The 115,343-nt window shown below is 49.7% G+C and carries 91 protein-coding genes, 2 tRNA genes and 4 pseudogenes (1 of these 97 running past the window's edge); 52 read left to right on the top strand and 45 right to left on the bottom strand.

Translation table 11 applies throughout. The features are described 5' to 3' along the window. The 4 genes in view from P2G88_RS02300 to P2G88_RS02285 are tightly spaced (at most 18 nt apart) and all read left to right on the top strand, a layout consistent with a single transcriptional unit that may run on beyond the window. Window positions 1-4, top strand: the 3' portion of a protein-coding gene (locus P2G88_RS02300) for a tetratricopeptide repeat-containing response regulator (RefSeq protein WP_275794021.1). 1,619 nt of this gene lie to the left of the window's left edge; the window shows 4 of its 1,623 coding nt (coding positions 1,620-1,623); its start codon lies off the left edge, out of view; its stop codon occupies window positions 2-4. A gap of 18 nt (window positions 5-22) precedes the next feature. Further along, complete coding sequence (locus P2G88_RS02295) at window positions 23-1,822, top strand: ABC transporter ATP-binding protein/permease (protein ID WP_275794019.1); 1,800 nt, start codon at window positions 23-25, stop codon at window positions 1,820-1,822. 2 nt (window positions 1,823-1,824) lie between these two features. Continuing rightward, window positions 1,825-2,034 (top strand): DUF3820 family protein, encoded by a 210-nt coding sequence (locus P2G88_RS02290; RefSeq protein ID WP_275794017.1) that lies wholly within the window; start codon window positions 1,825-1,827, stop codon window positions 2,032-2,034. After that, window positions 2,031-2,429, top strand: coding sequence for a hypothetical protein (locus tag P2G88_RS02285; RefSeq protein WP_275794016.1), 399 nt, complete (start codon window positions 2,031-2,033; stop codon window positions 2,427-2,429). Before P2G88_RS02290 ends, P2G88_RS02285 begins: the two co-directional genes overlap by 4 nt. An 11-nt stretch (window positions 2,430-2,440) precedes the next feature. On the opposite strand, the gene P2G88_RS02280 is transcribed toward P2G88_RS02285, so the two are convergent. From P2G88_RS02280 to chrA, 3 genes are read right to left on the bottom strand one after another with little or no spacing between them, the layout of a single operon-like run. Next, window positions 2,441-3,709: an ABC transporter permease gene (locus tag P2G88_RS02280; RefSeq protein WP_275794015.1), complete on the bottom strand. Its 1,269-nt coding sequence runs from the start codon at window positions 3,707-3,709 to the stop codon at window positions 2,441-2,443. After that, window positions 3,703-4,386, bottom strand: a complete 684-nt coding sequence (locus P2G88_RS02275) for an ABC transporter ATP-binding protein (RefSeq protein WP_275794014.1) — start codon at window positions 4,384-4,386, stop codon at window positions 3,703-3,705. The genes P2G88_RS02280 and P2G88_RS02275 overlap by 7 nt, the downstream gene beginning before the upstream one ends. Before the next feature lie 7 nt (window positions 4,387-4,393). Continuing rightward, a complete protein-coding gene (gene chrA / locus P2G88_RS02270; RefSeq protein WP_275794013.1) occupies window positions 4,394-5,608 on the bottom strand; it encodes a chromate efflux transporter in 1,215 nt (404 codons plus the stop codon). A gap of 141 nt (window positions 5,609-5,749) precedes the next feature. On the opposite strand from chrA, the gene P2G88_RS02265 reads away from it, so the two are divergent. Next, window positions 5,750-8,287 carry an EAL domain-containing protein gene (locus P2G88_RS02265; RefSeq protein ID WP_275794011.1) on the top strand — a complete coding sequence of 846 codons (2,538 nt, stop codon included), beginning with the start codon at window positions 5,750-5,752 and terminating at the stop codon, window positions 8,285-8,287. Between the two features lie 98 nt (window positions 8,288-8,385). After that, on the top strand, window positions 8,386-8,883 hold the full coding sequence (locus P2G88_RS02260; RefSeq protein ID WP_275794010.1) for a TIGR00645 family protein: 498 nt from the start codon (window positions 8,386-8,388) through the stop codon (window positions 8,881-8,883). A 68-nt stretch (window positions 8,884-8,951) separates the two neighbouring features. Here P2G88_RS02260 and rpsO read toward each other — a convergent pair whose 3' ends face one another. The 7 genes from rpsO to P2G88_RS02225 form a co-directional block, all read right to left on the bottom strand. Then, entirely contained in the window at window positions 8,952-9,221 is a 270-nt protein-coding gene (gene rpsO, locus P2G88_RS02255) for a 30S ribosomal protein S15 (protein WP_275794009.1), read from the bottom strand. A gap of 116 nt (window positions 9,222-9,337) precedes the next feature. Beyond that, complete coding sequence (gene truB / locus P2G88_RS02250; protein WP_275794008.1) at window positions 9,338-10,276, bottom strand: tRNA pseudouridine(55) synthase TruB; 939 nt, start codon at window positions 10,274-10,276, stop codon at window positions 9,338-9,340. A gap of 1 nt (window position 10,277) precedes the next feature. Further along, entirely contained in the window at window positions 10,278-10,685 is a 408-nt protein-coding gene (gene rbfA, locus P2G88_RS02245) for a 30S ribosome-binding factor RbfA (RefSeq protein WP_275794007.1), read from the bottom strand. Window positions 10,686-10,779: 94 nt separating this feature from the next. Continuing rightward, on the bottom strand, window positions 10,780-13,389 hold the full coding sequence (gene infB / locus P2G88_RS02240; protein ID WP_275794006.1) for a translation initiation factor IF-2: 2,610 nt from the start codon (window positions 13,387-13,389) through the stop codon (window positions 10,780-10,782). A gap of 19 nt (window positions 13,390-13,408) precedes the next feature. Beyond that, window positions 13,409-14,902, bottom strand: coding sequence for a transcription termination factor NusA (nusA, locus tag P2G88_RS02235; protein WP_275794005.1), 1,494 nt, complete (start codon window positions 14,900-14,902; stop codon window positions 13,409-13,411). Window positions 14,903-14,975: 73 nt separating this feature from the next. Further along, window positions 14,976-15,434, bottom strand: coding sequence for a ribosome maturation factor RimP (gene rimP, locus P2G88_RS02230; protein WP_275794004.1), 459 nt, complete (start codon window positions 15,432-15,434; stop codon window positions 14,976-14,978). Window positions 15,435-16,061: 627 nt separating this feature from the next. Further along, entirely contained in the window at window positions 16,062-22,049 is a 5,988-nt protein-coding gene (locus P2G88_RS02225) for a hypothetical protein (protein WP_275794003.1), read from the bottom strand. A 405-nt stretch (window positions 22,050-22,454) separates the two neighbouring features. Between P2G88_RS02225 and P2G88_RS02220 the strand changes: the two genes are divergently transcribed. Beyond that, on the top strand, window positions 22,455-26,576 hold the full coding sequence (locus P2G88_RS02220) for a response regulator (RefSeq protein ID WP_275794002.1): 4,122 nt from the start codon (window positions 22,455-22,457) through the stop codon (window positions 26,574-26,576). A gap of 196 nt (window positions 26,577-26,772) precedes the next feature. Here the strand turns inward: P2G88_RS02220 and P2G88_RS02215 are convergent. Then, window positions 26,773-26,849 (bottom strand) — tRNA-Met (locus tag P2G88_RS02215). A 354-nt stretch (window positions 26,850-27,203) separates the two neighbouring features. Between P2G88_RS02215 and bfr the strand changes: the two genes are divergently transcribed. Beyond that, window positions 27,204-27,671, top strand: coding sequence for a bacterioferritin (bfr, locus tag P2G88_RS02210; protein WP_275794000.1), 468 nt, complete (start codon window positions 27,204-27,206; stop codon window positions 27,669-27,671). 81 nt (window positions 27,672-27,752) lie between these two features. Here bfr and P2G88_RS02205 read toward each other — a convergent pair whose 3' ends face one another. Continuing rightward, window positions 27,753-29,087, bottom strand: coding sequence for a glutamine synthetase family protein (locus tag P2G88_RS02205; RefSeq protein WP_275793999.1), 1,335 nt, complete (start codon window positions 29,085-29,087; stop codon window positions 27,753-27,755). Window positions 29,088-29,233: 146 nt separating this feature from the next. On the opposite strand from P2G88_RS02205, the gene P2G88_RS02200 reads away from it, so the two are divergent. Together P2G88_RS02200 and P2G88_RS02195 are read left to right on the top strand one after the other, a co-directional pair. Next, on the top strand, window positions 29,234-30,517 hold the full coding sequence (locus P2G88_RS02200; protein WP_275793998.1) for an FAD-binding oxidoreductase: 1,284 nt from the start codon (window positions 29,234-29,236) through the stop codon (window positions 30,515-30,517). Window positions 30,518-30,519: 2 nt separating this feature from the next. Then, window positions 30,520-31,155 (top strand): TetR/AcrR family transcriptional regulator, encoded by a 636-nt coding sequence (locus P2G88_RS02195; RefSeq protein WP_275793997.1) that lies wholly within the window; start codon window positions 30,520-30,522, stop codon window positions 31,153-31,155. On the opposite strand, the gene speB is transcribed toward P2G88_RS02195, so the two are convergent. Together speB and P2G88_RS02185 are read right to left on the bottom strand one after the other, a co-directional pair. Then, the gene (gene speB / locus P2G88_RS02190) at window positions 31,109-32,059 is read right to left on the bottom strand and encodes an agmatinase (protein ID WP_275793996.1); all 951 of its coding nucleotides are present in this window, start codon (window positions 32,057-32,059) and stop codon (window positions 31,109-31,111) included. The genes P2G88_RS02195 and speB overlap by 47 nt on opposite strands. Before the next feature lie 24 nt (window positions 32,060-32,083). Then, window positions 32,084-33,433 (bottom strand): glutamine synthetase family protein, encoded by a 1,350-nt coding sequence (locus P2G88_RS02185; RefSeq protein WP_275793995.1) that lies wholly within the window; start codon window positions 33,431-33,433, stop codon window positions 32,084-32,086. Window positions 33,434-33,681: 248 nt separating this feature from the next. Between P2G88_RS02185 and P2G88_RS02180 the strand changes: the two genes are divergently transcribed. The 13 genes from P2G88_RS02180 (at window position 33,682) to P2G88_RS02120 (ending at window position 47,878) form a co-directional block, all read left to right on the top strand. Then, window positions 33,682-34,458, top strand: coding sequence for a gamma-glutamyl-gamma-aminobutyrate hydrolase family protein (locus tag P2G88_RS02180; protein ID WP_275793994.1), 777 nt, complete (start codon window positions 33,682-33,684; stop codon window positions 34,456-34,458). Then, on the top strand, window positions 34,455-35,804 hold the full coding sequence (locus tag P2G88_RS02175) for an aminotransferase (protein ID WP_275793993.1): 1,350 nt from the start codon (window positions 34,455-34,457) through the stop codon (window positions 35,802-35,804). The genes P2G88_RS02180 and P2G88_RS02175 overlap by 4 nt, the downstream gene beginning before the upstream one ends. A gap of 152 nt (window positions 35,805-35,956) precedes the next feature. Then, entirely contained in the window at window positions 35,957-36,994 is a 1,038-nt protein-coding gene (locus P2G88_RS02170) for an extracellular solute-binding protein (protein WP_275794258.1), read from the top strand. Between the two features lie 81 nt (window positions 36,995-37,075). Further along, window positions 37,076-38,194 carry a polyamine ABC transporter ATP-binding protein gene (potA, locus tag P2G88_RS02165; protein WP_275793992.1) on the top strand — a complete coding sequence of 373 codons (1,119 nt, stop codon included), beginning with the start codon at window positions 37,076-37,078 and terminating at the stop codon, window positions 38,192-38,194. Next, window positions 38,191-39,120 (top strand): ABC transporter permease subunit, encoded by a 930-nt coding sequence (locus P2G88_RS02160; RefSeq protein WP_275793991.1) that lies wholly within the window; start codon window positions 38,191-38,193, stop codon window positions 39,118-39,120. Before potA ends, P2G88_RS02160 begins: the two co-directional genes overlap by 4 nt. Next, complete coding sequence (locus tag P2G88_RS02155; RefSeq protein WP_275793990.1) at window positions 39,121-39,948, top strand: ABC transporter permease subunit; 828 nt, start codon at window positions 39,121-39,123, stop codon at window positions 39,946-39,948. A 132-nt stretch (window positions 39,949-40,080) separates the two neighbouring features. Beyond that, on the top strand, window positions 40,081-41,571 hold the full coding sequence (locus P2G88_RS02150) for an aldehyde dehydrogenase (protein WP_275793989.1): 1,491 nt from the start codon (window positions 40,081-40,083) through the stop codon (window positions 41,569-41,571). A 26-nt stretch (window positions 41,572-41,597) separates the two neighbouring features. Further along, window positions 41,598-42,875: an FAD-binding oxidoreductase gene (locus P2G88_RS02145; protein ID WP_275793988.1), complete on the top strand. Its 1,278-nt coding sequence runs from the start codon at window positions 41,598-41,600 to the stop codon at window positions 42,873-42,875. A 2-nt stretch (window positions 42,876-42,877) separates the two neighbouring features. Continuing rightward, on the top strand, window positions 42,878-43,240 hold the full coding sequence (locus P2G88_RS02140; RefSeq protein WP_275793987.1) for a cupin domain-containing protein: 363 nt from the start codon (window positions 42,878-42,880) through the stop codon (window positions 43,238-43,240). A gap of 96 nt (window positions 43,241-43,336) precedes the next feature. Next, window positions 43,337-44,074: a type II secretion system protein N gene (locus P2G88_RS02135; RefSeq protein WP_275793986.1), complete on the top strand. Its 738-nt coding sequence runs from the start codon at window positions 43,337-43,339 to the stop codon at window positions 44,072-44,074. Window positions 44,075-44,348: 274 nt separating this feature from the next. After that, the gene (locus tag P2G88_RS02130; RefSeq protein ID WP_275793985.1) at window positions 44,349-45,464 is read left to right on the top strand and encodes a DUF5050 domain-containing protein; all 1,116 of its coding nucleotides are present in this window, start codon (window positions 44,349-44,351) and stop codon (window positions 45,462-45,464) included. Between the two features lie 12 nt (window positions 45,465-45,476). Continuing rightward, a complete protein-coding gene (locus tag P2G88_RS02125; RefSeq protein WP_275793983.1) occupies window positions 45,477-47,225 on the top strand; it encodes a hypothetical protein in 1,749 nt (582 codons plus the stop codon). Window positions 47,226-47,266: 41 nt separating this feature from the next. Then, on the top strand, window positions 47,267-47,878 hold the full coding sequence (locus P2G88_RS02120; protein WP_275793982.1) for a cohesin domain-containing protein: 612 nt from the start codon (window positions 47,267-47,269) through the stop codon (window positions 47,876-47,878). A 62-nt stretch (window positions 47,879-47,940) separates the two neighbouring features. On the opposite strand, the gene P2G88_RS02115 is transcribed toward P2G88_RS02120, so the two are convergent. From P2G88_RS02115 to P2G88_RS02090, 6 genes are all read right to left on the bottom strand, one after another. Beyond that, on the bottom strand, window positions 47,941-50,007 hold the full coding sequence (locus P2G88_RS02115; protein ID WP_275793980.1) for a TonB-dependent receptor: 2,067 nt from the start codon (window positions 50,005-50,007) through the stop codon (window positions 47,941-47,943). 248 nt (window positions 50,008-50,255) lie between these two features. Further along, window positions 50,256-52,700 (bottom strand): tetratricopeptide repeat protein, encoded by a 2,445-nt coding sequence (locus P2G88_RS02110; RefSeq protein WP_275793979.1) that lies wholly within the window; start codon window positions 52,698-52,700, stop codon window positions 50,256-50,258. Between the two features lie 77 nt (window positions 52,701-52,777). After that, window positions 52,778-54,457: a tetratricopeptide repeat-containing sulfotransferase family protein gene (locus P2G88_RS02105; RefSeq protein ID WP_275793978.1), complete on the bottom strand. Its 1,680-nt coding sequence runs from the start codon at window positions 54,455-54,457 to the stop codon at window positions 52,778-52,780. 176 nt (window positions 54,458-54,633) lie between these two features. Then, a complete protein-coding gene (locus tag P2G88_RS02100; RefSeq protein ID WP_275793977.1) occupies window positions 54,634-55,779 on the bottom strand; it encodes a PEP-CTERM sorting domain-containing protein in 1,146 nt (381 codons plus the stop codon). 204 nt (window positions 55,780-55,983) lie between these two features. Then, entirely contained in the window at window positions 55,984-57,330 is a 1,347-nt protein-coding gene (locus P2G88_RS02095; RefSeq protein ID WP_275793976.1) for an aminotransferase class III-fold pyridoxal phosphate-dependent enzyme, read from the bottom strand. Window positions 57,331-57,447: 117 nt separating this feature from the next. After that, complete coding sequence (locus P2G88_RS02090) at window positions 57,448-59,340, bottom strand: M1 family metallopeptidase (RefSeq protein ID WP_275793975.1); 1,893 nt, start codon at window positions 59,338-59,340, stop codon at window positions 57,448-57,450. Window positions 59,341-59,440: 100 nt separating this feature from the next. Here P2G88_RS02090 and P2G88_RS02085 point away from each other — a divergent pair, with 100 nt between their 5' ends. Next, a complete protein-coding gene (locus tag P2G88_RS02085) occupies window positions 59,441-59,620 on the top strand; it encodes a hypothetical protein (protein WP_275793974.1) in 180 nt (59 codons plus the stop codon). A gap of 2 nt (window positions 59,621-59,622) precedes the next feature. Here P2G88_RS02085 and P2G88_RS02080 read toward each other — a convergent pair whose 3' ends face one another. The 4 genes from P2G88_RS02080 to P2G88_RS02065 all read right to left on the bottom strand — a co-directional run bounded on the left by P2G88_RS02080 (window position 59,623) and on the right by P2G88_RS02065 (window position 66,857). Continuing rightward, the gene (locus tag P2G88_RS02080) at window positions 59,623-61,605 is read right to left on the bottom strand and encodes an EAL domain-containing protein (RefSeq protein ID WP_275793973.1); all 1,983 of its coding nucleotides are present in this window, start codon (window positions 61,603-61,605) and stop codon (window positions 59,623-59,625) included. A gap of 170 nt (window positions 61,606-61,775) precedes the next feature. Continuing rightward, complete coding sequence (locus P2G88_RS02075; protein ID WP_275793972.1) at window positions 61,776-63,212, bottom strand: YfcC family protein; 1,437 nt, start codon at window positions 63,210-63,212, stop codon at window positions 61,776-61,778. Continuing rightward, complete coding sequence (locus tag P2G88_RS02070) at window positions 63,209-64,060, bottom strand: N-formylglutamate amidohydrolase (protein WP_275793971.1); 852 nt, start codon at window positions 64,058-64,060, stop codon at window positions 63,209-63,211. The genes P2G88_RS02075 and P2G88_RS02070 overlap by 4 nt, the downstream gene beginning before the upstream one ends. Window positions 64,061-64,115: 55 nt before the next feature. After that, window positions 64,116-66,857 carry a TonB-dependent receptor gene (locus tag P2G88_RS02065; protein WP_275793970.1) on the bottom strand — a complete coding sequence of 914 codons (2,742 nt, stop codon included), beginning with the start codon at window positions 66,855-66,857 and terminating at the stop codon, window positions 64,116-64,118. A 133-nt stretch (window positions 66,858-66,990) separates the two neighbouring features. Here P2G88_RS02065 and P2G88_RS02060 point away from each other — a divergent pair, with 133 nt between their 5' ends. Next, the gene (locus P2G88_RS02060; protein ID WP_275793968.1) at window positions 66,991-67,908 is read left to right on the top strand and encodes a LysR family transcriptional regulator; all 918 of its coding nucleotides are present in this window, start codon (window positions 66,991-66,993) and stop codon (window positions 67,906-67,908) included. Here the strand turns inward: P2G88_RS02060 and P2G88_RS02055 are convergent. Continuing rightward, entirely contained in the window at window positions 67,905-68,789 is an 885-nt protein-coding gene (locus P2G88_RS02055; protein WP_275793966.1) for a transporter substrate-binding domain-containing protein, read from the bottom strand. The genes P2G88_RS02060 and P2G88_RS02055 overlap by 4 nt on opposite strands. 135 nt (window positions 68,790-68,924) lie before the next feature. Between P2G88_RS02055 and moeB the strand changes: the two genes are divergently transcribed. Both moeB and P2G88_RS02045 read left to right on the top strand, forming a co-directional pair. Then, on the top strand, window positions 68,925-69,689 hold the full coding sequence (gene moeB, locus P2G88_RS02050; RefSeq protein WP_275793964.1) for a molybdopterin-synthase adenylyltransferase MoeB: 765 nt from the start codon (window positions 68,925-68,927) through the stop codon (window positions 69,687-69,689). Between the two features lie 148 nt (window positions 69,690-69,837). Then, on the top strand, window positions 69,838-70,260 hold the full coding sequence (locus P2G88_RS02045) for a hemerythrin domain-containing protein (RefSeq protein ID WP_275793962.1): 423 nt from the start codon (window positions 69,838-69,840) through the stop codon (window positions 70,258-70,260). 11 nt (window positions 70,261-70,271) lie between these two features. On the opposite strand, the gene P2G88_RS02040 is transcribed toward P2G88_RS02045, so the two are convergent. The 4 genes and pseudogenes from P2G88_RS02040 to yegQ form a co-directional block, all read right to left on the bottom strand. Continuing rightward, the gene (locus P2G88_RS02040; RefSeq protein ID WP_275793961.1) at window positions 70,272-70,967 is read right to left on the bottom strand and encodes a transporter substrate-binding domain-containing protein; all 696 of its coding nucleotides are present in this window, start codon (window positions 70,965-70,967) and stop codon (window positions 70,272-70,274) included. Between the two features lie 34 nt (window positions 70,968-71,001). Next, a complete protein-coding gene (locus P2G88_RS02035; RefSeq protein WP_275793959.1) occupies window positions 71,002-71,688 on the bottom strand; it encodes a transporter substrate-binding domain-containing protein in 687 nt (228 codons plus the stop codon). Window positions 71,689-72,343: 655 nt separating this feature from the next. After that, a pseudogene (locus P2G88_RS02030) lies at window positions 72,344-72,523 on the bottom strand (YfhL family 4Fe-4S dicluster ferredoxin); the annotation flags it as partial. Beyond that, entirely contained in the window at window positions 72,523-73,836 is a 1,314-nt protein-coding gene (gene yegQ, locus P2G88_RS02025) for a tRNA 5-hydroxyuridine modification protein YegQ (protein WP_275793958.1), read from the bottom strand. The pseudogene P2G88_RS02030 and the gene yegQ, both read right to left, overlap by 1 nt. Window positions 73,837-73,956: 120 nt before the next feature. On the opposite strand from yegQ, the gene mog reads away from it, so the two are divergent. The 3 genes from mog to P2G88_RS02010 are packed head-to-tail and all read left to right on the top strand — an operon-like array spanning window position 73,957 to window position 75,995. Continuing rightward, window positions 73,957-74,487 carry a molybdopterin adenylyltransferase gene (mog, locus tag P2G88_RS02020; RefSeq protein WP_275793957.1) on the top strand — a complete coding sequence of 177 codons (531 nt, stop codon included), beginning with the start codon at window positions 73,957-73,959 and terminating at the stop codon, window positions 74,485-74,487. Window positions 74,488-74,493: 6 nt separating this feature from the next. Further along, window positions 74,494-75,576 (top strand): MBL fold metallo-hydrolase, encoded by a 1,083-nt coding sequence (locus P2G88_RS02015; RefSeq protein ID WP_275793956.1) that lies wholly within the window; start codon window positions 74,494-74,496, stop codon window positions 75,574-75,576. Window positions 75,577-75,593: 17 nt separating this feature from the next. Beyond that, complete coding sequence (locus tag P2G88_RS02010; RefSeq protein WP_275793955.1) at window positions 75,594-75,995, top strand: cytidine deaminase; 402 nt, start codon at window positions 75,594-75,596, stop codon at window positions 75,993-75,995. A 12-nt stretch (window positions 75,996-76,007) separates the two neighbouring features. Here P2G88_RS02010 and P2G88_RS02005 read toward each other — a convergent pair whose 3' ends face one another. Then, window positions 76,008-77,999 carry a diguanylate cyclase gene (locus tag P2G88_RS02005; protein WP_275793954.1) on the bottom strand — a complete coding sequence of 664 codons (1,992 nt, stop codon included), beginning with the start codon at window positions 77,997-77,999 and terminating at the stop codon, window positions 76,008-76,010. 328 nt (window positions 78,000-78,327) lie between these two features. Between P2G88_RS02005 and P2G88_RS02000 the strand changes: the two genes are divergently transcribed. The 16 genes and pseudogenes from P2G88_RS02000 (at window position 78,328) to P2G88_RS01920 (ending at window position 93,128) form a co-directional block, all read left to right on the top strand. Beyond that, window positions 78,328-79,641 carry an alpha/beta hydrolase gene (locus tag P2G88_RS02000; RefSeq protein ID WP_275793953.1) on the top strand — a complete coding sequence of 438 codons (1,314 nt, stop codon included), beginning with the start codon at window positions 78,328-78,330 and terminating at the stop codon, window positions 79,639-79,641. A gap of 117 nt (window positions 79,642-79,758) precedes the next feature. Then, window positions 79,759-80,994 (top strand): molybdopterin molybdotransferase MoeA, encoded by a 1,236-nt coding sequence (gene moeA / locus P2G88_RS01995; RefSeq protein WP_275793952.1) that lies wholly within the window; start codon window positions 79,759-79,761, stop codon window positions 80,992-80,994. A gap of 404 nt (window positions 80,995-81,398) precedes the next feature. Next, window positions 81,399-81,605 (top strand): hypothetical protein, encoded by a 207-nt coding sequence (locus P2G88_RS01990; RefSeq protein WP_275793951.1) that lies wholly within the window; start codon window positions 81,399-81,401, stop codon window positions 81,603-81,605. A gap of 173 nt (window positions 81,606-81,778) precedes the next feature. After that, complete coding sequence (gene moaA / locus P2G88_RS01985) at window positions 81,779-82,747, top strand: GTP 3',8-cyclase MoaA (protein ID WP_275794257.1); 969 nt, start codon at window positions 81,779-81,781, stop codon at window positions 82,745-82,747. An 86-nt stretch (window positions 82,748-82,833) separates the two neighbouring features. Beyond that, window positions 82,834-83,252 (top strand): annotated as a pseudogene (gene moaC, locus P2G88_RS01980) (cyclic pyranopterin monophosphate synthase MoaC). Between the two features lie 62 nt (window positions 83,253-83,314). Continuing rightward, window positions 83,315-83,560, top strand: a complete 246-nt coding sequence (gene moaD / locus P2G88_RS01975) for a molybdopterin synthase sulfur carrier subunit (RefSeq protein ID WP_275793950.1) — start codon at window positions 83,315-83,317, stop codon at window positions 83,558-83,560. A gap of 4 nt (window positions 83,561-83,564) precedes the next feature. Then, window positions 83,565-83,944: pseudogene (locus tag P2G88_RS01970) on the top strand (molybdenum cofactor biosynthesis protein MoaE); the annotation flags it as partial. A gap of 58 nt (window positions 83,945-84,002) precedes the next feature. Beyond that, a pseudogene (gene modA, locus P2G88_RS01965) lies at window positions 84,003-84,785 on the top strand (molybdate ABC transporter substrate-binding protein). Continuing rightward, complete coding sequence (gene modB, locus P2G88_RS01955) at window positions 84,782-85,468, top strand: molybdate ABC transporter permease subunit (protein WP_275794256.1); 687 nt, start codon at window positions 84,782-84,784, stop codon at window positions 85,466-85,468. The pseudogene modA and the gene modB overlap by 4 nt, the downstream one beginning before the upstream one ends. Next, complete coding sequence (gene modC / locus P2G88_RS01950) at window positions 85,458-86,522, top strand: molybdenum ABC transporter ATP-binding protein (protein ID WP_275793947.1); 1,065 nt, start codon at window positions 85,458-85,460, stop codon at window positions 86,520-86,522. Before modB ends, modC begins: the two co-directional genes overlap by 11 nt. Before the next feature lie 133 nt (window positions 86,523-86,655). Continuing rightward, window positions 86,656-88,209 carry a diguanylate cyclase gene (locus P2G88_RS01945; RefSeq protein WP_275793946.1) on the top strand — a complete coding sequence of 518 codons (1,554 nt, stop codon included), beginning with the start codon at window positions 86,656-86,658 and terminating at the stop codon, window positions 88,207-88,209. Between the two features lie 116 nt (window positions 88,210-88,325). Beyond that, window positions 88,326-90,386, top strand: coding sequence for a GGDEF domain-containing phosphodiesterase (locus P2G88_RS01940; protein WP_275793945.1), 2,061 nt, complete (start codon window positions 88,326-88,328; stop codon window positions 90,384-90,386). A 421-nt stretch (window positions 90,387-90,807) separates the two neighbouring features. Then, window positions 90,808-91,737: a PEP-CTERM sorting domain-containing protein gene (locus P2G88_RS01935; protein WP_275793944.1), complete on the top strand. Its 930-nt coding sequence runs from the start codon at window positions 90,808-90,810 to the stop codon at window positions 91,735-91,737. Window positions 91,738-92,050: 313 nt separating this feature from the next. Then, the gene (locus tag P2G88_RS01930) at window positions 92,051-92,326 is read left to right on the top strand and encodes a helix-turn-helix transcriptional regulator (RefSeq protein WP_275793943.1); all 276 of its coding nucleotides are present in this window, start codon (window positions 92,051-92,053) and stop codon (window positions 92,324-92,326) included. Then, window positions 92,304-92,513 carry a hypothetical protein gene (locus P2G88_RS01925; protein WP_275793942.1) on the top strand — a complete coding sequence of 70 codons (210 nt, stop codon included), beginning with the start codon at window positions 92,304-92,306 and terminating at the stop codon, window positions 92,511-92,513. The genes P2G88_RS01930 and P2G88_RS01925 overlap by 23 nt, the downstream gene beginning before the upstream one ends. 192 nt (window positions 92,514-92,705) lie before the next feature. After that, complete coding sequence (locus P2G88_RS01920) at window positions 92,706-93,128, top strand: hypothetical protein (RefSeq protein WP_275793941.1); 423 nt, start codon at window positions 92,706-92,708, stop codon at window positions 93,126-93,128. A 16-nt stretch (window positions 93,129-93,144) separates the two neighbouring features. On the opposite strand, the gene P2G88_RS01915 is transcribed toward P2G88_RS01920, so the two are convergent. From P2G88_RS01915 to P2G88_RS01865, 11 genes are all read right to left on the bottom strand, one after another. Next, a complete protein-coding gene (locus P2G88_RS01915; RefSeq protein ID WP_275793940.1) occupies window positions 93,145-94,455 on the bottom strand; it encodes an AarF/ABC1/UbiB kinase family protein in 1,311 nt (436 codons plus the stop codon). Then, a complete protein-coding gene (locus P2G88_RS01910) occupies window positions 94,436-94,618 on the bottom strand; it encodes a DUF6435 family protein (RefSeq protein ID WP_275793939.1) in 183 nt (60 codons plus the stop codon). The genes P2G88_RS01915 and P2G88_RS01910 overlap by 20 nt, the downstream gene beginning before the upstream one ends. A gap of 53 nt (window positions 94,619-94,671) precedes the next feature. Continuing rightward, window positions 94,672-96,846 carry an exonuclease domain-containing protein gene (locus P2G88_RS01905; RefSeq protein WP_275793938.1) on the bottom strand — a complete coding sequence of 725 codons (2,175 nt, stop codon included), beginning with the start codon at window positions 96,844-96,846 and terminating at the stop codon, window positions 94,672-94,674. Window positions 96,847-96,948: 102 nt separating this feature from the next. Next, the gene (locus P2G88_RS01900; protein WP_275793937.1) at window positions 96,949-98,892 is read right to left on the bottom strand and encodes a S9 family peptidase; all 1,944 of its coding nucleotides are present in this window, start codon (window positions 98,890-98,892) and stop codon (window positions 96,949-96,951) included. A gap of 90 nt (window positions 98,893-98,982) precedes the next feature. Next, on the bottom strand, window positions 98,983-99,858 hold the full coding sequence (locus P2G88_RS01895) for a PhzF family phenazine biosynthesis isomerase (protein WP_275793936.1): 876 nt from the start codon (window positions 99,856-99,858) through the stop codon (window positions 98,983-98,985). 127 nt (window positions 99,859-99,985) lie between these two features. After that, window positions 99,986-100,939, bottom strand: coding sequence for a substrate-binding domain-containing protein (locus P2G88_RS01890; protein WP_275793935.1), 954 nt, complete (start codon window positions 100,937-100,939; stop codon window positions 99,986-99,988). 677 nt (window positions 100,940-101,616) lie between these two features. Next, window positions 101,617-102,468: a transglutaminase family protein gene (locus P2G88_RS01885; RefSeq protein ID WP_275793934.1), complete on the bottom strand. Its 852-nt coding sequence runs from the start codon at window positions 102,466-102,468 to the stop codon at window positions 101,617-101,619. Window positions 102,469-102,505: 37 nt separating this feature from the next. Beyond that, a complete protein-coding gene (gene nhaA, locus P2G88_RS01880) occupies window positions 102,506-103,879 on the bottom strand; it encodes a Na+/H+ antiporter NhaA (protein ID WP_275793932.1) in 1,374 nt (457 codons plus the stop codon). Window position 103,880: 1 nt separating this feature from the next. Next, window positions 103,881-104,069 carry a hypothetical protein gene (locus tag P2G88_RS01875; protein ID WP_275793931.1) on the bottom strand — a complete coding sequence of 63 codons (189 nt, stop codon included), beginning with the start codon at window positions 104,067-104,069 and terminating at the stop codon, window positions 103,881-103,883. A gap of 124 nt (window positions 104,070-104,193) precedes the next feature. Next, window positions 104,194-104,475: a hypothetical protein gene (locus tag P2G88_RS01870; RefSeq protein WP_275793930.1), complete on the bottom strand. Its 282-nt coding sequence runs from the start codon at window positions 104,473-104,475 to the stop codon at window positions 104,194-104,196. A gap of 1,109 nt (window positions 104,476-105,584) precedes the next feature. Next, a complete protein-coding gene (locus tag P2G88_RS01865) occupies window positions 105,585-106,136 on the bottom strand; it encodes a hypothetical protein (RefSeq protein WP_275793928.1) in 552 nt (183 codons plus the stop codon). 71 nt (window positions 106,137-106,207) lie between these two features. Here P2G88_RS01865 and P2G88_RS01860 point away from each other — a divergent pair, with 71 nt between their 5' ends. Further along, window positions 106,208-106,678: a hypothetical protein gene (locus P2G88_RS01860; RefSeq protein WP_275793927.1), complete on the top strand. Its 471-nt coding sequence runs from the start codon at window positions 106,208-106,210 to the stop codon at window positions 106,676-106,678. Window positions 106,679-106,873: 195 nt separating this feature from the next. After that, entirely contained in the window at window positions 106,874-107,317 is a 444-nt protein-coding gene (locus tag P2G88_RS01855) for a hypothetical protein (protein ID WP_275793926.1), read from the top strand. Window positions 107,318-107,428: 111 nt separating this feature from the next. Here the strand turns inward: P2G88_RS01855 and P2G88_RS01850 are convergent, their stop codons facing one another. Continuing rightward, a complete protein-coding gene (locus P2G88_RS01850; RefSeq protein ID WP_275793925.1) occupies window positions 107,429-107,761 on the bottom strand; it encodes a hypothetical protein in 333 nt (110 codons plus the stop codon). Window positions 107,762-108,670: 909 nt separating this feature from the next. On the opposite strand from P2G88_RS01850, the gene P2G88_RS01845 reads away from it, so the two are divergent. The 3 genes from P2G88_RS01845 (at window position 108,671) to P2G88_RS01835 (ending at window position 110,595) form a co-directional block, all read left to right on the top strand. Continuing rightward, on the top strand, window positions 108,671-109,030 hold the full coding sequence (locus P2G88_RS01845; protein WP_275793924.1) for a hypothetical protein: 360 nt from the start codon (window positions 108,671-108,673) through the stop codon (window positions 109,028-109,030). 117 nt (window positions 109,031-109,147) lie between these two features. Then, complete coding sequence (locus P2G88_RS01840; protein ID WP_275793923.1) at window positions 109,148-110,167, top strand: phage major capsid protein; 1,020 nt, start codon at window positions 109,148-109,150, stop codon at window positions 110,165-110,167. 74 nt (window positions 110,168-110,241) lie between these two features. Next, window positions 110,242-110,595: a hypothetical protein gene (locus P2G88_RS01835; protein WP_275793922.1), complete on the top strand. Its 354-nt coding sequence runs from the start codon at window positions 110,242-110,244 to the stop codon at window positions 110,593-110,595. Between the two features lie 1,197 nt (window positions 110,596-111,792). On the opposite strand, the gene P2G88_RS01830 is transcribed toward P2G88_RS01835, so the two are convergent. After that, entirely contained in the window at window positions 111,793-112,254 is a 462-nt protein-coding gene (locus P2G88_RS01830) for a hypothetical protein (protein WP_275793921.1), read from the bottom strand. 128 nt (window positions 112,255-112,382) lie between these two features. Between P2G88_RS01830 and P2G88_RS01825 the strand changes: the two genes are divergently transcribed. Continuing rightward, window positions 112,383-113,186, top strand: a complete 804-nt coding sequence (locus tag P2G88_RS01825; protein ID WP_275793920.1) for a DUF5677 domain-containing protein — start codon at window positions 112,383-112,385, stop codon at window positions 113,184-113,186. A gap of 13 nt (window positions 113,187-113,199) precedes the next feature. Here P2G88_RS01825 and P2G88_RS01820 read toward each other — a convergent pair whose 3' ends face one another. Together P2G88_RS01820 and P2G88_RS01815 are read right to left on the bottom strand one after the other, a co-directional pair. Then, window positions 113,200-114,564 carry a tyrosine-type recombinase/integrase gene (locus P2G88_RS01820; protein WP_275793919.1) on the bottom strand — a complete coding sequence of 455 codons (1,365 nt, stop codon included), beginning with the start codon at window positions 114,562-114,564 and terminating at the stop codon, window positions 113,200-113,202. Between the two features lie 100 nt (window positions 114,565-114,664). Beyond that, window positions 114,665-114,741 (bottom strand) — tRNA-Pro (locus P2G88_RS01815). Window positions 114,742-115,343 lie beyond the last annotated feature (602 nt).

Raw genomic sequence — 115,343 nt, 5'->3', positions numbered from 1 at the left:
TTAATCAACCTTCCGAGAATGTATGCGTCGTAACCGATTTCCCGTCGAGCAAGACCAAGACGTCAATTGGCGTATTTTCCTGCAGCTTTTACCCTATCTGAGTGAATTCCGTGTGCGTGTGATGCTGGCGCTGCTGTGTCTGGTGGGAGCAAAGCTGGCCAGTGTCGGCATGCCCTTTGCGCTGAAACATGTGGTAGATGATCTGGATCTGGCCGATACCACCACGGCTATGGTCGCCGTGCCCGTGGCGCTGATCATTGCCTATGGCCTGCTGCGACTTTTCAATGTGATTTTCGGTGAAATTCGTGATGCCTTGTTTGGCCGGGTGACCGAGCGCGCGATGCGCCGTTTGGGCCTGAAGGTATTTGAACATTTGCATCGCCTGGATCTGGCCTTTCATCTGGATCGCCAAACCGGTGGTCTGTCGCGGGATATTGAACGGGGCACCAGCGGCATCAGCTTTTTGATGCGCTTTATGATCTTTAATATCGTCCCTACCCTGCTGGAAATCGCCATGGTGGTGGGGATCCTGCTTTATCAATATGGCGTGGGCTTTGCCACTATTATTCTGTCATCCGTTATCACCTACGTATGGTTCTCTGTCAAAGCCACCAATTGGCGTACCCGGTTTGTGCGCGAGGTCAACCAAGCTGACTCCACCACTAATACCCGCGCCATCGACAGCCTGCTTAACTATGAGACGGTGAAGTATTTTAATAACGAGGCCTTTGAAGCCAAACGTTACGATGAGGATCTGGCCACCTGGGAAGAGGCCCGGCGCAAAAATCGATTATCACTTTTTGCCCTGAACGGTGGGCAGGCACTTGTGATTGCCTGTGCCATGACAGCCATGATGTGGCTGGCGGCCAACAATGTGGCCGAAGGTCGTATGACCTTGGGGGATTTTGTGCTGATCAACGCCTTTACTATGCAGATCTTTATGCCGCTTAACTTTCTGGGTTTTGTATACCGGGAAATCCGCGGCTCGTTGGCCAATATCGAGAATCTCTTTAAGCTGTTAAAACAGCAGCCCAAGATTGAAGATGCTGCCGATGCGCCACAGCTTAAAGTGAGCCAAGGCCGTATCGAGTTTCAAGATGTGAGTTTTGACTATCGCGCCGACCGACCGATTTTGCAGGATGTCAGTTTTAGCATTGAGCCTGGCCAAAAAGTGGCCGTAGTAGGTGAATCGGGCGCCGGTAAATCCACCCTGGTGAAGCTCCTGTTTCGTTTTTATGATGTAAGCCAAGGTAAGATCCTGATCGATGGCCAGGATATTCGCAATGTCGACCAGCACAGCTTACGCAAAGCCATAGGTATCGTGCCTCAGGATACCGTGCTGTTTAACGACAGTATTCTGGAAAATGTGCATTACGCTCGCCCTTCAGCCACTGAAGAAGAGGTAAAAGAGGCGATTCGCTTGGCGCATCTGGAGCATTTTGTTCAGTCATTGCCAGATGGCTACAACACAAAAGTGGGCGAGCGAGGCCTTAAGCTATCCGGCGGTGAAAAGCAGCGGGTGGCCATTGCCCGCGCCATTCTCAAGCGACCGCCCATTATGGTGTTCGATGAAGCCACCTCTTCACTGGATAGTCAATCCGAAGGCAGTATCCTGCGTGCCCTGCGCGAGATAGCCAAAGGCCATAGCAGCCTGGTGATCGCCCATCGCCTCTCCACCGTACAAGATGCCGACAAAATATTAGTGATGCGCCAGGGCCGTATTGTTGAACAGGGCGATCACCGTTCATTACTTACCGCCCGTGGTGTTTATGCGGGGCTTTGGCAAAGCCAGCAACAGCAGCGTGATGAAGAGCCGTCCTGAGTATGCAAACACAAGAATTGATGGAGGCCATCAATCAAACCATGCCCTTTGGTAAATATGCCGGCCGCAAATTACTCGAACTGCCTGAGCCGTATCTGGTGTGGTTCAACAAGCAAGGCTTTCCTGATGGCAAACTAGGCAGACAGTTAGCGCTGATATATGAAGTAAAACTCAATGGCCTGGAGGCCATGTTACGCCCTTTACTAAGATGATACGCAGACACAACAAAGACCAGGCTTTTTCGCAGCGCCGAGGCGGTATCAAAGACGAAAATATCGATCGTCAGATCCTGGTGCTACACAGCGCCATACTGGAGAAGCTGATTGCGCAGCCACAGTTATTGTCACAGGTAATGGATACCTTAGAGCGCCGCAGGGAAATGGGAAAAATGCGCCATGGCGCCTACCTGACGTGGTTCTGTGCATTGGAATACCTGCAGGACAAACCCGAACTCACCAAGGCCGCCCTGCTGGAAGACAGCCCGAGAATGCGCAAACTCAGGCGCCAGACCCCACTTGTGGGTATCTTAAATGAAGAAGAACGGCAGGCGGCACTATTAGCAGAGGCGTGCGGCCATACCAGCATTGATGTGCTGACAGGCCGTTAATACAAAGCTCATCACGTTCTGACGCTAAGTCCCCTGGATAAGGCACTGCGATAGGACAGTATCGCCGGAACCAACGCCAATAAAGCAGCAAGACCGACAATCAGTCCCAAATACGCCAGAGTTGAGCCGGATAATGGCAGGCCTCCCACAAACAAGCCGAAACGACCGGCAATCCAATGTTGTAATCCGGTGAGCAGGCCGGCCAGACTAAGATAACCGAGCAGCGCCCCGGCCAAAGCAATCAAAATGGCCTCCAACTCAATCAGCAGCAATACAAAATTGGCATGGGCGCCGATAGCACGCAGCACCGCAATTTCCCGCTCTCTTTCTTTCATTGAGGCCAGCAGCATGGTGGTCATGCCAAGCAGACTGGCAATCAGCACCAATAGTGCAATTAATGCCAATGCCCGCTCCGCCATCCCCATCATCTGCCATAGCTCAGAAAGCGCCACGCCAGGTAGAATCGCCAGTAAGGGTTCGTCGGCAAATTGATTAACCTTGCGCTGAAAGGTCAGCACCCCAAGGCGGGATTTCAGTCCCACCAATAACGCCGTCACCGATTCTGGTGTTAGCGCGTCATGTGCCTTATGTTCATGAATTGTACTTTCATGGTCGTGATCTTCTTCGGCATGATTTGCATGCCCCCCCGAGCTATGCACCAGTTCAATCGAGCCCAAGCTGACATGCAGGGTTTGATCAACCGGTGTGCCGGTCGCCGCTAAGATACCGCTCACGATAAAAGGATAGCGATCATGATGGGTGAAGCTAACACTGCCGCTGCCGTGAGACAGCACAATGCTATCACCAATCGAATAACCCAATTTGCTCGCCACCTCAGCGCCCAGCACCACTTGCTGTTCACCGTCAAAACGGTGGCCTTGGGCAAATTCGAGGGGTTGCTTGGCCCCGTATTTAAAATGGGTGAAGTAATCGGCGGTGGTGCCCATCACCCGATACCCTTTGTGGGAGTCCCCCAAAGAGATAGGCACCGACCAGGCCACTTCCTTTGACTGACTGAGGGTTTGCACGCTTTGCCAGGAAATATTGTTGGTCGCATTGCCAATTCGAAATACCGAATACAGCAATAAATTGGTTGGCCCGGTTCGGGCCCCCACAATCAAATCCACCCCAGAGACAGTGCGACCAAAGCTGCTTCGAAGTTCATTTTTCAGATGATCCACACCCAGCATAATGAAAACGGAGACAGCAATGGAGATAACCGTCAATAACACCGTCAGACGCCGATTCCACAAGCTGGCAGTAGCGATGCGCATTAGCATGGCTGCGCCTCCTGGGCTTTACCCAAAGCACGCAAGTCCTGGTGAATATCAAAGTACTCGGCCAACGAGCGATCGTGGCTCACAAATATAACTGTAGATTGGGTTTCTTTAACGCAGCTGAGTAACAACTGCATAAATTGATCGCGTAACTCAGTGTCCAGTGCAGAGGTAGGCTCATCGGCAATAATCAATTCCGGGCGATTCAACAAGGCCCTCGCCAAAGCTACCCGCTGTTGCTGACCCACGCTTAAATCGCTGGCTTTACGTGCCAGTAGTTCTTCAGTGAGTCCTAGGCGCTCCAATATATGACGCAGCCAAGAGGGATCGTCGTTGCTTTCCGGACTGAAATAGTGGGCCAGTGCAATATTGTCCCTTACGCTTAGATAAGGCAGTAAATTAAACTGCTGAAAGACCATGCCCAAGTGTCTGGCTCGAAAGCGATCCCTGGCCCCGGCTTTCATTCGGCTAAGATCTTGCTCCAGAATGCAGATTTGTCCCTGCCAGGGACTGAGAATACCGCTTAACAGGTTTAATAAGGTCGACTTACCACTGCCGGAGGGTCCGTACAAAAACACACGCTGGCCCTTGCTCACAGTCCAATCGGGAATATCAAGAATGGGGGATTTCTCCCAACCAAAGGTTACACCTTGCATCGAAATTACGGGTTGTTGTTGCATCGTCTTCTCATTGTCCGAAAGCTAAGGGTATCACCCCGGTTATCAGTACCACCCAAACGACAGGCACTTTCTTGGACAGCAAAGCCAGGAAAGCGGCCAAAGCCAACAGAACATCCGACCAGCCCAAGATGCCGTGCAGCCAAAGTGGATCATAAAGCGCTGCGCCAAGCAGTCCAACCACCGCCGCATTGACGCCAGCCAGGATGCCATTCAACCCCTTATGATGTTGCAAGCGTTGCCAAAGAGGCATGGCAACGATGACCAGCAGCAACCCAGGCAAAAATATTGCCAGTAGCGCACATAAACCGCCCAGTAACGCCCCCAAAAACCCGCCGGGTAGGACTGATGACATTGCACCAAGGTAAGCGGCAAAGGAAAACAAGGGCCCAGGCAGCGCCTGTGCCGCACCATAACCGGTCATAAAACTTTGCTCACTTAGTCGCGCGCTTTGAACAAACTCACTCTCTAGTAAAGGTAATACCACATGACCACCGCCAAAGACCAAGGCACCGCTTCGATACAAATCGGCTAGTTGTGCGACCAATGGCCACGTAGCCCCAAGGGGAGCAAGACTGAATAACAGCAAAGCGGCAAATAAGGCGGCAGCGACTTTAGCTGTACCAGGTGGAACAGGGTTAACGCCGGATTGACCGACCCGAGCAGTTGAGGCAGCGGGCTTTAACCACAAGCCACCCAAAACGGCGCCTATTAAAATGACAGCGATTTGTGCGTACAGACCGGCCAGGTTGAGCATCAGTAAAGCAGACAGCAAGGCTATCCCGCGCTTGGGCCAGGTTTCACATAGCTTTTGCCCCATCTGCCAAACGGCCAATGTCACCACGGCCACCGCCGCGACCACTAAACCATGCAATCCGTTCTCTGCAAATGCGTCGATGGAGAGCGATAACCAAGCAAAGATTAACATCAGTAGCGCCGATGGCAGGGTAAATCCCAACCAGGCAGCCAGACCACCTGACAACCCGCCTTTTTCAAGACCGATGGCAAAGCCCAACTGGCTACTGGCCGGCCCTGGCATAAACTGACACAGGGCTAATAACTCGGCAAAGCGCTGGTCATCCAACCAGCGCCTTTCAATCACTAGTGCCTGGTGAAAATATCCGATATGGGCAACCGGTCCGCCGAAGCTGGTGAGCCCGAGACGAAGAAATATCCCAAATATGGATAAAAAAGATTGGAGAGAGCCGTCCATTAAGAAAAACACGAGCAAAACCTGGGCTCTATAATGCCTCAAAGGTAGCGTGGTACCAATTACCAACGGTAAACATTGAACTTGTGTTGGATCAAAAAGCTTATTTGATCTTTTTACTACACTAGCGCTCACCATAGTTGCAGTATCACTATCATGTCAGCAGTACCGACCTTTTCCATACCCAATAACTATCAAGAGCCCAAGGTAGCAGAGCTGGCCAGTCGAAATCTGGTCACCTGTCCACCGGATATGCCATTGCAGCAAGTGGCGGCGCTAATGCGAAGCCATCACGTAAGCTGCATTCTGATCAAACAGGGACATGACATTTTAGGGATTTGGTCAGAAGGCGATGCTAAAAAAATCGATTATCGCGATACCCATAGCTTTGAGCGTCCAATCAAAGACTTTATGACGCCATCGGTCATCCATATAGATCAGGATATGGGATTAAACGATGCCGCCGGACTGATGCTGCAAAAGCGCATCCGCCGCTTGTTAGTGGTAGATAAGCAAAAACGGCCTCTGGGGATCCTGACCCAGACCGATATTCTGCGCCAGCAGCGCATCGAGTTTTACTTAAAGCTTCGTGATGTGGGCTCCAGCATCAACAAACGCCCACTGTTTCTAAGCGCAACCTTACCCCTGGCCGACGGTGTCAGGGCCATGCAGGTGCATCAGGTGGATGCCGCGATTATTGAGTTTACCGGCAAGCCACCCGGCATCATTACCGAACGTGATTTGGTTACCGTGATAGCCAAAGAGCAAGGTGAAGTAAATCTGGGCGACGTTGCTGTACACCCCTTGGTCACAGTGCATAAGGATTGCAGCTTGCTGCAGGCAGTGGATTTGCTCAAAGAAATCAAATTCCGTCATCTGGCGGTATGCGATGATCAGGAGCGACTGATTGGCTTGCTCTCTTTCAGCGATATTCTCTCCAATGTTGAACACCTTTATGTTGAGCAATTAAAGCAAGCACTGGAAGCCCGGGATGCCGCCCTGCGCACCTCTACCGATTACCTGCGCCTGGCGCAGAAAGTCATTGATGCGTCATTGCATGGCATTATGATCACCGATGTGCATGGCGTGATTGAATCGGTCAATCCCAGCTTCACCCTGCTTACCGGCTACGCCCCCGAAGAAGCCATTGGCCGGCGCACCGATTTGCTTAAATCCGGATTGCACGATAAGTCCTTTTACCAGAGCCTGTGGCAAACCCTGCTTAGCCAGGGACATTGGCAGGGAGAGATCTGGAACAAACGCAAAGATGGTCAGATTTATCCTCAGTGGCTGTCAATCACGGCCATTCGCGGCGAAAATGGCGAAATCAGCCAGTTTGCCGGTATCTTCAGCGATATCAGCGAGCGCAAGCAGCATGAGAAACAAATCCACCAACTGGCCTATATCGACGAACTGACCGGTCTGGCCAACCGCCGCATGTTTATGGACCGCTTGCAGTTAGCCATCGCCAATGCCCATCGACATCATCATAAAATGGCGGTGATGTTTTTGGATTTAGATCTGTTCAAACGTATCAACGACACGCTCGGGCATCAGGCCGGCGATCAAGCCCTGTCTGAAGTGGCCAGGCGCTTGAAACAAACCGTACGTGAAGGGGAATCGGTGGCCCGTATCGGCGGCGATGAATTCACTATTCTGATCCCGGAAATCGAACAGGTAGAACAATTGGATACCCTGGCCAGACGCCTGGTGGCCCAGTTTGAAGATCCAATTCGCCTAAAAGATCAGGACTTTTTCCTGACCACCAGTATTGGCATCAGCTTGTATCCTAAGGATGGCCAATGCGCTGAACAACTGATTAAGCATGCCGATTTGGCCATGTATGAAGCCAAAGGCGGTGGCCGTAATCAGTATTGCTTTTATCAGTCCCACACCGGTCAGCAAACGGCCGATGAACTGAAAATGGAGCAAGGTTTAAGACTAGCCCTGCAGCAAAGACGCCTGCAGGTTCACTACCAACCCAAAGTTTCCCTTTGTGACAACGCACTAGTCGGACTGGAAGCCCTGGTGCGCTGGCATGACAGCGAATTAGGGCAGGTATCCCCGGCAGAATTTATTCCTCTGGCGGAAAAACTGGGACTGATCGGTATTCTTGGCGATCAGGTACTAAGTCAGGTGTGCAAGGACATGCAACAGGGCAAGTTATCTGATGTGCCGGTGTCAGTAAATGTCTCCAGTGTACAACTCACCGCACCGGATTTTTGTCAGCGTTTATGCGCTACCTTGGATCATTACGCCATCCCCCCAGAGAGGATAGAGTTGGAGATAACTGAAAGCTGTCTAATCCCCGAAGAGGCCGACAGCACCCTGCGTTTGCTAACCAAACTGCGCAATATCGGTCTGCGCCTGTCTATCGATGATTTTGGCACCGGCTATTCATCCCTTGCCTATCTGCGCCGCTTGCCTCTGGATACCCTGAAAATTGATCGCTGCTTTATCAAAGAACTGCCTGATAACGGTGAGGACGGCCAGATAGCCCAAGCAATTCTTGCCATGGCCAAAGCGCTGAACCTGCAAGTGGTGGCGGAAGGGGTGGAAAATGAGGCCCAATGCCAATTCCTGCGTCAGGCTGGCTGCACAATAGGCCAGGGGTATTTGTACGCCAAACCCTTATCCATTGAAGCCCTCAGCCAGTGGTTAAAAGACAAGACGACCTGCCAGGGCTGTTACTAGGATTATTTTGCCGTTAGCTGTTAGCGGCAAAGATTGCAAATTGCGCCTGACGCCCGATAATTGGCCCTTTAGTTTTGCTGTAAGGGCCAATCTGCATTATGGAACGCATTATCGAAAATATGATTTACGCCTCAAGATGGATAATGGCGCCCATCTACTTTGGCTTAAGCTTTGCCATGCTTGCGCTTGGCATCAAATTCTTTCAGGAAGTCTTTCATCTGGTACCCACCATCCTGAGCATGAAAGAAGCGGATTTGGTATTGGTGATCCTTTCCCTGATCGATCTGGCCTTAGTCGGAGGCTTAATCATTATGGTGATGTTCTCAGGCTATGAGAACTTCGTATCGCGATTAGATATTGACGGCGGCGGAGACAAGCTGGATTGGTTAGGCAAGTTAGATGCTGGCTCGTTAAAAAATAAGGTAGCAGCCTCGATTGTGGCCATATCATCAATTCACCTGCTAAAGGTGTTTATGAATGTGGAAAAAATCGATAACAGCAAAATGCTTTGGTACGTCATTATCCATATGACCTTTGTGGCATCGGCCTTTGCCATGGGCTACTTAGACAATGTGACCCGCAAGAAGGGGCACTGATAAATCGCTATTACGCAGACACAAAAAAGGCACCTCAAGGTGCCTTTTTGATTTGGTGTGTGGCGCTATTAGCGACGCAGACCAAGACGCTGGATCAGCGCAACGTAACGATCGTTGCTCTTACCTTTCAGGTAGTCCAGCATGCTACGACGCTGGCTAACCATACGCAGCAGACCACGACGTGAGTGGTGATCTTTCTTGTGGTCAGCGAAGTGGCCTTGCAGCTTGTTGATATTGGCAGTCAACAGGGCTACTTGTACTTCTGGTGAACCGGTGTCGCCTTCTTTCACACCGAAATCAGCGATGATTTTTGCGGTTTCTTCTTTCGTTAGTGACATACATTTCTCCTAAATAAAGACCAGCCGATCACTAATTCAGCGGGTCGAAAGAGGCGGTATTATAGCGGCGCAAAAAATAAGTGCAAGCGACTAGTATTCAGCCTACCGGGGTAAGACTATCTGGCACCCACGACCAGGCGCTTTGGCGCCAAGCGGCTCTCGCTGTCCAATTCCGCAACACCTAAAAAAGTGCCAGTATCAACGGCATAGGCACGAACCTGTCCTGGCGCTTGGCAACATGCTGTTTGCACCGGATTCCCGTTACTGAAATAGGAAAGCTTCTCAACCGGCACCTGGCAGCTGGGTAAACTGGCCACCGCCGTATCCATGGGTAGCAGAAGGGCATCCAACGCAGACCAATCTATCTCCTCACCACTTTTGTGCTGTTCAGCAAAAGCTTGCAGCGCCTCGATGGTCATCATCCGCTCGACGGGATAATCTGCCACCGCAGTGCGATCCAAACGACTTACATAGGCACCACAACCGAGCATCTGACCTAAGTCGTCCACCAATGAACGGATATAGGTGCCCTTACTGCAATGCACCTCCATAGCCACTTCATCGCCGGCAAAGCGCGACATACGAATACTGAAGATTTCGATATCCCTGGCTTCACGGGGCACATCTATTCCCTGACGGGCATAATGATAAAGGGGTTTGCCTTGATACTTAAGCGCCGAGAACATGGACGGCACTTGTTTGCTCTGGCCTTTGAAGCTGTCTATTGCATTTAGCAATTGCGCCTCTGTCACCGCGACAGGGCGACTTTCCACCACCTCGCCATCGGCATCTGAGGTGGTGGTGCGAATGCCTAGCTTCGCCGTTACGCTGTATTTTTTGTCGGCATCCAACAGAAACTGCGAAAACTTAGTAGCTTCCCCCAGGCAAATAGGCAACATGCCGGTAGCCAGGGGATCCAACGCACCAGTATGGCCGCCCTTACTGGCATTAAACAGGCGTCTAACCTGCTGCAGCGCATGGTTAGAAGAGACTCCCAGGCCTTTATTTAATAAAAAAATGCCGTCAATCTGACGGCCTTTGCGAGACTTAGCCACCCTAGTCCTCGCCGTTTTCTTCGCGGCCGGCTTGTTTGGCCCTTTCTTTGTCCTTATTGACCGTCTCTGTCACCAGGTTGGAGATACGCATCCCCTCGGTAATGGACTGGTCACGCACAAAGCGTATGGCCGGTACCGTACGCATGCTCATACGCTTGGAAAGCAGGGTTCTGACGAAACCTTTGTTGTCATCCAGTAACTGCAACTGCGCCTTGATCTTCTCTTCGTCATTTTCATAGAAAGTAACAAACACCTTGGCGTAGGAGAGGTCGCGGGACACTTCTGCACCGGATACCGTTACGAGACCCAAGCGCGGCTCACGATGCTTGATTTCCTGCTGCAGGATACTGGCGACTTCTTTGTGGATTTGTTGACCGACTCGCTCGGTGCGTGAAAATTCTCTTGCCATTGCTTTACCCTTATTGGAGACAGCTAAGACAGCAACGGAGGCCGCAGCCTCCGTTACCTATCTCACAGGGCAGTCCGGGCGGACCGCCTAAGACTTAGATCTCGCGTTTAACCTCGATGGTTTCAAACACTTCGATCTGGTCGCCGACTTTCACATCATTATAGTTGCGAACGCCGATACCACACTCCATGCCGTTACGCACTTCGCTGACATCGTCTTTAAAGCGACGCAGTGATTCCAGCTCGCCTTCGAAGATAACCACGTTGTCACGCAGTACGCGGATTGGCGCACTACGTTTAACAATACCCTCGGTCACCATACAGCCGGCGATTGCGCCGATCTTGGGTGAACGGAATACATCACGCACCTCAGCAAGACCGATGATTTGCTGACGGAATTCAGGTGCCAGCATACCACTCATGGCTGCTTTCACTTCATCCAACAGGTCATAGATGACGCTGTAGTAGCGCAGATCAATTTCTTCGCTTTCCACAACTTTACGGGCACTGGCATCAGCACGCACGTTAAAGCCAACCAAAATGGCACCAGAGGCAGCTGCCAGGCTGGCATCAGTCTCAGTGATCCCACCTACGCCGCTACCCACGATGTTCACTTTAACTTCATCGGTAGACAGTTTCAGCAGAGAGTCGCTGATGGCTTCCACAGAGCCCTGTACGTCAGCTTTAAGCACCACGTTGAGCTCATGCACATCGCCGGATTCCATGTTGGCGAACATGTTTTCCAGTTTAGATTTTTGCTGCTTGGCCAGTTTCAACTCGCGCTGCTTAATGCGGCGCTGGTTTGCTACTTCACGGGCTTTACGCTCATCCTGCACCACACGGGCATCATCACCGGCAGCCGGTACACCGGACAAACCGAGAATTTCCACTGGTGTAGAAGGACCAGCGACTTTCACTTCGTGACCCAGCTCGTCGCGCATCGCACGAACACGGCCGTATTCAAAACCACAAAGCAGGATATCGCCGCTCTTCAATTCACCTTGCTGAACCAATACGGTTGCCACCGGACCACGGCCCTTATCCAGACGCGATTCGATCACGAGTCCCTTGGCTGGTCCTTTAGGTATGGCTTTCAGTTCAAGTACTTCGGCCTGAACGGAAATGGCATCCAGAAGATTATCAATACCCATACCGGTTTTCGCCGATACCGGAACGAACTGGTGCTCACCGCCCCACTCTTCAGAGATAACGTCAATCTTGGACAGCTCAGTCTTGACCCGATCCGGATCAGCGCTTTCTTTGTCCATCTTGTTCACAGCAACAATCAGAGGTACACCCGCTGCTTTGGCATGCTGCACCGCCTCTTTAGTCTGAGGCATTACACCGTCATCGGCAGCCACGACCAGGATAACGATATCCGTCGCCGTCGCGCCACGGGCACGCATGGCGGTAAAGGCCGCGTGTCCAGGTGTATCCAGGAAAGTGATCTGACCGCGATCGGTCTGCACACTATACGCACCGATATGCTGGGTAATACCACCGGCTTCACCCGCCGCCACCTTGGCGCGACGAATATAGTCCAGCAGTGAGGTCTTACCATGGTCGACGTGACCCATGATGGTCACCACCGGCGCACGAGAGGTCTTCTCGGAGCTGATATCCTCAGCCATCAATTCGTCTTCAAGGGCGTTGTCGTTGACCAGCTCGTATTTGTGGCCCATTTCTTCGATAACCAGAATTGCGGTATCTTGATCCAGGACCTGGTTGATAGTAGCCATTTCGCCCATTTTCATCATGGTCTTAATGACTTCGGTAGCCTTGATGGCTAGTTTGTTGGCTAATTCGCCAACAGTAATGGTCTCACCTAATTTAACCACTCGCTCCACCGGTTGCGCGGGCTTGTTAAAGCCATGCATAAGCTCAGAACCCGCATTTTTCTTTTTCTTCGACTTGCGACGGCGACCGCCGCGTTCGAATTGAATATCTTCTTCGTCTTCCGCTTCCTGTGCATAGCGGTTGGAATGCAGATGTACTTCCTCTGCTTCACGACGACGACGACGCTCGTCTTCCTCTTTCCAGCGACGCTCATTTTCTTCCGCTAATTTGCGTGCTTTTTCCTGCGCTTTTTTGGCGTCTTTTTCCAGTTTACGCTTGGCTTCCTCTTCCTGTTGAAGACGCAGGGCTTCAGCTTCCTGGCGCACTTTCTCGCGCTCAGCCTTTTCTTCCTCTGTCAGCTCAGGCTCTTTAGCCTTGGCTTCTGCCTCGCGACGCTCGCGCTCGGCCTTTTCAGCTTCGGCACGGGCTTTGGCTTCTGCTTCCATGCGAGCCCTTTCTTCGGCGGCGCGCTTGGCTGCTTCTTCTGCCTGACGCTTGGCCTCTGCCAATGCCTTTTCTTCTTCTGCGCGACGCTGTGCTTCTTCTTCTGCGATCTTCGCTTCTTCCGTTTCAGAGCGCTTCACGTAGGTACGCTTTTTACGCACTTCCACTTTGATGGACTTGGACTTGCCCGCCTGATTGATATTCAGGGTGCTGGTCGTGCGACGCTTTAGCGTCATACGTGTCGGTTCAGCTGTGCCGGCACCGCCGTGCTGACGACTCAAGTGGTCCAGCAACGTGCGTTTCTCGTCTTCGTTGACTTGGTCGCTGGGCCCTTTACTGATACCGGCATCGGCAAATTGCTGCACCAGTTTGTCAACCGATGTACCGATATCTGAGGCAAGCTTCTCGATGGATACTTCTGCCATTTATACTCCTCCCGCGACCTTATTCTTCATTAAACCAGACGATATTACGGGCAGCCATAATCAGCTCCCCCGCTTTCTCTTCGCCCAGTCCTTCTATATCACTAATATCATCTACGCCCTGTTCGGCCAGGCCTTCCAGGTCACAAACACCACGAGCCGCCAACAGGAAGGCTACGTGTTTGTCCATACCGGCCAGGTTTAGCAGCTCTTCTTTAGGCTCGGCGCCTTCCAGGGACTCTTCGTTGGCCAGTGCCTGCGTTGTCAGGGCAGCACGAGCGCGATTACGCAGCTCTTCCACCATGTCATCGTCCAGACCTTCAATGGCAAGCAGTTCACCGGCAGGCACGTAGGCAATTTCTTCCAGGGTTGTGAAACCTTCATCCACCAGCACAGAAGCGAAGTCTTCGTCGATATCCAGGCCCTTAACAAAGCGCTGCAATACCTTGGCGTTTTCTTCTTCGTGCTTGGCTGACAGAGCTTCAACTGTCATCACGTTCAATTCCCACCCGGTCAACTGACTGGCCAGGCGCACGTTTTGACCACTACGGCCGATGGCCTGAGCCAGGTTGTCGGCCTCTACCGCCACATCCATAGTACGGTTATCTTCGTCTACGACGATGGACGCCACTTCGGCCGGGGCCATGGCATTAATCACGAACTGTGCGGGGTTTTCATCATAAAGGACGATATCCACACGCTCGCCACCCAGTTCACCGGATACGGCTTGAACACGAGAACCACGCATACCAACGCAAGCACCGACAGGATCAAGACGTTTGTCATTGGTCTTCACGGCAATCTTGGCGCGCGAACCCGGGTCACGGGCGGCGGCACGGATTTCTAATACTTCCTCGGCAATTTCCGGTACTTCGATACGGAACAATTCCACCAGCATGTCGGGGTGCGTGCGGCTGATAAACAGCTGGGCGCCGCGTGCCTCGGGCTTGATCACATACAGCAAACCACGTACACGATCGCCTGGGCGGAACGTCTCACGGGGCAGCATATCTTCACGGTAAATCACACCTTCAGCATTGTTGCCAAGGTCAACAATGATATTGTCACGGTTAACTTTCTTAACTGTGCCAGTTACCAACTCGCCGACACGGTCTTCATATTCGGCCATTACCTGCGCGCGCTCGGCTTCACGTACTTTCTGCACGATGACCTGCTTGGCAGTTTGGGTAGTGATACGGTCAAAGGCGATAGATTCAATCTGCTCTTCAACCCAGTCACCTACTTGAATCTCAGGCTCGTCGATTTGCGCCGCAGACAGGGTCATTTCGGCAAAAGGATTTTCTTGTGGCTGATCATCGGGGATCACTCTCCAGCGACGGAAGGTATCGAAATCACCGGTGTCGCGATGAATGCTTACGCGTACTTCGATTTCACCTTCGTTTTTCTTTTTGGTGGCGCTGGCGATGGCATATTCCAAAGCCTCGAAAATCTTTTCGCGGGGCACTTGCTTTTCGTTGGATACCGCTTCAGCCACTAATAGAATTTCTTTATTCATTGCCCTGTTGCCTCACTAAAATACGTCCAATCCTGTTGCGTTATTGACCTTGTGGGTCGGATCAACCAGTTTCTTATTCGAAACTTGGTACGACATTGGCCTTTTCAACGTTGTCGATAGCCAGTACAAAAGATTGGCCATCCACTTCAACCGTTGCGTTACCGCTTTCAACTTGCAGCAACGTGCCTTTAAAATTGCGTCTGTTGTTTATGGGCAGGCGCAGTTTTACCGTCACCATCTGTCCAACGACAGCTTGAAAGTGACTTTCCTTAAACAGCGGCCTGTCCATGCCGGGCGACGAGACTTCGAGGTTATATTCGGTACTGATGGGATCTTCCACATCCAACACCGCGCTGACCTGATGGCTGACATCGGCGCAATTTTCCACCGTGATACCATCTGCATGGTCAATATAAACTCGTAGCGTCGAGTGCTTTCCGGCACGAATAAACTCAATGCCCAGCAGCTCAAACCCCAGGGCTTCAACCGCCGGGGCCAACATATCTGTCAGTGTTTGTTCCAGCTTTGACAAAACCAGACTCCAAAAACAAAAAAAGGGCAAAAAGCCCAGAGAGGATGACAAAAAGACCCACTGGATCTTTTCTTTACTGTTCGCCCCGGATAGGTAACAGAGTAGATTAAGAACATTGCCTTAATATTACCTTTCTGACACCCTCCAGATTTGCCATGCTTACATGGCGAGAACTAACAAAAAGCCCCGTTCTAGCGGGGCTTTCATATCTGGGCATGGTTCAACATGCTTAAAGACGCCGATTGGGTACATGACCACCACCTGCGTCAAAATACTTGTCGGGACTCCCCTGTTACATCAGGGTGAAGTGAAACAATCAATGTCCCCATTTCAGGCGTTGCTTTCTACGAGGGAGTTCGCCATCTGGTGACGCGAATTATAAGACCTGATAATAAATAGTCAACCGGCGCCTGAGTTGAAAGTCCCGATGCAACATTGACTTAACATAAATTGTCATTTCAGCGCTTTGCAGCAAAAAATCACATTTCGTGCATACATTAACATAGACGGAAAGTAAAAAGGCCCTGCAAGTAATTGACTAAACAGGGCTTCTTACAAGGGCACAGGTAATCAAGCTAACTGGCTTGTACGAGTTATTGTCAGTTTAAAGTACTCATAATCCTCTCCTTACGGCGCTGCATCGATCAGGTTTTTCGTAAGCCTAATCAACACGTTTGCATGTTCATCAGAGATATGGCTTTTGCCCCGCAATGCTTCCAATTCCCGGATTAATGCGCGTAAATTATTAGCGTGGGATTGGCCATTTCCGCGTTGCGCCGCATTCAGTTTCGCCGTCAAACTGTTCTGTGTACCTGGGTGTGAAACGAAGCGTTGAATCAAGGCACTCATTCCAGAAAAACTGACCGAAACTTCAAACTCGCTGGCAGCATCTGTGCGATTTCCAGCAAGGTCCGTGGCCGAAGCGGATACGGGATGCGTGCCCACCAGGAATGTATAAGCGGGAGCATTGACCAGTGGGCTGTTCGCACAATCATTAGCGGCAAGCCCTGATAAGTTGTCAACAGCACTGCAACCAACAACCACTTGCTCTGCAACATCATAATTTCTGTCGCCATCAAAGGTAATGTCTGGTTTGGTTAAATCAATCTTCACAACCACAGAGGCTGGCGCGCCTCTGTTTCCAGCGGCATCAACGGGTACAATGGTGATTGACGTAATACCTTCTGCGGTTACTGGCAGTTGGGTGGTTGTTCCGTCGACCATATAGTTGAGGCTTGAATCGCCAATAGTTGCAATGACTTCTAACCACTGCATACCTGAACCACCCGCGTTGTCCTGAGCGTCAATAGCCACAGAAACGGCGCTGTTTTGCCAGCTATCCGCTGCAGACAAGGTTACGCTTGGTGGTGTTCTGTCAATATAGACAGTGACGGATTTCTCTGACGATTGGTTACCGGCTTTATCTGTTGCATAGGCATAGATAGTGGTGACACCTTCACTGTCGATATTTAAGCGATCACCAGTGAGAGCCACGCTACTGAATGCGCCAGCGCCCTCTGCACGCACCATAATACTGGCAACGCCAGAGAGTGCATCGCTTGCATCAAATACTATTCCGGCATTCGCCATCGACCAGCCCTCTGGGGCTTCAATGTTGAGCTCTGGCTCGGTTCTGTCAATGCGAATGGTTGACTCTACTGTTGCGCCTGTGTTGCCCGCATTATCGGTCGCCGATAGTTGAACGCGGGTTTCACCTTCGGTGAAAATGCTAATGCTGCCACTATCACCGGATTGATTGAACGCGCCAGAGACAAATGCGCCCTGGGTATTGATGTTCAGGCTTTGTACGCCGGAAAAATCATCGGTTGCATGCAATGACACCTCGACTGGCTGGTTGGTCCATTCTGACTGTGCGTTGATAGTGGCTACGGGACCAGTCTTATCAATGCTGATGACAGCCGTTTGTTCGTCTTCCACATTGCCGGCATAGTCGGTTGCAAACCAGGTTATGACACTTTCACCCGATTGTGTCAGTGCAATGGTTGCCGTTGTGCCACTTACGACGGTTAAGGCTTTGGCATTTGCACCGCTGACCGCATAGCTGATGGATGCCACACCTGACTCTGAATCAAAAGCAGTCACTACTATTGCCACATCCTGATTACTCCATCCACCTGGCACGGCCGCAAAAGAGGTTGGTGGTAGATTGTCGTTCCACCCCGTTTCTGGCTCTTCGCCTTCTTCCAATGGCTCGGGATGTAATTCTGGTACGGCAAGTTCTGAGGCCTCATCAAGGAGTTTCTGCAATGAAACTTGCGGATATCTCAAGTCTATTTCGGTCCTGATGCTTCTGGCGACACCGCCAATCCTGAAGTCAATCTGTACCATCACAGTGCCAACGGTCACCCTATCCAAGGTGGAATCCATCTGCACGCGAGTAATTTCGACAAAGTTGCTTAGGTCATCGATGTTTTGATCAACATAATCAAACAACCACTGCGCTGCGCCGACGGTTTCAGAGGTGGTTTTTAAGAGCAATCGGGTGGTCGATATCACACCCAATGCGACGGTGCGCTCGGTAACCAGGCCGATGACAATCACATCATTATTGGGATCGCTGGCAATAGCCAGTAATGTATTTCTTGCATTAGTCACGGCCAAAGAGGCGGCTGTAAGCGCAATTTCTCTTGCTTCTTTTATGACACGTAAGGGGCCCAACTCGTTTTCAATCTGTCTTTGCACCTCTGCCAGGGTCGCATTGGCAATACTCAAGGTTGACTGGGCTGTGGCTAATACGCCGTTGGCGACCTTAAGGGCTTCAACTAAGCTACCTCGGGCGACTAAATAAGCCCCCCGAGACCAGAATTTATCCCAGTCGCTTAGCCTGCTGTACCAATTGTCCAGGGCAGCAATTGCATCCCTGATTCTGTTCACTTCGCGTTGTGCGGCGGATAAGCCGCTTTGCGCTAACCTTGAGGCATTAATGGCGATATTGAGTTGACTAGCAAAGGCCAATCTCACTTGCGCCATATCTTGCAGCACTTTGTTCAGCTCATTCAATGTGGCTTGTGCGATTTCCTCGGCATCATGCAATGCTTTAATCGCCTCTTCACGCTCTTTCACCACTTGTGCTTTTCTGTCGACAATTTTCACGTCGAGCTCAGCGATTTTCTTTTCCAATTCATCAATGGTTTTGTTTGCTTCGCTGATGATAAGCAACGCCCCCTCAAGCGAGGCCAACACAGAGGCTCTAATCGCATCTTCCAATGACCCAATGATTTCTCCCGTGATCAAAGAGCGGATATAGATTTTATCCGAGAAGATTAATTCAACGTTGGCATGGGGCATTCCATACAGCACAAGGTCGGATAGTAATCGCCCGGTCACCTGCGTGTTTGCAACAGTTATTTCTACCTGTACCGCAGGCTGATCGCCTATCGCCAGTTCAGTGAATCCGCGTAACAGATTATTTTGGTAACTTAACTCGGAAATGGACAATTGCTGTCCAGCGATATTCAGGGTCCCGCTAAATTTGGCAATGGGTTCGTTGCCAGAGGAAATTTTTAGCTGTTGTGAGGTGAACGTAGAGCCAAGAATGGTTGTCGTCCCTTGGCCAACAATATCTGTACTATTTCCGTCAGAGACCAGTTGCCAGTTGGCATCAAAACCGAAACCCCAGGGAGCAATAAAAGAAGAAGTTCCGGTACCTGTGATGCTTAGGTCTGCTTTGGTCACAATATCAAATTGAACCATCTGACCAAAAATCTCAACATCGGCAGTACCGTTAAGGCCGGTGTTATCCAGGGTGAAATCGACAGTCGATTGCACACCACCCAAATTCACATCACCATAGATCTTGGCATAGAGCTGATTATCAATGCGCAAATCGATCATCGAATCGATTGAATGCTGGCCAAACCGCAACAAGCCAGAGCCGGCAAAGGTACCATTGGGTGTTAAATGCAAATCCAGTGCGGCCAATGTGTAATTATTGACGGTGAGGTTACCCATCAAATGACCAAATAGCAGACCATCTGAGCGCAGTAAGAAGTCCACATTAAAACTACTGCCAGCAATCGCTACATTGGTTTGACCGCGCAGGCCATCATTATCGAGTACACCGGTAAAGAAGGTTAGTGTGGCGATGGGGCCAAGCTCCATCATTCCGCTCCAGGTACCGGTAACGACCCTACCAGAGGCATCTAAGGTAAACGACGCCTTAACCAGCCCGCCCATGGGCAGTACAAGCCAGCCTTCACCGATGGTATAACCAGAGATGGGATCGACATAACCATCAAAAAACAGCACTTCAAAGCCTGCGACCGTCAGACCGGCGCTGGCAGGTAAGTTATCGCCCCACTCTTTCCAGGTGACGCCAAAAAGCGATTTGCCAACTTCAAAACCGCCCTCAGCCATAAACTCGACGGCCTCACCCAGGGACACACCGCCACTGCCGCTAAGGGTAACGGGGATATCAAATTTGAATAAGTCAGTATTGGGCTTTTCGTTGTAGTTCTCTTTTGAGAAGGCCAGCAATATTGGGCTTAGCTTAAATTCTGTTTCAAAGGCAATACTTCCCCCAATACCGGCAGCGACTTCTGCACCAACGGTACCACTGGCACCAATGCCGGTGCGAGCTGCCACTTTGACGGTTTGCAGGAAGAACACCAATTGTTCCAGTGCGTCTTGTTTTAGCTCATTCACTAAGTCGTCGCGGAAAAAATTCAACAAGATAGACACATCCTGTTGTGAGACCGCCTTAAAGGCTTTATCCAGAATCAGATTACTGAGGTCATAGCCCTGAAACATGGCACGTGAGAAATGCCCTACAGAAATGTCTTCTACCGCGAGCCGGGTAAGTGTTTGCGGGATCATCATTAACTCAAAGGACACGGTGACAGGGTCAAGTACCGCATTGGCCATCTCACCCCATAAGGGCACCAAGGGGTCTCTGAACGCCACCGCGGTGTCGTAGGCAAACCTGACGTTATCGTTAAAATCAGACAGCAAACTTGTTCCCGTTTGCGGATCGACGTTCATCGCCAGCGCATGAGACGCAATGCTACTGACCATTTTTATGGCGCCTTGGTAGGTCTCTGCAATGACTTGCGTTTTGTTGCCGGCAATGATGCCATCGGCCACCATCTTGCCCAGAGGTACATCGAACTGAAACTCGAAGACCGGAACGGTTTGACCTGCCGCCTGGCCGATATCGCCAAAGAGGTATAATCCCAGTACTTGGTTGTAGTTAATCCCTTCAAAGGCCTCAATGTAATCTAATAAATCGCTGGAAATTTTACCGCCGACAATGGTTGCGACCTCAGCCATATTGTTATCGATGTTTTCGACAATTTTCCCTTCTGCGAGCTGTGACATGATTTTTCGCGACAGTTCGGCCATATCCATCGAATACAAAAGCAGTTCTGATATACGGTCTGCGGTCAAATCAAGTGCCGCATCCAATGGCAGGTCAAGCTTTGCAGCCCCACCAATGGATGCCAGATTAATACCCGTATCTAAAACACCAACACCTACACTGGCATCGACGGCGAACTCAAGGAAAACCCGACCTATTTCATCTTCCGGCGCGCCCCCTCTTGACCGAATATGGTTAAGAATTTCGATAAAAGCTAACGCGGCAAACTCGGGAGATAAGCTGGTTTGCGGGTTTAATGGGTCCAGATGTGTCTCTAAAATAGTTCGAATTTCATCAACTAAAATAAAGGCTTGAAGGGGTTTAACACTGAAACCAAGTGATCCTGTACCCTCGACTTCGGCTTGCAACTTAGCCTGTACGCCCGCTTTTAGTCCGAGCGTCGCCATCACATCAACGGTGAGAGATTCGGGATCACTGCCGGCAATACGCAGTTGTGTCCAATGGTTTTCTGCTAATTTAACGTAACCGGCGGCTTCAATACTTGGTCCCAAAATGTCGTTGACGCTAAGCGGTGAACGCATCTGAATATGCGCGGTATCTAACGCGATATCCATAAATAAGGTGTCACCACGGGTTGGATTATAAAAACGCTTCGCCGGGTTATCACACAATTGGTTGCCATTACCTAAACCCAGTGTTAAGCGTGTACCAGCTGGTCCTGCGTACATTGCACAGATATTCAATAACGACTTTTCTAATGGGTTTGTCGGGTCCACAGGTTTGAATTTAAATACAATACGGCCAACCGGGTGAGTAATGGCGAAGGTTTTCTCCGTATTACCTTGTAGCGCTTTGTCCAGCAGGTTTTTAAGGGGTACCAGATTGACCTCTTTAAACAGTTCATGCATCCGGCTTATTTGCGCGAGCACCAGTTCTGCCTGTTGCTGCGGATTGCCATTACTTAAGTTCTTGAGCTCATTCAGGGAAGGCACGCCGTTTTGCGCAACCGATTCCAGCTCGAGCGACGCTGCGAGCAAAAGATGGTCAAGGCCACTTTGTGCGAATGCATCCAGTATGTCGTTGTTAATCTCGACCGAGGGTTGTCCCCAGGTGCCAAATTGTGAAGTGTCCAGCTGAAATCCCTGATTTTCCTGGCTGGTAACAAGACTTGAGAAAAGTAAGGCAAGACAGAGAAACGCCGCTCGTCCTATGGACGTTAAGGTGTTGCTCACTGTTATAAGCAAGTCAGTAAAAGTCTGATAGTTTATCCGAAGCATGATCCATTCTCTCCATTCAAACTTGATTGCCAGATGAGATTCTGACAAACACTTTATGGAGTGAATCTAGTGCAGGCCTTGCAAAGTCGTATTGTGATTTTTCCGCAATTGTTTGTGAATTTGTTGCAACTTAAAAAAGCGCCGTTGGCGTTACCTGTAGGAGGCTGTCAGATTCGATAAACTCCGTTTAATCGCACCTGCTCGGGCACTTGAGCTGTTCACCAATGACAACCGTTGAAGGCGGCATTTAACCCTAGCCCTTTGCAACATAAAGCAAATGTGGATGTTCTAATCGAAAATCATATAGACTGAGAAGTAACCAAGGATTGTCGCAAATAGAACTTTACGTTGTTCTCATCTACGCGTGATTTTGTTAACAGAAGTCTGGACTCGCCTGCGGCAATAATGCGCTTTGCTTCAAGGCTCATTTTACTTTTTTTACTGTCGATCTCAGTTAATAGCAATACGTTGGTCGCCAGCGAAAATATCCCTCCTCAAGCTAACGAGTTTGAAAACGTCGGCCTTCCTTTAAGTCGCATTTTTTCGCCAAAAGAACACGGCGGACATTCTCAGAACTGGACCTCCATACACAGCAAAAGTGGCCATGTTTATGTCGGCCATACTAACGGCATTTCCCAGTGGGACGGGGAATATTGGCGCAATCTTACAACACATCAGAGAAGCCCCGTTCGAGCATTCAGCGAGTGGCGGGATGAGATTTATTTTGGCACGACCAATGACTTGTTAAGGCTCAAGCTGAATGATTCTGGGCGCATGCAATACGAAAGCTTATTGCAAAGCAGCGCGCTTAAAGACCGTAACTTTGGCGAAATTTGGTCAGTGGCTTCCAATGAACGGGGCGTCGTCTTTTCCGCCACCCGGCATACCTTTTTTTATGATGGTAAGGCGGTGTATGACGTCGAAAATGCGCAGCCAAGCAAACATAAAATCTTCGAGGTTGGTGGTCAATTCCTGTTTAAACCCAGGCATCTTAGTAATATTTATCAACTCGCGGTGACACTCGACGGACCTGATTTACGTTTCCACACATCGGCTCTGCCGATAGCGCTACCGTTAGCGGCAAGAGTGATGGAAATCTTACCCATTGATGCACAAGGTTTGCTTATCGTGACAGAGGAACACGGTATTTTTACCTATCAAAACCAACAACTGGTGCTTCGGGTGGGACCTGATGATTTGGGTGTTAACACACAATTTTATGACGCCATAAGAGCAAATGACGGGCGCTATTATGTAGGTACTGCCCATTCGGGCTTATACATACTATCGAGTGATTTTTCAGTCCTAATGCATTATCAGGAGCAAGATAATCTTGGCATGAATACTGTCCTTTCAGTGAAGCAAGATTATCAAGGCAATATATGGCTGACGGGTATTCCCAATGTAGTAAAAATGACCGCACCGAATGTCATTAGTCAATTCAAAGCTGGCACTACCTCGACTGAGATACTCAGAATCAAAGACACCCCTTTTGGCATGATGATCACAGGCAATGGTAGCTACTTATTGCAGGCGCAGTCAGGTGCATATACGCCCAAAGCCTTTGGTCTGATCCATCCGGATCTAAATGCCAGCGTTGATTTTGAAATTGATGGTCAGCGCATGATTAAAGCAGGATGGGGAGGAATATACGCCCTTGAGTTAAATCAAGACGGAAGCAAAGCCGTTAAGACGACACAATTAGCTTCTGTCGGTTTAGGTAGAATTATCAAAGAAGCCGAAAAGCAGGGCGACTACTTTGTCAGTAGCAGTGATGGACTTTTTTATCTGCAACATGACCTTCACTCTGTGAATGAATGGCAGGTGTTTCAGTTTCCTTTGCCAGCTGAAGAGTTCATCAGCCTGCAAGTGGATGGCAGTGATGTCTGGTTGGGGTCAAGTTTAGGAACCGTTTACATTATTAAAAACGCCACCGAGGCTGTACAGGAACTCCGATTACGATCCAGTGATGAAGCAAATCATCAGTGGCAACAAAACCTTTTGAAAATCGATCGATCCAAAGGATTGGGTTCTGGTCCGGTTGAATTATTCATTGTCGATAATCAAGTCGTAATCAGTAGCGCTGGCGAGTTGTTCGAATGGCAGGATGATCAGCTGATCCAGGCCCGCCATCCTATATTTTCAGATCCTGTTTTTGCCAATGCTGACGTCATCGACCGTTTGATTGAAGTGCCTGCAAGTGCATCTTTTGCAAAAACGATTTGGTATAGGGTGGATGGCAAGAGCGGCCTTTTTGCAGGCGATGATAAAGGAAATTGGCATAGACACTCTCATGTGTTCGATGCATTTACTGAAGGCGGGATGGAAGCACTCCATGTCAGTGATGATGCGATCGCTTGGTTTGTCAGAGACAAAGCAGAAATCTATCGTGTGGACCTTAAAGCAGCCTCTCAATTCCCGCCTGTAGCGCCACTCAATGTGAGTGCCAGCGATGAGAACGAAACACCTCTGGCATTAAGGGTAATTGGGGGGCAAGAAAACGCCGGACGTTTGCACCTTTTGAAAGATATTGCCAGTAAATCCTCTTATATAAGAATCCATTTTTCATCCAGTAATAATGCTGGCAGCAAACCAATGATGTATCGCTCCAGACTCATCCATGCTGACGCAGACAATGATAAAGATGAGCCCTGGACGTCATGGACACGCGAAACCTATCGAGACATCGGATTTCAGGGTAGCGGTGACTTTCGTTTCCAGATCCAGGCCCGTGATCCCTGGGCGAGAATTAACACCGCAGAAGTAACAATGCACAAACTTGCGCCATGGTACCTCAGTACACTGGCACTAATAAGCTTTACACTATTTGCTCTTGTGCTGATCAGCTTGTTCGCATGGTTTATCCAACGTTGGCGGACCAAGGCTTTACTCGCCGATAATCTGGCATTGGAAGAAAAGGTCGCGATGCGAACACAGGAGGTGAATGAAAAAGTCGAGCAATTAAAGCAACAGCAGCTCCTAAAAGATCGCTTCTTCGGCAATGTTTCACATGAATTCAGAACCCCGCTCACCTTGACCATAGGTCCATTGGAACTGCTGTTAAAAGAGCATAAAGAACAGCTTTCTGAAGATGTAAATTATCTTGCCAGCACCGCCTTAAATAATGCCAACAAAATGCTCGCGCTGGTTGGTCAGGTACTGGATTTAAACCGACTTGAAGCAGGCAAATTGCCACTTCGAATCGGCCAGTACGATCTTGCTGAACTATTGCGCAACACTGCATCTCGTTTTGAATCCTGGGCTTCTCAGCAACAACAGACCATCAGCGTTTTTGGTTGCGACGAGCCACTGCTTGCGTGGTTTGACTTAGACCAAATTGAAAAATGTGTATCAAATTTATTGTCCAATGCGATTAAATACAGCGGTGAGCAGACATCCATACAAGTAGAGCTACATTATCAGCAGGACCTGATTCATATCGACGTTATCGACAATGGCCGGGGAATAAGCAAAGAAGCAAAAGACAAGGTGTTTGAACGTTTTTATCAAGACCAGCATTCACAAAATATCAGTACACCAGGCACCGGCATCGGACTGTCGTTAGTGAAAGAAATCATGCTGTTGCATCGCGGCGAAGCCTGTTTGATGGACACGCCTGATAATTGCCATTTCAGATTAACGCTTTTACGAGGCCATGCTCATTTTGACAAGTCGCAAATGATAGATGAAGTCTCAATCGTCAATGCGTCAATCGCGCATCGATCACCTCAATCCCTAGATACAAATAGCGCACTTACAACCATTTCCAATGACATACAAGACGGCTCGAAAGCAGGCATTGACTTAACGACACTGTTGATTATTGATGACAATCAAGAGTTGCTAACATTTATGAGTCTTCGTCTATCCGCAAGCTATCGCATTTTACAAGCCAGCAACGGCGAACAGGGCTTAGCTATTGCCTTGAAGGAATTGCCCGACCTCATCATAAGTGACGTCAACATGCCCAAAATGACAGGCTTAGAATTGGCTAAAGCGCTAAAAGAAAATCAAACTACACGAACAATCCCACTAATTTTACTCACCGCCAAAGCCACTAAGAGAGAAATCGTAGAGGGCTTTAGTGTAGGTGCTGACGATTATCTCACTAAACCCTTTGATACCTCTGAGTTGATTGTACGTGTTAATGCGCAAATCAACGCCCGTAAGCTAGTGCGGACCACGTTGCAAAATGAAGCGCTGAATGAAACTGAACACAGAGCCAGCTTCTCAGGAAGATTCGATCAGATAGTACGCCAAAACTTCAGCGACCCCAGATTTAGCGTCGAACAACTTGCCAATAAATTAAATATGTCGAGAGATACGTTGATAAGGCGCTGTAAAAAAGAGATGTCTAATACCCCAGCCAAATTGTTGGCCACAGCCCGGATGGCAAAAGCACAAGCATTGCTTCAACAAGGCAACCTGTCCATATCGGAAGTTGCCTATGCCTGCGGATTCGAGAGTTTGGCGTATTTTTCGAATAGCTTTAAAAAGCACTTTGGCCACTCACCATCTGACGCTTAACAGATCAACTGATACCCTGACCTTCTCCCCTGATATTAAGGTCTGCTCACGCCGCACCCTGTCCTTGGTGTAACCCCTTGAAAGGCTGAATAAATGAGGAGCGATTGCCCCATAGTGCCAAAAAATTACTCTTGTAATTTTTCTAGCTGGAAAAGAAAAAACCCCGATAAATCTTTGATTTACCGGGGTTTCTATGTGGTTGCGGGAGCCGGATTTGAACCGACGACCTTTGGGTTATGAGCCCAACGAGCTACCAGGCTGCTCCATCCCGCGTCTGAAGTCTTTCCTCGATTCCGGGCTTCTTCGCTGCCCCGTCTCAAGATGTGGCGTATTATACATAGCGCTTTTGGCTACGCAAGCCGAATAAACAAATAATCTGGGTTTGCTGCACCGTTCGCTCACTAATCCAGCAGAACGAACAGAAACCAAACATTTAGCCCCTAAGAACCGCGGATAAATTCCCTTTGGCTTTAGTGTGGTCTGTCGAAGAGGTAAAACACTACCGCTGCAAAAGAGTCTGAACGAGAATGGTTAGCATTATATAATATGTTGATTTAAAAGGACTAAATGACAGTCTTATGCGATTAACCTATACTTTCTATCACTTTTTTTCACTTGGAGCCTCTGATGAAAGGTAACGCCAAGATCATCGCTGCATTGAACAAATTGCTGGCCAACGAACTCACCGCCATGGATCAATACTTTATTCATTCCCGCATGTATCAGGATTGGGGATTGAATAAGCTCTTTGAGCGTATCGATCATGAGTTCGACGATGAAAAAGGCCATGCCGCCGCATTAATTGAACGGATCCTGTTCTTAGAAGGTACCCCGGATTTGAGTAAACGTGATGGCCTCGCCGTCGGCAACGATGTGCCATCTATGCTTGAAAACGATCTCAAGGTGGAATACGCGGTGCAAAAGATGCTGAAGGACACTATTGCCCTGACAGAGAAGGAAAAGGATTATGTCACCCGCGATATGCTGTTGACCCTGTTAAGCGATACAGAAATGGATCACGCCTATTGGCTGGAGAAACAGCTGGGCCTGATTAAGATGATTGGTCTGCCTAATTATCTGCAGTCACAGATGTAAAAAAGTGAGTGACAAGTAAAGTGTGATAAGTGACAAGTGCTGAGCTCCCTTGTCACTTTTTACTTGTCACCTGTTCGTTACTTAAACACTCAACAACAAGAATTCCCGCTCCCAAGAGCTGATCACTTCATTAAAAGCTTCATACTCATTACGCTTGACCGCGCTGTATGCATACGCGAAGTCTGCCCCCAGAATATTGCATAAAGGCTCGCATTTATTCAGCAGCCGCAGAGACTCTTCCAGATTCCGCGCCAATGTAATTTCCTGCGTGTAGGCATTGCCCTCATTGGCCTGTGCAGCCTGAAGCTTTTCGGTAATACCCAGATAGCCGCATGCCAGTGTGGCAGCAAAGGCCAGATAAGGGTTGGCATCAGAGCCAGGCAAGCGGTTCTCTACCCGGAAACCATCAGGTGTACTCTCCGGCACTCTCAGACCAGTGGTACGGTTATCATAACCCCAGTCAAAATTAATGGGTGCAGAGTTATCGGGCGCGAAGCGGCGATAGGAATTTACATTTGGGGCAAAGAAAGGCAGTGCGCTGGGACCATATTTTTGCAGCCCGGCGATGTAACTGAAAAATAAAGAGGAGTATTTGCCTTCTTTGGTGGCAAAGGCATTTAAGCCGGTTTTGCTATCCACCAGTGACTGATGAATATGCATTGAACTTCCAGGCTCACGGCGCATGGGTTTAGCCATAAAAGTGGCATATACGCCGTTGGAAAGTGCGATTTCCCTTACCACCCGTTTAAACAGGAAAACTTCATCGGCGAGTTTAAGCGGATCACCATGCAGGAAGTTGACCTCGAACTGCGCTGCACCGGATTCGTGGATCAGGGTATCTATGCCCAACTCCATTTTCTCGCAGTAGTCATACATCTGATCGATGATTTTCTCGAATTCGTTTACTGCGTCGATACTGTAACTTTGGCGTGCCGATTCGCGGCGCCCGGAACGGCCCACCGGTGGGGTCAGCTCGTAATCAGGATCGGTATTTTGTGCGACCAGGAAAAATTCCACTTCGGGCGCCACCACTGGCGTCAGATTTTTGGTCTGATACAGCTCCAATACCTTTTTCAACACATTTCGGGTAGACAAAGGATGGGGCTGGCCGCTGGCCAGGTAGCAATCATGAATAATCAGCGCCGTGCGCTCATCGGCCCAGGGTACTTCGCGGATGGTACTAACATCCGGCTCCAGGAACATATCACTATCAGTTTCGCTGACAATCTCGTAATGCTCACTGGTGTACTCGCCCGTCACCGTCTGGATCAGGATACTTTCCGGCAGGCGACTTTCCTGCTTAATAAACTTCTTGGCGGGAATGAATTTTCCACGGGCATTTCCAGTGATGTCTGGCACCAGGCATTCCACTTCTGAGATGCGACGGTTGGTTAGCCATTTTTTGACATCTTCCATATTTCACCTGTTTTTTCTTTTAGGGTTTTGACGCCGAATGCGCAACTGCCTGTGATGGCAGAATTTTCGGCCGGGATAAGATTTCGAATAATTATTCGATATGCTATGGTACTTCTCATCATATAACAATATGCCAACCGGCCGAGATGGAAGAAAAATCTTCACAGTATTATCAGCATAGTCGCAATTTACGTCTTAGTTGCCCGGCTCTCGATGGCGATGAGTCTGCCGACATTTGCATTATCGGGGGGGGCCTTACCGGTGTATCCAGTGCCTACCATAGCGCCCGGCGGGGGCTGAAGGTGATATTGCTGGAAGCACAGGATATTGGTTTTGGTGCATCGGGTCGCAATGGCGGTCAGGTCAGCCCAGGTCAGCGATTAGATCAGGCCACGCTGGAAAATAAAGGTGGCCTTGAGCTTGCCCAGCAGCTTTGGCAATTGGCGTTGGACTCGGTGGACTTGGTCCGTGACCTTATCGACCGCCACCAGATAGACTGTGACTTCGTTCCCGGCATATTGCATACCGCCTTTAAACCCAGCCATGCCGAAGAAATGCGCGCCAATGTAGCCAAACTTAATGGCGAGTATCACTATCAGGATGTGCGTTTTGTGGACAAAGATGAGCTTCGCAGCATGCTCGCCACCGAGCGCTATCACGGCGCGGAGTTGGATATGCGCGCCGGTCATTTGCATCCACTTAACCTGACCCTGGGTATTGCAAAGGAGGCACAGCTTGCCGGGGCACGTTTATGTGAGCATAGTCGCGCCACCGCCATCAAGGAGTCTGCCGATGGCGTTATAGTGGAAACGGCCCAGGGTAAGGTACGCGCCAAACATCTGGTGGTGGGATGTAATGGTTACTTGGGCGGTCTTCTGCCCAAAGTGGCAGGCAAAATCATGCCCATTAACAACTTTATTGTGACTACCGAACCCCTTGGTGAGGCCAAAGCTCGCGAGCTTATTCGCGATAATGTGGCGGTGGCTGACTCCAAGTTTGTGATCAATTATTTTCGCACCACACCGGACCATCGCCTGTTGTTTGGCGGCGGGGAAAATTACTCTTCCCGCTTTCCTGCAGACATTAAAAGCTTTGTGCGTTCTTATATGCTGGAAATATTTCCCCAGCTTAAAGACGTTCGCCTGGAGCACGGTTGGGGGGGAACGCTTGCCATTACCCTAAATCGGATGCCCCATTTCCAATGTTTGAATAAGAAAATCTATGTAGCCCAAGGGTATTCCGGCCACGGCATTGCGCTGGCCACCCTGGCCGGAAAGCTAATTGACGATGCCATCCATGGTGACAGTCGAGGTTTTGATGCCCTGGCACGCTACCCTACCCCGAGCTTTCCAGGTGGTACCTGGCTGCGATATCCCGGCTTAGTGATGGGTATGCTGTATTATGCCTTGCGTGATCGGTTGGGCAATTGAGAGTGGCCCAACAAAAAGAAAAGGCTGACAAGTCTCTTGCCCCTCGAAATAAGCCATCACAGCAACGGTCCATAGAGCGCCGTCAGCAAATTTTGGAAGTAGCGGCAGAGTTGTTAGAACGCCTTGGCGCCAATGATTTTACCACCATTAAAATCGCCGAAGCGGTGGGCATTTCGGTAGGCACCCTTTATCACTATTTCCCCAATAAAGAAGCCATCCTGCATGCCATGGGTCAGCACTGGCTGGAACAAATAGAAGCCACCCTGGATCAGATTGCTCAGGAGCCATGGTCAAATGCCGGTGAGTTTGTGGATACCTTTGTGACACAAATGTTGGCCCTGTACCGCCTCCAGAAAGGTTTGCTGCATCTGGTACAAAACCTTTTTGCCCTGCCCCACTTAATGCCCTTGGATGAACGCCATGATGAGGTGGTAATAAAGCACGTCATTAAGGGATTGGTGCGCCTTGGCTACCAAAAAGAAGAGAGCGAATTGGAACGAATTGGACGCGCCTTTCACGAGGTCAGTCACGCCCTGCTATTGGTGGTAGTGCACCAATCCAAAAGCAGGGGTGAAAAGACGCTGGCAGACCTCAGGTGTTTACTGACTGCCCTGCTAGACCGCCATGCTCTCCCATAAGCTCTGGGTGTAACTTACAGGCCAGCAAGTGCATCATATCGGTCATCAGCGTAGCCGCCAGCAGACTGGTTATCTGGGCATTGTCATAAGGTGGGCTTACTTCCACCACATCCATCCCTACCCAGTTCAAACCTTGCAGATGACGAATGAGCTCCAGAATAAAGGGACCGCTGACACCACCAGATACCGGCGTGCCGGTGCCTGGAGCATAGATAGGATCGAAGCAATCGATATCAAAGGTCAGATAAACCTTGGCATCGCCAATATGGGAGCGAATTCTGGCCGCCACTTCTTTGGGGTTCGCGTGCCACAATTGGTCAGCCGTCACCACGGTGAAGGGACCATCCAAATCGTGATCGGTACGGATGCCCAACTGAATGACTTTGTCGGCCTGCAATAACCCTTGAGAATGGGCATGATAGAACACGCTACCGTGATCAAATTCACTGCCACCGGAATAGTCATCGGTATGGGCGTCAAAATGCACTAACGCCACCGGGCCGTGGGTTTCGGCAACCGATTGCAAAGCCGGCAGGGTAATCAGGTGGTCACCACCCAACATAAAGGGTATGGCGCCCTTTTTCAGCACCCTGGCCACATGCTCTCGCACCGCATTCATCGCCCCACGGGCATCACCATGGGCGAAACCCAAATCGCCGATATCGGCGATTTTCAGGTTATCACGAAGGGAAAATGCCCAGGGATGACGCCTGTGCTCCCAGCCTAAATTGCTGGACGCCGATCGGATACTGGTCGGGGCAAAGCGGGCACCAGGACGCCCTGATGTCGCCAAGTCAAAAGGGATACCTGCGATAATCACATCTGCGTCATCATCAAAACTTTGATGCTGAGCGAAAACATAGGAATACATCTGCTGATATAGAGAGAAAGTCGCGTTGGTCATAACGTTTCGATAAAACCTGTTGGATTAAAGTCTGTTGAGATAAAAATCGTACTCTTTCTGGGTCACTGTTTGCTCGAACTTTAACAATTCCTGTTCTTTGCAGGCAGTATAGACCTTGATAAATTCTTCGCCGAAAAGTTGCTTGAAGGTTTTGGAACCCCTTAATTGCGCCAAAGCATCGGGTAAGCGATTGGGTAGCCTGGGGTTTTTAACTTGGAAGGTATTTCCATCCTGAGGGTCGGGTGGTGTCATTTTATCACGGATCCCCTGGTACATGGCAAAGAGAACTGTCGCCAACGCAACATAAGGATTGGCATCGGCACCCGCCACTCGGTGTTCAATTCGTCTGGCATGAGGCTGACTGTTGGGAATGCGCACCGCCACGGTGCGATTGTCAATGCCCCAGTTTACATACATGGGCACATACAGATTGGGCTGTAGCCGTCGGTAAGAATTGATATTGGGGCAAAGCAATGCCGTGGCCTCTTGCATAGTAGCCAAGAGGCCCGCCACCACCTGACGCAGTAAAGGATTTTCTTTGGGATCGCCTTCGCCAAATACATTATTGCCTTTTTCATCCAGCACGCTGACGTGAATATGCAATCCACTGCCGGAGCGCGTGCTATATGGCTTGGCCATAAAGGTAGCCTGCATATCATGCTTGTCTGCCACCTGACGAATAATACGCTTGAGCATCACTGCATGATCGCAGGCCAACAATGGGTCATCATGATGGGTGAGGTTTATCTCAAACTGGCCTGGGGCATACTCAGACACGGCGGTGTCGGCTGGCACTCCTTGCATATTGCAATAATCGTCCACATCCTGCAGGAAGGCCGCGAAGTCATCCAGATTAAGCATAGAGTGGCACTGGGTGCTTTCTTCACGTTTGCCGGTTCTTGGAGAAATCGGAGGTTGGATGGCGTACTTTTTGGTGCGCTTTTTGTCCAGCAAATAAAATTCAAGCTCAAGCGCCACTACCGGTCTTAGACCCATACTATGAAACAGCTCAACCGCACGTTTAACTTGATTGCGAGGGTCTACCATCACAGGCTTTCCCTCATAGTCATACATGCTAAACAGCAGCTGTGCGGTGGGTTGAGATTGCCAGGGGCAAATGGCTAGTGTGTTGAGGTCAGCCTTGCATACCCTGTCAGGCTCACCAATTTGCAAACCCAATTCAGAAGATTCAACCGTTTCACCAGAGGCATCTAAAGCCAGTACCGAAAAAGGAATGTTCATTCCGTGCTCCAGCACTCCCTCGATGGAATCGGGTTTGATCCGCTTGCCGCGTGCCACTCCATTGAGGTCAAACTGGATAAGGTCAAACATTTCAATGTTGGGGTACTGCTCAAGGAATGAGGCTAGGCTCATGATATGCTCCGACATCTTGTCTGTTGAAGGGCTCATGCCCTGAAGCCGATTTGGTCGGCATTCAAACACAGTAGAGCATAAGTCTTCAGGAACTTGCCAGTTTCTTCTGTGCAATGCCTACTGATAGTGATCAAGCAGCAATTGTCGGTAATTTGGCCTCTTGGCTCTTGAACTTTGTGGACAAGTTCAATAGTTTGGGAGGAGAATCCTGGCAATTGATCCCACATAAGGCTTGTATGGATAACAAGGTGTCGGCCCCTCTTCTGATCGGTGTTTGTGCTGATGTTACGCAGCAAGGTGCCCATGCCTTTCACCAGGCCGGCGATAAGTACCTAAGAGCCCTTTCCGTTACGTCCCCTAATGTGGCACCCATCATTATCCCAGCCTTTTTCCATGAGCTATCTGCGGCTGCGCAAGAGGCCCTGTTAGGTACGTTGGACGGGCTGATGCTAACCGGCTCCTATTCCAACTTGCACCCGAGTTATTATCAGCAAAGCCTCAAAGAGGGCGATGACGCCAGCCGCGATCCGCATCGCGACGCAAGCAACTGGGCGCTGTTGGAATTGGCCATGGCAAAGAAATTGCCAATACTGGCGATCTGCCGTGGATTTCAGGAGTTAAATGTCTATTTCGGCGGCAGCTTGCACCATCGCATACACGAAGTAGAAGGGTTAATGGATCATCGGGAAGACAAGTCCCGCCCCATTGAGGAGCAGTATGCCCCGGCCCATCCCGTGAAATTGCTAACGGGTGGTTATCTGGCTAAATGGTTTAGTCCCAACACAAGTATCGAGGTTAATTCGATTCATATGCAGGGTGTAGACCGACTTGGTAAAGGTCTGCATATTGAAGCTCAGTCAGAGGATGGTCTGGTAGAGGCGTTCAGCCTGGATGATTATCCCTTTTTACTGGCCGTACAGTGGCATCCTGAATGGAAACCTCAGCAATACCCACAAAATGCCCAAATCATTCAAGGTTTTATTAATACTTGCAGCGCTGTTAAGGCGCAGGGAAAGATAGGATGAAAGATCTGCAATGGCTGATAGCGCAGGATGCCGCCCACCACCTGCATCCCTTTAGTAATCAAGCAGAACTTAACAAGCACGGTACCCGGGTGATCAGCCATGCCGAAGGTGCCTATATATTTGAGAAAGACGGACGTAAGTTACTCGATGGCATGTCCGGTCTTTGGTGTTGCAACCTCGGCTATACTCAGCCGCGCATTAACGCCGCTATCGCTAAACAGCTGGAAGAGCTGCCTTTTTATAACACCTTCTTCCAATGCACCCACCCCCGGGTCACTGAGTTGGCAACCGTTATCAGTGCCAGGGCACCTGAGCACCTGAATAAGGTATTTTTCACCAATTCAGGCTCAGAAGCCAATGACTCTATTATCCGCATGGTGCATCGCTATTGGGACGCCCTCAATAAACCCAAGCGCAAAGCCATTATCGCCCGGGTAAATGGCTATCATGGCAGTACCATTGCCAGTGCCAGCTTAGGCGGTATGGGTGCCATGCATGAACAGTTTGAACGTCTGAACGGCATTCATCATATCCCTCAGCCATACTGGTTTGGCGCCAACACAACGCTCAGCCCGGATGAGTTTGGTATTGCTGCCGCCAACGAGTTGGAAAAGAAAATCCTGGAACTGGGGCCTGAAAATGTGGCCGCGTTTATCGGTGAACCTATTCAAGGGGCCGGTGGCGTAATAATTCCTCCTGATACCTACTGGTCAAGAATCCAAGAGATTTGCGATAATCATGGTGTTCTTTTGATAGTGGATGAAGTGATATTCGGTTTTGGCCGCACCGGTGAATGGTTTGCCAGCCAATTTTACCGCGTCAGGCCGGATTTTATTGTCTTCGCCAAAGCCATCACCAACGGTTTCCAGCCGCTTGGCGGGGTGCTGGTCTCAGACAGAGTCAGTGATGCCCTGCTGTCCCATACTCAGGAATTCACCCATGGGTTTACTTACTCAGGCCATCCGGTGGCCTGTGCGGCAGCGCTGGCTACGCTGGATATCTTGTCTGAGGGATATATAGACAAAGTCAAAGCCGAGCTGGCTCCGGCATTGGAAAAATATTGGCTACCTTTGGCTGAGCATCCCTTAGTGGGCGAAGCCAGATGTAAAGGCTTTGTGGGCGCGCTGGAACTGGTAAAAGATAAAGCCAGTAGAGAGCGTTTCCCCGGAAAGGGACGGGCAGGTACCATCTGCCGGGATGCCTCTTTAGAGGCAGGGCTGGTAATGCGGGCGACAGGCGATACCATGATTATTGCTCCGCCTTTCATTCTTGACCCACAGGGAGTGAAAGACTTAACTGAAAAGGCCTGGCAGGCACTGGATCTGGCTCAACGTCAGTTGCAGTGATAGCGCTTATCCAAACGGATAAACCTATATCTCTGACTACAGTACAACAGCAGCAGCCGGCAACTTGTGTAACGACGACAATCACAATAGGAAGCACGATGATAGCAAAAGCAAACAAAAAGCTGATTTCCGCCACCCTGCTGTTCTCGGCCATGGGCGTCCAGGCAGCCACGGTAAACGTGTATAACTGGAGCGACTATATCGCCGAAGATACCGTTGCCAACTACGAGCAAAAATCCGGTAACAAGGTGGTTTACGATGTATTTGACTCTAACGAAGTGGTAGAAGCCAAGCTGCTAACCGGCAACACCGGTTTTGATGTCGTGGTGCCTTCCGCTCAGTTTTTGGGTCGCCAAATCCAGGCCGGCGTATTCGCCAAATTGGATCGCAGTAAGCTGCCTAACTGGAAAAACCTCGACCCCATGCTGATGAAAAAGCTGGAAACGGTCGATCCAGGCAACCAACATGCTGTCCCTTATATGTGGGGTACCACCGGCATTGGCTACAACGTAGCCAAGGTAAAGGAAGTGCTGGGCGAAGACTATGTGGTCAATAGCTGGGATATGATCTTCAAGCCTGAAGTCATTTCCAAACTAGCCTCTTGCGGTGTAGTGACTTTAGACGCCGCCTCCGAGATCATTCCTGCGGCCCTGCATTACCTGGGTATGGATCCTAACTCCAAAGATGCCAAGGAAATTGAAAAAGCTGGCGAACTGCTCAAATCCATTCGTCCGCACATCCGTTATTTCCATTCTTCTCAATACATCAACGACCTGGCCAATGGTGACATTTGTGTAGCCGTGGGCTGGAGTGGTGATGTCTTCCAGGCGGCCGATCGTGCTTCTGAAGCGGAAAACGGTGTGGAAGTCGGTTACATCATTCCAAAAGAAGGTGCGGCCATGTGGTTCGATATGCTGTCTATTCCGGCTGACTCCAAGAACATGGATGCCGCCCATGACTTTATCAACTACCTGATGGAGCCAGAAGTCATTGCCAGCGTCACTGACTATGTGTCCTATCCTAACGGCAACAAGGCATCCACCAGCCTGGTAGATCCTGAAATCACCGGTAACCCGGCGATTTATCCGCCTGCCGATGTGATGGAAAAGTTGTATACCTTCGACATCATGCCAGCCAAGGTCTCCCGTGTGACCAACAGGGTCTGGACCGAAGTTAAAGCCGGTAAGTAAACCTACCAAAGGGGAGCCAGCCGGCTCCCCTTCACGCATTTTTGACAGGAATCACAGTTAGTCGATGAACAGGATCCACCGATGACATTGAAGCATATATCTACGGGCCCATCTGAGGTATTGGTTGAACTTGAGGCCCTGAGTAAGAGCTTCGACGGCCATGTGGCAGTGCGGGGTGTCAACCTGCAATTTTACCAAGGGGAAATTTTTGCCTTGCTCGGCGGCTCTGGCTGTGGCAAGTCGACATTACTGCGTATGCTGGCTGGTTTTGAAAAGCCCAGTGGCGGTAGGATCCTGCTAAATGGACAGGATATTGCACATATCCCGCCCTACAAGCGCCCCTTTAATATGATGTTCCAATCCTATGCGCTGTTCCCCCATATGACGGTGGAGCAGAATATCGCCTATGGATTAAAGCAGGATAAGCTTTCCAAGACCGAAATCGACAAGACGGTCACCGAAATGCTTAAACTGGTGCATATGGAAGCCTATCGCACCCGCAAACCTTCTCAGCTTTCCGGCGGTCAGCGTCAGCGCGTGGCCCTGGCCCGCAGCCTGGCCAAACATCCAAAACTGTTGTTGCTAGATGAGCCCATGGGCGCATTGGACAAGAAGCTACGTGGTGAAATGCAACTGGAGTTAGTGGATATTATCAAGCAGGTAGGGGTGACCTGTGTGATGGTGACCCATGATCAGGAAGAAGCCATGACCATGGCCGATCGCATCGGCGTGATGAATGCCGGGGAGATCCTGCAGATCGGCTCCCCCCATGATATCTACGAATATCCCAATTGCCGCTATGTGGCCGACTTTATCGGTGAAGTAAACCTGTTCGAGGGACGTATCCTCGAAGAAGAACCAGCTTACGTCATTATCGAAGTGCCGAACCTGGAAAGGCCCATTTATATCGACCATGGCATCAGTGGTCCCGGAGGCACCCGCCCTGTGGGCGTTGCCGTACGCCCTGAAAAGATGCGTATGAGCGCCGAGCAACCCGATGAGCAGTACAACTGGGGGAAAGGCATTATCGATGATTTGGCATACCTAGGGCAACACAGCATCTATCATGTGAAGATGTCGGACGGTAAGTTTGTGCAGATCACCCAGACTAATGACAAACGCCGTGAAACTCCTTTTGAGCTTGAACAGGAAATATTCCTATCCTGGAACCCTGATGCTTGTGTGGTATTGGAAAAATGAAACTGCCTGAGCCCAAACATCCCTTTTGGCAACGCCTGAGCGCTTTGCCCTTCTTGCAAGGGCGCAATGGCGTGATTGCCTTGCCTTACCTGTGGCTGCTGCTGTTCTTCCTGGTGCCTTTTATTATTGTGCTGAAGATCAGTTTCGCCGAGACGGAAATCGCCATTCCACCTTATACTGATTTGATGACGGTGGAAGACGGCCATGTGCAGATAGACCTTAACTTCAATAATTATGGCTATCTGTTCAGTGACGATTTGTATCTCAAATCTTATTTGAGTTCGATTCGCATCGCTCTGGTCTCTACCTTTATCTGCCTGTTGGTGGGCTATCCCATGGCGCTGGCTATCAGCCGTGCCAAGCCATCGACCCGCAATGTACTGCTGTTATTAGTGATATTGCCATCATGGACCTCATTCCTTATCCGCATTTACGCCTGGATCGGGATTTTGAAACCCAATGGCTATATCAATAATGCGCTGATGGGCATGGGCCTGATAGATGAACCTATTATCATGTTACATACCGATTTCGCGGTGTATGTGGGCATAGTGTACGCTTACCTGCCCTTTATGATCCTGCCGCTTTACGCCAATATGATGAAGCTTGACCATAGTCTGGTGGAAGCTTCGGCAGACTTGGGCGCTTCCCCCATTCGCACCCTGTTCAGCGTGATAGTGCCCCTGACCAAAGCCGGTATTCTGGCCGGTTGTATGCTGGTGTTTATCCCGGCGGTGGGCGAGTTCGTTATTCCTGAGCTTCTGGGCGGTCCGGAAACCCTGATGATAGGTAAGATCCTGTGGCAGGAATTCTTTAATAACCGCGACTGGCCGGTAGCTTCAGCAGTGGCCATCATTATGCTGATGATACTGATTCTGCCCATTATGTGGTTTGACCGCGTGCAGAATAAGCAGCAGGAGGCCTAAATGCGGTTTAAGTTTAGCAACCTGATGCTCGGCCTGGGATTAGCTTTTTTATATATCCCAATGCTGATTTTGATCATTTATTCCTTTAACGAGTCACGCCTGGTAACCGTGTGGGCAGGCTTTTCCACTAAGTGGTATGCCAGCCTGCTCGAGAATGAAAAGCTACTGGAAGCCGTGGGTAAGTCGCTGCAGATTGCATTTTTCTCGGCAACCGGCGCCGTGGTACTTGGCACCCTGGCGGCCTTTGTTTTGGCCAGATTTAAGGGCTTTAAGGGCAGCACCTTGCTTCGCGGCATGCTGACCGCACCATTGGTTATGCCTGAAGTGATCACTGGTTTGTCATTATTGCTGCTGTTTGTAGCCATGGCCCAAGCCATTGGTTGGCCGGAGCAGCGTGGAATGCTAACCATTTGGCTCGCCCATACTACCTTCTGTACCGCTTATGTGGCAGTGGTGGTGGGTTCACGGCTGACCGAAATGGATATGTCGGTGGAAGAAGCCGCTCAGGATTTAGGCGCCACGCCGGTGAAGGTGTTTTTTAATATCACCTTGCCCATTATCGCCCCGGCTTTGATTTCCGGTTGGTTATTGGCCTTTACCCTGAGTTTGGATGATCTGGTCATCGCCAGCTTTGTGTCTGGTCCCGGCTCGACTACCTTGCCAATGGTGGTGTTCAGCTCTGTGCGTTTAGGCGTAAGCCCCGAAATCAATGCCCTGGCGGCCATTATCATCGGCATTGTCAGTCTGTTGGTATTTGCCTCCTGGTTTTACGCCAGACGGGTAGAACGAGCCCGGCTAAAAGATATACAGGCCATGAAAAACGGCTAAATGCCAAAACGACCGCCTTGGTGGCGGTCGATTTTTGTACCAGTAAGCAAACTGCCTGTATCCTTTGCCCCCAGGCCGTGGCTATTATGTAAGAATAGGAATTTCTAACGATGCCCGCACTAAGGAGGCTCTGTGCTCCCAACGACGCTCGCCCAATGGCAAACCTATTGCCAAAAGCTCAGCAAAGAAGGTCGCGCCTTTATTCAAGGCCAATACAAAGCTGCACAAAGCGGTAAGACCTTTGACTGCATCAACCCGGCCAATAGCGAAAAAATTGCCGACATCGCTGCCTGCGATCAAGCCGACGTGGAATTAGCGGTAAAAGCTGCCCGAAACAGCTTCGAAACCGGTACCTGGCGTGATATGTCACCCAAAGCACGAAAGCAAGTGTTGTTGCGCCTGGCCGATTTAATGGAAGCCCATAAGCAGGAGCTGGCCGCCCTGGAAACCCTGGATATGGGTAAACCCATCAGTGAAAGCCTGTCGGTGGATATTCCCGGTAGCGCCGATGTGGTGCGCTGGCACGGCGAAGCCGTGGATAAGGTCTACGATGAAGTTGCACCTACCCCTGCCAATGTGCTGGCAACGGTGACCCGCGAGCCCATAGGCGTGGTGGCGGCCATTACCCCCTGGAACTTCCCCCTGTGGATTGCCTGCTGGAAGATTGCACCAGCGCTGGCCACCGGCAACTCGGTGGTGCTGAAACCTTCGGAAAAAGCCTCACTGACCGCTATTCGTCTGGCGGCGCTGGCTAAAGAAGCCGGCATCCCCGATGGCGTATTTAATGTGGTGCCCGGCTTTGGTCATACCGTGGGTAAGGCCTTGGCGCTGCATAAAGACGTGGACAGCCTGGTCTTTACCGGTTCAACCCGCACCGCCCGTCAGCTGATGATCTATGCCGGTGAGTCCAATATGAAACGGGTATGGCTGGAAGCCGGTGGCAAAAATCCGAATATCATTTTTGCCGACTGTCCGGACCTGGACAAAGCGGCGCGCGCGGCGGCATCGGGTTGTTTCTATAACCAAGGTGAAGTCTGTGTGGCCGGCACCCGTCTTCTGGTTGAGCGCAGTATTCATGATGCATTTCTTGAGAAGGTGGTCGAGGCAGCCAAATCCTTTAAACCCGGTAATCCATTGGATCCTGCCACCAATATGGGTGCATTGGTCGATACAGGCCATCAAGCATCAGTACTGGATTACATCAAAGTAGGTAGCGAAGCCGGGGCCACGTTGTGTTTAGGCGGTAAGGCACCAACTGACACCGGAGCCTTTGTAGAACCTACTATCTTCAGTGGGGTTAGCAACAAAATGCGGATTGCCCAGGAAGAAATATTTGGTCCGGTGATGGCGGTTATCCCCTTTGATAGCGAAGAAGAGGCTATCGCTATTGCCAATGATAGCGACTATGGCTTAGGTGCAGGTCTTTGGACCGGCAACCTGGGTCGCGCCCACAGGGTAGCGAAAGCCCTGCGTGCAGGCTCCGTATGGATCAACAACTACAACGACGGCGATATGACCGTGCCTTTTGGCGGCTTTAAGCAATCAGGCAATGGACGTGACAAGTCTTTCCATGCCCTGGATAAATACACCGAATTAAAAACTACCTGGATTGAGTTGGGCTAGCCTGTTGGCGGCCTTATGGAGTCATCATGAGCGAATATGTATCCAGTTACTACGCATACAGTGCCGATATTAGTCAGCCTTTCCCGACACTTGAGGGTGAACTAGAGGCCGATGTTTGTGTAATGGGCGGTGGCTTTACCGGTCTTTCTTCTGCCCTGCACTTAGCCAAAGCTGGTTTTAAAGTGGTATTACTGGAAGCCAGTCGTATTGGTTTCGGTGCCAGCGGTCGCAACGGTGGCCAGATTGTTAACAGCTATAGCCGCGATGTGGATACCATCGGCAGCAAGTACGGCAAAGCTGTTGGTGATGCCGCTGCAGCGATGATGTTTGAAGGCGGTGAGATTATCCGCAATTTGATCACTGAACACCAGATTGACTGTGACTATGTACCGGGTGGCGCCTTTGTCGCCCTTAACGACAAGCAGATGCACGAACTGACAGAGCAGGCCAAACGCTGGCAACGGCACGGCAACAATAAGCTCACCCTTTTGGACAAACAGGCACTGAAAACCATTGTGAATTCAGACCGCTATGTAGGTGGCCTTTCTGATGGTATGAGCGGCCATATCCAGCCTCTGAAACTTTGTTTGGGTGAAGCGCGCATTATCCAATCCATGGGCGGCCAGGTGTTTGAACAAAGCCCGGTAACCAAGATTGAAAAAGGTCAGACCGTCACTGTTCACACAGAAAAAGGCCGGGTAAAAGCCAAGTTTTTGGTGGTGGGGGCTAATGCTTACCTAACTCATGTATTACCTGAGTTAACCAAACGCAATATGCCTTGCGGTACGCAAATTGTGACAACTGAAGTGTTAGGCGAAGAACACTGTCGGGAATTGCTACCCACCAACTACTGTGTGGAAGATTGTAACTATCTGCTGGACTACTACCGCACCACCGCCGATCACAGACTGCTGTATGGCGGCGGTGTGGTCTACGGCGCCAGAGATCCAGCCGATATCGAAGCATTGATCAGACCCAAGCTGGAAAAAACATTCCCGCAACTAAAAGGGGTGAAAATCGAGTTCACCTGGACCGGCAATTTCCTGCTAACACTCTCGCGTCTGCCGGAATTTGGCAGATTGGACAACAATATCTACTACATGCAGGGCTACAGCGGCCACGGTGTCACCTGCACCCACCTGGCCGGTAAGGTGGTGGCTGAAGCAATACGGGGTCAGGCAGAACGTTTCGACGTATTCGCCAAGCTTCCACATCTGCCACTTTTGGGCGGTCGGGTGCTGCAAATACCCTTCACCGCTTTGGGTGCGAGCTATTACACACTGAGAGATAAATTAGGGATCTAGTGATGAAGCAAGTAATGGTCATTAACGCGGACCATGTCAAATTTGAAGCCAGCCACATTCCTGAGCAAAAACTGCTCGGGGAGCCGGTTTTGCAGCGGTTGGCAAATCTCTATTCAGACGCAGGCCAACGCTTCCACGTGGGCTTTTGGGAAAGCGAAATGGGTAGCTGGAAAGTGGACTACCAGGAGCATGAGTACTGCCAACTGTTGGAAGGCCAGGTTGAACTGGAAGATGAGCATGGTCAGGTCACCCATCTAACGGGGGGAGATCAATTCGTCATTCCCGCCGGCTTTAAAGGCATTTGGCGGACATTGGCACCTTGTCGCAAAGTATATGTGATCTTTGAACCCGGCCCCGGTGGTTAGGTCCGCACATTACAGGGTGGTTCACCACAACATTGTCACCTTGTTTGATTTGACTGGACTACACTTTTCCTCTGGTCATTGCCAGAGGAAAAGTCGATGTCATTTCCCCCAAAAGCAACAAGGTTAAAGCGCTTTGGGCCTGTCATTAGCCTCGTTTTGACTGTTATTGTTGCCGGGCTTACATACTTCAATGCGGTCAAGCAGCCCTCCTTCACACCTGCTGAAACGGGAAACAACCATTCAGATAACACGCCGCCACCTCCACAAAATCGAGTTACTGAGACACAAGATGAGAATATCTGGCTGCCGATTGGAGAAGCAAAGCTCAGGGGCGTTGTGGAAAGTGACGATCCAGAACAGGCATCAGCCATTGTCGAGCTTCATGGGCAACAACGTAGCTTTATGGTAGGGGAATTTCTGTTTAATACCGATATCAGTCTGGCGGCTGTTTACCCACAAAAGATAAGAATTTCAAAAGATGAACATCACACTTATATTCCTCTTGAGTTAGAAGGAGAGCGTACTGTCGTAGCGTCCAGTCCTAGTGAAGCCATTCAAACTCAATTGGAGGCCTTACAGCTGATTGCACTGTCGCAGGTAAAAACAGATCAGCTCGTTCAAGGTTATGCCCTGACGCCAAGCGGGGACTCCTACCTTTTTCAGCAATTGGGGCTGGAATCAGGCGATATTCTTACCGCCGTTAATGGCATTTCGGTATTGGACCAAGAATCGAGGGGACAGGCCCTTAAAGCACTGGATGAAGAATCACAACTGATGCTCAGTCTGATACGTCAAGGCAGTCCATTGACGGTGTATGTCAACAAGTCGCCATAAACCAAATGCCTATACAACGTCTGACCGTCAACATTATTTACAATTTTTTTACATAAAATGCCCACACAAAAAGTAAGCCTATGTTTTTTATGAAATTATCAGATGGGCACAAATGATGCTTACTTTCTAACAACACCTTCTTTAACACCATGATGTACCTTGTGGTCGAGGTAAAGGACAGCACAGCCGGGCGGGACGATCTCTTTATGGAATGAAGAATGCTGTAATCACTGGCTGACCCGACAGTTATCCAACTTAGATGTGTGGGGACTGGATGAAGCTCAAAAATAACTTTTTGATACCACTGGCTGTTTGCTTGGCAATAAGCATCGCCGGCTGTGGTGTTAAGAATGCTTCCCCACTGTCAATAAGCAGTGAAAAATCCTCACAGAGAATCCTGTTTGTATCCAACCAAGACGGTAACCGAGAAATTTACACCGTACTTCTGGATGGCAGCAGTTTAGAACGCTTAACCCATAATACCCGCGATGACTATGAGGCCAGTTGGTCTCCCGATGGTAAGGCCATTCTTTTTACCTCTAATCGTGACAACGGCAATTCTGAAATATATGTGATGAATGCCGATGGCTCCCAGCAAACTAACCTATCTAAATGGAAGGGATTTGATGGACAGCCCGCCTGGTCACCCGATGGACAGCATATTGTTTTTGTCTCCGACCGTTCTGGTCCTATGCAACTTTATTCAATTAATAAAGACGGTCGAAATCTACACCAGTTAACAACGGACGAGATACAAAGTTGCGACAGTCCGGTGTATTCGCCCGATGGCAAGATGCTGGCCTATCGTAAGCTAAATGAGCGCGCTAAAGGTGATCTATGGGTTTTGAACCTGTCGGATATGAGGCACCGCCAGCTCACCAATAATCCAGGCTACGAAGACAGCCCTCCTCGTTGGTCACCAGATGGACAAAGCCTGGTTTACGATTCCAGACGAGAGCGGCAATACAATATCTATCGCTATGATTTACAGACTAATAAGGAGTCTCAGCTTACCCACCTGCATACGTCAGATATTCAACCTGTCTGGTCAAACAGCGGGGAGTATATTTCGTTTTTATCCACCCGTGGGCCCCATGGGCGCACACAACTTTATATCATGAGAGAAGATGGTTCGGACCAAACCAGCATCACTGATGGACTCAGCCAAGTGGACAATCCAACTTGGTTTAGTGATGAGAGCAGGATGTTGCTGGTCAGTTGGCAAGGGAATTGGTATTCCAACGTGTACGTAGTGGATCTTGAAAGCGGCGCACTTCGCATCGTAGTGCCAGCCAAAGGATATCAGAGCCAACCACTACCAGAGCCCGTTTTACTTCCTCTATCCCACATGCAATCTACCAGGCAAGTTGCCTCTAATCGATTGCAATAGGAGGAAAATACGATGATTACCGTCAACCTCAAACAATTAACAGGTGCCATCTCCGCCCTGTTTGTGGTCGGTGCTGCTAACGCTGCGACTACGACCTACACTACCGATGCCGACTTTGATACTGGGACATTAAGTTCCCTGAACCATGATGCGCCTGGCACCAATCAATTGCAGTTAAATGTCTCCGGTGACACCTTTCCTATCCTTTGGGTAGCGAACGCCGGTGAAGATACCATGTCCAGAATTAATACTGACGGAGCAGGAGGGGCTGGCTGCGAGGAGGCCAGGTATCTGACAGCCTTTGGCGATCCCTTTGCTTTGGCCAACCATGGAGCTTTTTCCGGTCCAGCGCCTTCTCGTACGGCGGTGGATACCGATGGCAATGTCTATGTGGCCAACCGAAACTTTTCCGGCGGCCGTCGCCCTGAGCTGCTGAAAATTGCGGTAGAGGGTGGCGTTGATAGAAATGGTAATGGCGTCATCGATACATCAGAAGATACCAATGGCGATTGTATGATTACGCCAGATGAAATGCTGCCGGTGATTGATGACAATGCCAATGGAATTTTGGAGATTGCCGAATTTCGCGATGAGCGGGTTATCTGGGTAAGTACTTTCGCCGATCCGGGAGATTTGGGACGCTCTCTATGTCTTGGTACAGGGGGGACTCTCTGGGCCGGTACCTACTCTGGCCGAGAGTATTTCCAGTTTGACTTAAATGGAGCACTGCTAGCGGGCCCCATTAGCACAAGTGGCGCGACGAACTATGGCTGTGCCGTGGATTCTGACGGTACTCTATGGGGGGCAACCTTGGGTTCGACACTGGTGGAGCTAGATACCAACACCAAGACCTGGACCCAGAATATCAGCGGTCAAAGCAACTACGGTATTGTCCTTGGCAACAGCCGGGTTTACCTCGGTAGCACATTACATGGTTACAATCCTGCCACCGGCACCTTTCAGTTTAGCGTAGCATTTAGTGGTACAGGGGTCGCTGTAGACGGTGATGGCGCAGTCTGGTTTGGGACCCCTACTCTGAGAAAATTTGTCACCTTACCTTCAGGCGACTTGGATACCACGCCGGTATGTAGCGTCGGCACCCTTGGCGCTCGCGGTCCTATTGTGGGTAAAGGCGGCCGTATCTGGACCATCAATACAAACTCGGACAGCGTCTCCCAATACGACAAGGACTGTAACTTTATCTCTACCATTCCTGTAGGGCGCGATCCCTATACCTACAGTGACGCCACTGGCTTTGGCGCACGCAACCAAACCGACCCTACCGGCATCTGGACAGTTGTTAATGATAGCGGTAGTGCCGGTACCGAATGGGATGTTATTAGCTGGAATAATGAACCAGAAGGCTCTGTTCCTGCAGGCGCCAGCATCACCGTCGAAGCCAGGGCGGCTGATACTGTAGGCGGCTTAGGTCTAGTACCATACGGAGCAGTGGCCAATGGTGCAACAGGCCTGGGCTTACTGGGACAGTTTATTCAGATCCGGACGGTGCTTCGTCCTAATGGTAATGACGAGTCGCCTATCTTGTCGGATTTACAGGTCTCCACTGCTGCTGCAGCTAACTGCGACAACAATGCGGATGGTCAGGTCGATATTATCGATATTCGCAACATCCTAGCGAATAGAAATGTCACTGTGCCACCGGGCGACCCAATCTTCGATCTTGACGGCGACGGTGTTATTACCGTGCTCGATTCAAGAATCTGTGTATTGCAATGTGATAACGCGCGCTGCGCTCCATAAACAAGGCTTTCTAAGTCTGTACCATTAAGAAGGAAGAGAGTATGAAGAAGATCTTACGTAACCTGCTGTTCTTAGCCGGCCTTGGTATTCCAGGCGTTGGTTTGGCGACACCTATTATCTCCATCGATCCAACCGTTTCCTTTGGGTCTATTGGTGACACCATCACAGTAGATATTCTCTGGGATGGCTCGGCGGACCCAGAATACTTGGGGGCTTGGGATGTGGATATAGCCTTTGACCCGACAATACTGAGTTTTAGCGGTGCAGTATTTGGTTTTGGCGTCGATTCTCTTGGCTGTTTTCCGGGCATAACATGCGATGCTTTGCTACTAGGCCCAGGACTGCTGGATATATTTGAATTATCACTGGACGATGCCGCCACATTAATGGCTAATCAGGACGTGTTGGGGAATATGTTCCTGTTGGCTTCCATTAGCTTTGATGCCATTGCCAACGGTACTTCATCTCTTGCCTTTATCGGACAATCTCTCGCCTTTGGTGACGAATTGGGCAATAGGATTTTTCCGATTCTAAATGGTGCCAGGGTTTGTATCGGTCCTAACGGTTGTATTGATGTTCCTGAACCTACCGGCATTGCCTTATTTGTCTCCGGTCTGTTGCTATTTGGCTTAAGACGACGTTTGGCAAACTAAACTCCCTAAGCAAAGCCCGGCAATGATGCCGGGCTTTTTACTTAGGTTGTAGCCAGTAATGCTCAAAACACGCCGTCGATACCCACTATCAGATTTCGTCCAGCCTCATTTTGTCCTGAACCATGGATGCGGTAATCCTTATCAAATAAGTTTTCAAGGGTTAGATGTAAACGAAAACTCTCGTTAAAAGCATGGCCGCCGCGAAGGTTTAGAATGCCATATCCTGGCGTGCCTTCCGGTGGAATACGTTGGCTGTCAGACATATCCCGGGAGGAAAGCCGGTCGGCTTTTTCAACACCAATAAGCTCCAGACGACTCCACCAGGCCTTATCTTCAGACTGATAATCCAGTGCCACATGTGCAGTAGTTGGCATCAAACGGCTTGGGTACTCAGAGGTTAACACCTGTTCAGAAGTGGCAAAAGTGTCCACTTTACCCTTGATATAAGCCAGCATAGTACTTAGTGACCAGGTATCATTAAGATGATATCCCGCCCTTAATTCCCAGCCACTAAGGTAGCCATCACCCAGGTTAGCCTTTGAAATTTCATACTCTCCGTCGGCGTTTTGCACTCCGGTGGGAAAGCGCAGAATTTGGTCGCGGATGTCAGTATAAAAACTACTGATATCCAGATAGCCGCTGTCGTTATACCACTTGTACCCCAGGCTTAAATTGTTGTAATGCTCGGCATCCAGGTTGGTGGCGGGAATTTCAAACTCATTACTGCGGGCGCTATCAAAACGGGTGAGATCAGACAAATTAGGGGCTCTGAAACCTTGCGATACACCAGCATAGAGCACAGATTCAGCGTCTACTTTATAGTGCAGCATCAGGTTACCGACAGTCTTACTCCAGCTATCATCAAAACTGAAAGCTTCTCCAGTGTTTGGATCACTTACCTTACCAGCGTCTGCGCGCATATGATTAAAGCGCAGCCCTGCCAGCAAATCTAAGGATTCACTTAGCGGCGTCCGCGCCTGCACGTATATACCATGCCATTGATACTCGGCATCATCGGCAACCGGACCTTGTATGGAATTGCTACTGGAGAAACTATCGACGTTATCGATGTAACTCTCTGCACCGTATACCAGCCGGGTATTCCCCCACAAAGAGCTTAGCTGCGCTTGTACGCCCAAGGTCCCCGTTTCAATGCCCTGACTGTCTTTACGATTACCGCTGCGCTCTCTGTCTCTGCGTTCTTTTTGGTTATGCCAGGACAAGGTGAAATGGGCTTGATCTATTCCCTCCCAGGGACTGTTGCCATCCAAGCGCATATAACCTAAAAGCCGTTCATGGGTGAGGTCTCTGCGTAATTCATTTCCAATGGTGGTACCGGCAAAACTAGTGGAGTAAATTGTCCGGTGAGTTCTGGGTACATCATCCTGACGGGTATAAAAAGCGGCTGTTGTGAGCCGCCATTGCTCACTAATATCACTCACCCATTTACCATCAAGATTGTGTTCACCGTAGCCCGTATTGGGCTGGGCGATGTTATCGCCTCGTTTTAAATCGCCAAAATCCTTTGAGGTCAGACCAAATTGCAGAGCCTGTCCCTGCCCCTCCCGCTGGCCACTAATGCGAAAAATATTTGAATGTTCGGCTGTCGCTCCCCGGAAGTAATACTCGAAGGTATTCTCCACTTCCGATAGATTCGGGTCCAATTGTGTCGTCAATACTTGCACCGTACCGCCAATTGCATCTGCACCATAAAGCGCCGACGCCGGCCCACGCACCAATTCAAGTTCATCAACGGAAAAGGCATCAACAGTATTCCAGTATTGGTTAGGACCCTCCCGAAAAATCGCGTTATTAAGGCGTATCCCATCGATCAGCATTAGCGTGCGAAACCCAGTAAAGCCTCGTATATAAGGTGATCCTTGCCCATAAGAAGTTTTTTGCACCATGACCCCTGCTGAGCTTTCCAGGATCTCCGGCAGGCTACGGTAGCCTTGGGTGCGAATAGACTCTTTCTCTATCTGTTCTACCGAAAAAGGGGTTGCCAGTTCGGCTGCGGGAAGGCGCTCGCTGGTGATATAAATGTGTTCAATGCCATCATCATTTGCCTCTGCGAAGCCAAATCCCAGTGACACAGAAAAAGCGATGGCAGATAGTCTTCTGGGTAGCACAGGTAGTCCTTGCTGTTGCCTTGTCAGTTCATTTATTAAGCAAAGCAAAAATCGCTAAAATTTCAATTAAAAAAACCATATAAAACATAAAGATATTTATATTTTTAAGGGGTTACGCCAGCAGTGTCGACATGTCGCTGGCGCACACTCTGTGCGGTCATATCTCAAAACAAAAACGCCCACTCTTGGTGGGCGTCTATCGGATATGCAGTTCTGAGAAAAACCTCTGCTATGGCACTTTTAGATATTCAATCAATAATAGCGCAGGCGATTTTAGGTCCTGAACTACCATCTTCATCCGGACCATGATGGATCATCAAAGAACGACCTCGAAGCTCAGCAAGGGTTAAGCCAGCTCCCATTACAGATGCGTTAGAGGTTCCATCAGACTTTGTTTCGAGCGGGGGTAAATCCCCTCTGGGTTTCATGTTAGCCATGTGCTTGGCGTGTTCTTCTGACGACATGCTACCCATCATTGCCATATGATCATGTCCGTAGTGCTCGCCAGCCAATAATCCTGCCACACGCTGGCCGTCCTTCATGCCAGCTTCACAACTCGGCTTTTCGTGAAAGTGCATGCCGTTAAATCCTGCTGGTAATCCGTTGAGGTTAGCCTTAACCTCCAATCCATTCTCCACGTCCTTGAGTGTGATGGTGCCGATATTTTCTGCTTTTCCAAAGCCATTGATCTTATGAACTTCAAGCTGCTTCTCTGACACCGGCTCCATTTCTTGCAGCATTGCACGAGCGTACTTTGCTGAATGTGAAGGCAATTGTCCTGCCAAGGCCGCCATCAAATATGACTTTGCAGAGGAAGTTTTAGCCTTCTTCATCTCGGCGACCCCTAGATGCAATAAAACGGCGGGATCATTCGGCATACCTTCCAACGCTTTGCGACAAAGTGGTTCACCTTTTTCAATCTCTCCGGATTGAATTAATACCCAACCTAGTGCGTCTGCTACGGCCGGTACATCAGGTTGAATCTGCACAGCCACCTCTGCCAATTTCTTTGCTTTTTCCAAGTTGTCACCGAGATCAGCACTCGCTATGGCCGCCATGTACATGGCTGGAATGTAAAAGGGTGCCAGCTCAAGGGTCTGTTCAAAAGTGCGAAGTGCCAGCTTCGCTTCTCCACCGGAATACGCGGTAATGCCTTTCTCATAATGAAGACGATAAGACAGCGGATTGGCTGCAATGGCCTGCTCCAAAATAGGCATCACTTCCTGGTGGTCCAACATGGCTCCGCCACCAGAATGGTCATGCTCTCTGTGATCATGAGCTGCCCCAAGCAACGCCAACCAGGCATCCTCATTTGACGGCTGCAGCTTTACCACTTGCTCAAAACTCTGTTTTGCCTTTGCGTTATCTCTTTGGTTGTAGAGCAATACACCGTATTGATATAGAGCGGAAACCGACTGACTATTTTTGTTAAGTTGCGCTTCCAGCTGACTTTTTGCCGCCACCATATCGCCTGCACTAAGCAGTGTTTCTACCAACAGACTTTGCACCGCCTGATCTTCTGGCGATTGCTTTGCCTGCTCATACAAATAAGTTAGCGCTTGATTCCCTTTGCCAGCTTGCACAGCCACCTCAACATAGTTTCTCATGGCCGAAACATCAGCTCTTTTCGCTTTGTTGATATATTCTTCGGCACTCGCCATGGCTTGCTCTGACTGACCCGCTACAACTTGGATCCTGGCAGTTTCCAGCAGACGTTGTTTTTCAAGGGAAGGAACTTCCGACTTAAGCTCATTTAATTGATGCAAACTTTCTTTGTACTTTCCCTGCATCGCCAGAATGCGTGAAGAGCTTATCAGACCTGGAAATGAATTGAGCGCTTCAGTACCTTCAAGTTTTTGAAGCCCTCTCTGAGCAGATACCAATTCGCCAATGGATGTTGCCGCTTCAAGATATCTTGACACGGCCTCAACATTGGCAGGATTTTTCATATCAAGTTTCTGATTCTGCAGCAAAGGCGTAAATAGAACGACAATGCGCTCTGGTTGTCCGAGACGACGGTACAATTCGGCCAATTCCAAATGCAAAATATTAGCCTCTTTGGTGGGTAAGCCATAATATTTAAGCGCCCTTTCCAAATACCATCTTGCTTTTGTTGTTTCCCTGTTTTTTAAAGATAACCAGGCTAAATAACGCATAGCCAATGTGTCTGGTGCCGGTCCCGCTATGGCCTTTTCCAGCTCATTCTTAGCTGATTCATAATCCCCTTGTTGCAATTCCACAACGCCCAACAGAGTTCGAGACGGTGCATAGTCAGGCACCTCTCCCAATATATTTTTGAGGGTTAGTTCAGCTTCAGGATATTGTTGATTCCTGACCATCTGAATGGCTGCAAAATGGTAGGCCAGCAAGTCCTGCGGGTAGCGTTGAATGTAGTTAGCTAATGCCAGTCCCCCGCGCTCATCCCCTTTTCTTAATAAATCGAAGATAAAGTTCAGTGCTTTCTCATCACCAATCCGATGGGCCAATTGGCCTGACATCAACATACTTTTATCAAGCAGATTGACGCTCTTGATAAGTTGATTCTCTAATATGCTTTCAAAAAGCTGAGTTTGGCCAGAAGAGTAAAAAAGTACGCTATTTTCATCGACCTTCTCGGTTATCACCGTTGCGTGGGCTTGCCAACAAAGCGTTAAACCAATCAGAACCAGTTTACATTGCGTTTTAAGTTCCATATGTCTCAGCCTTCCAATTGAAATAACGTTACATCCCAGTTTTGCATCTATTGGCTCTTTTGCTCAAGCCCTAATCTTTATACCGAATAACCCCAGCGTGCCATAACCGGCTTTAGAATCTCAATACAGTCTTCAGGGAGCGATTCAAGATAATTTATGTAGTTACCGACACTTTTAGTGTTGGTCACGTCCTGGACTTGCTCATAAGAAGCGGTTCTGGTTACAAACACGCGAGATCCCTGGTCGACTCCTCTTCGATTAGCTTGCCAATGATTATCAAGGAATTGGGTTACAGGTTGCGCCAGAGTGTCAGATTGGACCATTTCCTCATACCTTAAGATCAATACTGGATTAGGTAGTGTCTCTTGAATGACTTCCCAGAATTCATCAAGTCTGGCCAGATATCGGGCCGTGACCACAATATCCATATGCCAGGCATCCTGATTTGAAAAATTGGCGAAATAGCACGACACCAACACATCGAGTGGGTGCCTGACCATGCGTATAACAGGCGTTTTTGGCGCCAACTGCCCAATCAGTGGTAGCCTGGCAAGGTTAAATAACTGCTTATCCAGAATGGAGCGATCGCTGCAATCAGTGCCCGACGAGGCATAAGCGTCATTCAACAGACTTTCCAGATTCCCTTTCCCTAATTCCTGCCATTGATTAGCATTAAATGTCCACCAAGGGCCCTTGAATCGCTGTCCCAATGACGACTCCAACGTCATCAACGCCTGACTCTCTCCAGCATCCTCACAGTTGTACTGGAGAGTAATCAGCTTTTCCAGCAAGGTGCTGCCCACTCTGGGAAATCCCACCAAAAATAACCATCGACTGACTTCTGATAAAGGGCTGACCTGACCATACCAAGAGGCATCAGAACATTGCTTTTCTATTTCAGAAAGTGACCTTTCGATATCTTCGAAACTCCCCTTAGCAGAGCCTATGCGTTTCTTGCAGGCCTTTGCTTTTTCAGCATTTTGCCAAGCTTCTTTGTAGCGCCCCAAGAGTCGACAATGATGACTGGCCTCATGATATAGCTCGATCTCAAGACCTATCTCTAATGGTTCCTGTTGAAGGCTATTCAATATCGCAAGTGCCGGTTCCGCTTTTCCTGTCCGTCGCAGTAATCTTGACTTAAGAATAAGTGCCGCAGGAAGCTTGCTCTGCTTGGTGAGCACCAAATCAACCAGTTCATTGGCCTTATCCACTTTGTTCTGGAGCTCGAAAATACCGGCTTGTCTAAGCTTGAAATCGGGGTATGCGGAAAAGCGGGAGTCACCGTCTTTTAAAACTTCTAACGCCGTCTCATCTTCACCCAGGTGATGAAGAGCATCTGACAGGGCCAAACTAGTTTCTGCCTTCTCAGGACTACAACGATTCCAGCCTTTAGCAAAAAACAGTTGATGTGCAGGCTCTCCTGCAAAAGCGGCAAGCTTCACACCCATAGCCCAGGCAGCCTCAAAGGATGGTTTCAACTCGACCGCCTTTTTTAAATGACTAATAGCTTTTGAGTGTTGTCCTTGCTGTCCGACAATATTCGCATACTGAAGATGCGCAGCCGGCTCTGACAAGCCATGGCTAAAGGCTTGCTCCATCGTCCCTTGCGCCCCATTTATATCCCCCTGGTTAAATCGGCACATGGCAAAGAGATAGAGCGCTTTGGGATGATAAGGCAATTGCTTGAGAACAACCTGACAAATAGTCCACACCACTTGGAGGTTGCGCTGTTGAAAAGCCTGTACTGCCGTTTGCAAGGCTTGTCCGATTGTCACCTTCTTGGCAATACCTGACCAAGGCTTGGAACTTATTTTAAGCTCACAACAACGTGAGGGAGGAAGTGAATTACCACAAGAACATAACATCAATAACTGGCTCAGTGGACACCAAAAAACAAACGGCAGGGTACCTGCCGTTTGCTGTGTGCTACAAGTTACTTTGCTTTCTTTTTACGACGTACACCGGCCAACGCTAACAACCCTGTTGCGGCCAGGAATAAACTGGCAGGAGCAGGGACCTGACCGTTGGGCGCTCTGGACAGATTGATGGTAATACTACCTTGATCTGTCAACGAACCGTCAGAGGCAGTAAAGGTCGCTTTGTACTGACCTACGCCAAACCCAGAGCTATCCCAGCTGAAATCCAGCGTCCCCGTATTAAACAAGGCATTGCCAGGCATCACACCGCCGACACCAACAAAGTTGTCGAAGCTTACCGTTACCGGATCACCGTTAGGGTCGGATACTACCAAGGTGTGGTTAATGGTGTCGCCTACCAAGGCATTAATCACAACATCGGTAATACTGGGAGCCTGGTTAGAGCCAACGTCCACAGCATCAAATAGCCACACAAATTCGACATTGCTGCCATCTGTAGCTGAAATCTTGCCGCTAAAGGCCTGATCGGCGCCAGGGTTGAAAACATTGTCAGAGTAGGTAGCGGTCGAAGCTCCGGAAATGGAAATCTGACCGCTTGCATCAATACTATAGCCCGTCGCCTGTGAACCCATGCCGGTAGCCAAGAAAGTATCATCGTAGGTTAGACCAACGCCCAAAGCGTCCAAGTTGTCTGAATAAGCGGAACCTCGCACCACTTCCTGCTGAACACTTTCCAGATCGAAAATGATAGGCGCATTGGCGGTGCTGCCATCCCAAAAAATAGTGGAGGTAGTGCCATAACCACCGCCGGCATTGGGAACCCCGGATACCCAACTACTAGAAGACCAGCTCATGGTGTACAGACCTGCACCAGGTAACTGCTGGGTAAAGACTTGATTGATCTCGGCACGGCGACTATCCGACAGATCCTGACTAATAGAGTCAAAAGAAATGGAAGTTGCCAGGCCTGGACCACTGATGGATAGTGTGCTGATGCCGCTATGGGGAAAGGTGCCCGCTGGGGTTCCGGCTGCCTGACGCCAAAAACTCTTGGCATCAACAGTTAACGTACCATTGGCATCGACTTGCGGTACTACCGCAGCACCGCGAAAATGAGAGGCTTGTGCGGCTGTTCCATAAAGAGCCGATGCAACACAAGCGCCTACTAAGAGACTGGTGATATTTTGCTTTGTTGTCTTCATTTATACGTTCCTTTTAAGCGAAGTATTTTGATACACCGCACAACAACTCAAATACGCAGCATTTCAATACAGACTCTCAATATGCATATTTCAAACCAATAATATATACCTATGTTTCACAAAGAGTTTTATCGATTTTTTTCGATCGAAGTTATCAATTTGTTAAAAATGCTGACGCATTCTATTCGCGGTACTCAGGTGAGCCTATTGGTGCTTTTGAATGCCTAAAGCGTAATCTCCTATGGCCTGAGCAACGATTGAAAATATATTTTTAATGTCCTCAGGCTCACAAATAAACGGTGGGGCAAAGCTCAGATTATTACCACCAAAGCGCACATATACGCCCTTCTGCCAGCACAGCGCGCTGATTTCACTGGCAGTTTGCAGCGGATGTCCAGGATTGGCTTTTACCTGAATAGCGCCGGCTAAGCCGATATTGCGGATATCCTCCACCAGCGGTAAATCTTTGAGGCCATGGATTGCCTCTTCGAAGACCGGTACCAAACTTTGTACTTTTGCAAGAGTTGCGGGATTGGACAACTGCTCAAGGCTGGACAGCGCCGCAGCGCAAGCTAGCGGGTGGGCTGAATAGGTATAGCCATGAGGAAACTCAATCATAAAATCATCCCCTGGCTGTTGCATCAGAGTCTGATAGATTTCAGTGGATGCCGCCACTGCGCCCATGGGCACAATACCGTTGGTCAGGGCTTTGGCACAGGTCAGCATGTCCGGCTGTACATCAAAAAACTGGGCGCCAAACATAGTACCCAAGCGCCCAAAGCCGGTGATCACTTCGTCAAAAATCAGCAGAATATCGTGCTTATCGCAAAGCGCCCGTAGCCGTTTCAGATAGCCTTGTGAAGGAATAATAACGCCACCGGAGCCGGCCATGGGCTCTACGATAACCGCAGCTATATTACTGGCATCCTGCACTTCAATAATTTGCTCCAGAGCATCGGCAAGATGATCACCATGCTCGGGTACGCCCTTACTAAAGCGATTTTCTGCCAGCAAGGTGTGAGGCAGATGATAGGCATCCAGGGTCTGCCCATAGATCTTACGATTAGGGCCAATGCCGCCTACCGCAATGCCACCGAAGTTAACCCCATGATAGCCCTTACTGCGTCCCACAAACTTGGTTTTTTCCGGCCTACCTTTTGCTCTCCAGTACGCCCGCGCTAATTTAAGGGCGGTATCGGCGGCCTCTGAGCCGGAGTTACAGAAAAGAATATGATCCAGGTCCCCTGGCATCATCGACGCCAGCTTCTGCGCAACCTCAAAGGCAAGAGGGTGACTGACGTTAAAGGCTGGTGCATAGTCCAGAGTATTGACCTGCTCACTGATAGCCTTTGCAATACCTGGATTAGCATGCCCTAAAGGGCTGCACCAGAGACTGGAGAGGCTGTCGTAAAGCTTATGACCATCCGGGGTTTCGAAGAAAATCCCTTCGGCGCGACTGACCAGCTTAGGTGACTGATGAAAACGCCGGTTGCTGGTAAACGCCAACCAATGATGACGCATGGATTCGATACTGGGATGGGTTGTGGACATATTGGGCCTCTTGCGCTTTTTTCTTGAATCTAAGGGAAAAGTGCTTCGAGGTAAATCGGTGTTTTTCACATATAAAAAAGCCGGTGCAACCCACCGGCTTTTGCTTAAGTTTGCGCTTTATTGCACAAAGCCTTCATTGGCTTTAACAGTGAGAGGGTGATAACCCGGTTTCGCCTCTTCGAAAGCCTTTTTGGCCATGGCTTTACCTGCTTCAGTCTCTGACAGCGCTCTGTACAAGGGTTTGACCAACTTATTGCGGCCGATACTAACCAAATAACGATGCAACCTATCAAAGGCCGGCTCATACCAATGCTTAACCGCCAGCATCAACCAGCTGTGGGCAATTTCATTGTTGCCAACATTGGTCAGGGAAAATGCCCGGTCCAGCTCCATCATCTGCTCGATATTCAGAGACTCTGGCATATTGTTGAGGAAATACAGCCATTGATGAGTGTTCCAATCAGCAGCCGCTATGTTTTCGGCCGCTAGCTGACCTGACAACCATTGTTCTCTAGCTGCATCAACCAGCGTGAAGGCATCAGATTGCGCTTCAGGTGCAGCAGATGGGATGCCGGGGCTGAATATCCACTCATGAATGCGTTCTTTAGAGAGCTTGTCAGCATGCTCTTTTAATAGGGTCTCGTTCAAGTAGGCAACAAACTCATCGGTAGTAATGCTCTGGAAAGCAAAATGTTCGAAGTAGTTCATCAGGAACTGATCGAATGCCTCACGACCGACTTTCTGTTCCAGTTCACGCAGGAATAGCGCCCCTTTCTCGTATGGAATGTCGGAGAACACCTCATCGGGATCGCGACCACGCATGTCGATGGCAAGAATTTCATCTTGCTCGGGCAGGCTGTCGATATTGTCCTGCAATGACTGACGGCCCAGCACAAATTCCATTTGCTCGCGCTTCTCGCCGTAAACCATTTCCATGATGCGATAGGTCAGATAAGTAGTGAATCCTTCGTTTAACCACAGATCACGCCATGTGGCATTGGTTACCGTATTGCCAGACCAGGAATGTGCCAATTCATGAGCAATCAAAGACACCAGGCTCTTGTCTCCGGCGATAACGGTTGGCGTAATAAAAGACAGCCTTGGGTTTTCCATGCCACCGAAAGGGAAAGACGGGGGTAAAATCAGCAGGTCATAGCGATCCCAACGATAATCTCCGAATTTCTTTTCGGTCACTTCGAGCATGGCTTGGGTATCTTCAAATTCCTTGGCTGCAGCGTCGAGCATAGAAGGCTCGGCATACACACCGGTGCGCTCACCCATTGACTTAAAGGCCAGATCGCCCACCGCCAGAGCAATCAGATATGAAGGAATGGGTTGCGGCATATTAAATTCATACACACCGTCACGTTCGGTATCAGGGTCATTGGCAGCACTCATTACTGCCAGCAACTCTTTAGGCGTGCGGATAGTCGCCTCATAAGTGATCCTTACCTGGGGCGAATCCTGAAGCGGAATAAAGCTTCTGGCATGAATGGCCTGAGCCTGAGTAAACAGGAATGGGTGTGCTTTTCCTGCAGTTTGCGCAGGTGTTAGCCATTGCACGCCCGACGCCTCAGGAGACGTCTTGTAAGTAATGCTGACCCGATTGGCGCCAGCGGGTAACTCTATGCGTAAGGCGCTCCCCAAATGGGTGTCACTCTCTGCCAACGCAAATGGTACCGCTTGTCCGTCCACTTGAACGTTTTCGATAGCCAGATCGCGGGTATCCAGCACCAGGGTATCGACATCCTTTTTGATTCGCTCCACATCCAATGTGGCGATGCCAGAAAGCACATGCTCCGCGAAATCCACAGTCAGGTCCAAATTCAGGTGCTTCACCCGAATTTCATCAGGATTGGCAAAAGAGTGGTAATCTGTGCCGCCTTGCAAAGTATCAGATTTGGATTCTGTAGGCTCAGGAGTGGATACCGGCATTGGCTCGGGGGCTTTACTGCAGGCAGTAATAAGCATCGCCATTAGCGACAATGCGCTCAACGATTTGATTCCCATGAGGATTCCTTATAGTTTTGGTCAACGAAAACAGCGCCGATTGTGGCATAGTTAGCGTGCTGACTAAACGGCTATTGAGAGAAATGCACAAGGAGATGCGATGACGGTGATTTATATTCTGGCAATTCTCTTTATTGCCCTGATAATCATTATCCCACTGCTGGAACGCTCTAAATTGCGTATGTCAGATGAACAGGTTGGGCGTTACAGTCGATGGATATGGCCACTGGTGATGATTCTGCTAATTGCTCAACTTATCCGTATGATAGTGGAGCATTGAACTCAAAGCGTTGCCCGCTGCTCCAGGTGATTTTTGCGCGCCAGTCTTAAGAACTCTTTTTCCGGCAGTGGACGACTGTAAATGTAGCCCTGCACCTCATCACATCCCATGCTTTGCAATAAGGCCAACTCCATTTTGGTTTCCACACCCTCGGCGACCACTTTCATGCCAAGTTCGTGAGCCATGGCCAGCAAATTCCTCATCATTGCCTGGGCTTGCTTGGATGTTTCCAGCCCCTGCAGCAGCGATTTATCCAACTTGACGATATCAATAGGTAACCTGGCCAGATAGTTGAGCGAAGAATACCCCGTGCCGAAGTCATCGATGGCAATCTGCACGCCCAGATCGCGCAAGGCCTGCAAAATCTGTCTGCTGTTATCCAAATCCTCCACCAGCACACTTTCTGTCAATTCAAGCACCAGGGATCCCGGCTCCACGCTATGGGATACGAGCATATCCTGGAGATCCTCAATAAAGTCCTTTTCCAGCAACTGCAATGAGGAAAGATTCACGGCCAATTCGGTTACCGGGCCACCTCTGGTCAACCAACTACTCAGATAACGACAACTTTGTTCCATAACCCACCGGCCAATATCGCCAATTTGTCCATCACGTTCGGCGATAGGAATAAAAACTGCGGGGGAAATAGTGCCGATGGTGGCATGCTGCCACCGCAGTAAGACTTCTGCGGAGTGAATACGCCCCTCGGGTTGGGACACCTTGGGCTGAAACATCAAGGTTAATGCTTGCTCATCTATAGCTTTAAACAAGGCATTGCTAATATGGAATTGGCGAAGCCTGGCATCTTCCAATTGCGGTTCAAAACGACGGCATATTCTGTGTGCCGATTGCTTACCGTATCTGGCAGCCAAATCTGCCCGACGCAACAGGGTTTGTTTGTCTGTACCATCCAGCGGTCCCTGACAATAACCTACCTGGAAGCGAATATGAAAGCTGTGGTCGGCTACATCTAACGTGGACAAGAACGGCTTTATCAATGTGGCGACTCGATTATCCACTGCCTGCGCATCGGGTTGGCCTGACAATACCAGTAGAAATGTAGTCTCATCCACTTGCGCCAGGATACGTGCATCGGACAACTCACTGACCACCTTTGCCAAACGATGCCGAATCGCCTGCTGTAAACGGTCGAAGTCCTCTAACAACATAGCGGTCTTCATATCATTCAGGTGACGGATCCGCATGGATAGCACGGTGCTCCCATTTTGATGTGACACCAACTCATTAAAATCAGAGACTTCAATTAGCTGCAAATCCGGAAAAACCAGACAGGCCTCCTGTTGCGTTGACGAAAGCGGCACCAGGTGAAGGATCCCGTGGCTGTGGTCTTTGTGTACCAGATTGGCAGAAAATGCAGCCAGCTCGCCATCAAGCCGGACCGAATCGGTATTGATTGACAATTGCCGCCAATCACAAGATATGGGTTGTTGCCAGCGCCGCCAAAATGTCTCATCCGTGTCCTTTGGCAAGGACTCTCCCAACACTCGGTAAGCCGCGGCATTGGCTCTTGTCAAACGCTGCTCTTCGTCTAACTCAACTAAGGCCCTGGTTTCGTCCTTCAGCAGAGCACTTCTGATCTTGGCCTGCTGACGAGTGTCATGTATCAGAAACGCCTGGCGTACTTCGCTGAGCAGATGCTGTCCTACCCATGGGTTGGGAATAAACCTATGCACCATTGAACTGCTAAGGGCATCACCGAGAAGATAAAAATCAGCGTATCGGCTGACCACCATGCACAAAATATCGGGATGGCTGCGCTTAACCTGGCGGATAAAATCCAAACCGTTTAAAGGTGGGATCTTAAAGCCACAAATCAGGACGGGAGAATAGTGTCTTTCCAGCTGCGCCAGTCCTTGTTCGGCACTACTAACCGCATACACCGTAAAGGAGGCTTGCTCCAACAGTCGTTGTAACGCTCTGCGTGTTGTTTCCTCTGATCCAACGATCAGAATGTTTCGTTTCACCGCAGTCTCTCTGTCTTTACGTTATTGGCGCTTCGCCTCTCGCGCAAAAGCGTTTCCCATATCAAAGTTGGCGCGAGCCCCTCAACAAAGCAGTTTACTTAAGCTTAGACAATTCAGAGGGAGCCAAAAGAAAAATGGGCAGTAACGCCCATTTGCTCTAATTGGTCGGATTAGAAGCCCATGTTGACGGCCAGTGCCAGCAAGATCAGCGCCGTTACAATATAAATTGCCCACAGCGGCAAAATAAACCTGGCCCATTGCGCCCAGCCGATTTGCGCGGTGGCCAGATAGGCCAGCAGCGTACCCGAAGTGGGTGTAAGCATGTTGGTGATGCCATTACCAAATAAAAAGGCTAATACCGTCACCTGTGATGACACACCGGATAGCTGGCCTATAGGTCCCATTATCGGCATGCTTACCGCGGCCTGACCTGAGGTGGAAGGGATCAGAAAGTCCAGCAACAACTGAGACATAAACATACTGCTCGCAGCCACCACGGGACCACCGTCTCCAATCAAGGAAGCCAGGCTGTGAACCACCGAATCAAGGATCTGGCCTTGCTCCAGGGTGACCGCTACCGCCGTCGCCACTCCGATCAAAAAACTGGCAAGCAAGACTTTTTTCATACCTGAGACAAAGGCATTGGCCGCACCGTTGGCCCCCAAGCCACTGATCATGGCCAGCACCAGACTCACGGCGATGTAATAAGCCGACAAGGCATGGTGTTTCCATTGCCAGGTATTGGAGGCGTAGACAAGAAATCCGATGCTCAGAGCGAGCAAAACCAACATCAGGCTATGTCGCCAATGCAGCTTTGCCGCATTAAACTCCATAGTGATTTGCCTATCGCCACGCTGACGACTGATGACAAGCAATAGAAAGGCAATGCCGATGATGACAAAAACGAGATAAAACAAGAATCGTACATCTGCACCACTGAAAATTTGCAAGCCGACCAAGGGCTGAGCAATGGTCAGTGGCAATGGATTGGTCACTGATGACAGATAACCGGCTTTGACTGAAATAGTGACAATGGCAAAACCGATGATAGGTGGCAGCCCTAACCTGCTGGCCATGGCAACCATCAATGGGATCACCAAAAGGTACTCAGAAGCCAAACCTAAAAAGGTGCTGCCTGCCGAGAAAACCAGCATCAACACAGTCACCAGCACATAAATATTGCCTTTCACCATGCTGAGCAATCTCTCCAAGCCCGCATCCACAGCCCCGGTGTGAGTCAGAATGCCAAACATGCCGCCAATAATCAGCACCATAAAGATAAGGCCGGCGCCTCGTTCTAACCCTTCCGGAATGGACATCATCAACTGCACAAAACTCACCGGATAGGCCTTGTCGTCTTGCGCTTGCTCTATCCTGACAATATCCAGAAGGCTGGGATCCTTTTCCAACACCTGATAACTGCCGGGCACCACCAGCTTGCCATCTCGCTCATATCGCCCAGACTCGATGAAATAGGTCATCGCTCCCGCCAGCAACAAAATGCCAAGCAAAATAATGAGTGGATTCAGCGTGCTGGACTTGGCTGCTTCCTTAATCTGCTGCGAGTCTATCTCCCCTATTTGTTGAGGGGTTTCATTCTCCTTCATGCGGCAGCAACCTTGGCTCTGACATAGGTCGCCATATTGCTGATAACCACGCCCAGATCCCGTTTAAATGACTGATAATTATCATTAGTCACAAATTTAGCCTCGTCCAAGTAAAGTGCCCGGTTGATTTCTATCTGCATGCTGTGCCTGTTTAACAAAGGCTGGCCATAGTGGGTGACCAGGTAACCACCTTTATAGGGTTTATTAAGAGCCACAACATAACCAAGAGATTCAAAACTGGTCTTCACCATTTCCACAAAACCAGGCTCGCAGCAGTTACCATCGTTGTCACCTAAAACAATATCGGCTCTGCGTTCTCCTGCGTCCACATTCATCTTATTGCCGGTCGATTTCATGGAATGACAATCCACATGCCAGACCGCGCCAAACTGCTGACACAAATCATCTAGCCGTGTTTTCAGCACCTGATGATAAGGATGATAAATTTCACAAAGTCTTTGCAGTACCTCTTCTATCTCCAAAGGCCTGTCATACATGGGCACATCGGGTAACGCCAGTTTCCGGATAAGCCCCATCCCCCTGTCACTGTACTTAGTGGGCTTGCACAGTGCCCACGGAGCCGCCAGCAAGTCCGGATCGATGTCGTCCGGCGCACGGTTGAGGTCGATAACCATGCGCGAATAAAGGGCACTGAGTAAGGTACCGCCTTCCTCCAATACCTCCTCCCACAGCTCATTCACCTTCGCATCCCAACCAGTCTTTAGCGCCGCCAGACTCGCCTGGCATCGAAAATCCTGGGGAAATTGTATGCCACTGTGTGGGCTGTCAAAGACCAGTGGTATTTCGGTGGCCACGGGCAATTGCAAACAATAAGACGTCTTTTTCATAGCTGCCCTTCAATGGTTAGCAGAAACAAGGCCCTCGACAGAGGGCCGGTCAAAATTACATCTGGTAACTGACTTGCAGATACATAAAGCGTCCTACAGGGTTGTAGGTGTTTTGGTCAAAGTTGATGTTCGGGTTAGTCAGGGAAATAGGCGGCTGTTTGTCACCGATATTATTGATGCCCAGTTTTACTGCCAGATTGTCATCAATGTCGTAGGCAACCGAAGCATTGTGATAAATTACAGTACCAATATGACGATCCATCTCATCCGGTGTGCCCGGATCGACAGTTTCGGTGGTATCACCAATGTGTCTCAGGTTGTAATTCACTTTCCACTGACCTTGGGACCAGTTGGTGGAGAAGCTGCTGCGCCATTCGGGATAGGCTTCGCGAAGCATGGCGACACCCAGCCTGTCTTCAACCTGAACCGTGCCGTCCGATAAGGTGGATGAGACTTCGAAATCCCTTAGCTTGGAAATGTTAAGGTTGAAATCCCACTCTCCCACTTCGGTCTCAAGGCCGTAGTTCATGACCATATCCACACCGGAAACCTTGGTGCTGTTAAGGTTCACCGGACCATCGATGATGTCCTCTATTTCACCGCTGGCGCTGCGGGTAATCACCTCACAGTTTTTGCCTTTAGTAGCACACAAGTCGAGGATGGCCTGGGCACCAAAAATACTGATGGTGTTGTCAATTTCAATGTCATACCAGTCCAAAGTCACACTGAAATCCTCGATAAAATCGGGGATATAAACCATTCCATACGACCAGTTCTCAGACGTCTCAGGCTGCAGGAAGCGGTTACCACCGGTGGTCAACTGTACGTTGGTTTCACCCTGGGTATAGGAAGCGGGTACGCTGCTGCATCCCACCAAGCTCTTATTGCTGGAGCACGGATCGAGCACGGGAGCAAAGGTCTGACGCTGGCCTTCATACAATTCCAGAATGGACGGTGCCCTAAAGCCCTCTGCCCAGGTAGCACGCAATGTGAACCCATCTACCGGTGCATACACAATACCGGCCTTGCTGTTGGTAGTGCTGCCAAAGGTGCTGTAATCGGAATACCGGGTAGCCAGGCTAAGTTCCAGTTTGTCCGCCCAGGATTCTCCATCGAGCAACGGAATGACAAATTCCACATAGGCTTCTTTTAGATCATATTCACCATCGGTACCGGTGCGCGCAGAGCTGCTGGTTGTCTGATAAGTGTTCACGCGCGGATCGGAGTTGATTGTACTGTCAGGCACATCCAGTCCCTGCTCTTCACGATATTCAATACCGGCAGCCACAGCCAAATCACCTGCAGGCAGGGAGTAAAGACTGCCAGTGATGTTGAAGGTGAAATCTAATTGCTTGGCTTCGTTGTAGTCGCGCCCGGTGAAATTGATGTAGTCCACCATTTCTGCCGTTAGCGTATTAAACAAATTAACGGGCACGCAACCGGCGGCTAAATCGGTAACATCGGCAGTAATACCAGTGGTATCACAGGCACGCAGGCCCAATGCCAGCTTATCCAGATGCACCTGATTATTGGAGGTAAAATCGGCCTTGTTCTTGCCATATGACAAGAAGGTGTCCCAATCCCAGCCATCGCCGATATTCAATTCGCCATCAAGACCCAAGCCTAAACGGGTGGTTTCCACTTCCTGGGCGTTCACGCGATAGCCGTTTTCCTCCATAAAGGAGGTATGTCGGAAATCAGAGCCTGAGAAAGGGATACCAAAGGGGTTCACCCTGGGGTCATTGGCAATCATGAAACCGCGGCTACCGCCACGTACCGAAGAGAGAGCAGAAGAGAATTGTTGGTCTGACTCACGCTTGTTATACAGAGCCTCAATGCGAAAGTTAAGGCGGTCATCCAAGGGGATGATGGCCTGACCGTAAAGGGCATAACGCTCGTTGGGTCCTGTTACATAGTTGTTGTAGTAACGATTGAACTGATCTTCGCCAGTCACCGCACGCCAACTGGATAAATCATTACCGTTGCTGCCGGGATCACGGGTGATCCCAGCTGAAGGGATTGGAAAACCAAGTACAGCGGCGAGTCCAGATTCACGGAACAACCCCTCTGGCGTGCCATCTGAGAGGCCGTTTAAGGGCACGGCTGTCAGTTCCCGATCCTGGGTATAAATGGGCTTCTGATCGGCATAGCTGGCGGCAAACATTATATTGGATTCGCCTACATCCTGGCCCCACAGCAGATCCACATTCACCGTTTCGCGATCCCCTTCGCTGGACTGGCCATAGTAGGCCTTGGCGCTGGTTCCGACGAAATCGGAGTGGGTATAGATATTCACCACCCCGGCGATAGCATCGGCACCGTAGATGGCTGTGGCACCATCCTGCAGCACTTCCACTCGCTTAACGATTGCCTGAGGAATGGTGTTGAGGTCAACAAAATCGCGAAAGCCACGGGTGCCCGCACCGTTTACCCAACGATGACCATTCACCAGCACCAAGGACCGGTTCTCACCAAGGTTCCTCAAATTCAAACTACTGCTGCCATGGCTGGTGCCGGCTGAACCGTTACTGTTCAGGCTGGCGCCCACTGAGGGAAGCTCTTGTAAAACTTCACCCAACGACACCGAGCCAGTTTGGTTCAAATCCTCCAGATTAAGCTCCTGTACCGGGCTTGGCGTATCCCCCTGGCGCTTGATCCGTGAACCGGTCACCGCAATGATTTCGGTATTATCGGTGTTATCGGCCCCATCCTGGGCATAGACAATTGATACCTGGCCGCAACAGGCCAGGGCGACAGAAACTGAGACGGCAGCTTTGCGAAAGTGTGTGATGCCCATTTTATGTTCTCCGACTTGGATAAATACTGCACAGACGATAAGTTGATTTACAGTTTATTAACCTTTCACACCTATGCAATATCATCTAAAATAATCATCACCTCATAACATTTTGTTATCACCAAAGAGCTAAATGAAGGCGCCTCTGCAACCACTTAATTTACGCAGTCTTGAAGCCTTTCAAGCCATTCTCCAGGCTGGCTCTGCCACCGCAGCAGCCAAGCAACTGGGTATGACGCAACCTGGGATCAGTCGCCTGCTTGCCAGCTTCGAAGAGCACGTCGGCTTTCAACTCTTTTATCGTGAGAAGAGCCGTTTGGTCCCCACCGAAGAAGCATTGGCCTTATCCAAGGAAGCAGCGTTGATTCTGGATAGCGCCGAACGGATCGGCCAATTGGCCAAAAATTTGTTCAACTCTGACCTGGGCTGGCTCAAAGTAGTGGCACCAAATTCTTTTATCGCAGGCCCATTGGCCGATGTGGTGGCGGATTTTTTGCGCAAACACCCCAGGGTCAATATTTCTTTGGACACCCATAGCCCTGCCAGCGCCCGGGAAATTGTTGCCCGCCGCTCGGCAGATTGCGGATTTATTCAGTTACCGGAGAACCATCCTGGTCTTGTGTGCGAGCCGATGCTACAGAGTGATACGGTTTGCGCCCTCTCTCCTGAACATCCTTTGGCCAAGAAAAACATGATTGATGTCAGTGATCTAAGAGGAGAAAACCTGATTCTACTGGGCAAGGGACGTTACACCCGCCAGCAGATAGACAATGTTTTTTTCCAGGCCAAAGTGCCAATGAAAGTGAGGCTGGAAACCCACACTGTGGCGATTGCCTGCACTTTCGCCAGACGTAATCTGGGTATCGCCTTGGTTAATCAGATGTTGGCACAACAGTACGCAGATAAGGACCTGATATTACTGCCATTCACGCCCCAATTAACCTATGAGTATGGCTTCATCACATCCGCCCATGCACCTATGAACAGACTAACGCAAGCTTTCTTCGAACATTGCAGGGCTTGTTTCGAGCAAAAGCCTGACGCGGTTTAATTCCAGGTGAAGCTGTCTTCAGGTATGTCATATCTCTGATAAAACTCTCTGCGCAAAATATCTTTGAGTTGCCCATCTTGCACCAAGGCTTTCACCGCTTGTTCAAACTCTTCAACCCGAGCAAAAAGCGGAGAGGATTTCGCCAGAGCAACGTAACGGGGCTGACGTTCGGCAACCTTGAAAGACGCTTGTTCTATTTTGTCGCGCAGATCCAACCGTGATAACAAAAATTCCCCCTGGTCCTGAGCAATGATAAAAGTATCAATACGGCCCTTGTGCAGTCGTCCGAAATTCTGTTGGTTATCCAAGACTGGCGACTTTATCAGCTCATCATCGTTATCAAATCGTTCGAAATACAATGCGCCGGCTTTCGTGCCAATCACCGTGCGATTAGCCAAATCTTCATAGCGCAATATTTTGAATTCTCTATCTTTGCGCACATAAAACACCTTTGCGGCACTGGTTCGGTAGGGGGTACTGAGGAAATGCAAATACTCTCTCCGAGAGACACTGTCTGACAGGCCCAGCATTAAATCCGCCTCTCCATCGTTTAGCAGTAACAGGCAGCGTTCCAGTGGACAGGGAACAAATACAGGCTGCAAGGAGAGTTGCTTGGCCAATACTTTGGCAATTTCGGCGTAAACTCCTTCGGCCTTTTCCTGACTATTGAAAGTCTTCCATGGAGCCGATGGATTGAAGGCCACGCGAAGCTGCTCATTGGCAAAACTGCTAAGTGACATGCTACAAAGGGTCAAACCCACCAGCAGTTTACGCAAACCGGGAATCATATCTGTTCCTTGTTGTTGTGCCTTACAGCCTTTAGGAACATAGCTGTCTTCTTTGAGAATACACAGCTCTTCATGAAAAATATTGAAGTGCATAAGCCATTTGAAACTGGGAGCAGATATCAGTGCCCATCGAGGAAAGCTTACATTTTTCGTCACTCCACCAGTCGCGGAAGGATTGCCTGAAGTTTCCGGGCGGACAATAATGCCCTTTTGGCTGCCACACTGTTTATGCATAAACAACTTAATCAAAAGCAAGCCCTCAAATATAACCGCCAGATTCTCTTACCCGGTTTCGATCTTGAAGCCCAGGAAGCCTTACTGAATGCCTCAGTGCTGATGATTGGCGTTGGTGGCTTAGGCAACAGTGCGGCGCAGTATTTAGTATCCTCGGGCATTGGTGCGCTCACCCTTTGTGATGACGATAAAGTAGAGCTTTCCAATCTATCCCGACAGACATTATTTATTGAACAGGATATAGGTCGTAAAAAAGCACAAGCTGCTATCGCCAGGCTCAGCGACCTCAATCCGGATGGTCGTTTGCAGTTTCATACACGAAGGTTTGATGACTCAGAGTTAGCGGCACAGATCAGAGCTCATGACCTGGTACTAGACTGCACCGACAACCTGTCCTCCAGAAACCAAATTAACCGCCATTGTGTAGCGCTCGGTAAGCCCTTGGTGGTGGGCGCCGCTATTCGCTTTGAAGGACAACTGTTCAGCTATGCGCCGGAGCACAACGCGCCTTGCTATCAGTGTTTATCCGCGCTCTTTACCGAGCCTCAGCAAAGCTGTGTAGAATCCGGCATTTTGACGCCGGTGGTGGCAATAGTTGGCGCCATGCAGGCATTAGAAGCCATTAAGCTGATTACAGGTGTGGGCAAAGCCAGACCTGGGCGGCTGCAGCTATTTGATGGGCTATCAGGAGAGTGGCGATATATGAATGTAAAGCGCCATGCTTTGTGCCCCGCCTGCGGACCATCGAAACAGAAATAGCGGCGTAACCATCACTGTCCACGAATTATTCACATCCTTTGATATGGATTAATTTTTATCCTCCTTAATGCCCTTACTCTTACAAAGAATATTGAGCCATTTGTTTGTGCAGGGCACCGCAGGCACCTCACAAAAAAAGGAGCATACAATGCAGGGCTTTATTACTCAGTTTTTTACCAGTGACCAGCAAGGCCTGGAATTACTCTTTATTGCTTACCTGCGCACCAAACGCCAGGATCTGGGCATATCAAGACAGTTCTTCGATAAATTTAAAGTGGGTATGCGGCGGCATATCCGGCAAAAGGAGCAATTGCTATTGCCCGCCTTGGAGGGTTGTCAAAACGAAGTGGAATTACTCGTGCAAACACGTTATGAGCACCAGCAAATACTGCAGCAGTTAACGTGGATAGAGGCGTTATTGGACAAAGGCATGGACAGCGAAGAAGACGATCAACGCCTGGAATACCTGTTGTCCGATCATTTTGAGAATGACGAGTTCAGCCTTTATCCACTGTGTGATCGGAAAATTAGCGACGAGGCCATGGGAAAACTATTATTGCGTCTTTATTGATTGTCATTGCCTTATTGGTTTTTCAACGCTTTCAGCGCGGTATTTAACAATTGCAAACGCCGCCTATTTTCGGGGTCATCACGAAATGCCATGACCAATTCTTTTTTGGTCAACACATCTATCACATGCACATTGTCTATGCCCTCCCTGCCGGCCAAATACAACATCACTGTTGGATCGGTTATCGCCAACGCATGTCGCCCCAAAGACAACTTTTTCAACAGCGACATCTCATCGTTAGCCAGATCCACATTGACTTGGTAGTCGGACGCCAGTCGCTGTATGTAATCCGGGTAGACATAACTTCTTACGAGCCCCACCTGGTAATCCATAAACAGCTGTTCGAGGGAAATATGTGACTTGGGCGCCAACTCATTCCCCAAAACAGCAATCTCAGACCAATCGACAGGGAGTGAGCCAACAAATCCTTGTTCCACTTCCTCCGGCCAGGCCGGGAAATAACCAACATACTCGGGCTCGGCCGCTATCCGTTTAGCTCGTCCCCAAGGGTAAAACTCAACCACCAACTGGATATCTTGCCGGCGAAGCAGTTCTCTGAGTTTAGTGATGGCATTGCCTTGATTGGAAAGGGTCGCTCCAGAATAGGGCTCCCAGTCTAAAGACGTTATTTTCCAGGTTTCTCCAGCGAACACAAAAAAGGGCATCCATAAAACCAACCAAACGGCCACTCTGAATGCCCTCAACATATTAACTCCTTTATACTTTTACCCTGCGCACCTTTTACTTTTCCAGCAACTTATTGAGGAGTGCGATTCTGGCTTTATTGTCCTCACCGTCACGGAAAGCAACCACCAACTCTTTCTTGGTTAACACCTGCACAGGCTCAACATTGTCAGTGCCCTGCTGTTGAGCCAAATACATCATCACAGTGGGATCGGTGATGGCAGCGGGATGTCTGCCGGTGGACAACTTCTTCAGTAAAGAATTTTCATCTGGTGCTTCATCGACTTTACCTTTGTACTTTTCCATCGCCTTGGTTATATCCTCGGGATAGACATAGGTTTTAACCAGACCTACTTTGTATTTACTGAAAAGCTCATCCACTGTAGAAAAACTAACTTCCTGCGCTTTGTTGCGCATAACACCTATTTCAGACCAATCCACGGCATTTGACGCAACAAATCCTTGCTCCACTTCCTCAGGCCAGGCCGGAAAAAAGCCCACATAATCATTGGTTTCAGCCAAAGCCTTTGCTCTAGCCCAAGGATAAAACTCAACTATCAGATTTATTCCCTCAGCCTTTAATACTTCTCTGAGCTTCTGAATGGCATTGCCCTGGTTGCTAAGAGTTGCGCCTGAATATGGCTCCCAATTTAAAGACGTAATCTTCCAGGTCTCCTCAGCGCTTGCGGCAGCGCTTAAACCAAAACACATAACCATCAGTGTGTTAATCAGAAACTTTCTCATTTTGTTCTCTCCTGACGCCCAGGTTAAGTTGACAGATTGATTGACAAAAACTTCAATTCAACGAATTGAAGCTAGTCGCTCAACTGGGAACTATCAATGCAAAGCCGCTATGGAATAGAAAATAATGAGCCCGGGATACGTTCTCTCCCACCTTGGCTAGTCATGAAGTGGGAACTGATCGAACTGAAAACCCTAACGGCTCATCCTGAGCAGGTGGAAACACGCCTATGAATCAACAAGTTCAAGGTAGTTGTTTATGTCAGGCAACTCGATTTGCGATACACGGGAAACTGCTCTCTCCTCGTTATTGCCACTGTGCTCACTGCTGCAAATTTGCCGGCACTTCTCCCGCCAGTTGGGCCATGGCCAAAACGACGGATTTACAGATTCTGCAGTCAGGGGAGGTGAGAAAATTTAATTCAGGCAGAGGACTGAGGTGTTTCTGCGGGATATGCGGCTGTCCGTTGTGGTTTGAATCACTAGATCATGCAGACTGGCTGGCGATCCCTCTTGGGGTACTTGATAATGGCGGCATTCCGAGTCCGCAAATGCATATATGGACACAATCCATGCCCTGCTGGGGCTCCATATGCGACAATCTGCCGCAGTTTTCTAATAACCCACCAGACTAGTTATTTCAGTCCTTCTGTAAATACTCAATACAATCAAGCGGGCAGACAGCAATACAGGCAGGAGCGTCATAGAATCCCTCACATTCTGTGCAAAGTGCCGTATCAATCTGATAAATGCTTTCGCCCATGCTGATGGCCGCGTTAGGACATTCAGGCTCGCACATATCACAATTGATACAGTCGGCAGCAATAAACAGGCTCATCAGGCTACCGCATAACCTAAGTCTTGCTGATCACAACGCACTAACAAGGCATGCTCAAGGGCAACGTCCGAGGGCAACGACATGTATACCCGGTGGCCGGCCCCTGGGGCTACGGAAATGGCGTTACCGGACTTATCCCACAACGCATCCAATCGCCAATGGCGATTGCCCTTGGTGGTCATCAGCATCACATCATCGCCCACGCAGAAACGATTTTTCACTTCTACTTCGCACAGACCCGTTTTTTCATCCCGGCCCAGCATTTCACCGACAAACTGTTGAATATCGCTCAACGAGGCGCCCTGTTCATAGTTTTGCATCTCGCTGACCGGGATATGACGGCGTAAAAATCCTTCTGTATAGCCACGGGAGGCCAAACCTTCCAGCTCCCATAACAAACTCATGTCGAAAGGCTTACCCGCTTTGGCATCGTCGATCGCGCGACGGTATAGCTGTGCGGTGCGGGCAACGTAATAATGTGATTTTGTGCGTCCCTCTATTTTCAGCGAATGCACCCCAGCCTTGGTCAGACGCTCAACATGCTGGATGGCCCGTAAATCCTTGGAGTTTAAGATATAGGTACCATGCTCATCTTCATACATGGGCATGGGGCTATCGGGTCGCTGATTTTCGGTGAGAATAGCCACCTTGCTCTGCTGACAACTGGTTTGAAGCTCGCCACAGGTGCTTTCTTTGGCATCAGAAACACTGTATTGCCAACGACAAGCGTTGTTGCAGGCGCCTTGATTAGGATCGCGCTTGTCCATGTAGCCAGAAAGCAGGCAACGTCCAGAATAGGCCATACACAGCGCCCCGTGCACAAAGACTTCCAGCTCCATTTGTGGTACTTTTGTGCGGATCTGCTCAATCTCATCAAGGGCCAGTTCACGGGAAAGGATCACTCGCTCAATCCCCTGTTGCTGCCAGAATTTTACCGCTGCCCAGTTCAGGGTATTGGCCTGCACCGAGAGATGCTGTGGGATATGGGCGAAATGCTCCTTAAGCAGCATGATTACGCCTGGATCAGACACAATAAAGGCATGGGGTTTGAGCGCAGCAATTGCCCTTACATCCTCCACAAAGGTCTTTAGTTTGGCGTTATGCGGCGCGATATTGAGTACCACATAGAACTTCTTGCCCAGGCTTTTGGCTTCGGCGATCCCTTCTGCCAAAGTGGCCAGATCAAAACCGTTGTTGCGCACCCTAAGGCTGTATCGGGGTAATCCGGCATAGACTGCATCGGCGCCATAGGCAAAGGCGTAGCGCATAGATTTCAAACTTCCGGCAGGGCTGAGCAATTCTGGGGCAAACATCTGACTCTCCTCAATACAGCCCGGCGCATTATGCGGATATTCGTCTTTTGCATATTGATCTGGCGCAAAAAGTCCTTACCTTAAGCAGACTGCAGCTTGTGGACACAGGAGATAAACAAGATGGATAGCGCCAGAATCGGCATCGTCACCATTAGCGATCGCGCCAGCCGCGGCCAATACGAAGATCTTTCCGGGCCAGCCATTATCGACACTTTGGACAGCTACCTAAGCTCGCCCTGGGAGCCGGTTTATCGCCTGGTGGCAGACGAGCAGCCACTGATTGAACAGACGCTGATTGAACTGGTGGATAAACAGGGCTGTGCCCTGGTGGTCACCACCGGCGGTACCGGACCGGCTAAACGTGACGTCACACCGGAAGCCACCGAGGCGGTGTGCGATCGCATGATGCCAGGCTTTGGCGAGCTGATGCGCATGGAAAGCCTTAAGTATGTGCCAACGGCCATTCTCTCTCGTCAAACAGCCGGACTGCGTGGCCATTCACTTATCCTCAATCTCCCCGGCAAACCCAAGGCCATTCGCCAATGCCTGGATGCCGTTTTCCCGGCCATTCCCTATTGCATTGATTTAATGAACGGCCCTTACCTTGAATGCGATGAAGAGGTGATAAAAGCCTTTCGTCCCAAAGCCTGATTTTTGATGAAAGCGTTAATATTTACCCAGCTCAGTCTGTTCTTGGCCATACTGCTTGCTGGCTGTGCCACGCCCAACCAAGTCACTCAGATAACGGCACAGCCTCCCACTGCCAAGCTTGCAACGGATAACCGATATCAGAACCTCTATCCCGGTAAAAAGGAATATCCCCTAACCTGTGAAACAGATTGCTATCTGCCTCATCCGGATGTGGACTGCAAAGAGCCTGCACAGCAGTGCCATTACGTTGGCCCGCAGCGTATACCACCTGTCGACAGCGGCTTTAAAGTGCAGTGGCTGGGCCATGCCAGTTTTGCTATCGAGTCGCCGGATGGTCAGCAAGTGCTTATCGACCCTGTCAGTGGCCAATTCGACTGGCCAGTAAACTGGGCGGCCAACCTGCTTGGCACCAGCAGAAACAAACCCAAATGGCTTAGTGATAAGACGCTCCAAAAAACCAAGGCAGTGCTTTATTCACACCTGCACTACGACCATTTCAATAAGGCCGACATCGGGCGCATCGGTAACCAGGCGCAATATTTTGTGGGATTAAACAGCGCCTCTCATTTTGAGAAGGCCGGCTATCAAATCAAAGAAATGGATTGGTTCGCTTCATCGCAACTTGGCGATACCACTATCCATGCCGTGCCCGCCCACCACTTTAACGGCCGTATCTGGGTGCCTTTCCTATACGGAGATAATGAGCAGAGTCTGTGGACCGGATGGCTTATCGAACATAGTGGCAAAAAGCTCTACTTTGCCGGCGATACAGGATATTCAGATCATTTTAAGGATATTCAGGCGCGTTACGGGGATATAGATGTCTGCCTGATACCTATTGCTTCCTATCATCATGAAGAGCATGGCGAATGGTATCGCTATGTGCATACCACCCCGGAAGATGCCCTGACTGCCGCCGAAGAGTTGGGCTGCAAAGTGATGATCCCATGGGGCTATGGCAATGCCAGTTGGCAAATGGGCGATCACAGTTCACACTCTGCCCTGCTTCGCCTGCTAAATATGAAAGAACGTATGCTAAGCACTGTGAATCTGCTCATCCTGAATGAGGGCGAACAGGTAACCCTGTAAGAATTGGAAACTGACCTTTGAATCAAGCAACACTAGAAAAACAAAAAGAATATGCCAAGACCGCGGCCAGCCATGCCTACAACAGATACAGCAATTTCGCTGTTGGCGCGGCGCTTAGCCTAAAAGACGGCAGATTAATTCCCGGCTGTAACGTGGAAAACGCCTCTTACGGTTTGACCAACTGCGCCGAACGCACCGCCATTTATGCCGCTATCGCTCAGGGGATCAAGCCCGAGCAATTTGCCGCCATGACCATCTATATGCCGGGCGATAAGCTCTATTCCCCCTGTGGAGCCTGTCGTCAGGTGATTGCGGAGTTTTTTCCGGCCAATGCCAAGGTTCATGCCACCTGCGATGCCGAACATACGCAAAGCTGGCGTGTGGATGAGTTGCTGCCGGGCTTATTTAGCTTGCCCTGATAGGCTTAAAAGCTAGAGGAAGTCAGCGCTATCCTGAGTCCCATCATGCTGTGCTGTGACAAGACAGGCGCGGTCACGACCGCGCTCCTTAGCTTGATACAGGGCATTGTCGGCAGCATGGAAAAGAGCATCCTGGGAGCTTTGTGCATTTAACAGCTCGCAGGTTACCCCCATACTCAGTGTCACACTGCAGTACTGCCCGTTTCGGTCCACAGGAATATGTAATGTTCGGATCTCTTTAAGCAACAACGCGATAGTCTTGGACAATCCCTGCAAATCTTCTTTATCGTCAATACAGAGTACGGCAAATTCCTCACCACCTATACGAAAACATTTGTCGCTGGCACGCTGAAAACAAGCGCAAATGGCATGAGCAATCCGGGCAATCACCGCATCACCGGCTTGATGCCCGAACCGATCATTGATGCTTTTAAAGTGGTCAATATCCAGAATGTACAAGGTTAGCCAGGTGTTGTTTTGGGTCAGGCGCTTGGCGCGGATCAGCTCCTCTTCAACACAGTGGCGAAAGTGCCGCCGGTTATACAGCCCGGTAAGATCATCGGTAATCGCCAGCTTCTCTAACTGCACATTGGCCGCCTGCAAGGCTTCGGTGCGTACCGCCACTTCCTGATCCAATGATTTGTTAATGTCCCGTTGCTCTTTGATGGCAGCATCCAGTTTATCTGCCATCTGACTAAAGGAATTAGACAGCTCTGCCAGTTCCGCACATCCCGGCTCAAAAAGCGCAGGGGCTGTGCCGCTTTTTAGTGATTCATCCCTTGCTCTGGCTTCAAGCCACTTTACCCGCTTAAGCATATTGCCGATGGGCTTGACAACTGTGGTGTCTATCAAGGTCCACAGCATCAAAAACTCGGTCAGCAACCCCAGCAAGGCGATAGCCAGGATGATAAGAGCCGCTTTGGCACCATGTTGTTGCAGCAAGGACTTAGGATAGATATTGACCAGAAACCAATTGGGCCCGCTGATACGGGTAAAGGCCAGATAAGCGTCATCAATTTCCACTACGTCACTGCGTTTGTTAACGGAAATCACCTTTTCGTAGACCTTTTGCAATCTACCGCCAACTTCAGAGATCATGGTCTGTTTATCGCTACCACCAAGGCTGGCGTGCCAAGACTGATGGGCAATTAATCTTCCCTGCTCATCGAAAGCCAGGTTTTCCGTTCCCTCAAACTTGTCATCGATGACCCGTTTCATAAAGTCATCCAGCAGAATGTCCTGCCCGGCGGTCGCTACCTGCCGATCTTCAATATAGATTGGCCTCAGTGCACTGACCAACCACACCTTTGCGGTCTCATCAAAGTAGAAGCGAGTCCATACTGTATGTCGCTGTGGATTGTTTTGTTGATTGGCAGGGGCGACAAAAATCTCATCAGGGAAATAGCTGTCAGCCGGCACATGATGCAAATACGGAAATCCGACAAACTCTCCGATTAAGAGGTTTTCGGGGGCAGTAACAAAGTAATTAATATATTGCCCGGTGGCGGTCCAGGCTGTGCCATACCAATCCAGCATACCGGCAATAAGCGACGCACGGTGACGCATTTCCTCGTCCAGTTTAACGCCCTGGCCGATAAATCCGGTAAACCCACTGTGAAACAAACCATCTTTGTCCACATGCCCCTCGTACCATTCTTGCTTGGTGCGATAGGTGCCATCAGGCCAAGGCTCGAAATAGTCATCAAAACGTCTCGCACCCAGGCGGGGGTTCACCTTCTGCCACTGTTCCCGAAACTGTTTTTCAAAGGCAAGATGACGTCGTTCAGTTTTAAGAAACGGCTCAGAATCCCGTAAACCACGTTCACTGATATAACTAAGTAGCTGTTGCTTGAGGCCGTTTTCAAGAATAGAGACCACATGATAGTAACTGGCGACACATAATGCCGTGGCGACAAAAATACTGCGCAGGCCGCCTCGGGATAGCAACTGTCGTCGAAGAGAATATTGGATGGGTGGACCACCCTCAGAGGAACGATTCCACATGACCTAACAGCAGCCTTAAACTGAAAATGACATCTATAAAGCCAAATCATGTAACGCTCATTCAGTATACAGAGGGCCGCTTGCAGGTAAATACGATTTCCAGCGGCCATCAAAATATATTTGATGCTTGTTGGCCAACTAACACATAGGACCAATCGCTAAAGCCTTGGCATAACAGCCTTGCATGCTGTTGGTTTTGCGACCTAACTGCTTGAAATTGCTATGCATAAAAGAAAAATAGAGAGTGAAATCAGCTAATGAAAAGTTGGCATTTGCGAGCACTTTGCCCACACTCAGGCAAGTTCGGGCACAATAGAGTACAAAAAGAATGACATCACATCTGTTGCGAAGCAGCCTGCTCGCGCCCTTATTGATGATACTGGTCGCCTGCAGCGAGCAGCCACTGGTGCTGCAGCCCTCCGGTAACGCGATCCAAGCCCCCTCCCAAGCCACCTTTGCTGAGTATATAAAGCAAAGCCAAGAACTAATTCTACAGTCGCTCGAACAGGCCCTCCCCAATAATCCCCAGGGTTTTATGGGGGGGTATACCAATCAACAAGCCAGGGATATGCGGGCCCCTTTTGAATGGCAACCCGGCTGCAGTGGAACGGGCAGTGGTAAGGGTTTTTTATTGCTCCACGGGCTTACCGATTCGCCCTTTTTGATGTCGGATATTGCCTCAGACCTAAGGCAAAATTACCCCTGTGCCGTGATCCGGGGATTACTGTTGCCCGGACATGGCACCATTGCCGGGGATAGCCTTGAGATGACTTACCAGCAGTGGCTGGACGCTACCCGCTATAGTGTCGACAGTCTGACCAATATGGATGAAATCAACCAGGTGTTCTTGCTGGGCTTTTCTGCCGGCGCCTCACTGATCATCAAACACTTGGGCCAGTATAACCATGAAAAAATTAAAGGCGTGGTGCTCCTTTCCGCAGCACTAAAGGCCAATAGCAGCTTGATTGCGCTTACCCCCTATCTGCGCCATGTGAAAGACTGGAGCGGTGAGTATCAGGAAGTAGACGCAGCGCGCTATGAATCCTTTTCTCTCAATGCAGCAGCGGAATTTTACCTCCTGACCAAAGGTTTGATGACCGACGGCTACCGCATGCAGCACCCCATGTTGATGGTGATCAGTGCCGATGACAGCACTATCGATGCCACAACCGCCCTTGATTATTTTTGCCAGTCACCCACAGAAAACAAGACCCTGATGTGGTACCAAACAGCGCAATCGGCCAACAAGATTTCGACCCTTAATGTCACGCCAGCCTGTCTGGACAAGGTCATTTACGATAAGAAAACGGAGGAGCCTGGAGCTACCGCTAACTGGCAACGCGAGTTCAATGGCAAATCCTATTTGTTTGCCAATCATGCCCATACCGCTATTACCATAAAACCCGACAATCCCCATTATGGTATCGATGGCAAATACCGACACTGCAGAGGCTATCAGCTTGACGGTGAGGAATATCGTCGCTGTGTTGCCCATAACGATACCAACGACGGCGTGATTGTATTTGCTGAAAGCGGAACCAACGTCGCTCCCGGCCAACTGCTAAGACGCGGCACCTTTAATCCCAACTATAAACGCATGCTGATGCAGATTGTGTTTTTTATCGATGACAGCGGCGCGTAACGCATCTAATTTGAAGGTGATGCATCTTGTGATAGTAACCGATGGTCGCGTGACAGGTGTTAGACCATACGTTTTCTTGTTACGCTTTGAATCCAATACGATTTCAAGGAAAAGCCAATGACCCGAGATGCCTGTCACCATGATGCCCTGATGACCATTGAAGATGCCCTTGAAAAACTGCTTTTACCCATAGTCGCGGTTAGTGAGCAAAAATATTGTCCACTGCTCCAAGCCTATGGCCAGGTGTTGGCTGAACCAGTGATCTCAGCCCTTAATATTCCGCTTTTTGATAATTCGGCCATGGATGGCTTTGCCGTTCGCAGCCAGGATTTGCAACATTGCGATCGCTTAACGCTGCAAGGCAAAGCCATGGCCGGCAGCCCGTTCAACGCCCCCTTAATGCCAGGCAATACGGTGCGTATTATGACGGGTGCCGCCATTCCTCAAGGGGCTGACGCAGTGGTGATGCAAGAACAAACCCAGTCAGAAGGCGAGCAGGTACGTTTTCTGGTCAAGCCTTTGCCAGGCGAAAGCCTGCGTAAAGCCGGTGAAGATATTGCCAAAGACCAGACCGTGCTTCCCCGGGGCAAGCGCCTGAGTGCGGCCGATATCGGCGTTATTGCTTCCTTAGGAATGGAGCAAGTCCAGGTGATACGCCCCCTTAAAGTGGCACTTTTTTCCACCGGTGATGAGTTAGTCGCACCAGGTAATCCGCTAAAAGACGGGCAAATCTACGACAGCAATCGACCTGCCTTGGTGGCCATTTTGAAAAGTTTGGGCGTTGAAGTCGTTGATCTGGGGTTGATTGAGGACAGTAAAGCAGCGCTACGCAGCGCCATGCTGCGCGCCAATGAGTGTGATGCCATGATCTCCTCCGGCGGAGTATCGGTGGGAGAAGCCGATTACACCAAAGCCGTGCTTGAAGAATTGGGGCAAGTCCACTTTTGGAAACTCGCCATTAAACCAGGCAAGCCTTTTGCCTTTGGGCATCTTGGGCAATGCGCCTATTTTGGTCTGCCTGGCAACCCCGTTTCTGCCATGGTGACCTTTCATCAATTGGTATTGCCGGCCCTTCGAAAACTCAGCGGTCAGTCGCCTCGCGCCTCCAATATACTGCAAGCCATTTGCAGCGAAGAACTAAAAAAGGCACCGGGCCGTATGGAATTTCAGCGGGGTATTTATCATCGTGATGCGCATGGTGTGTTGCAGGTGAAAAGCACTGGCAAACAAGGCTCTGGACTGATGACCTCAGTCGCCAAAGCCAATTGTTATATTTTGCTGGCAAAGGATAAAGGAAAGGTGGGGGTAGGAGAAAAGGTAGATATCCAGCCCTTTGATGATTTGCAGTGGTAATACCAAGTCCATTAAATAAGCGGTCAATTCAGAGCGAGTCAGAAAGGCTTAGATCAAGGCGCCGCTTGACTAAGGGCTCCAATCCCTTCGCCTTTGGCCATCCTTCGGATGTTCAAATGTTTTCCAGAAACATTTGTGAAGGCATAGTGGCGTCTACGTCGAGAAGTGGGAACGCGGAGGTAAGCCTTTCTGGCCGCTCCCTGCGGGCGAGGCCAAAATGCCCCCTGGCGTTATTGGGCGCCTTTGATTTAGTCCTACTAAACCTAAAACCCCCCGCCTTGACAGTGAACATTTTGGCTCTCGCTGAATGATCACTTATTTATTGGACTTGGTATAGGGCATTTGGCAAAGTGAGGAATTCTCTCTTAGAGTTAGTTGACCAATACCTAGTTGAGTGTCCCTCAATGTCTGTAGTACAGGAACCATGGAACCGGCCCTTAGAGATTGAAACCCCTGATCTGCCGCAGTTTGAGCTATGGCGTCAGGATGACAACGCCAATGAATTCCTTATCCAAACCTTTCATTGCCGGCAGGAAGCGTTGCTAAAGATGGGGCGTCTTGCCATGGGTGGGCACAAGCAGTTGTATTGGATTAAATCACGTGCCAGTTGACAGATTAAGGCTATTTGTTGCTCTACACAGAGAACTTTTAGGCACCTACCCCATTGAATAACCTTTCTGTCGCAATATCCTTGTCTTTATCCCTGTCTATTGGTTGCAATGCACGAGAAAAATGAAAAAACAAACTTGGCAATAAAGTGAGAGACAATCCCAGGATGAAAGCAATATTGGAAGACAAGTTTGGACGCCGATTTCAGTATCTACGGCTGTCTGTTACCGACGTATGCAACTTCCGTTGCAGTTATTGTCTTCCTGATGGATACCAATGTGATAGTGACCGCGATTTTTTAAGCCAGGCAGAAATAAAAACGATTGCCGCCGCGTTTGCCGGACTCGGCACCCGCAAGATCCGCCTGACCGGCGGTGAGCCCTCATTGCGTAAAGATCTGCCCGAGATCATTGGCCTTTGCGCCAATACCCCGGGCATTGAGCAGGTAGCCCTGACCACAAACGGCTTTAAACTACCACAGATGATAGGCACCTGGGTTGAAGCAGGTTTGAATGCCATCAATGTCTCTATCGACAGTTTAGATCCACGCCACTTCTCGATGATCACCGGTCATGACAAGCTCAATACTATTCTTGCCGGTGTAGATAAGGCCCTGAGCGCCGGTATCCGGGTCAAAATCAACAGCGTAATGCTGCGTCCTTACAGTGGCACCATGCTTGATCAAGCGCTTGCTTGGCTGCGTCATACGCCTGTGAGCTTGCGTTTAATTGAGCTGATGCAAACCGGTGACAATCAGACGTTTTTTAAGCACAACCATGTCTCTGGATTGCCCGTTAAAGAGCGCCTGCTTGAGCAAGGTTGGATACCGGTGATAAGAGAGACTACGGCGGGTCCAGCTCAGGAATTTGCCCACCCCGACTTTGCAGGCCGTATTGGTCTTATCATGCCATACAGCAACGGCTTTTGTGATAGTTGCAACAGATTGCGGGTATCGGCAACGGGCAACTTACACCTTTGTCTTTTTGCTGAAAAAGGCCTGCCCCTTCGAGAATATCTGCAGGAAGCCGATGTCGGGGTGCTGCAAACGCAACTTAAGGCACTGATTGGCCACAAGGAGGCCAGTCACTGGCTGGATAAAGGCTTTACTGGCGCCACAACACATTTGGCTATGCTCGGTGGCTGATACACTGCGTCAAAGCCTGTACGTGTTCATAAGTTCTAGTAGTATCAAATCAATAGTTTCATCTCTGTGTTCACAATGAAGTTGTCATGAACAAACTCAGCCATATCAATGCCGCCGGTGATGCTTCTATGGTGGATGTCAGCCAAAAGCCATCCACTGTCAGAGAAGCCCTGGCAGAGGGTTTTGTGCGGATGCAGGCACAGACCCTGTCGATGATCTTAGCTGGCGAACACGCCAAAGGTGATGTCTTTGCAGTAGCAAGAATCGCAGGGATCCAATGGGCAAAGCAATGCGCCAATCTGATCCCCTTTGCCATCCCCTGATGCTGTCCAAAGTAGATGTGGATTTTGAACCACAAGTGGCACAGCAGCGGGCGCGCATTCTGGGGCGCTGTAATCTCAGCGGCCAAACCGGCGTAGAAATGGAAGCATTAACAGCAGTGTCAGTGGCGGCGCTAACCCTTTTCGATATGTGTAAGGCGGTGGATCCGGCCATGGTGATTTAAGGCATTCGCGTACTAGACAAACAAGGGGGCGAGTCCGGTCATTGGCAAGCCCCGGAGAACCCATGATTAAAGTGTTGTTTTTTGCCAGGCTGAGGGAAGTTTTGGGGTGTGAATCACTGGAATTACCGGCTCAGTTCCCAGATATGGGGAGCTTACGCCAGACGTTGATGAGCCGTGGTCAAGATTGGCAGGAGTTCTTGGCGCCCGGTGCAACCTTAGGTGCGGTTAATCAAACGTTGGCTACTGACGATACCCCGCTTCAAGATGGAGATGAAGTCGCCTTTTTCCCACCGGTCACCGGAGGCTGAGGTAATGGATTATATTGCGGTGCAGGAGCAGGATTTTTGCGTTGCCGAGCAGTATCAGGCTCTTCGTCAAAACAACACCGAAGATGGCGCCATCTGTTTTTATGCAGTTTAGTCAGGAGCCTAAATCAAGGCCAATCAGTCACCTCGCTGACGTTAGAGCATTCCCCTGCCACGCCCCTAAAAAGTCTCAAGGAGATTGTCGAAAAGGCAAGAGCGCGCTGGAGACTGGGTAAAGTGCATTTGATTCACCGGGTGGGCACATTAGCTGTAGCCGAGCAAATCGTATTTGTCGGCGTTAGCAGCGCCCATCGCGGTGATGCCTTTGCTGCCTGTCAGTTTATTATGGATTTTCTGAAAACCCAGGCGCCATCTTGGAAAAAGGAATAAACAAAAGAAGGCGAACGCTGGGTGGAAGCCAATAAGCAGGATCAGGACAAAGGCGATGCGTGGCAATAGCCTGTTACTGACCATCCTTCTGACGCTTTGCACCTTACCGGTGCTGGCCAAGCCTTTACAAGTGGCGGTGGCCAGTAACTTTAAAAATACCCTTTCTGAGCTGGTTGTACTTTTTGAGCAATGCCATGGGCAAAAGGTGGTCTTGAGTAGCGGCGCCAGCGGTAAGCAATACGCGCAAATTCGCCAAGGCGCGTCCTTTGATGCCTTTTTCGCGGCTGACAGCGAACGCCCAAAACTGCTTGAGCTTAACGGGCATGTTGTTACCAATAGTCGCTTCACCTATGCCTTGGGCCGATTAGCTTTATGGACCAAAAAGCCCGAGCTGATGCCACTGGGATACCAGAGTCTGGAAGCGGGTTATCAGCGTTTAGCCATAGCCAACCCGAAGTTGGCCCCTTATGGTCAGGCGGCACAACAAGCGTTGGTGCGCCTGGGACTTTGGGACTTTGGGACTTTGGGACTTTGGGACTTTGGGACTTTGGGACTTTGTCAAAAATAGACTGGTCACAGGTGAAAATATTGCCCAAGCCTATCAATTTGTGCACAGCGGCAATGCTCAGATGGGGTTATCGCCTACGCACAAGTGCTTGAGCAGGAACAAAAGCAACCCGGCGCGGTCATGCACTTGCCCCAGGATCCACTCCATGATCCGATTGAGCAACAAGCCGTGTTGTTGATAAACAGCGAGGCGGGCTGGGAGCTTTTAAGCTTTGTGCGCTCAGAAAAAGCCGAAAACCTTATCCATCAGCGAGGCTACGACTTGCCATAAGCTCCGCTGACGCCGATCTGACCGCACTATGGCTAGCCCTTAAATTAGCCGCCATCAGCACCCTACTGTTATTGCTTATCTGTACGCCGTTGGCCTGGTGGCTGGCCCATAGCCGCTGGCGCGGCAAATTCCTGCTGGAAGCGCTAGTGGCGTTGCCATTGGTACTGCCGCCCACGGTACTGGGTTTTTACCTGTTACTGGCCTTAGGTCCAAATGGTCCCATTGGCAAGCTCATGCAAGCTTTAGGCGGCCCCAGCCTGGCATTTACCTTTAGCGGACTGGTGATTGGCTCCTTGGTCTATTCCCTGCCTTTTGTATTGCAGCCCTTACAAAATGCGTTCGCCACCGTGGGTAAGCGCCCTATGGAAGTAGCAACGACTCTGGGGGCGTCAAAATGGGATGCATTTTTTAGCGTTATTTTGCCCTTGTGTCGTCAAGGCTTTCTAAGCGCCATAGTGCTCGGTTTTGCCCATACACTGGGGGAATTTGGGGTGGTGCTGATGATAGGTGGCAATATCCCGGGCCAGACCCAAGTGGTTTCCATCGCTATCTACGAACATGTGGAATCCCTGCATTATGCCAATGCCCATGGCTTGTCGGTCATCTTGCCGGGACTGTCATTTTTAATGTTGATGGCACTTTATGCCTTTAACCGCAAAGTAAAGTGGATCCATGGGCCTTAAGATCCAAATCTGCCTGCAAAAAAGCGACTTTCAGCTGGTTGTGGATACCACTCTGCCCACCGATGAAATCGTCGCTATCTGCGGGCCTTCGGGAAGCGGTAAAACCTCTGTCTTGCGCGTCCTCGCCGGGCTTGAGCCTACGGTGAGCGGAAACATCATTTTCCAAGACCATTGCTGGCTGAGTGCTCAGCAGTTCGTACCGCCTCACCAAAGAGCCGTGGGCTTGGTCTTTCAGGAACCCGGACTGTTCGCCCATCTGAATGTCAGCGGCAATATTCTGTATGGCCGTAAACGCAGCAAAAACAGTGCACAAGCCATCGATTTAGACCATCTGCTTAACCTGTTGGGGATCAGACATCTGTTGACCCGCCAGGTGAATACTCTCTCAGGAGGCGAGCGGCAGCGAGTGGCTATCGCCAGAGCACTTGCCATCAATCCTCATTTACTGCTGCTGGATGAACCCATGTCGGGGTTGGATGCGGCAAAAAAGCACGAGCTCATTCCATATCTGAAAGATCTGCAACATAGCTTGGCCATTCCCATTATTTATGTCAGTCACGACCATCATGAAATCGCACAATTGGCAGACCATTTGCTGTTGTTGGAAAACGGCCAGGTGAAAGCACAAGGCTCTATACAAGAACTTGCGACTCGTCTGAGTTTACCACTGGCCCATCAGCCGGATGCAGAGGTGATGGTAAATGCCGTAGTAGACGGCTATGACCCGGTTTATCAGTTGCTGCGCCTGACGATAGACGATATCAAGCTATGGGTGCCGGGTAGACAGCGTGCCATAGGAGAAGCCGTCAAAGTGCAGATATTGGCAAAAGATGTCAGTATTTGCCTCGACCGGCCGAGACAAACCAGTATTTTAAATATCCTTGAGACGCAAATTGACAGCCTAATGGATGAAGGCAACGGGCAAATGCTGATCAAACTTTGTCTGCCATCATCAGCGATATTGGCCAGAATTACCCGACAGTCCTCCGAGCGGCTGGCTCTTAAAGCCGGACAAAAGGTATATGCACAAATTAAATCGGTGGCCTTACTCTGAAGAATGCGCTTTTTCTGTTTGTCTTTGTGCAGGCTTGGCATTTTGCTCCTAGTATTGAAAAAGTGCATTTGAATTAGGCATTACTGTGCAATCAATTCGCCGGTATTTCATACAGTTATTGGCAATCTACAGCTTGATCTTAATCGGGCTGTTTTTAGGCTACCGGTTGCTGATTGAATACCCACAGGAGGTGGAAACCCTGAGCCATTATCAGGAGCGCGAGCTGCAAAGCCTGGCCAATGGCCTACAACTGAACCTTACTAACCTCTCCACCATCGTCAGAGACTACGCCCGATGGGATGATACCCACGAATATATGCTCGACCCCGATGCTCCCTCTGATTTTCCCGATGAGAATTTTGTGCCGTCGGTATTTGCCACTTTTGATCTTTTGGCCGTGGGGCTATATGACCTCTCTTTTAAACCACGCTTCAGGCAAGGCTTTGATTTAGAGGAGGAAGATTTCGTTGATATCACTGAAATCATGGAACAGCCTTTGGCCAATACCCTGGCCACCGTCACCTCCCATACGCCCCCATATCAGGGTTGGGTAATGACGGCCCGGGGCCCGGCCGCGTTTGCGATCGATACGGTGACCAATACCGATGAAGATGCGCCGCCAAGCGGCTACCTGGTATTTTTACAGGCGCTGACGAAAGAGCATATCTCTCGGCTCGAACAAATTACTCGTTTAAAAGTGGAGTTATCTGAACCAACTGGCGCCGACGTCGCTTTCCCTTCCCTGACAGAGCCTGAATTGCTGGAGGGTGTGGTGCATCAGCGCCAGCGTGTGTTGTTGGATATCAGTGGTGCACCCATACTAACGATCAATATTTTTCATGAACTCACCGACGATCCCACCGCCATTGGCTGGTCGGAAACATTATTGTTAAGCCTTCTGCTGCTAACCCCTGTCGTTATCGGATTATTTGTCGACCGCTACATAGTTCAGCCACTTCGAAGCAGCACCGCCAGGATCCAGAAAATGGTCGAGAAGCAGAAGATCCGGGAGATCCCCAAAGGCGTGCCCATCAACGAATTGGATCAGATCCGCTGTGCCTTTAACAGTATGGTGCGACTGGTACGCCAACAAAAACAGGCCCTGCGAAAGATGTCGCTCACCGACAGCCTGACCGGCATTGGCAACCGGCGTGACTTCGATGCCTCTGCGCATTATGCCTGGCGAAGAGCCATGCGCAGGCATGACAGTTTTACCTTGGCGTTAATTGACCTGGACTACTTTAAGAATTTTAACGACGCTTTGGGCCATTTGGAGGGTGATCGCGCGCTTCAACAGGTGGGGCTGACCCTCAAAGGCTTTATCCGTCGGGCCGGAGAAAGTTGCGCCCGTTTGGGCGGTGAGGAATTTGCCCTGTTTTTTAGTGGCGAAACCGAGCGTGATGCATTGCAGCGGCTCAATCAATTGCGCATACAGGTTGCCTCTTTGGGGATTAGTCATCCGCAATCCCCCATAGCTAAGGGGCTAACCTGCAGTATTGGCGCCATCCATATCGCCAATCCTGGTGTCGACTACCGGCACCTGAAATTAGAAGAACTACTAACCAAGGCAGATAAGCAGTTATATGGAGCCAAGGCCGAAGGACGAAATAAAGTGTTATTTGAATCCTTCAGCCTGCCTATGAAGAATGAGGAACAACTGCAAGAGCCACCTTCCATCACCCAGTAAATTTGGCAGGGCCGTTGGGAAATGCGCCATCGACCGGTTCAGGCCGCTGAACTGTCTATAATCAATCTTAAATCAGCAAAGCTGCCACGTAGCGGTTCTTAGCATAGAGAGGTTTGATGTCTGAGCGACTAACCAGCGAACATATATTGCATTGTCTTGAAAAAACCGCTGATATCGGTGGTTGGCAAATGGAGTTGCAGACAGGGAAACTCTACTGGACCGATAAAAGTAAAAGCATGCATGGTCGTTCAGTTGATTTTGAGCCTGATATGGATGCCATCCAGCATACCTTCGTACCCACCTTCGATATCATCGTTAACGATATCCGCAAATCTCATGAAAATGGCTATTGCCGCAAGGTGGTGGTTTTACTGCCAAATGGGCAGCAAAAATCCATGCTGGTTCACGGGTCGGTAGAGAAAATTAACGGTCAGGAAGTCATATTTGGTGCTTTTCAGGATGTCTCTATCGGTGAAAGCAAACTGAAACATGCCAGACAGCAAGCCAGCCTCTATCACACTACCATTAACAGTCTGGTAGAAGGGCTGGTGATTATTGACAGCCAGGGCTTGATGCACACCTTTAACAGCGCCGCCGAGCAAATATTTGGTTACTCTGCCAACGAAGTGCTGGGCCAGAATGTTTCGATGCTGATGCCAGAGCCCCATCGTAGTCGTCACGATGGCTATATCCATCATTTTGAAACCTACGGTGAAGCCAAAATCATCGGCATTGGACGCGAAGTGGACGGGGTGCGCAAAAACGGCGAGCAGTTTCCCATGCACCTTGCGGTAAACCCGGTGATGATAGGTGATGAGAACCATTACGTGGGCACCATCAGGGACCTCTCCAGTGAAAAAAATGTAGCCAATAAACTGGAGTGGCTGTCGCACTATGATGAGGTGACTGGCCTGCCAAACCGGACCTTTTTGCTGAACTTTTTAAACCGGCAGACAGAGCTCGTTGGTATGAGCATTTTCGCCATCGATATTGATCACTTTAAGCGCATTAACCTGGCCCATGGCTATAAAGAGGGCAACCTGACCCTGGCACGTATCGGTGAGCGCCTGGCCATGCAGTTTGGTGAGCGCCATTTCCTGTCCCGGGACATGGCCGACCGCTTTTGGATGGTGGTCAGAGACAATGGAAATCAGGCTGCATCGCAAGTGCATGAACTCACGCAGGCTATTCATGAATGTATCGAGAAGCCCATCGAAGGCGAATCCGCCATCCACCACCTGACTTGCTGCATTGGTGTTTTGCTGCTGGACGGTCATCAAGACGGCAGTAGTGTTATCTCCAGGGCGGAAACCGCCCTTTATGAGGCAAAAATCAAAGGCACTGGGCGTTATTGCATCTACAACGCCATAACCAGCCAAAAGCTGCTCAAGGAATATGGCTTGGAAATGTCATTGCGTAATGCCTTGGAGCAAGAAAAGCTGGAATGCTGGCTGCAGCCTAAGGTGAATACCAAGCTTGAAATGGTCTCTGCTGAGGTGCTGGTACGCTGGCGCAAGGAAGACGGCAGCATCGTACCACCGGATCAATTTATTGGTTTGGCTGAAAAAATTGGCCTCATCGCCACGTTGGGCCGATTGGTGCTGCGCCAGTCGGCAAAGATGCTGGCCAAAATCAATCGGTCACATGCCGACTTTAAGCTGGCAGTGAATGTCAGCCCCAAAGAACTGATGGAAACTGACTTTGTTGACCAGCTGCTGGCGTGTTTTCGAAGCGCAGGGGCAAATCTGCATAACCTTACACTGGAAGTGACTGAGGGCACTCTGATTTCTGATATTGATGAGGTCAACGACATCATGCAAAAACTCAGTCTGCATGGCGTAGAGTTGTCCATTGATGACTTCGGCACAGGCTACTCTAACCTGAAGCGCATTCAGGAGCTGGCAGTTTCAGAAATTAAAGTGGATAAAAGCTTTATCCAGCATTGCCGACCCGGTGAACCCGATCATGAACTCGTCAAGGCGATGATGATGATGGCAGCCGCCATGGACTACAAAGTAGTGGCAGAAGGTATCGAAACTCTGGATATGGCCCTAAATGCCTTCCAATTAGGTGCTGACTATCTACAAGGATATTACTTCGGTAAACCCCAGCCCTTCGATAACTTTATGGTGTTACTGGAAAACTTCACCCCCGAATTGGAGTGGCAGCATCGCTAACTGCCATATACCGCCCCTTACTTTTCGAGCCAGTAAATTTCTAAGAATCTCCACAACATAGGGGGCAATCGGGCTGTCAGCTATTTTTACAACGCAATTTTTGGCGGCGATGGGGGTTTTGATCCAGACAACATCAGACCAGTTCAGTCAAGGGACTGAAAGACATGATAAAAAGCTTTTACGGGAACATGAAAGCACTAATACATAAAAACAAACATCAAAGACAAATTACTGACTATATTTCTTACACTTAGCATTTTCATAAAAACACATTTTATTGCATCTCCATGATTGATATGGAGATTCTGCTTATGGCATGAAAGCTGCTCTACAGACTAGGTAATAAAAGGATTTACCAGACAAGGTTGTCACCCATTAAGCCCACCTGCTGCACAAAGCAGGTTTTGTGAGGTAAGAAAAAATGTATCGCAGGCTAAGTTTTACTGTCTGTGTGTTATTAGTACTGGTTGGTGTATCAAAATTCGCCAATGCAGCCCTCCTACCCAGCAATGGAATATGCTCGACAACTGGTGTCACGCTGGAAAGCATTGCAGCAGTCACCGATGTCAGCAAGACTAATCTGCTTTCGAAGAGCTATGACTCTACCAGTTGCCTTGGTGTCTTTAAAAATGCCAATGATGATCAGCATAACCTCAGCAATCCAGCAATCAATATTGGCCAACTGGATAGCGGGCTGTTGAATGGTCAAGGTGGTTTAATCGATTACATGGCATTTATAAGCGACTCAGATCTGCAGGACTTTGATGGTGACGGCAATGCTACCGATCCGGGTTGGATATATCTAGCCAACTACCAGGCAGGTGGCAATACAGAATATAGATCCCTTGGACCAATTGGGGGCCAGTCACTCAATATTGCAGACCTACTGACCATCACCATCTCCTGCACCTGGCAGTCAGGGGAGTGTGTAAAGGGCGCTTGGGAACTCAGGACTAAACTAGATATTATTGACAAGGTTCAGGCCCTTCTGGGTAAAGCCACCTTCGACCACCTGACCTTTGCGTTAAAAGCCTCAAACGATTTTGCTATTTACGACTTCAACTTCAATGATATTTTCGCCGCAGAAAAGCAGAGAAATGCAGGTAGTGTCCTGAACTTCAATACTCCGTATGTATTGTCTGGCTTCTTCAACACTTATGATTTTTCTAAGATTAATGGTAAGGGCAAAACCATATACAATGGTCTTTCCCATATGAATATTGCGGCTAGAGATCCCAGCGACCCATCCACAACACAAGTTCCCGAACCAGCAGCAATCCTGCTATTTGGTTTCGGATTACTGATGATGGGACGTACAGCTCGCTCCAGACAAAAGCTCCGACTAGCCTAATAAAGCAGCGGTTGTGTATCAGAAGGGGTGATATCAGATATCACCCCTTTTTTGTGCTTCGGGTAAACCTCAGGCAATACTTTCCTATCCGGATTGATGGGCGCAAAAACCTTTTGCGATTCGTTCGTCGCAAAGCAGCAAAATTATTTGTCAAAACCTGAAATACTTTGTTAAATTTTAGGTGGTTATCCTCTACCAATCATGATGTACAGTGATCGCTTGGCTTCAGGCCTCAGACGATCGCTGGTTTGGCAGTAAGGGAAAATAGGTTCATGACAGGTAGGTCGTGAACACAAAAATAAGTGTAGAAAATATGATTAACGGTAACGATTTACGCGCGTTGCGCTTGCACGCGAACAGGACAACGAGCCAGATGGCTGAGATTGCTCAAGTGACCAGGCAAACCTATGAAAACTGGGAGAAAGATGTGGGACAGCCCAAAATCAACCAGTTTATCAGTCTGTGCGTACACTGCGGCTTGGATGCTTCGGGGTTGGTTCGGTCTTTGAAATCCATCACCTCACAATTCCTGAAAAACGGGCCAAATAAACGAAAAGGAGAATCCTATGCCAGATCCAGTAAACAATAGCGGACTAAGCTCCGTGTTGGCGCAGTACCAGCAGGCCAGCAGCCAGCAAACTTCGACGCAGAAAAGTCAGGATACAACTCTGCAAACCGCCACAGCTACCCCATCGACTGCCGATACGGTCACCATCAGCGATGAGGCAATGCAACTTCAGGGTAGCAGTGATGGTAATGGCGGAAAACCAAAGTAAAAGCAATCAGTGGTACATTTTTTCTTTGTGCTGGCCGGCGTTCTGCTGGCCATTCAGCTCCATGACCATAATTTTACGACTCAGCTTGTTATCGCTGCCTGGGCGTTTTTAGCTATATCAAACCGAAAGATAGAAAACACTCTGCACTTGTGTGTTGGAGTAATTCTAATTTATCTGTGTAATGTACTAGCATTGGCCATACTTCCTCAGTTTGGCGATCCCCAAGTCTGGGTTAATAACAATATCTATCTGGTGCATATTGCTACCGACATTACCTTAATGGCCTTTATCCTGTTCCGGGCACCGCTGACCAGAAAGCTTTATGAGCGCTTGGGCAAAGCCACCAAACATATCCATCTGACCAATGCCGACGTTGGCTTAATCGCCATTGTGATGGCCTTTTTAGTGGTGGATCTGACCGCCGCCATCGAGAACCTGGTGCGCAATCTCGAACATCTGGGATTTTCGGAAGATTTTGCCAAGCAATTCTGGGATTACAACTGGGTGTTTTATCATTTCGCCGATATGAAACGCATTCTGTTGGGCTTAGAGTTTCTGGCAATCTGGTCCTACACCACCAAAGTGGCGCAGAAAAAGTTTTCCATTTCAGCCTAGGCACTGTTGGACGGATTTACAGGTAAGGGGCAAACAACCTGGCCACATTAACCCTGGCCTGCAAACGGGCGGCCATAAAGTACAGCCCGCCCACTTTCCGATGAATAAAGATGGCATCCACCGGTGGCGTGTGCCAGTCCTGCTTGTGACGATTAACCGACAGCCCTAACGCTTTTATCCGCTTGGCCAGGTCGCTCTTGCCAAAGTCATAGACGTCGCGGTGACGAAGCGGTTCGGTGGCTACGCTGAAGATTTGCAATATAGTGTTCTCCATTTCTTCGCTTATGCCGTTGGCAAAAAAACCGATTTGCCGGGCCGCATCGCCCATCGCCGCCCTATCTCCCTTTGCTGCGCTTTGCAGCAGGTGAAGATAACCATGGCTAATGCGTTCATCTATATCGCGGGTTGCACCGAAGTCCAATAACACCAGGCGACCACTGTCTTTCTGGTAGCGGTAGTTGGCAAAATTAGGATCAGACTGAATTAAACGAAACTTAAATAGCTCTTTTAAAAACAAAGCGATAAGAGACGTGACCAGATGGTCCCTATGCTCCTGCGGAAGCGACGTCAGACTCTCTATGGGCTCGCCCTCAACAAAGCTCATTGTCAGTACCTGCGCAGTGCAAAGCCTGGGGTACAGACGGGGTAGAGCAAAGTCCTGATGACCGTCCACATGGTCACTGTAGCGCTGTAAAAACGCTGCTTCTTTGAGGTAATCTGCTTCGGTTAACAATTGCTTTTTGGCTTCATCCAACAGGACATCCACAGCATTGCGCTTAGGTACCAGTCCTGAAAGCTTTAATAACGCAGCGACATTATCCACATCGCTTTCAATACTTTTGGCCACACCAGGGTACTGCACCTTCACCGCCAGCGAAGTGCCGTCTTCCGCCCAGGCTTTGTGCACCTGGCCAATAGAGGCTGCGGCAAAAGGCCGCAGTTCAAAATGACTGAACTGACTTAACCAGTCCTCGCCGAATTGCTCACGCATCACTGCAACCAGTTGTTTATGGGGCATGGGGCTGGCTTGTTCCCTTAGCAGCGACAACAGCTGCGATAATTCCGGCGGTAGCAGGTCGCCAGCATCCATAGACAACATTTGCCCCACCTTCATGGCAGCGCCGCGCAGATGCGACAACTTATCGGCCAGATTTCGGATATTTCTGGGCTGCAGTAACAATGCGGTGGCATCGGGCCGCTGCCCGCGTCCCAACTGGGCCAAGCCGCTAACTAACATATTGCCGGCAATGCCGGAGGCCAGGCTGCCTAGCTTACCCAACCTGGACAAACGGGAGCAGGGAACCAACTTACCGATATCCTTTGTCATTTTCGGCCTTTTCGATTTGTTGCCACAGGGCCTCGGCTTTAGCGCTAAGCTCGGCGTAAAGGCGCATGTTGCCGGCCCGCTGTGCCTGCATGCCCTGCTCCAGCAAGGTGTCGTATTGCTTTCTGAGTTTTTTCGTGGGATCGCTTTTAAACCAACTGAACATAATGATCTCTTTTGCCGATAACAAACAGCTTACGCCGGCTATGAGCGCTGAGATCATTGCATCCTTTGCTGCTGGGTCAATATCAGCAGTTGGGCAGCCGCGTTGGCGTCGTCCAGGGCCCGGTGATGTCGCTCCAGGGGGATATCAAATCGGCGGCAAAGATTGCCCAGTGAATAACTGTCAAGGCAGGGAAAGGCCTTACGCATTTCTCTTACGGTGCAGAGTTTGGGCAAGCGCAAATGATGATCAAGTCGCGAAAACTCGCTTTGCAAAAAGCCGTAGTCAAAATTGACGTTATGGGCCACAAATACGCATCCCTGCAGTCTGGAGATAAGTTCATCGGCCAGAGCGGCAAAAACAGGCGCATCCTTAACCATTTCATCATCAATGCCGGTTAAACGGGTAATGGCCGAAGGAATATGTCGCTGCGGGTTGACCAGGCTTTGCCAGCTATCCACTATCTCACCGCCTACCACTTTTACCAGGCCGATTTCCGTCACCCTGTGACTGGCATGCCCTCCGCCCGTGGTTTCCAGATCCACTACCACATAGGGCTGCTCGGGGTCGATGCCCCACTCTATCTGGGTGATGGATACCGGCCAGCCCTCTTGTTTCAACTCCTGCAATCGCATCAGCTGATTGCGCCTGAGACTGTCACCCGGGGCCTTGATCTCCTCAAAACACAGTATGTCGTTTTCCAGCAGCATCAAATCGGGATAACCACTGCTGTAATGACCAAAATGCTGCGCCATGCGCCTGAGTTGTGCTGCCAGCGCACCTTTGGGGCTGTGCTTTATCAATAACCCATGCTTTTCCAGAAGGCTGGCGTGCCAGCGAAACAAGCCGTTGGGCTCACCATGATAACGGCTTGCGGTATTGGCCAGTTTGGCCATGGCTTTCTCTGGCTCATCCAAAAGCGCCAGTTTGGCTTCGATGGCGTGTTGCAAGCGCAGATAAAAACTCCCGTCCAGTAAGGCCGCCGGTAAGCGTTCAAATTCATTGGCCGGGGCCAGACCTGGCGTTTCAAACAGTTCCTGCCAAAGCAACAAGCCGAACAACGACAGCCAGGGACGGTTTTCGGCCTTGTGCACCACTTTTCCCTGTCGACGGTACCAATCCCTGATGCCCTGCTCCGCTCGGCCCAGATGGGCTTCATCGAGAGTCAAACAGCGTTGGCTATCCCTTAACATCTCGGTCAGCAGGCTGGTGCGACTGGCGCCAAACTTGAGACGATAAAAATCCTGGGCAAAGAGTAACAGGCTCTCATCGGGCGGATCGTCCAGTATGGCCTTAAGCTTTGCCTCGACCTCTGCTTTGTGCCCCTGCTGATAGCGGGAGCGCAGCCACCTTTCCTGGGCCTGGGGATGGCCGGATTGCTGCCAGGCCTGCATCGCCAATTCGGGGTACTCAGCCTTAAGCCGGTTTCCCGCCACCAGCAAATAGGCATCCCGGCTCTGTTGTGCGATGATCCCGAAAGCCTCTCGCGATTGAACCAGGGATTCGGCGAGTTGTGCCGGTGTCAGTTGCCTGACTTTCTGATAACAACAGGCATGGTAAAAGGCGCTTTGCGCTTCTGCCAGGCTCTCAAAACGGGCCAGCTTGAGAGTGCTTTTGCGGGTTCGCATTACCCCAAGGTCGCGCATGGAAAACTGGTTCAGACGCCCCTTAAGATCGCCAAAATACAGAAACAGCCAATAGGCCAGGTTTTCCTCCCAATCATTTACCAGATAGCGGGTTGCCAGCTTTCTGGACTCCTGGCTGTTGAAACCCAAAAACCGCGCGCTTGCCTCAAGCCACACTGCCTTTGGCCTGGATTTGGCCGGGGCTGCACTGTCACCCGGCGGCCACAAAGCCTGCAGCTCTTCCTTGGTCAACGCCGACAACCAGGCCGGCCAATCACAGGTCTGCACATCACGCACAATGCCCCTCTGGCGCAAAAACCTCAGGGCACTGTCCATCTCCCCGATTTCGGCATAGTTCAGGCTGTCGAGACGAACATAAGCACCGCAGCGATTGATAATCCGCACCCAAAGACACCGGGCATCCTCAGGCCACGTCATCATCTGCTCCAGCAGCTCGTGTTCTTTTTCCTCTAACAGCGGGGCGCACTGCTCCAGTAAAAAGCTGCGAAACTCCAGAAAGTGATCCAGATAATACTTTTGCGGTAACTCACGGGGCCGGAATTTGGGTTTGCGATGCCCCGCATCAGCAGAAATGGCTGGCAACATAAAACACCAATAAAACTGTATTTACATACAGTATCATTCAAGCGAATTTAACGGTCAAGAAAAGAGAGCGGTAGGGGCGGACCGTGGGTCCGCCCAGAGGACTTAAAGCAGATGCTGCCGGAAGAACAGCACCACGGCCTGTTGGTAGATATCGCGGTTTTCCTTTTTGCGATAGCCATGGCCTTCATTAAGGGCATTCATATACCACACCGGCTTGCCGGCGCTGCGTAACGAGGCCACAATCTGCTCGGCTTCGGTCACCGGCACACGGGGATCGTTTTGCCCCTGCACCACAAAGAGGGGCACCTTGATTTTATCCACATTGTTGTTGGGACTGATACGCTGCAGGAAGTCACGCATCTTAGGATCGCGCTCATCACCATATTCCACCCGGCGCAAATCACGACGGTAATCTTCGGTATTTTCCAGGAAAGTCACAAAGTTAGAGATACCGACAATATCCACTGCCGCTTTTAACCTGTCGCTGTAATGTACGGCGCTGGCCAGCACCATATAGCCGCCGTAGCTGCCGCCAAACACCGCAACCCGCTGCTTATCCAGGTCGGGTTGGGTGGCAATCCAATCCAGTAAGGCACCAATATCCTTAACCGAGTCTTCCCGCTGATAGCCGTTATCCAGGCTCAGATACTCTTTGCCATAACCCGTAGAGCCCCGCACATTGGGCGCAATGACCGCCACCCCGAGTTTTTCCACCCACAACTGGAAAGTGCTGGAGAAAGCCGGTTGATACTGGGCTTCAGGACCACCATGAATGCTGATCACCACGGGATGGGGACCTGGCTTGGCCGGTTTATACACAAAGGCGGGGATCTGACGCTTATCGAATGACTCAAAGCGCACCAGTTCGGGTTGCACAAAGTTGTCGGTATTGAGTCCGCCTACTTCGCTGTAAGTCCAGCGCGTCAGCTCGCCATAATCCAGCGCCTCCTTACCCAAAGCCAGAACAAAACTGTCGCTGGGCGTTTGCGCCGTATTCAGGGTCAGGCCCAGTTTGGCGCCCTTTTCGTCAAAATGCAGGCCGCCGGCCAGGCCAATGGGCAATCCCTGCACCTTCTTATACTTATAAGTTTTGGTATCCAGTAAATAGAGAGCATGGAAGCCGTCCTGGTTGACCAGAAAAGCGGCGCGATCGCCCTTCTTGCTGATAGCAAAACCGTCTACATCCCAGGGGATATCGGCCGTGATCAGCTTAGGTTCAAGACCATCAAAGGCTTGATAGGCCAACTGCTGGAACTGGCCGAAACGGTCAGTCACAAAAAACATGCCGTTGTCTTTTGCATCAAAGGCCATGGCAAAATTTACCGAGGGGGACTCGGCAGAGCCTGCCAATAATTTGCGTTCGCCACCGTTGGCGCTTTGCACATAAATACGCGAGTCGCTGGCACTGACATACTGCTGCACCAGAAGCTGACTGTCGTCACTGCTCCAATCGGACGGCCCCCACCAGCTACCATCGGCGGACTCCAGAACCATGGCCGCCTTATCGGGATGGGCCGGATCCAGCACCCAGAGATCATTGGCGGCGCCATTTCGACGGGTAGACTGGAAGGCCAGTCGGTCGCCTTTATTGCTCCAAAGAATAGCGCCGTTACGCGACTCACCATCACTTAGCATGCGGCTACTGCCGTCTTTGGGATCAAACAAAAAAATCTGTGCGTTTTCGCTGCCGCCGGCGTCCATGGTAAAGGCAATATCATCACTGCCTGGACGACGTTCAATGGCACCTAAAGGCTCATCAAAAAAGGTAAGTTGGTGGCGCGCCCCGCCGGGTTTGTCAACCCGGTGCAGCTGATCCACATCGCCAAAACGGGTGGTGATATACAGACTTTGGCCATTGTGACTAAAACTTCTGAACGGCGCAGAGCGCACATTTTGATAGCGGTTTAAATCATCGACGATCGCTTGCGGTATGGCAGGCACATCTTCCATCACCAACTGGCCGTTATTGGCTGTCCGGGTCTCCACTGCCGCCAGAGGCAGGCTTACCCCTAACACCAGCAGTGAAACTAACATGTTGTTTTTCATTGTTTTATCCCTGGTTGTCAAGAACCGACCAGTATAGACAAAAGGATAACCGAAAGGCCAGATTGAGGATGCTACATGCTGTGTCGGGTGCTATCCGAGCACCCGCACCAGGCCACTAAGAGCGATGCCCTCTCCTTTGCTGTTACTGGCACAGGCATCCAGCACACAAGGCACGCCCATCTTGTGGCCTTGCAAGAAGCGCAGATTGGCTTTGCTGTTGTGAAAGGTCAGTAATTTTTGCTCCCTCAGATAGCCGGTTACCGCTGCAGCAGCCGCCCCGGTAGCAGGATCTTCATACACATCACCATAAGCAAAGGCATTACGGAAATGCATCAGCACTGGTGATTCCTGGTAAAGAAGTGCCACCGTCACCAGGTTGTCTTCCTGCATGGCGGTCTTGGCCCGTTCAAAGTCATAAGCCATTTCATCCAGCCGTTGCTTTGCGTTGAGGGCCAGAACCAAATGATCATTACCGGCATTGGCAATGCCAGGGGGGATGTCTGTCGATAAGTCGCCAGCCTTTAAGCCAAAGATTGGCAGGTATTTTTCAAGCAACTTCTGGTCAGCGGGGCGCGACGTTGTGGAGGGTGAAATCAGCGTTATACGGCCGGAATTGTCGGCACTGACACTGATATTGGCATGATTAAGTACCAGTTGATGGGTACCGGAACCGTATTGGCGAAACAGGGCGTAACCAAGGGCAACCGTAGCATGACCACAAAAGGCCACTTCTGTGGCTGGCGAAAAATAGCGTACGCGAAATCCGTTGTTCTGGGGGACGGCAAAGACCGTTTCGGAGAAGCCCACCTCGGCGGCAAGGCGGATCATCTCCTGCTCGCTTGGGAATGCCTCTACAATAGCCACTCCAGCCGGATTACCGCCTTGCATGCCATCGGCGAAGGCGGCTAATTTAATCACTTCCAGTTTATTCTTTTGCTTGGCTTCACTATTCAATAACGCTTCCATTAATCCTTCATACTCCGGTAAAAAACATTATTGGCAGTATCAGCAACGGAAGCGACAGAAACAAAGCATAAATTCTTATTGTCCCCATAAGTAAAGCTTAATGAAGGAAAATGATGAATGGCGAGGGCTAGAAGTTGGTGGTGCAGGTATCCGTATTGTCCTGACGGCAATAATGGTAGTCGAGGTAATAAAATTCCTGTGCAGGCTTTTTGCCTTCTTTGATGTACTGATACATTAGTTCGGCGCTTAACCTGCCCATCTCAAAGGGCTTTTGGCCGATATTGACCGTGGACAACCCTTGATTTAAAACCACCAGTTGGCTGTCCTCGGTATCGGCTGAAATAATCACCGATTTACCAGAGGATATCGCCTGTTTAAAGGGCGCCACTTTATCTGCGTAATCAGGATTGAACTGGGCAAAACCCGCCACCGCCAGAAAGATTGGCGGATGTTCTTTTTGCAACATCAGCAACAGCTGATTAAGCGCATCCTGCCGACGCCCCAGACTGTATAAGGGGCAACGATCATTTTCCTGCCAGCCATTTTGGCCGGTCAGTCTGTCCTCGCGTTGACCGGACAAGGCAAAGCGCACACCCGCTATCCTGGCATTCAGATTGGGCGTGGTTTGGTGCCCAGACTGAATACAAATTTGCTGCAAAGGTACATGTTTAAACGCTTTTGCGGCCTCGCCCAATTCCACGCCAAAATCAAAATTATTGGTACCCACATAGGCCAAACGATATTGATGATGTTCGGGTAATAAATCTGAGTCAAAGGTGATTACAGGTATGTTCTTTTTCGCCAAAATCTGTAACGCATCTCTGGCCAGGTGGGCGGAGTCAGAAATTGAAATCAGTAATCCGTCGATACCGCTTTCTGCCAGCTCATTCACGACAATCACCTGGCTTCGCACATCCTGGTAGTCGGCAGCGCCATCATAAACACACTGAACATCAGGATGGCTTGCCGCAAAGGTAATACAGCCTTTATAAGACTGAAGATAGAAGCTGTCATTTTTGGTTTTGCCGACTAAGGCGATGGTGATTTCCTTGGCAGCCAAAGAGGCAGAAAAGATTGCCATGATGGCGCCAAACACCCAAAGCCTTGGATGACAGCACTGTCGTTTCTCGCGCCTGGTGCCGAATAGGCATAGAAAAGCCATTGTGCGCGACACTTTCATACTCACTTCAATGACAACCTTGAAAAAACGCTTACAGACAAGAGTATATGGCGTGCACTGCCGCTATGGAAAATGAATCTGCGGCTCAGTTAATGATCTTGTTGGAGGATTGGCGGTCTTAAAGACGAAAGAGAGAAATTATCGGCTTGAGAGGATTTACACAAGGCTTCCTGCCTTCCGCCCTGTGGGCCATCGTCGTGCCGTCGATGTTCACCAAGATTTGCTTGGAGCAAATCAAAACGGCTTTAGCCAGCTTGCGAAGCAAGTGAGCTATAGGGGTTTGCTGTGTACGAGAAATTGCGAGTGCACACAGCAATTTTCACAGCATACGGTCAGGCAAGGAAAGTCTGGCCAGGACCTTGAGCGAAAACAGGATGTTGTAGGGAAAGGTGGCGAATAAAACGCTCCAGGCGAATTTGTACTCCGCACGTCCTGTGCTTCGCCCTGCGGGCCAGCCTTCGGCTGTTCAAATTCGTTCCAGACGAATTTGTACTGCGCACTTCCTGTGCTTCGCCCTGCGGGACAACAGAGACAGATGAAGGTAACAAATAGAAAAGCTACTGACCCCAAATTAGCACTCAGCCGACATCCAACACCCAGACATTCACGCTCATGGATGAAAAAGGCGTACCGTAAAAGCTACCGGCGATAGGTGGAATGGATTGTGGCTCTCTGGCGACGGCCACGGCAATGTGCTCAACGCCGACCAGCGTTCCGAAAGTAGGATCGAACCCCTTCCAGCCTGCACCGGGTATAAATACCTCCGCCCAGGCATGGGTTGAGCCGGACTGGACGACGATGTCATTGGTGTAGATATAACCACTGACAAATCTTGCCGCAAAGCCTAATCGCCTGGCGGCAGACATAAACAATCCGGCCATATCCCGGCATGACCCTGTACCATACTCAAGGGTTTGCTGCGGGCTTTGCACGCCCTCTTCCTCACGAACGCGATAAGCAATGCCTTGATAGATGCGCTGATTTAATTGCAATAACAATGAGAAGATCGGCATTCCCTGTGTGTCTTCGCCTTCGCCAACCCAATTGCCTACCGACGCACAGCCAGGAGACGTGGCATTCGCCATGTAGCAGGACAATGACGCCCTATCCTCTTCCAGGTAATTGAATGGATAGTTCACCGCATAGTCAGCCACCAAACAATCTTGCGGCGCAACATCGAACTGTTGCACCACTGTCTCACTCTCGATGGACAGATGGTTTGTCGCCGTATCAAAAGAGGCGATGGCCACCGAGTTGCCTTCCGCATCACGATGCCAGCGCAGGCTGGCAGGAGGGTTTATGGTAAGCCTTGACGACTCAATATGCTGGTCATGGCCCTCACGGGGCCTAAGCCGCAACCCATGGGGTTGCAGTTGTACCGAGTCAGAAAACTGATAGCTGGTCTGATGGATAACCTTAAGGCGTTTCATCCTGCGGCCCCTTGATTGGACGGGTTAATCGAAATGTTCACCGTCTCGGCGCCTCTAATAGGTCTTGATTTGGCTTGGCAAGGCCTGTGGACAATAAAACCAACAAAAGCCCGGTAACTGCTGAAATCGCCGACGCCAGCAGGATGCCAAATTTAGCGTCATTCATCTGGGTCGGCGAAAAGGCCAATCCGGCAATAAACAAGGCCATGGTGAAACCGATACCACATAAGCATCCGCCTGCCACCACTAAAGACCAACTTAACTCTGGAGGGCGCACCGCGATCTTCAATCGCACTGCCATCCAGGTAAACAGGAAAATCCCCAGCGGTTTACCTATCAGCAAACTCAGCACAATACTCAACACCAGGGGATCTAAGATATTGGTCTGTGCAAAGGGAACCCCTGCATTGGCAAAGGCGAAAAGCGGCATCACCAGAAAACCTACCCAGGGATGCAGTAAGATCTCCAAGCGTTCGACCGGCGACAAAGCTTCTCTGGCCGCGGCTTCGGCAGTACGCAGTTGCATTCTGGCCAAACCAATGCCACCCCAATTCGCTCCAGACGGTTGTGCGACAACATTTTCCAGAATTTGGTGCAAGCGTTCGTCACTGACCCATCTCAATGTTGGGGTCATCAACCCCAGTACCACCCCGGCCACAGTGGGATGAATACCGGAGTGTTCAATGGCCAGCCAGATCGCCGCCCCCATCAGGAAGTACAGCATCAAGTTACGAATGCCAAGTAACCCCATGCCTTTGATTATCAATAGACCAATTGCAGCCAAAACCAATGCCTGAAGATTCAGGCTCTCACCGTACCCCACAGCAACCACAAGAATGGCACCGATATCATCCACTATGGCTAAGGACAACAAAAACACTCTTAGTTGCACGGGAATACGCTTACCCAGTAATGCCAGGCAGCCAATCACAAAGGCCGTGTCGGTTGCCATTACCATGCCCCATCCCTGTGCGCCCGGTTGCCCCCACAACACCAATAGATAAAGACCGGCGGGAACAACCATGCCACCAATGGCCGCGCTGACAGACAACAAGGCCTGGCGCGGTTGACGCAGCTCTCCTAACACCAACTCACGTTTAAGCTCAAGGGAGACGACAAAGAAGAACAGGGTCATGACCGCATCGTTTATCCACTCAAGCAGAGAGAGATGGATGCCGAATTGCCCCAGGCTTATCCCCAGCTCTACCTTCCAAAGCGCCAGGAATTGTTCGGACCAGGGAGAATTGGCCAGTAACAGAGCCAGTATGGTCACCACGAGCAAGATGCCTGCGGCGGCCGTTTCAATATGGAAAAAGCGCGCCAGCGGTTTGTTGACCCAATCGATTAGCTCAGGGGGCAGGTTTTGCAGTTTGTCGTCTTGGCCATGTCCGTTAGGGCCATTCACTAGCATGCTATTTGGCACTACTCATTGTCGGGGGTTCAGGCTGCTTGACGCCTCGAATAGCGTCCAATTGTGCATAATTAATGGCGTCCTGAAGCTTTTCATAGCAGTAATTGTTGTACCAATAGAGGGTTTTGCTGGTTTCGCTGATCCCATATTGGCGCATCTTTTGGCGATCCACTTCACTTATCTGTTTCATTGACGTTGACCTTGATTTGCGGCAATTCAGGCTGCGCTGATTGCCTGTGTAAACTGGATACATGGCCGTGACTCGCCCACATCTGAGGGAAGCAGCCGCAGGATACTGATAATTGCTATGTAACCTATTTGCGGTTGGTAAGATTCATCGATCTTTGACTAGCACTTTGTGCCTGCTTCTTTGCTTGCTGAGGATGCAGTTCTAGCGGCACTTTACCCAAGCTAAATGTTTGCTTTTGCCAAGGATCGCTAAATAAATCAGAAGGTTGTATTTCTTTTAAGAAGGATTGCCTGACATCACTATCCCTTATTGCAAGCCGTGCTGCCTGCCATTGAGTTGGTAGTGTATCAATAAAGCCAGCACCCTTCTGTGCGCTGGCGCACACACACAAATCTGGGTAGGTCATCTGCGTGAGTAGTTCGCGAGTTTTAGCTCTTGGTGCTTGTCTGTAGCCCAATAATAGCGGGACTTTGGGCAATGAGAAGTTGGTCGGCGTGAGAGTTTTATTCCGTACGTCCTGTACTCCACCCGATGGGCCAGCTAAAGCTGTTCAAATTCGTTCCAGACGAATTTGTACTCCTGCCGATCCAGCCCTTCTCAGAGCTCAGGTCGTTCAATCGGGAAACAGCAAAACTGTTTGCTGTTTCTTTTCCGCTTTCACCCTGCCCTCCGCCCTGCGGGCCATCGTCTTACAGACGATCTTCACCAAGATTTGCTTGGAGCAAATCAGAACGGCTTTAGCCAGCTTGCAAAGCAAGTGAGCTATAGGGGTATGCTGTGAACGAGAAATTGCGAGTGCACACAGCAATTTTCACAGCATACGGTCAGGCAAGGAAAGTCTGGCCAGGACCTTGAGCGAAAACAGGATGTTGTAGGGAAAGGTGGGGAATAAAACGCTCCAGACGAATTTGTACTACGCACGTCCTGTGCTCCGCCCTACGGGCCATCGTCTTGCCGCCGATGTTCTCCAAGATTTGCATGGAGCAAATCAGAACAGCTTCAGCTGGCCTGCTTGCAGGTGAGCCACATGGAAGTGGCGAATAAAACGCTCCAGACGTTTTAGTGAACTCCGACCGAGACCGCTAGCGCGCTCATGTCGAGGGTTCCGACAGTTCTGAGTATTTTGAAAATTCAGAGACAATCTGGGGAAGAGAGAGAAGTTGGTCGGCGTGAGAGGATTTACTCCGGGCTCCTGCCCTCCGCCCTTCGGGCCATCGTCTTGCAGACGATGTTCTAAAACGCTCCAGGCGTTTTAGTGAACTCCGACTGTGACCGCTATCGCGCTCATGTCGAAGGTTCATAGACTTCTGAGTGTTTTTTTGAGTTAAGTGGGTATCTAAACAAGAGAGAAGTTGGTCGGCGTGAGAGGATTTGAACCTCCGACCCCTGACACCCCATGACAGTGCGAGAAATGCGAAAAACAAGCCAATAAATTCAATGGGTTAGACATTTTATGTGCCCCATAACGTGCCCCTCCCTGTGCCCTTAAAGTTATTTATGCCCATACTTAAATTTTTATAGCGAAGATTTCCTGATCAGGTCTTTAGCAGAATCTGCTGCTTTACGAGATTGTTCTAGTATTTGGTCGGACAACTCTACAATCTTTATTACAGCATCAGCCGCCACCTTTGGGCTGTCAGCCTTGTGGCCGTTTAGTTTCAAAGCCTGAATCCTCGCTTCTAAGCCTGCAATTGTCATTTGCCTGATCAAAGACTCAACTTGAACTGTTTGAATTCGATTTTGCAACTCCTGCTCTCCTCTGGATTCCTGCATTTCCTCATGTTGTCTGCTCAACGCTTCGCGCTGAAGTTGCAGTTCTTTCTTTTGCATCAAGATGGTGTAGATAAGACCCGCAAAGGCTAATCCACTGAACAGAGAGTTTACGGCTCCGAAAGCATCACCGTTAAGAGCCCTATCATTGAGTCCGGTAACGAAAAGAGGATAAATAAAACCGTTTATGAGCCACATCATCACAACAGCCATCATTGCACCAATGAGCCAAATGACGTTTGTCTCGTCTCCTTTCTTTTTTGACCCGGAGTTCTCTTGAAGTTTTGAGTTATCCATAGCGTTTCCTTGTGTAAGCTGAGATCTAAGAGATTCAAGTTAAGAGAGAATTTTTGGAAGGACAACTATAGATGCAGATCGACCACGACAAACTGAAGGAACTAATCCGTCAGCTATACGACATCGTTCAGAGGCTACATGAGATGACAGGGCGTCACTTCACTCCAGATGGACATATGGTTGGAAGCCTAGGAGAGGTCCTGGTCGCTGACCTGTATGGCCTCGATCTTATGACAGCTTCAAACGCTGGCTTCGATGCCATCTCTCCATGCGGGAAGGAAGTCGAAATTAAATGCACTCAGTCAACTTCTGTCGCGTTCCGTTATGACGGCGTCAAGACAGCTCCAGAGTCCGTCATCGTGATTAAACTCCACAAGGACGGCTCATTCGATGAAATATACAACGGCTCGGGAGAAAGGATCTGGAAGATACTCGAAGGGAGAAAGATCCCCGACAATGGTCAACTGAGTGTCTCGCTAAATCAATTGATCAAATTGCAAGCTGAGGTGAGCCCCTCTGAAAAAATCTCAAAAAAATTTTAGGCTGACTCTCGGGGACAATCTTAATCCTTGAACGCCTCTCCTCCTCAGCAGGCCTCCACCCTAGAAAAGGATGTCGGACACATTGTCCCACCAGCGGGATTATTCATTATTTTTCAGAAAGTTACACCTGTTGACGACATCATTCCCAACCTCCTAGGATGCCTTCTGAGTAGAACTTTCTGGAGACTAAAATCAATGAAAAGAACCACTAGCAACGCCCACTCAATTCTCTCATTGGGAGTAGACGCTCAGGCCGTCCTCAGAGCTTCGATAGGCTCTGCAGAGTGGCTGGATACTCAAGGCACCGAAATCTCTGCCATGCGTCATCTAGAGGCTTTATTAGCGCCTCAGACTTCTGTGACAGAGCTACCTATGGAGCTCCAGGACATCCTCATGGATTACCTTTTTGAGGATGAGCAGTTTGAATCGAGAGGAGTTTATCCCGAAGATTTCGACGAGATGATTTTTGGAGCTCGTCCTGGGGATATACATAACATCAGACTGAGAGATACTCTCAGCTATCGATGGGAACCGTTAATGGACGATGAGCAGGTTGATGAGCTAATTGGTTCGGAAATCCCAATAATCATCCTGTCCCCGTCCCTTATATATATTGGGAGGCACAGAGATAAGTCGTAATAAGAAACCTCTAAAGTCTCAGGATAGTGTATTTTCTATGCCATTTTTAAAAACAGGCATTTAAGAGGTCCCTGGACTACATCAAACGCTCTCACATACTTAAGATTGCATTCATTGAGGTATTCGGATGATTCTCTCTACCATGCAATCTTTTGAGCTAGCATCAAGAAAAGCCCTCCCCCTCAGAACATCTCTTTTACTCGCCCCAGCCGCTATCATTATTGCTGTAGTATTACTTGAAGGGATTATGAAAAACTCATTTCGAGCATCTTCGCAACTACTCGGTCTTTTTGTGTCAAGTTTTAAAGCTAGGGTATGCAAACCAACCCCGCTTCTCAGTTCAATCAACTTTCCTTCGAAATTATCGTAAGCATCTACTTCAGTTGCTTCAGAGCAAGAGATATGGAGCAATGAAATAGCTGCGGCCATTAGTACGTACTTCATCCCAGGTCATCCTCAAAATCACAAGTACATTGAGAGTTAAATATTACTGAAGACTCTAAATTTAGGAAACTCAGACAGAAAAGAACCAGAGCTCTCAGCGAATAGAGAGATCCAAAAAATGTAGGCATTCACAATGGAAAGAACGATAAAAGCTCGAAGTAGTTTGCTTGGCCAGTGCATAGAATTTCCCATTAGGATATATCGCTCCTTTTTGAAGAAAGTATTCGCTCCATCCCTCTTTGAATCTGACGAATAACCGAAACGCTCAATCCCTGCCAAGATAAGGCTTCCGGAATTGTCCCTCCGTACAGAAGAAAGAACAGGCTGAAGTGAATTCTAGAGACCAACCCTTTCGACCCGTCTTTAAGACGACTACGTCGATTAGTTCAAAGCCTTATCTGGTAAGGGCTCAGGAATTGTCCCTCCGAACATGAAGAAAGAACACACCGTTTTCTCTCGTTGATATACGCCCCCCTCATCGTTTGGTCATCATCGACAACAAAAGCCCCGACGTAAGACTCCAGGTTCCTCTCCTCCCCTGGAGCTGTCGGGCTCTCTATTCCCCCTTTACTTGTTGGCGTTGGGTCTCTGGGGCTGTCCTTAAGGACGTCCTAAAGACTTCCTCAACGAATGAGGGATCTTTTTTGCAACTTTACATCACTAGGACATAAGGAGTTCACTCGATGTCACAACTCAAGCACCGCCAAGAACACGGAACGACATCCCGTCGATTCGCCTTCAGTGCAGACAGCGCGACAGAACGTCGCATTCTGGACGCACAGATCAAACTCTCCGAGATAACCGGAGTTCAACCCACCGTCTCAGCGTCAATCTCCTATCTGATCAAGCTAGGTCACGAAGCGAGCGTCGCCAGGACATAAATCCTCCACCACTAACAGGAAAATACCAATGATTGAAATCCCATCCGACCAACAAACTGATTTAGCTATCGATAAGTTGTTGATGAGGTCTTCGAGTGGAACCAGAACACACAACATCGGGTTTCATCCTCATGTCGCTGATCTTTTCGATGCGCTGAAAAATGATCTGAACGAAGTCACTGAAATAAACATCTCTTCAAGCAACGTCGTTAAGCATCTGTTGTTCTTATGGTTCGATATGGTGAATAACTATGACTCCGACCGTCTCAAGCTCGCTCGTTACATTAACCATGTACTAATGAGGAATCGTCACGCTGTTATGGCGAAAGAATTCAAACACTTTTCATTCGATCCTAAAGAACCCGAGAACGACTCTGAGACAACCTGAGAGCCGTATTCCAGACTCCCAAATAGTTTCGTGACGGTTGGTCTCTCCGACTAACTCAGGGCGACGCCACGAACTCACCCTCAGCCCATCCCATTAACCAACCCACAAGGTATACAAATGCAATTACCAACACAGAACCGTTCTTTCGCTGAACTTTTAGACAACGCTCAACCAGAGCAGATCCCAACCTTCGACCAAAACGACAACTTCAAAGGTTTTCGTCAGCCTTCCCCCTCGACTCTGAGTGTCTCGATTAATGCCCCCCTGGTTCAAAAAGGTGAAGAGGAAAAACTTCAGAGCGCCTCCCGTTCCTTGCTTCGAGACCTGACTGTCGCCAACTCCCCCGACATCACCAACTCGAACAAGCGAAACGATCTGACCTGGAGACAAGTGATCGTATCCTCTAACGTATTAACTCAGGCTGGGATGAGCATCGATACGAGTGGTCTTTTCGAAGGCACCCCCTTTATCGGCGGATTCTCAAGTTCTGTCAATGCAACCTGGCTTGGAGAGAATGCTGAGATCCCCGAGAGCACTCCAGCGACCGTCAACTTCCCCTATCAGATCCACACGATAGGAGTCTTCTCTTTGGTTTCTCGTCGAATGAGGAAACTTGTTCCAGCTTTGGTCAGTGAGCTAAATATCGCCCAAGCAAAAGCGATTCGAGAGCAATTGGAGATAGCTTTCTTAACGGGAGACTCCTCAATCAATCCTGATCAGCCTGACGGCCTTCTGAAGAGCATTTCACAGACTATCTCTCCCAGAGCGTCGATGAGAGAGATCTTCGCGGACACTCTATCAGCCCTGGAGACTAACAAAATAGGCATCGAAAGCCTCTCGGCCATCGTTTCGGTTGATGTCGCTAAAAAGATGCGAGAAGAGACCTCGGCTCGAGCCTTCAAAAACATGGACTTGAATCGAGTGCTGGTTTCGTCCCACCTGCCTACAGGGACACTGGTCGCGGGACGCTTCTCAGACTTACTGGGAGTTACTGGAAATCAGATCGAATTCCTGGCTCACAGTTACACACCGGAAGGACAACCTGAGGCGGGAATGACAAGAGTTCGCTCAATGTTTGATGCCGACTGCCTCATCCTAAATCAAGACAGCTTCGTGAAAGTAGACGGCATCGTCTAATCGAGCAGGCCCTGGGGGATCTTTCCTGGGGCAATTCCAAATCCCCTATTGACAACAATCTATGGAGACAAACCATGAGCAAACTTCAATTTGAGATAGCCCTAAACGATGCCAAAGGAGCAAGCTTCTCGACCAGAGCCGGTGACCCCGACACAGACTTTAAACTTGGGAGCGGAGGAGTGCGGATCATCGTTCATCACTTCGGCAACTATATGCCCTTTATCCTTAACTCAAGGACAAAGGATTGGCTTAAAAAAGCTTACAAGCTGACTCATAACCAAGCTGAGGATGTCTATCGATACCTTCTTTCGAGTGCGAGAGCTGATATCAAAGACAGCGAAAGAGCGATGAATCGACACAACCTCAGCTACCAACGATTCAAACCTCATGGATACATCGAATGGCTGGAGAGTCAGACGAGGTACTGATCGTTAAGCTCTGTCTTTTCGATCCAAAGAACCTCGCTTCGATAGGGTTGCTCTTTTCTTCCTTGGCAACCCCATTCGAAACGACATCCCCTTAAAGACGCCTGTCGAGATCCACTCGAAGCGATACCAACTAAGCGAGATGGACTTAGTCCCTGTCTCGACGCCACTTTTAAGACCAATGCTCCCGATTGTTGTGTTGAGAGAAAAATGGTCTCTGGAGCGTCTTCATTTTCGATTCGCCCCTGTCTCTGAGAGCGTCTTTTCGATCCCCTTATATTTACCAGATAAATTAGCCATGTCTTACGAACAACTAGACCTATTCGAATTCCTAGATATCGAACAACAACCTATCGACGAGGTTCAGCCCCCCTTTCCCAAGAGCCCAGGGCGACCTCCCTTAACCATTAAAAATCCTCTTGATGATGTCGATCCTGCCGTCTACATGAACAACGAGGGACGCCCACGCGTCTGGATTGATGACTGTCTCATGGGCGCGATCCGAGTGCTTGGAGAGCGGGACAAACGAGAGACATCTACGAGCAACTACGTGAGCCTGAACAAGGTATTCCGTTCCCTATGCACACTTAGAGGGCGAATTACCCCAAGACGTGTCTGTGAGACCCTCGCAGTAAACCACGATACAGGGTGGAGGATCGTCAATGTGATTAAGTTCGCGTCGTTCTCAATTGATAGAGAGCTTCGGCTTCCCAGTCGGATCATCGAATACATCAATCCAAGAACCTACCACTGAAATCCAGAGTCAACATGAGCAAGAACACCCGAGTAAAAATATGCACCCGCTGCGGCATAACTAAAGGCCTCCCCCAGTATCATCGAAACGGTCCCACCAGACGTTCCCAATGTAAGGTCTGTACCAACGAGAGAGCGCGTGAGAGATACAAGAGAAAGAGTAAGCCGAAAGCGTCTCCTTTCAGCACCCTCATCGAGCTAGCGAGGCTCTATCATTCAGAATCTCCAGCACAGAGAACCCTGAGAGATCGCCTCGTACAGTTAGCCGAAGAGGAGACAATGCTGAGGGAGGAACGTAGTAATATCCTTAGAGAGCTTGATAGCTTCGCCGCTGCCTGATGAGTCGATGAGACCTTCGGAGCGGGTCCTTCCTGAGACCTACTCCGAGGGTTATTCGCACCCCGTCGTTTCATTTCTGGGAGGGGTTTTGGAAAGCCCTTTTTGTTGTTAACACTCAAATTTAAAAGAGTCGTTTTCTCGCGAACTTATCTCGATCTTTGTCCCTACGCTGCTATTCAACTCTTCAAATTTTTCGGCAGAAACCCCTTTAAAGAAGCTGGAACCTGAAAAACTGAATTTAGGTGAGTTTATTATTTTCTCTTTAACGTTTTGACACGCTTGAGGGGACATATCTCTGGCGTCGCCTTTTAAGTAAACAACGATATCCAAACGATCAATGTCTTCAAGCAATCCAACTCTTTCAATCCTAAAATTCGTTCCCTTTATATACTCGTCTTTGATACTGGCCCCCAGAGCAGATGCAGCTAACTGCAGTTTAAAGAGCCCGAGATCATACTGAGATGCGGGTGTATCTCTCAATTGCATCATGACAGACTGACTCGAAGGCTCGGCAACTGCCGAAGTTGCGGTTAAAAGTCCTACAAACGCCACTGTATTTAATTTGAACATTTTTGTCCTTAACTCACTGCTTCCAAAGAAGAGGAGGTTACATCGATAACTAAGCCATTGACAACTATGAGATTGTCGTCAACATTCGAGTTAAAATGGTAAGTCACTCCCCCTGCGCCGATTCATAAATGAACTTTGTAAAGAATGGATTTCTCGTCGAAAACCCTTTAGATGTCACAAAGACAATCGAGAATAAATACCCTGAGATTATTTCGATCTATCTTGAAGCGAACCAACTTGCTTGGTCTGTCCAATATGAGGTCAGATTGCCTAAAGACGAAGTGGTAAAACTTCATATCGGCACATTGTTCTGTCGAATCCTAAATTTCACTCAGTCATGTTACATCTTGGCGACTAGAGGAATGAGTGTCCAAGCTAGCTCTCAATATCGCTGCTCCCTTGACCCTCTCTTTCAAATGGTTGCTCTAATAAACGATAGAACCTTTTGGTCGGAGCTTGAGAAATGGGAACTGAAGGGGCAGCGGAACGCTCTCAATGGATACCTCAATAGCTATACAGGTAGTAAATCAAATGATGGATACAAAAGAATAAAAGCGCGTGAACAAGACTTAAAAAGAAATCTCCTAAAGCTTTTTCCAGATAATGAGGCGCTGAGGAATTTCCAAATCAAGACTGAAGATGTCGCTAGAAAGGCTGGTATGCTTCACTGGTACAATACAATGTACAGGATCGGAAGTGCAGATAGTCACTCTGATTTCAAAAGTCTTGAGTCCCACTTGGTGCTTGATTCAGAAGGTGGAATTGCTCACTTGATCAATGAGCCAATCGAAAATGGTTTTGACACTATTGTCAGTTTTGTATGCCAGATTTTACTCTGTGCAACAGAAAGATTCACCCAGTACAACGAACTTAATAAACAAGCACAGTTGACCCAACTATCCGATCGACTGGAGAAAGCTCTGGGAGAATGAACTTCGATGCCCCTCAACTTACCCAAGCCTCAAGACACTCTGCCCTGTGAATCTGCTCGATATACTTCCAGAGCTGCTCCTTGTTCTTGTACTTGCTGTATAGGCCATAAGTCAGAGAGATCCGTTTATGTCCGGCGAGCTTAACCGCAAGCTCTTCCGGACAGCCAATCTCCTCGAGCGCCGTCGCAAAGTGTCCACGCAAGCTGTGAAGACTGACCTTTGTCCCTTCAACCTTCTCGAAGTTACTCGTTATCGATGAGATATGGCTAGAGATAGAATTGAGAGCCTTAGAAGGCGTCATTCCCTCGGCCTCTCCGACTTCGGGGAACAGCCAAGGTGACTCCCCCGCTCTGTCCACGGTCTCTCGAAGAAGCGGTTCGATAACAGGACTCACCGGAATAATCCTTTGAGCGTTCTTTGTCTTGCCCTTGCGCACCTCGAAGAATAAATGGCCGTCATGTTCCTGGAGTTGGTCTTTCATCGCTTGGCCTAGTTCGCTTCGACGACAGCCAAGGAAGGGAAGAAGACGGACGAGGGCAAATGTTGTAAACGGATAAGGCCACGAAGCGCCCTGAGCCTCAAGGGTGGTCGCCTGGAGGAGTATTCTCGCCTCTTTGGTCGTTAAGTTTCTAAAGTGGTCTTGCTCTTTTTGCTCGGAAGGAGCCTCGACTTTGACCTCCTTCCAGGGGTTAGTCCCTGAGAACTTCTCTCGAGTGAGACCCCATCGCCAAATCTCTGCAAGCTTGCTCTTATAGTGGGTAACTGTGCCTGAAGACCGGCCACCTTCTATAAGCTTATCGAGGAAGCCCTGGGCATAACCTGGCGACACATTCTCCGGAAGCTCATCGCCCCCCAGGAATTCGATCAAAAACTTAGAGGCTGTCTGTACGGTACTGCAATATTTCTCGTCCTTCTTTCCCTCGTTGGCCTTTAGCCATTCGGATGTCAGTTCAGAGATCTTGAGCCTGAATCGTTCTGGCACTTCGTTATGAACAATCGAATAGTAAGCGGCTTTGTAGGTCTCGTCGTTCTCTTTTCGCTGGAGATCGGGATCAAAAGAATCATAGAAGAAGTTCTCGTCCCATTTGCCTTCCCTGACCATTCGACGGCCTTCGTCGTAAAAAGGCTTCATCTCAGTATAAAGGGCCTGGAAACGGTTCTTGAGAGAGAGTCCTGAGGTCTCTTCCTGGAGCTTTAGTTCGATTTGCGTATTTAGGGCATCCCGTTTTACGCGAGCCTGCGTGAGGCTCTTCGTCTCGAGAGACTGCTTTAAGAACTTCAGACCTGGAAAGAATCTCTTTAGTTTTTCGGGAACGCGTCGACGAAACAACCAGACGCCCGAGTCGTTTTGAATGAGATGCTTAGTGTCGGATTTCACAGTTTGTGCCCCTTAACGTGCCCTGAAATGTGCCCCAGGAAAAAATTAAGAGAAACCGTTATATAGGCTGAATCGCTAGGAATCAAGCGGGGTAAGGAATTGGTCGGCGTGAGAGGATTTGAACCTCCGACCCCTGACACCCCATGACAGTGCGCTACCAAGCTGCGCTACACGCCGACCGAAGAGGTTGCACAGTCTACTGATTTTGTTTGCCTTTGCAAGTCCCTTGATAGGGTTGCTGGCTCGTTTGCCCAATCCTTAGGCAGTTGGGTGTGAAATCCATAATATGGCAAGCGGTGGTAACCCATCCCAGAAACAAAGAAGATTTAAATATGCGCTACCACGGGCCTTCAGTTTGAAGGCCTCTGCACTGATATCTTTGAGAAGAGATCTCCTTCACGGGATCTGGTTATTGTATCGCCTGCAGCTGGTAACAGATGACAAGCAGACTCAATTGGGCACAGTATAGAACGAAAAAGGCCCCACACAGTGGGGCCTCAGATTGATGATAAACCCCACCATTTTGGTGGGGTTTTGTTTTTTAGGGCCATCCAGTGAGTTTTCCGTGGCTCCTTACCTATTGATGGGATTGGCTGATTTTTTCTTAAGCGTGATTGAGGGAAGGCGGAGGGAAGGATTCAAGACTTGTTGCAGGATTTTTAGGTGTGATTTAGGGGCGGTATCCTTAACTCGCCCTGGCCAGGGCCATTTTCTTCATATTTTGGCAAGCGGCCGCCAGCAGACACTGCATATTGACCTTATCCAGTCCACGGTAGCGA

This window comes from Aliiglaciecola sp. CAU 1673 (genome assembly GCF_029223185.1).
In the GTDB taxonomy this organism is placed as follows: domain Bacteria; phylum Pseudomonadota; class Gammaproteobacteria; order Enterobacterales; family Alteromonadaceae; genus Bowmanella.
This window is presented reverse-complemented; position numbering and strand designations above follow the sequence as displayed.

Coding starts and splice junctions, on each gene's coding strand:
- P2G88_RS02295 (WP_275794019.1), top strand. CDS start 23: ATGCGTCGTAACCGATTTCCCGTCGAGCAAGACCAAGACGTCAATTGG.
- P2G88_RS02290 (WP_275794017.1), top strand. CDS start 1,825: ATGCAAACACAAGAATTGATGGAGGCCATCAATCAAACCATGCCCTTT.
- P2G88_RS02285 (WP_275794016.1), top strand. CDS start 2,031: ATGATACGCAGACACAACAAAGACCAGGCTTTTTCGCAGCGCCGAGGC.
- P2G88_RS02280 (WP_275794015.1), bottom strand. CDS start 3,709: ATGCTAATGCGCATCGCTACTGCCAGCTTGTGGAATCGGCGTCTGACG.
- P2G88_RS02275 (WP_275794014.1), bottom strand. CDS start 4,386: ATGCAACAACAACCCGTAATTTCGATGCAAGGTGTAACCTTTGGTTGG.
- P2G88_RS02265 (WP_275794011.1), top strand. CDS start 5,750: ATGTCAGCAGTACCGACCTTTTCCATACCCAATAACTATCAAGAGCCC.
- P2G88_RS02260 (WP_275794010.1), top strand. CDS start 8,386: ATGGAACGCATTATCGAAAATATGATTTACGCCTCAAGATGGATAATG.
- rpsO (WP_275794009.1), bottom strand. CDS start 9,221: ATGTCACTAACGAAAGAAGAAACCGCAAAAATCATCGCTGATTTCGGT.
- rbfA (WP_275794007.1), bottom strand. CDS start 10,685: ATGGCAAGAGAATTTTCACGCACCGAGCGAGTCGGTCAACAAATCCAC.
- infB (WP_275794006.1), bottom strand. CDS start 13,389: ATGGCAGAAGTATCCATCGAGAAGCTTGCCTCAGATATCGGTACATCG.
- nusA (WP_275794005.1), bottom strand. CDS start 14,902: ATGAATAAAGAAATTCTATTAGTGGCTGAAGCGGTATCCAACGAAAAG.
- P2G88_RS02225 (WP_275794003.1), bottom strand. CDS start 22,049: ATGCTTCGGATAAACTATCAGACTTTTACTGACTTGCTTATAACAGTG.
- P2G88_RS02220 (WP_275794002.1), top strand. CDS start 22,455: ATGCGCTTTGCTTCAAGGCTCATTTTACTTTTTTTACTGTCGATCTCA.
- bfr (WP_275794000.1), top strand. CDS start 27,204: ATGAAAGGTAACGCCAAGATCATCGCTGCATTGAACAAATTGCTGGCC.
- P2G88_RS02205 (WP_275793999.1), bottom strand. CDS start 29,087: ATGGAAGATGTCAAAAAATGGCTAACCAACCGTCGCATCTCAGAAGTG.
- P2G88_RS02200 (WP_275793998.1), top strand. CDS start 29,234: ATGGAAGAAAAATCTTCACAGTATTATCAGCATAGTCGCAATTTACGT.
- speB (WP_275793996.1), bottom strand. CDS start 32,059: ATGACCAACGCGACTTTCTCTCTATATCAGCAGATGTATTCCTATGTT.
- P2G88_RS02185 (WP_275793995.1), bottom strand. CDS start 33,433: ATGAGCCTAGCCTCATTCCTTGAGCAGTACCCCAACATTGAAATGTTT.
- P2G88_RS02175 (WP_275793993.1), top strand. CDS start 34,455: ATGAAAGATCTGCAATGGCTGATAGCGCAGGATGCCGCCCACCACCTG.
- P2G88_RS02170 (WP_275794258.1), top strand. CDS start 35,957: ATGGGCGTCCAGGCAGCCACGGTAAACGTGTATAACTGGAGCGACTAT.
- potA (WP_275793992.1), top strand. CDS start 37,076: ATGACATTGAAGCATATATCTACGGGCCCATCTGAGGTATTGGTTGAA.
- P2G88_RS02160 (WP_275793991.1), top strand. CDS start 38,191: ATGAAACTGCCTGAGCCCAAACATCCCTTTTGGCAACGCCTGAGCGCT.
- P2G88_RS02155 (WP_275793990.1), top strand. CDS start 39,121: ATGCGGTTTAAGTTTAGCAACCTGATGCTCGGCCTGGGATTAGCTTTT.
- P2G88_RS02145 (WP_275793988.1), top strand. CDS start 41,598: ATGAGCGAATATGTATCCAGTTACTACGCATACAGTGCCGATATTAGT.
- P2G88_RS02140 (WP_275793987.1), top strand. CDS start 42,878: ATGAAGCAAGTAATGGTCATTAACGCGGACCATGTCAAATTTGAAGCC.
- P2G88_RS02135 (WP_275793986.1), top strand. CDS start 43,337: ATGTCATTTCCCCCAAAAGCAACAAGGTTAAAGCGCTTTGGGCCTGTC.
- P2G88_RS02130 (WP_275793985.1), top strand. CDS start 44,349: ATGAAGCTCAAAAATAACTTTTTGATACCACTGGCTGTTTGCTTGGCA.
- P2G88_RS02125 (WP_275793983.1), top strand. CDS start 45,477: ATGATTACCGTCAACCTCAAACAATTAACAGGTGCCATCTCCGCCCTG.
- P2G88_RS02120 (WP_275793982.1), top strand. CDS start 47,267: ATGAAGAAGATCTTACGTAACCTGCTGTTCTTAGCCGGCCTTGGTATT.
- P2G88_RS02110 (WP_275793979.1), bottom strand. CDS start 52,700: ATGGAACTTAAAACGCAATGTAAACTGGTTCTGATTGGTTTAACGCTT.
- P2G88_RS02100 (WP_275793977.1), bottom strand. CDS start 55,779: ATGAAGACAACAAAGCAAAATATCACCAGTCTCTTAGTAGGCGCTTGT.
- P2G88_RS02095 (WP_275793976.1), bottom strand. CDS start 57,330: ATGTCCACAACCCATCCCAGTATCGAATCCATGCGTCATCATTGGTTG.
- P2G88_RS02090 (WP_275793975.1), bottom strand. CDS start 59,340: ATGGGAATCAAATCGTTGAGCGCATTGTCGCTAATGGCGATGCTTATT.
- P2G88_RS02085 (WP_275793974.1), top strand. CDS start 59,441: ATGACGGTGATTTATATTCTGGCAATTCTCTTTATTGCCCTGATAATC.
- P2G88_RS02075 (WP_275793972.1), bottom strand. CDS start 63,212: ATGAAGGAGAATGAAACCCCTCAACAAATAGGGGAGATAGACTCGCAG.
- P2G88_RS02070 (WP_275793971.1), bottom strand. CDS start 64,060: ATGAAAAAGACGTCTTATTGTTTGCAATTGCCCGTGGCCACCGAAATA.
- P2G88_RS02065 (WP_275793970.1), bottom strand. CDS start 66,857: ATGGGCATCACACACTTTCGCAAAGCTGCCGTCTCAGTTTCTGTCGCC.
- P2G88_RS02060 (WP_275793968.1), top strand. CDS start 66,991: ATGAAGGCGCCTCTGCAACCACTTAATTTACGCAGTCTTGAAGCCTTT.
- P2G88_RS02055 (WP_275793966.1), bottom strand. CDS start 68,789: ATGCACTTCAATATTTTTCATGAAGAGCTGTGTATTCTCAAAGAAGAC.
- moeB (WP_275793964.1), top strand. CDS start 68,925: ATGCATAAACAACTTAATCAAAAGCAAGCCCTCAAATATAACCGCCAG.
- P2G88_RS02045 (WP_275793962.1), top strand. CDS start 69,838: ATGCAGGGCTTTATTACTCAGTTTTTTACCAGTGACCAGCAAGGCCTG.
- P2G88_RS02040 (WP_275793961.1), bottom strand. CDS start 70,967: ATGTTGAGGGCATTCAGAGTGGCCGTTTGGTTGGTTTTATGGATGCCC.
- P2G88_RS02035 (WP_275793959.1), bottom strand. CDS start 71,688: ATGAGAAAGTTTCTGATTAACACACTGATGGTTATGTGTTTTGGTTTA.
- yegQ (WP_275793958.1), bottom strand. CDS start 73,836: ATGTTTGCCCCAGAATTGCTCAGCCCTGCCGGAAGTTTGAAATCTATG.
- mog (WP_275793957.1), top strand. CDS start 73,957: ATGGATAGCGCCAGAATCGGCATCGTCACCATTAGCGATCGCGCCAGC.
- P2G88_RS02015 (WP_275793956.1), top strand. CDS start 74,494: ATGAAAGCGTTAATATTTACCCAGCTCAGTCTGTTCTTGGCCATACTG.
- P2G88_RS02005 (WP_275793954.1), bottom strand. CDS start 77,999: ATGTGGAATCGTTCCTCTGAGGGTGGTCCACCCATCCAATATTCTCTT.
- P2G88_RS02000 (WP_275793953.1), top strand. CDS start 78,328: ATGACATCACATCTGTTGCGAAGCAGCCTGCTCGCGCCCTTATTGATG.
- moeA (WP_275793952.1), top strand. CDS start 79,759: ATGACCCGAGATGCCTGTCACCATGATGCCCTGATGACCATTGAAGAT.
- P2G88_RS01990 (WP_275793951.1), top strand. CDS start 81,399: ATGTCTGTAGTACAGGAACCATGGAACCGGCCCTTAGAGATTGAAACC.
- moaD (WP_275793950.1), top strand. CDS start 83,315: ATGATTAAAGTGTTGTTTTTTGCCAGGCTGAGGGAAGTTTTGGGGTGT.
- modC (WP_275793947.1), top strand. CDS start 85,458: ATGGGCCTTAAGATCCAAATCTGCCTGCAAAAAAGCGACTTTCAGCTG.
- P2G88_RS01940 (WP_275793945.1), top strand. CDS start 88,326: ATGTCTGAGCGACTAACCAGCGAACATATATTGCATTGTCTTGAAAAA.
- P2G88_RS01935 (WP_275793944.1), top strand. CDS start 90,808: ATGTATCGCAGGCTAAGTTTTACTGTCTGTGTGTTATTAGTACTGGTT.
- P2G88_RS01930 (WP_275793943.1), top strand. CDS start 92,051: ATGATTAACGGTAACGATTTACGCGCGTTGCGCTTGCACGCGAACAGG.
- P2G88_RS01925 (WP_275793942.1), top strand. CDS start 92,304: ATGCCAGATCCAGTAAACAATAGCGGACTAAGCTCCGTGTTGGCGCAG.
- P2G88_RS01915 (WP_275793940.1), bottom strand. CDS start 94,455: ATGACAAAGGATATCGGTAAGTTGGTTCCCTGCTCCCGTTTGTCCAGG.
- P2G88_RS01910 (WP_275793939.1), bottom strand. CDS start 94,618: ATGTTCAGTTGGTTTAAAAGCGATCCCACGAAAAAACTCAGAAAGCAA.
- P2G88_RS01905 (WP_275793938.1), bottom strand. CDS start 96,846: ATGTTGCCAGCCATTTCTGCTGATGCGGGGCATCGCAAACCCAAATTC.
- P2G88_RS01900 (WP_275793937.1), bottom strand. CDS start 98,892: ATGAAAAACAACATGTTAGTTTCACTGCTGGTGTTAGGGGTAAGCCTG.
- P2G88_RS01895 (WP_275793936.1), bottom strand. CDS start 99,858: ATGGAAGCGTTATTGAATAGTGAAGCCAAGCAAAAGAATAAACTGGAA.
- P2G88_RS01890 (WP_275793935.1), bottom strand. CDS start 100,939: ATGGCAATCTTTTCTGCCTCTTTGGCTGCCAAGGAAATCACCATCGCC.
- P2G88_RS01885 (WP_275793934.1), bottom strand. CDS start 102,468: ATGAAACGCCTTAAGGTTATCCATCAGACCAGCTATCAGTTTTCTGAC.
- nhaA (WP_275793932.1), bottom strand. CDS start 103,879: ATGCTAGTGAATGGCCCTAACGGACATGGCCAAGACGACAAACTGCAA.
- P2G88_RS01875 (WP_275793931.1), bottom strand. CDS start 104,069: ATGAAACAGATAAGTGAAGTGGATCGCCAAAAGATGCGCCAATATGGG.
- P2G88_RS01870 (WP_275793930.1), bottom strand. CDS start 104,475: ATGACCTACCCAGATTTGTGTGTGTGCGCCAGCGCACAGAAGGGTGCT.
- P2G88_RS01865 (WP_275793928.1), bottom strand. CDS start 106,136: ATGGATAACTCAAAACTTCAAGAGAACTCCGGGTCAAAAAAGAAAGGA.
- P2G88_RS01860 (WP_275793927.1), top strand. CDS start 106,208: ATGCAGATCGACCACGACAAACTGAAGGAACTAATCCGTCAGCTATAC.
- P2G88_RS01855 (WP_275793926.1), top strand. CDS start 106,874: ATGAAAAGAACCACTAGCAACGCCCACTCAATTCTCTCATTGGGAGTA.
- P2G88_RS01850 (WP_275793925.1), bottom strand. CDS start 107,761: ATGAAGTACGTACTAATGGCCGCAGCTATTTCATTGCTCCATATCTCT.
- P2G88_RS01845 (WP_275793924.1), top strand. CDS start 108,671: ATGATTGAAATCCCATCCGACCAACAAACTGATTTAGCTATCGATAAG.
- P2G88_RS01840 (WP_275793923.1), top strand. CDS start 109,148: ATGCAATTACCAACACAGAACCGTTCTTTCGCTGAACTTTTAGACAAC.
- P2G88_RS01835 (WP_275793922.1), top strand. CDS start 110,242: ATGAGCAAACTTCAATTTGAGATAGCCCTAAACGATGCCAAAGGAGCA.
- P2G88_RS01830 (WP_275793921.1), bottom strand. CDS start 112,254: ATGTTCAAATTAAATACAGTGGCGTTTGTAGGACTTTTAACCGCAACT.
- P2G88_RS01825 (WP_275793920.1), top strand. CDS start 112,383: ATGAACTTTGTAAAGAATGGATTTCTCGTCGAAAACCCTTTAGATGTC.